Source organism: Streptomyces sp. NPDC012825, from assembly GCF_042900925.1.
Classification (GTDB): domain Bacteria; phylum Actinomycetota; class Actinomycetes; order Streptomycetales; family Streptomycetaceae; genus Streptomyces.
Genome location: NZ_JBIBBZ010000003.1, coordinates 285,336 through 398,146, shown reverse-complemented (window position 1 = coordinate 398,146; position 112,811 = coordinate 285,336). Strand labels below are relative to the sequence as shown.

The following is a 112,811-nucleotide window of genomic DNA, read 5'->3' as shown; positions in this document are numbered from 1 at the left end:
CGGCCGCCGTGCAGCATCCTGGAAGCCGCACCGCGATGCCGCCGGATCGGCATGCCGGCACCGGCCCCGGTCGTCGCCCCGCCGCCCTCCTGGAGGCCCCGGATGACCGTCGGACGGTACGAGCACGGGGATCCCGACCGCTCGGAGAGCTTCGGGGAGGAGCTGCTGGGCGGGCTCCTGGACCCCGCGCACGAGCTGCCGCCCGACCGGGTCGGGCCCGTCGTCGCCGACCTGCTGGTCCGGCTCGGATGCCGGGAGGTGCGGATCCTCCTCCAGGACTACGGGCAGCGGAAGCTGGTCCCCCTTCCCGGGGAAGGACTGGCGGGCGGCGAGCCGCTGCCGGTCGACCACTCGGAGGCCGGCCGGTGCTTCCTCACCTCACGCCCGGTCGAGACCGCGTCGGCCGAGGGGGTACGCGTCCACGTACCGCTGCTGGCCGGCGGTGACCAGGCCGGGGTCCTGGCCGTCACCCTGGACACGGTCGACGAGGACGACCGCCGCATCCTGCGCAGGATCGCGGGCCTGGTCGCCGACCTGCTGCAGACCAAGAACGGTTACACCGACCTCTTCTTCCGAACCCGCCGCGGCGAACCGATGAGCGTCGCCGCGGAGATCCAGTGGTCGCTCCTGCCGCCCCTGGCCATGTCGATGCCCCGTGTCGCGGTCGCCGGGGCCCTGGAACCCGCCTACGACGTGGCCGGCGACAGCTTCGACTACGCCCTGAACGGCGACGCCTTCCACCTCGCCATGATCGACGCGATGGGCCACGGCCTGGACGCGGCGACCATGGCGACCGTGGCCATCGGCGCGTACCGGCACGCCCGCCGGATCAGCGTCGAGCTGTCCGAGATCTACCTGTTCATGGACCGGGCCGTGGCCGAGCAGTTCGCCCCCGACCACTTCGTCACCGCGCAGATGATGCGGCTGGACACGGACACCGGCCGCCTCCGGTGGGTCAACGCCGGGCATCCCGCCCCCATGCTGATCCGCGAGCACCGCGTCGTACGCCGCCTGAACAGCCCCACGACCCTCCCCGTCGGCTTCGGAGGGGACCAGCCGCAGATCGGCGAAGTGACGCTCGAGCCCGGCGACCGCGTCCTCTGCTTCACCGACGGCCTGGTCGAGGAACACGAGAGCGGACGGGAACAGTTCGGCGAAGACCGGTTGATCGACTGCGTCCACCGGCTGGACCGGGCCGACCGGAGCGTCCGTGCCGTGGCACGCGACCTGTCCCACACGCTCGTACGTGCCCGTGACGGGGCCACCACCGACGACGCGACGCTCGTCCTCGTCGAATGGCGCGGATGACGGAAACCCCTCGCGTCCGGCGGTGCGGCCGCGAGGGGAGACCCGGTCGTACGCCCTCGCCGGGCCCCTGCGCGGAGTACGTCGGAGGTACCGGGAACACCTCGTACGTCCCCCTCACGCGGGCGTCGTTTCCGGCGATCGACACGCCGGGCCCCTCACGGAAGCCCGGGGCCAGGAGGACGCCCGGGAGACGGAGGGAGGGGCCGGCCCACGCCCACACCCCCGTCCCGTCCTGTCGCCGGAGCGCGCATGACCGCGCTCCCGCGCAAGAGGCGGAGGTGACGACCACGGCCCCGCGCCCGATCCGGTCCCCCGTCGGGAGGCTGTCCGGTCGCCGCGTCCCGTTCGCCTCCGGCACCGTGCCCCGGCCGCGCCCTTCAAGGCGGTGAACAGCGGTCGACAGGAGTGCTCGGGGAGTGTTCGAAAAGCCGTCTCGGAGCACGTCCTCGCGGCTCGGGCCAGGGTTGGCCGAGTCGAGTGACGGTGATTCCCAAGCTTGTGGCGCGGGTTCGATTCCCGTCATCCGCTCTTGCATGAAGCCACAGGTCAGGTACCTGGGGCTTCGTCGTTGCGCGGACTGGCTCAGATGCAGCGCACCACCTCCGCACCACCCGAGCCCAGCTCTTCACGGCCCCTGCCACACGGCATCCACAAGCCCTGGGGATCACGCGTTCGAATCGCGTGCGTCACTGTGCGGGTTCCGACCGGCCGCTCGGACCGACTGCGGAATAATCAAGGCATGGCAGCCACGTCCAGCGTCTCCGAGGTCCGCCGCGCCAGATTCGCCCAGCGGCTTCCCGCCGAGCTCTCGGAGCTCGACGGCCCCACGCACGGCATCGTCGACCTGCCGCTGCACCTCGTGTGGTCAGGCCTGTCCCGGTTCGATCTCGACCAGCCCCGATTGCGGATGAGCTGCTACCGAATCGTCCTGGCCGAGGGACAGCACGACGACCTGGTCCGCTACCTGAACAAGGAACTGCTCATCGGTATGTGGCCGATCCTGCGCACGCTGATCAGTCGGGACATCCGCGACGTCTGGGAGAGCGCCTTCAACGAGCTGGGTTCCAGCACCCAGGCGGCCGCGTGAACCTCACGGACCTGCACCGCCGTCTCCTCGCGGACGTCCTCGCGGTCGGCGACGTCTACCCTCTCGTACTCACCGGCGGCTACGCCGTCCAGGCACACGGACTGGTCAACCGGCTCAGCCAGGACCTCGACGTCGCCACCGAGAACCCGGAGCCGATGGAACGCATCGCCACCACCGTGCGCGCCGGACTCGAAGAACGCGGCTGGCACGTCCGGGCGTTGGAGACTGATCCACTGTGCGCACGGCTGATCGTCACCGATCCCACCACCGGCGAGGAGTGTGAGGTCGACGTCTTCAAGGAAGCGCTCTGGCGTCCGCCGGTCAAGACCGAGCACGGCCTCGTGCTCTCCCTGGAAGACGTGGTCGGCACCAAGGTTCGCGCACTGGCCGACCGTGGCCTGGCCCGTGATCTGATCGACGTCCGAGCCGCGACCAGCCGCTGGAGTCACACAGAGCTCGAGGAGCTCGGCCGCCGCCACGCCCGCAACACCTTCGACCTCACGGATCTCCAGTCCCGGCTCGCCGGAGCCGACTGGATCGACGACACCGAGTTCGCCGCGTACGGACTCGACGGCCAGGGCATCAGCGAACTCCGCCAGTGGGCACAGGCATGGGCTGACGACATCGCCGAGCGCCTCCATGAACGGGAAGCACTGGAAGAACCGCCCGAAGACTGACCCGCTTCGTTCCCGAACTCGCGCCCAGCGGTGCCTGGCAGAAGGATCCGGACGGCGGGCGCCCCCGTCGATGAGTCCAGGAGTGCGTGCCACAACGTGCCGGTAGGGGCGGTAAACAGCGGTCACCAGAGCTTCGCCGGGGGCAGTCGACGCGGAGCCGTCAGTAGACGTTCTCGCAGTTCAGAGGCTACGCACCTACTCGAGTGCCGGGTGATTCCCAAGCTTGTGGCGCGGGTTCGATTCCCGTCATCCGCTCTTCTGCGAAGCCCCGGGTCAGGGACCTGGGGCTGTTGCTTTTCGGCGAGGCCCTTCTCAGCCACCGCGCGCTGCGGACGTGAACGGCCGTAGCGGATACGCGTGGGCGCATACTGGGAGCAATGACAAAGCCAGGTGCACCGAAGCGCTTCTTGCCCACCAGCCCCTTCAAAGCCCCGGTCGCGCCGCCTCCCAAGCAGTTCGCCGTGGGCGACCAGGTCACACACGACGTGCACGGCCTTGGACGGGTCACCGGCATGGAGAACGGGATAGCGGTGGTCGTGGATTTCGGCTCGACGCGAGAGCGGGTCCTGAGTCCGTACGCCAAGATGAGCAAGCTGTAGGACCGCCGTGCCCGGTCACGGCACACCAGATCCGTTCATGGACCCGCAAGGAAGAGGACCCCTGTCATCGATCTGACGTCCCCGTTCTCCGCTCCGGTAGAGGCATCCCCCTACGCCGCTGCAGCATCACCGCATCCCACCACACATCCCTTCCAGGCGCCCGACTTCGGGGAGGTCGAAACCTTCCTGCTCGACGAGGACGCGCAAGCGTCCGCCTCCGGCACGAGTGCGGCTCGACGCGAGGCGGGCTAGCCCCCACTCGTGACGACGGCATCGGCATCGGCATCGGCATCGGCATCGGCATCGGCATCGGCATCGGCATCGGCATCGGCATCGGCATCGGCCACGAGGCGTATCCGTTTCCGTCGCCATCCACAACATGCGCCGACCAACTCCGTGCGGGTGTGACGGACTCAGATCCGTCACCGGACGAGGCGGCGGCGAGCGGGCGCAGGCGTATGGCGGCATGGATGAGGTCGGCCACGAACAGCGCGATGCGGATGAAGAACGGAAGAGGAGCCCGTCGACGACGGCGCCGATGACACCGAGCGCGATCGCGACGCTGATCAGGTCCAGGCAAAGGCGACGGAGGGGCGCCTCCCCGGTCGGACGGGAAGCTCGGCGGCGGGCCGACTGTCCCGGACCCACCGTCCCACCGCCGCACCGTCCAGGCGAACGAACACCAGACGGTGGCGCGTGGGCGGACCGACCCGGATCGCGGCCATGGCCGACCCGTCGATGCCGGTGCCGGTGCCGACGCAGATCGCTCCCAGGCTCTGACCGCGTGCCCCAGCCGTGCCCTTCAGGGCGGTGAACAGCGGTCAACACGGGCGTCTCGGGACAGGCGAGAAACACCTCATCAAGGAACGTTTCCGCAGGTCAGGATCCAGATGATCGAGCTGGGCGGCGGTGATTCCCAAGCTTATGGCGCGGGTTCGATTCCCGTCATCCGCTCTTGGAGACGAAGCCCCAGGTCAGTGGCCTGGGGCTTCGTCGTTGTCCGGACCTCTCGCTCCGAGGGGGCGGGACGCACCGCATTGCGCCACGGCGACTGGACCGTCGGAGTCATATTTCGACTCACGCTGGACCTGGGACGCATCAGCCACATCCACGCGTTGCCGGACTCACGCGACGCCGACTACGAGCACTTCGCGCCGCTCGGCATTCTTCGTGGCCGCTTCGGGCAACGCATGGCAGTGGATTCCGCCGGTGTCCGGGTCGACCTGGCCCACGGTCCGGCAGCCCGGCCAGTCGGATGCCGTCACTCGCACCGCCACTACGAGGGCAGGAGTCAGCGCCTCCTCGCCTCCGCCGGTACAGCCGCGGCCCACATCAACTGCTCTTGATCCGCTGAGTAGATGAAGATACGGTCCACGGCAACATCGCGTGTCGGTCACCGGCTGGGTGAGACATGGAGGTGTCGGGACATGCCTTCGGAGGCATTCCTTGTCAGTCGAGTTGAATCACACGATCGTTCACGCCCGGGACAACCGGGAGTCCGCCGAGTTCTTCGCGGACCTTCTCCAGCTTGAGATCACCGCCGAGTGGGGTCCTTTCATCGCGGTCGGTCTGGGTAACGGCGTCACGCTGGACTTCGCCACCGTCCCCGCGGACAGCATCACCCCCCAGCACTACGCCTTCCTGATCTCCGAGGAGGAGTTCGAAGCGGCGTACGCGCAGATAGGACAGCGCGGCATCGAGCACTACGCCGACCCCCAACGGAAGCAGCCCGGCACGGTCAATCACAACGACGGTGGCCGCGGCGTGTACTTCATGGACCCGGCGGGTCACGCCATGGAACTCATCACCGTGCCGTACGGCGGCTGGACCTCGTAACCGCGTCCCTCGAAGGACCGCACCCCCTCGGGGAGTGCGGTCCCCGGCCGCTGCCTGTGTCCCATGTGATCACCGCGGGCAACGTCGGCGCCGAAGGAATCAGCCTCCACGGCCTCGCGGTTCGGTGGGGTTCCGCGCCGCGGAGCGCACGGCCCGCGGAACACCCCGTGGCGCCGCAGTACTTCGCCGAACCCGATCTCGAGGCGTCCGCCGACAGCTCGGTCCGGACCGGAGCCGGTCCCCGGTCGCCTTCCGCCGCAGCCCCGTCACGCCCCTCCCGAGGAGCAGCACTTTGTCACCCGATCCGACCACCCTCCACCCCCTGCCCGCGCACGACCGGGTGGTGTTCCTCAAGCCCCTGATCACCTCGCCGAACATCACCGTGGGCGAGTACACGTACTACGACGATCCCGACGGCGCCACGGAGTTCGAGCGCCGCAACGTCCTGTACGCGTACGGACCCGAGCGCCTGGTCATCGGCAGGTACTGCGCGCTCGCCACGGGGACCCGTTTCCTGATGGCCGGCGCCGAGCATCCGACGACGGGAGTGTCCACCTACCCGTTCACGATGTTCGGCGGCCGGTGGGCCGAGGAGACCCTGGACATCGTCACCGCCATGCCCAGCCGCGGCGACACGGTCGTCGGCAACGACGTCTGGTTCGGCTACGGGGCGACCGTCATGCCCGGCGTACGGATCGGCGACGGCGCCATCGTCGCGGCCGGCGCCGTGGTCACCGCCGACGTCCCGCCGTACGCGATCGTCGGTGGCAACCCGGCCCGACCGATCCGGCAGCGCTTCGACGACGCCGGCATCGACCGGTTGCGACGCGCCGCCTGGTGGGACCGGCCCCCCGGCCTCGTCACCGAGCACGCCCGCACCATCATGGCCGGAACACCGGCCGACATCGCCCGCATCGCAGCCGACCACGCCCTGGAGAAGCCCCTGCGACCCGAGTGACCCCCGTGATCGTCGAAGAACATCCGGTGGCCGACAGTGCGGCGGGACCCTACGCCCTCACCACGGGACCGGACGGCGCCCTGTGGTTCACCCTCGTCCACAGCGGCCGGATCGGGCGCATCGTCCCCGGCCAGGAGCCGACGGCCCACCGCCTCGCCCCCGACAGCGGGTCGACCGTCATCGCCTTCGGCCCCGACGGCGCGCTGTGGACCGCGCTGGGGATCGGCGCACTCGCCCGCATCGCCCCGGCGGACAGCGCCACCTGAGCAGACTGCTCGCCCCTTCTCGCTTCGTCAGCGGTGGCCGCCCGCACGGCGGCCCGAGGGGAAACCCGTGACGTACGCACTCGTGATCCTCGAGACGGACGAGTCGCGCCACCGGGGCCGGAAGGCCGTGCCGCAGCGTGCCGGTGGGGGTGGTGTGTCAGCTCTGCGGGGTGTCGTCGTCCGTCCGGTCGGTGTCCTCGGTCGCGCGGGTCTTCTCGCGCATCTTGCGCACCAGTTCCGCCTTCTGTTCGGCGGCGCCCCGGCGGTCGAGGTTGCGGTGGGGGCCGTTGTTCTGCCGTTCGGCGCGGGACAGCTTCTTGCGCTGGCCGCCGCCCTGGCCCACGGGGTTGTTGATGTTCTTGCTGTCGGTCACGGGTTCTCCCGGTGGGGTGAGGGGGTCTGCGGGGTTCATCACGCTCTCACCCGTACGCCCCTCACGCCAAGCCCGGCAGTCCCGGTGCCGCTCGCCCGCCCCGGGGCAGCAGTGCCTCGGCGGCGACCGCCGCGACCGCCTCGGCGACCGAGGACAGGGCCGGTGAGTCCAGCTTCCACTGCTGCCAGTACAGCGGGACGTCCAGGGGCCGGCCGGGGGCGAGCTCCACCAGTCGGCCGGCCCGCAGGAGCGGCACGGCCTGCGGTTCGGGCACCAGGCCCCAGCCGAGGCCCGCGACCACCGCGTCCCGGAACCCGTCCGAGGCCGGCACCATGTGCCGGATCCGCCCGGCCCCCGACCGGCCCCGGGTCAGGGACCGTACGAAGGCGTCCTGGAGTTCGTCGCGCCGGTCGAACACCACCGTGGGGGCCTCCGCCAGGTCCTCGGCCAGGGAGCCGGTCAGGTGTCGGGTCGCGAACTCCGGGGTGGCCACCGCCAGGTAGCGGGCCAGCCCCAGCAGACGCACGGTGCAGCCGGCCACCGGGTGCGGCGACGAGGTGACGGCCGCCATCACCTGCCCCTCCCGCAGCAGGGCGGTGGTGTGGGCCTCGTCCTCCCGGTGGAGCTCGAAGCAGACCGGGGGCTCCCGCGGCACCCGGGTGAGCGCGGTCAGGAACCAGGTCGCGAGGGAGTCCGCGTTGACCGCCACCGGGACCCGCTCGGGGCCCTGTTCCGCCGCCAGTCCCAGTTCGACGCGGGCGTCCCGCTCCAGCCGGGCCAGCTGCCGGGCGAACCGGACCACCACCTCGCCCGACTCGGTGGCCCGTACCGGCTTGGTACGCATCAGCAGGACCCGGCCGGTGCGCTGCTCCAGGGCCTTGACGCGCTGGCTGACGGCGGAGGGGGTCACGTGCAGGACGGCCGCCGCGGCGTCGAAGGTGCCCTCGTCGACCACCGCCAGCAGGGTCCTGACCTGGTCCAGGGGAAGCTCTTCCATAAGCACGGCTAAGGGTACGTAAGAATCCTTAGCTTTACCCACCCCCGGGCGGTTCGTACGGTCGGAGGCATGACCAGCAGCATCGCCGCCGTACTCGCCGGATTCGGCACGGGCCTCTCCCTCATCGTGGCCATCGGGGCCCAGAACGCCTTCGTCCTGCGTCAGGGCGTCCGCCGCCACGCCGTCCTCGCCGTCGTCGCCATCTGCGCCGTCTCGGACGCGGTGCTGATCGCGCTCGGCGTCGCCGGGGTGGGCACGGTCGTCACGGCCTGGCCCGCGGCGCTGACCGTTGTCGGTCTCGCGGGCGGGGCGTTCCTGCTCTGCTACGGGCTCCTGGCCGCCCGGCGGGTGCTGCGGCCCGATCCCGCGGCCTCGCTCACGGCCGGCGGCGGTCCGGACGCGGGGTCCGCCCGCCGAGCGGTCCTGACCTGTCTGGCCATGACGTGGCTGAACCCGCACGTGTACCTGGACACCGTCCTCCTGGTGGGCTCGCTCGCCTCCGACCGCGGTGATCTGCGCTGGGCCTTCGGCGCGGGCGCGGCCCTGGCCAGCCTGGGCTGGTTCTTCGCCCTCGGCTTCGGCGCCCGCCTGCTGTCCGGCGTCCTGTCCCGCCCCAGGGCGTGGCGGGTCCTGGACGGCCTGGTCGCCACGACCATGCTGGCGATGGGCACGATGCTGGTCGCGGGGGCGTAGGCCGTCTCCGGACAAGGAAAGGGGAGGCCGCCGGGTGTCCCGGCGGCCTCCCCTCCTCACTCCGCGGGTCAGAACACGAAGTCCGACGTGTTCGCGGTGACCTGGTCCAGGTACATGTCCTCACCCGGCCGGAACGGGGCCTTCCAGTCGCCGGTGCCCTCGTACAGCTTCGGCATCCAGTAGGACGTGCCGAGGCCCATGAGGTCGGGGCGGCCGTCGCCGTTCGCGTCACCGGCGGCGATCAGCGGGCGGAACGCGTTCCAGCCGCCGCCGATCCTCGTGCGGGGTGCGAACGTGCCGTCGCCCTTGCCCAGGTAGAGCCAGAGGACGCCGTCCTTGTCGCGGGCGACGAGATCGCCGGCGGTGCCGCCCGCGATGTCGCCGACGGCCGTGATGTCGTTGTGGACCCCCCAGCCGGTGCCGATCCTCTTGCGGGGGAGGAACGGCTTCGTGGCGCTGCCGGTGCCGGGGTGGAGCCAGAGTCCGCCGGACGTGTCGGTGGCGAGCGCGTCCGCGCGGCCGTCGCCGGTCAGGTCGCTGCCGGCCGTGATCTCGTCGTAGGCCTGCCAGCCGCCGCCGACCTGGATCCGGGTGGCGAAGTTCCCGGCGCCCGTGCCCTGGTACAGCCAGAGCACGCCGGACTTGTCGCGGGCCAGGAGGTCGCCGACCGGCGTACCGCCGAGGTCTCCGGCGGCCTCCAGCCGGTCGTAGACGCCCCAGCCCGAACCGAGGTAGGTCTTGGCCCCGGCCTCGTTGATGCCGCGCCGCTCGTCGATCGGACGGTCGAAGAGGTCGGTGCGCCACAGGCGGCCGGCGGAGTCCCGGCCGAGCAGGTCGGGGCTGCCGTTGTCGTTGAAGTCGTGCGGCTGCGTCTTGCGGACGACCTCGAACGTGCCCTTGGCGGTGACGGCCGGGCCGATGCCGTTGTCCGGCTCGGCGGTCAGCTCCCAGGTGTATCCGCCGTTGGGGACGTGTTCGTCCCGGTTGCTGTCGACCCAGGCGAACGCCGGTGCGTCGGACGTCAGCGGCCAGGTCAGGGTGTGGGTCTTCCCGGTCCGCACGTGGCGGACGGTGAGCTCCGGGTTCCGCACCGCGCGGGACAGCGTCCACCTGAAGGTGAACCCGTCGGCCCGGTCGAGGTCGAGGACCTCCGGGGGCACGGTGGAGCCCGTGACGACGACCTCGGTGGGCTCGCCGGTCGCCGCGACCAGCTCGGCCTTCAGGGTGTCGCCGCCCGTGGCCGCGATCCGGTACATGCCCTCGCCCTGCCCGACGAGGCCGCCGCGCGCGTACAGGCTGCCGTCGGGGGCGGACGTGAACTCGTAGGCGTGGTCGAGCACCTTGACCGTCGCCCCGGTGGTGACGTTGTGGGCGGTGACGGCGTGGTGGACGCTCGGCTGGACGAAGCCCATGCCGCCCTTGTGCCCGTACAGCACCCAGTCGCCGACCAGGCCGACCTGGAGGCCGCCGAACGACGGCACCGGGGGCACCGGGGCCTCCCGCACGGCGCCGGTGGTCCGGTCCGCGACGAAGACCCGGGGGCCCTTGTCCGTCGCCGTGGCGGCGGACCAGGCGGTGTGGGTCGCGGAGACCGCCTGCGAGTGGATCCCGGGGGCGTCGAGGGTGAGGACGCCGCCGGCGAGGTCGAGGAGGCCCTGCCGGCCCGACCCGTTCTGCGTGAAGGTGACCGTGGCGTGGGCCGGGGTGGCGGGGGTGACCATGACGGAGGCCGCGTCGGCGGGCAGGCCGGTGACCTTCAGGGTGGGGGCCTCGTCGACGTGCTTGCGGAGCACCGTGCCCGCCTCGGTCGCGACGGTCGTGAAGACGGCGTCTCCCGCCGCGCCCGCCCACCTCGCGTCGGCGCCCGCCAGGGAGCCGATGGGGATCTCCAGGATGCCGTTCGTCGCCAGGTTCCGCTGGGTGATCTGGTACGCACCCCTGAAGACCAGGAAGTCGGTCGTCGGCGTCGACCGCAGGTACACGGCGCCGGTGTATCCCTGCCCGGTGCCGTCCGAGTAGCGCCGGAAGGTCGTGACGTTGGTGTTGGAGGTCGTCAGGAAGCCGGTCACGCCGGCCCCTACGAGTCTGCTGCCCTTGGGGTACGCGATCGGGTCCGCGGTCGTCGTCGCCGGCGCCGCGAGCACCCCGCCCGCGACCGGGGCTGCGTGCGCGGGAGCGGTCAGCACGGTCGCCCCGAGCGTGACGGCGAGGACGGTGGTGACGGCGCCGGCGAGCCGTCGGCGTGTCGGACGAGCCAGAAGCACGGGCATTCCTCCCGAGAACATCAGGCGCACCGTGCGCCTCACCGGCTGAGACCCCCGACCGGCCAGATGGTTGTACGGCTTCGGGACTTGCGCCCGAGCGCACCTGTGACCGGCCGACCGCTCGACCGGCGCCGCCGCCGTCACACGGCCCCGTGGCGCGCGGCGACGCGGCGGATCTCCAGCGCCGCGCCCGGCTGCTCCAGCAGCATCGTCCCGGCCTCGTTCCCCCCGCGGTGGACGCGCAGCCGCGGGCCCTCGGCGATCACGCGCACCTCCGGCCACGGGTACCGCCACAGGAGGGCGGAACGCTACCAGAGTTGCAGGCCGCGGGTCGTCGTCAGGAGTTGGTGCTGCGGACCCTCGTGCGCCGCGGGCGGGGTGTGCGCGGTGTACGGGGGCCGGACCGTGTAGGTGCCGATCACCGTCTCCCCGGGGTCCAGGGCCTCGTGGCGGATGCCGCGCCGACGACCCGCCGGCGCCCCGGCCCGGCCGGCGAACCCGGCCGTGATCAGGGCCCCCGCCGCGACCGCCCGCACCGGCAGACCGGTCACCGCCCCGAGGCCGGCGACCGCCGCCGCCGCGACGAGCGCCGTCCCGACCGCGCCCGACAGCTCCGCGCGCGGAACGCGCCGCTCCTGACCCTCGCCCATGCCCCGAGCCCTCCCCGCTCCCCGCCGGGTGGTCCCGGCGCGGTGTCACCTGCTCCGGGACCGGCCCCCGACTCCGGCCCCGCTCCAGACCGACCCTGCCATCCGGCGTCCGGCGGATCATCGCCGGAGCCCGGCAGTCCTGGAGGGGGAAGACCGACAGGGCGCCGCCCTCCGGACGGATCCGCCGCGCGGGCCGTACTCCCGCGGTCCGGGCCGGACGGACGGGCGGACGGGTGAATGGGTGAGTGGGTGAGTGGGTGGACAGGCGGGCGGGCGGTCAGCCCGCCGTCCGCGTGACGAGTGCGGGCATTCGCCCGGTGAGGGCCGGGTCCGCCTCCCCGGTCTTCCCGGTCTCTCCGGTCTCGGCAGCCCCGGCAGCCGTCGCGTCCCCTCCCCCCTCCCCGGTCAGGTCCTTCCGGCGGCGCTGCGCCTCGGTGCGGGCGCGGGCCCACGCGGGGTGGCACATGGCGGATCCCTCCTTCCGGCGCGGCGGGTCAGCGGAGTTCCTGGATGCGGATCAGGTTGCCCGCCGGGTCGCGGAAGGCGCAGTCGCGGATGCCGTACGGCTGTTCCGTCGGTTCCTGGACGACCTCGGCGCCGGCGGCCCGGACCTTCGCGAAGACGGTGTCGAGGTCGCGGGAGGCGAGGAGGATCCAGCCGTACGTGCCCTTGGCCATCATCTCGGTGACGACGCGCCGCTCGTCCTCGGTGACGCCGGGGTCGGTGGCGGGCGGTGCGAGCAGGATCGACGTGCCGGGCTGTCCGGCCGGGCCGACCGTGATCCAGCGCATCCTCCCCTGCCCGACGTCGCTGCGGATCTCGAAGCCGAGGGCGTCGCGGTAGAAGGCCACGGCGGCGTCCGGGTCGTCGTGCGGGAGGGCGGTGGTGTGGATGGTGAGGTCCATGTGCGTCACGCTAACTCCGCCCGCCCGGACGGCGCTTCTCCGGTCCTGACCGGTTCCGTGACCCGGGTCAGTGGTGGAAGCCCGCGCGCTCCGTGTCCGCCGGCTTGCCCCGCGTGAGGCGCTCCAGGGAGTGCCGCATGTCCCGGGCGAGGAGGTCGGCCTCGTCCCGGCCCACCCCGTGCCGGATCAGGACCCGCTGGATCACGGTCTCCTGCCGGTTCGCGGGCAGCGGGTACGAGGGGACCTGCCAGCCGCGCATCCGGAGCTGGTCGGAGAGGTCGTACAGGCTGAAGCCCGCGCCCGCCGGGTCGGTGAGGGTGTACGAGACGGCCGGCAGCGCCCCCTGCCCGTCGTAGAGCAGGGTGAAGGGGCCCATCTCCGCCACCTGCCCGGCCAGGTACCGGGCCGTCTCCGCGCACACCCCCTGGACCCGCCGGTAGCCGGCCCGCCCCAGGCGCAGGAAGTTGTAGTACTGGGCGACGATCTCGCCGCCGGGCCGGGAGAAGTTCAGGGCGAAGGTCGGCAGGTCGCCGCCGAGGTAGTTCACGTCGAACACCAGGTCCTTCGGCAGCAGGTCGGCGGTGCGCCAGACCGCCCAGCCCACGCCGAGGGGCGCGAGGCCGTACTTGTGCCCCGAGGCGTTGATGGACGAGACCCGTTCGAGGCGGAAGTCCCAGACGAGGTCCTGGTGGAGGAAGGGGGCGACGAAGCCGCCGCTGGCGGCGTCGACGTGGATCGGGACGTCGAGCCCCGTCTCCTCCTGGATCCGGTCCAGCTCGGCGGCGATCTCCGCGACCGGCTCGTAGTCGCAGGTGAAGGTGACGCCGAGGATCGCGACGACGCCGATCGTGTTCTCGTCGACGTACTCGCGCAGCTGGTGCGGCCGCAGGCCGGTCGCGCCGTCCTCCAGGGGGACCTGGCGCAGCTCGACGTCGAAGTAGCGGGCGAACTTGTCCCAGCAGATCTGTACGGGCCCGGCGACGATGTTGGGCCGGTCGACGGGCTTGTCCTCGGCCCTGCGCCGCTCCCGCCACCGCCACTTCAGGGCCAGTCCGCCCAGCATGGCGGCCTCGCTGGAGCCGGTGGTGGAGCAGCCCATGGCCCCGCGGCCCGGGACCTCCGGGGCGTTCCACAGATCGGCCAGGATGTTCACGCACCGCGCCTCGATCTCGGCGGTCTGCGGGTACTCGTCCTTGTCGATCATGTTCTTGTCGAGGCACTCGTCCATCAGCCGGCGGACCTCGTCGTCCGACCAGGTCGTGCAGAACGTCGCCAGGTTCTGCGCCGCGTTGCCGTCGAGCAGCAGCTCGTTGTGGAGCATCGCGTAGACGGCCTCGGGCAGGGAGGGCTCCTCGGGCATGCGGTACTTCGGCAGGACCCGCTCGCTGAGCGGCGAGGCGAACACGTCCGTCCTCGCGTCAGCCCTCGTCGGGGCCTTCATCTCGTGGAGCGCCACGGCTTCCCCTTCACTCGACAGGACGCCGGCCCGCCGGCGCGACGACTCATCGGCGCGGCGGCCCGACGGCGGCTCGGCGGTTCGGCGGCGCGCCCGCTGCGGGCGGCCCGGTGCCTCCCATCAACCCACGGCGCCGGGGGCGGCGCCCGGCGGCGGGGAGGCCGTTGGCCCGGGCGGGTGAGGGGAGCGTCCCCGGGGCCCCGCGCCGCGTCGCCTTGACGGCTCCACCCCCGCTGACCTGCGGTTCCGTACGGGAGGGGCGGACGGGGGTTCACCCGTTGGGTGGGTGACGGCATGGTCCCCGTGACCTCCCGTACCCCCCTGCGGCCTCGCCGTACCCGGTCCGACCTGCGGGAACGCCTCCTCCGGAGAAAGACGACACGACCGACCGGGCGGATACCGGCACCACGGGACAAGCAGTACGTTCCGGGAGAAGTGGATCACCGACGACGCTCCCCCTGTCAGCCGACGGCCGAAAGGCGACCCCGCATGAGCAGCAGCACCGCATGGAAGGAAGCCGACAGCGGCGACGACGCCGAGGGCTACGACTCCTACGACGACCTCCCCGAGCGCCTCATCGGCTACCCGGCCGTCTTCCACGCCCTCGGCATCGGCTCCTCCGCCGTCCGCACGGTCCTGGACCACGGCTGCGGGCCCGGCAGGGTCGCCGCCCGGGCCGCCGAGGCCTCCGGCGCGCGCGTCGTGGCCGCCGACGTCTCCCCGCGCATGCTGGCCGTCGCCCGCGAGCGGCACCCGCACCCGAGGGTCGACCACCGGCTGATCGAGGACGGCCGGCTCGCGTTCCTCGACGACGGCTCCGTGGACGCCGCCATGTCCTGCTTCGTCTACGTCGCCGTCGGGGAGGTCGAGGGCCTGCACGACATCGCCGCCGAGGTCCACCGCGTCCTGCGCCCCGGCGGCCGGTACGCCGTGCTCGACGCCAACCCGCGCAGCACCGGCATCCGCTTCTCCACGTTCCGCACCGGCGACCCGGGCCGCGTCTACACCAAGGGCGAGCGGCGGCGGACCCTCCTCGAACGGCCCGGCGGCGCCGCCCCGCTGGAGCTGACCGACCACCACTGGCCGTGCCGGACCTACCTCGACGTCCTGGGCAAGGCCGGCTTCACCGACCTGGACGTCCACGAGCCCGTACTCCCCCGGCACTCGGCCCTCCTGGGCAGCCGCCCGGCGGAGGCCGACCACCCGCCGTTCCTCGTGGTCTCCGGGGCGAAGGAGTGACGGGCCGGTGGAAAAAACCTGTGCCCGCGAAGTGAGAATTCAGCAGAACGCGCCGTGAGAATTCCTCACCGGACCACGCGGAAAGAATTACTCACACCGCGTTCAGGCAACCACCGTGCTACTGTCGAATCAGTTGCAGTTGTGGTTCCCGAGGCATGAGCATCAACGGTCATGAGAATTGCCGGTCTTTTCCGGCTGGGGCGATCATCGCGGCGACACGGAATCCGCACGGTGTGGGTTCCGGGCACTGCCCCGAAGGAGAAAAGACATGGCTTCCGGTACCGTCAAGTGGTTCAACGCGGAAAAGGGCTTCGGCTTCATCGAGCAGGACGGTGGCGGCCCCGACGTGTTCGCCCACTACTCGAACATCGCCTCGCAGGGCTTCCGTGAGCTCCAGGAAGGCCAGAAGGTGAACTTCGACATCGCGCAGGGCCAGAAGGGCCCGACCGCGGAGAACATCGTCTCCGCCTGACGCTGTCACTGACGCGCGGCGCTTCGCACGAAGCGCCGCGCGCGGCACGAGCTGGGGCCCGCACCTTGGGGTGCGGGCCCCAGCTCTTTGCACAGAAGGACCCCCCAATTTCGGTCCGGCTTGTCTCGCAATTGTCCGTGCTGCGTTTCCGCCGCGGAAATTCCTTGATACGCGCCGCATCGAGGAAGGTTCGCCATGAACCGCACACGTACGCACGCGCATTCCGCCCGTTCCGCCCGCTCGCAGCCCTCCGGCCGCACCCGTCCCCGGGGCGGGGGCCGGGCGCCCGCGGGCCCGCCGGCCGAGTTCACGCTCCCCCGGACGGTCACCCCCGCGCTGCCGGCCGTCGAGACGTTCGCCGCGCTCGACCTGCCCGCCCCGCTGCTCGCCGCCCTCACCGCCGAGGGCATGACCGTGCCGTTCCCCATCCAGGCCGCGACCCTGCCGAACACCCTCGCGGGCCGCGACGCCCTGGGCCGCGGCCGGACCGGCTCCGGCAAGACCCTGGCCTTCGGCCTGGCGCTGCTCGCCCGGACCGCCGGGAAGCGCGCCGAGTCCCGGCGGCCCCTCGCCCTGGTCCTCGTGCCCACCCGCGAGCTGGCCCAGCAGGTGGCCGACGCCCTCACCCCGTACGCCCGTTCGCTCCGGCTCCGGACGACCACCGTCGTCGGCGGGGTGTCGATCGGCCGCCAGACGCACGCCCTCCGCTCCGGCGCCGAGATCGTCGTCGCGACCCCCGGCCGGCTCAAGGACCTCATCGACCGCGGCGCCTGCCTGCTCGACCACGTGGGGACCACCGTCCTCGACGAGGCCGACCAGATGGCCGACATGGGCTTCATGCCGCAGGTCACCGCGCTCCTCGACCAGGTGCGGCCGGAGGGCCAGCGGATGCTGTTCTCCGCCACCCTGGACCGCAACGTCGACCTGCTCGTACGCCGCTACCTGACCGACCCCGTCGTCCACTCGGTCGACCCGTCCGCCGGCGCGGTCACGACGATGGAGCACCACGTGCTGCACGTCCACGGCTCCGACAAGCAGGCCACCACGACGGAGATCGCCGCCCGCGACGGGCGCGTGATCATGTTCCTCGACACCAAGCACGACGTCGACCGGCTGACCCGCGACCTGCTCCTCAGCGGCGTACGGGCCGCCGCGCTGCACGGCGGGAAGTCGCAGGCGCAGCGCACCCGCACCCTGGAGCGGTTCAAGACCGGGCACGTCTCCGTGCTCGTCGCCACGAACGTCGCCGCCCGCGGCATCCACGTCGACCGCCTCGACCTCGTCGTCAACGTCGATCCGCCCGCCGACCACAAGGACTACCTGCACCGCGGCGGCCGCACCGCCCGCGCGGGCGAGTCCGGCAGCGTCGTCACCCTGGTGACCCCGGGTCAGCGCCGGGGCATGGTCCGCCTCATGGCGGACGCGGGCATCCGGCCCCGTGTCACCGAGGTGCGCTCCGGCGGGGACGAGCTGCGCCGCATCACCGGCGCCCGGACCCCGTCCGGCGTCCCCGTCGTCATCACGGCCCCCGCGACCGAACGGCGCCGCGACGGCGCGCCCGCCCGCTCCCGCCGGGACCGCCGCCCCCGCCGGACCGACCGCGGTCCCGCCGTCCCCGCCTCCGCGTAGCGCTTCCGCGCGCGACCGCCGTGAAACGCCCTGGGTGCCCGGTGCGCCCGGACGCCCGGTGCGCCCGGACCGGTCGCGCTTCCCGTACGGCGGTCCCCGTACGGCGTCCCCCCGTCCCGTCCCCCGCAGGAGGCACCCCCTGGCACCGCTCCGCAGCACCTCTGCCGACGAGGCCGCGACGCAGGCCTCCGACCACATGACCGTCGAGGTGGCCCTGTCCGTCATGGCCGCCGACCGGACCGGGCGGCTGCTCGTCCACGACGGCGACGAACGGCCCACCGGCCTGGTCACCCGGGCCCAGCTCACCGCCGCCCGCGCAGCCTCCTCGTACACGGACCGGCTCCGGCTCCGGGACGTCGTCGGCGCCGTCGCGCTCTGAGCCGCCCTCCACCCCGTACTCCCCGTCACACCCCGAGAGGCATCATGCGCTGTGTCATCGCCCGTTTCCCCTTCGACCTGACGAAGAACGGCGTGCTGGACTCGATGAAGGGCGTCAAGCCCGAGCCGGGCACCGGCGAGTTCGTCACCATCGGCCGCCGCCAGTACCCCGCGAAGCAGGTCGGCGAGGTCATCACCCGCCAGGACCGGCGCGACTTCAGCGCCCACGAGGTCGTACGGGCCATGACCCGCCTCGGTTTCACCTGCGGCACGTTCCCCGCGGCGACGACCGCCGGAACCGTCTGATCCCTCCCGGGCGCCCCGGGAACGACGAGGGCCCTGCCGGCACGTGCCGGCAGGGCCCTCGTCGCGTCCGTCCGCCGACGGCTCAGTGGTCGGAGTACCTGAAGTCGCCCACCGTCCACGCGCTGACGTCGGCGATCGCGACGCGGTACATCCCGCCGGTCTCGGGGATGCCCACCGTGCCCTGGAGGATCCGGGCCAGGTGGAAGTGGAGGTGCGTCGGCGGGTCTTCCTTCCGTTCGGCGGGCGCGAAGACCCTGGAGAACTCGCCGAGCCGGGCGGAGTCCGTCAGGACCTCCGACACCCGCTCTCTCCAGAGGGCCTCGGGGGCCAGGCGCCCGGTGATGACCACGCCCCCCGCGACCACGGTCAGGGACATCTGATTGCTCTGCCCGGACTCCACCGTGGCGGCAATGTCAATCAGCAGTTCGTCAGGCTTCGACATGAGAGCCGATTCTAGGCGGCGCGCCCTCCGGTGGTTGAATTTCCTCCGGGGCCCGGGTGCCGTACGGCGCCCGGGCCCCGAAGCGTCCCCCAGAAGAGGTGCAGATGACAGCGGACAGTCCGCTCGGCGGCCGACTCGACGACGACGACTACCCGGCCTACACCATGGGGCGGGCCGCCGAGATGCTCGGCACGACCCCGGGCTTCCTCCGCGCCCTCGGCGAGGCCCGTCTGATCACCCCGCTCCGCTCCGAGGGCGGCCACCGCCGCTACTCCCGCTACCAGCTGCGGATCGCGGCCCGCGCCCGGGAACTGGTCGACCAGGGCACCCCGGTCGAGGCGGCCTGCCGCATCGTCATCCTGGAGGACCAGCTGGAGGAGGCGCAGCGCATCAACGCGGAGTACCGGCGGGCCGCGGAGGAGTCGGCCGGGCGGACGGAGCCCCCGCCGTCCGGGTCCTGATCCGGCGGGGACTCCCCGCTCGCCGTTCCTCCGGTTTCCGTTCCCCCCGGCCCGACGCGTACGCGATCATGCCCCCATGAAGCTGCGCTGTGCCGTGCTCGACGACTACCAGGGCGTCGCCCTCTCCTCCGCCGACTGGGGCCCGCTCGCCGACCGCGTGGAGGTGCGCGTGCTGCGCGAGCACCTCGGCGACCGGGACGCGCTCGTCGCCGCCGTCGGGGACTGCGAGATTCTCGTCGTCATGCGGGAGCGGACGCCGGTCGACGCGGCGCTCCTCGACCGGCTGCCCCGGCTGCGGCTCCTGATCACCTCCGGCATGCGCAACGCCTCGATCGACGTCGCCGCCGCCCGCGCCCGGGGCGTCACCGTCTGCGGCACGGAGAGCAGTTCCACGCCGCCGACCGAGCTGACCTGGGCGCTCCTGCTCGGACTCGCCCGGCACGTGCCGGCCGAGGCGCGGGCGGTGCGGGAGGGCGGGCCCTGGCAGTCCACCGTCGGCACCGACCTGGCCGGCCGGACCCTGGGGCTCGTCGGCCTCGGCAAGATCGGCGCCGGGGTGGCCCGGATCGGCCTCGCCTTCGGCATGGACGTCGTCGCCTGGAGCCCGCACCTGACGGAGGAGCGGGCGGCCGGGCACGGGGTGCGGTGCGCGAAGGACCTGCGGGGGCTGATGGCCGAGGGCGACTTCGTCTCCCTGCACCTGGTGCTCTCCGACCGCACCCGGGGCCTGGTCGGGGAGCCCGAACTGCGGGCGATGCGCCCGTCCGCGTACCTCGTGAACACCTCGCGGGCCGGTCTGGTCGACGGCGGGGCGCTGCTGCGGGCGCTGCGCGAGGGGTGGATCACGGGGGCGGGCCTCGACGTCTACGACACGGAGCCGCTGCCCGCCGGCGATCCGCTGCGGACCCTGCCCAACGTCCTGGCCCTCCCCCACCTCGGGTACGTGACGGAGGGGAACTACGGGCGGTATTTCGGGCAGGCGGTCGAGGACGTCGAGGCGTTCCTGGCGGGGGCGCCGGTGCGCGAACTCGCCTGACCTCCTACCCCAGGCTCGTCCGCGCCAGGTCCAGGAACTCCTCCTCCGAGAGGCCCAGTCCGCGGGCCTCCGCCGCCGCCTCGCGGAGCCGGGAGACCAGGCGGGCGCGGTCGGGGGCGGTGGCGCCGGGGACGACGACGGCGCCCCGGCCCCGGCGGAGTTCGATCAGGCCCTCCTCGCGGAGCCGCTGGTAGCCGCGGAGGACGGTGTGGACGTTGACGCCGAGGGAGTCGGCGAGTTCCCGGGCGGCCGGGAGGCGTTCGCCGGGGGCGGCCGAGCCGTCGGCCAGCGCCCCCCGGACGCAGGCGGCGATCTGGTCGCCGAGGGGGACGGCCGAGGCGGGGTCGACGCGGAAGAGCACGGTCAGAGCCTCCCACGCCGCTCGACGAGGGTGTTGAGGAGGGCGGCCGCGGTGTGCGCGTCGGACACGGTGACCGCGAACTCGCGCCCGCTGTCGCGGCGTACGACGAGGGCCTCGCCGGAGCGCAGGACGACGCCCGTGCGCCCCGGCCACACCCGGTAGCCCCAGCCGCCGAACTCCGCGACGGGGTCGACGTCGCGGACGGTGGCGGCCGTGACCTCGTCGAGCGGGACGTGGACGCGGGGCCGGGGGACGAGGGCGGGCCGGACGGTGAGGCCGCGCCGGTCGACGGTGACCCGGACGCGGGCGAGGGCGAGGCCCGGCACCCCGACGGCCAGGCCGAGGAGGGCGAGCCAGGCCTCGGGCCACGGGGCCAGGAGCAGGGTGACGGGGACGGCGGCGAGGGCGAGCACCGCGAGGACGGTGAAGGGCCGGGAGCCGGTGGCGCGGGACCAGCCGGCGACCTCGCCGGGGCCGAGCGGGAGCCGGGGGCCGTCCGGGGCGCCGGGGCCGGGGGGCGTCTCCGGCTCGGGGACGGTCCGGCTGAGGGCCAGGCCCGCGAGGGCGAGGACGGCGGCGCCGGCGGCCGCGACGGCGAGGTTGGCGAGGGGGGAGACGACCTCGGCCGCGTCGGCGGCGTCCAGGTTGTCCCGCGGGATCAGGACGAGCAGCGTCCCGGTGAAGCCGGCCGTGGCCCACGCGCCCCACAGGGCGGTGCGGCGGACGAAGAGGTTCCAGCCGACGGCGGCGGCGAGGAGCAGGGCCGTGCCGACGAACGCGTAGGCGGCGCGGCCGGTGAAGCCGTCGGCGCGGCCTCCGCCCTCGGGGCCGAAGTGGGTGGCGAGGGGGTCGGGGAGCCGGTCGTACCAGAGGGCGAGCACCAGCAGGTGCGCCCCGAGCGCGAGGACGAAGGGGAGCGCGGCGAGCACGCGGAGACGAGGTGTTGCACGGTTCATGAAAACCTCCCTTGTTCGCACTCTACTAGAACAATGAGCTTTGCGGAGGGTCTCGGACGGCCCCGGGCAGCCTCGGGCGACTCCGGGCGGCCCCGAAGGACACCTCGGGGTACGGGAAGCTCTCCGGCACCTCAATGGCCTCGCCGCGCGTCGCCGCGGTGGCGGCGGTGAGGGCGGCGGCCTCGCCCTCACCCGCGAAGGACCGGGACGGCCGCGTGCACGGGGGCTGACGGAAGGGCTCCGGGAACCGGCGGAAGAGGGATCCGGAGAGCTGCCGGAAAGGCTCCGGGAACCGGTGGAAGAAGTCCCTGAGGAGCTGACGGAAGGGCCCGGGAACCGGCGGAAGAGGCCCCCGGGGAGCTGCCGGAAGAGGCTCCCGGGTCTACTCGGCCCCGCAGCCGTGACCGGACGGATCGACCACGACGCGGTCCAGCAGGCTGCGCAGCAGGGCCTGTTCGGTGTCGGTCAGGTCCCCGAAGAGCTCCTGCTCCGCCACGCTCACCGCCGCGTCGACCCGCTCCAGGGCGGCCCCGCCCGCCTCCGTGATCTCCACGATGTGCCGGCGCCGGTCGGCCGGATCGCGGCGGCGCTCCGCGAGGCCGCCGTCCTCCAACTCGTTCAGGACGGCGACCAGTTGGCTGGGGTCGACCTCCATGGCGGCGGCCAGCTCCCGCTGGCTCATGGCCCCGGGGGCGAGCTGCATCAGCGCCATCACGCTCCTCGGGTGCAGCCCGGCGACGCCCAGGGCGGCGCGGATGCGCGCGCTGGTGAGCTCCCCGCGGAAGGAGAGGAGGAAGCCGAGACGGTCGTTCGGGGGGGCTGCTGCCATGTCGTCCACCGTAGCAGCGGCCCTATTGTGGAGCCGAATAAATCGTTGATACAGTTCAATGGTTCTGGAAAGCCGACCATTGGGGCAGCTCCATGTTCATCAGCTATGCCGTCGTCGCCGTTCTGCTCGCCCTCGGACTCCTCGCCTCCGCCTTCGCGACCCTCACGCGCAACCCGCGGGTGGCCGGCATCATGACCGGCCTCGGCGTCCCGGAGTCGTGGTTCCCCTGGCTCGCGGCCGCGAAGGCCGCGGGCGCGGTCGGTCTGCTCGCGGGCCTGGCCGTGCCCGCGCTCGGCGTGGCGGCGGCGGTCGGCGTGGTCCTCTACTTCATCGGCGCCCTCGTCACCCACCTGCGCGTGAAGGACTACGAGATAGGGGCGGTGGTGGTCCTCGCCCTGGTCGCGGCGGCCGCCCTGATCCTGCGCGTGACCTCCGCCTGACCGCGCCGGCGACTCGGCGAGACGGAACGTCTTGCGGGAAGCCCTCCCGTGCCGTACGGTCGAGGGAACGGAGCGAGACGAGACGTCTCGTTTAGCTTCGCTCGTGTCGTCCGCGTACAGGAGAACGCCCTTGTTCCGTGCCCAACTCGCCGACGTCACCAAGCGCTACGACGCGCCCGGCGCCCGGTTCCGCACCGTGCTCGACCGCGTCTCCCTCTCCGTCCGTGCCGGGGAGCGCCTCGGCGTCGTCGGGGACAACGGCTCCGGGAAGTCCACCCTCCTCCGGCTCCTCGCCGGTCTGGAGGCCCCCGACAACGGTGACGTCGCCGTCGACGCCCCCGGCGGCCTCGGGCACCTCGCCCAGACCCTGGACCTGCCCCCGGACGCCACCGTCGGGGACGCCGTCGACCACGCGCTCGCCGAGGTGCGGGAGCTGGAGCGGGCCGTCCGGGCCGCCGAGGCGGATCTCGCCGCGACCGGCGACCTCGACGGGTACGCCCGGCTGCTCGCCGCCCACGAGGCCCGGGGCGGCGCCGGGGCCGACCGGCGGGTGGAGACGACCCTGCGGAGGCTCGGGGAGCACCGGCCGCTCGACCGCGACCGGGCCCTCGGGACGCTCTCCGGCGGGCAGCGCTCCCGGCTCGCCCTCGCCGCCGTGCTCGCCGCCGACCCCGAACTGCTGCTGCTCGACGAGCCCACCAACGACCTGGACGACGAGGCCGTGGCCTGGCTGGAGGAGCGGCTGCGCGCCCACCGGGGCACGGTCGTCGCCGTCTCCCACGACCGCGTCTTCCTCGACCGGGTCGCCACCGCGGTCCTGGAGGTGGACGAGGACCGCCACACCCTGCGCCGCTACGGCAACGGCTACGGCGGCTACCTGGCCGGGCGGGCGGCCGAACGGGCGCGCAGAGCAAGGGAGTACGAGGAGTGGAGGAACGAACTCGCCCGGTACAAGGCCCTCGCGGACACCCACATCGACCGGTTCTCCGCGATCCCCCGCAAGGCCCCGGCCGCGTTCAGCGGGGCCGGCGCCTTCCGGGCCCGGTCTCGGGCGCACGGCGCCATGAGCCGCATCCGGGCCGCCCGCGAGCGGCTCGCCCGGCTCACCGCCCACCCCGTGCCCGCGCCCCCGGAACCCCTCCGGTTCCGCGCGGACCTCGCGGGCGAGGGCGCGCCCGTGGACCTCGTGGACGTGCGGGTGGAGGGGCGGCTCCGGCTGGACGCCCTCCACCTCGACGCGGGCGAACGGCTCCTGGTCACCGGCCCGAACGGCGCCGGGAAGTCCACCCTCCTGAAGGTCCTCGCGGGCGAACTCGCCCCGGACGGCGGCGTCGTGAGCGCACCCGCCCGGGTCGGGCTGCTCCGCCAGGAGACGGCCCCGCCCACCGACCCCCGTACGGTGGGCGAGGCCCTCGGGGCGGACCTCGATCCGGACCGTACGGACGAACTCCTCGCCCTCGGCCTCTTCTCCGCCCGCGACCTGGCGACCCCCGTCCGGCACCTGTCCGTCGGGCAGCGCCGCAAGCTGGAACTGGCCCGGCTGGTGACCTCGCCCGCCGACCTGCTCCTCCTCGACGAGCCCACCAACCACCTGGCCCCGGGCCTGGTGGAGGAGATCGAGGCCGCCCTCGCCGCGTACCGGGGCACGCTGGTCGTCGTCAGCCACGACCGGCGACTGCGGGAGGGCTTCCGGGGCCGCGTGCTCGCACTGGCCCCGGAGGCCGCCCTGACGGCCTAGTCGTCGGAGGAGTCCGCGGCGCTCTCCAGGTCCCCCTCCGTCTCCAGGAACACCTGCCGCAGCGCGGCCAGCGTCTCCGGGTCCGGCTTCTCCCACATGCCGCGGGACTCGGCCTCCAGGAGGCGCTCCGCGATGCCGTGCAGGGCCCAGGGGTTGGCCTCCTTCAGGAAGGCCTGGTTCTCCGGGTCGAGGACGTACTCCTGCGTCAGCTTGTCGTACATCCAGTCGGCGACCACGCCCGTCGTGGCGTCGTACCCGAAGAGGTAGTCGACGGTCGCCGCCAGCTCGAACGCGCCCTTGTAGCCGTGGCGGCGCATCGCCTCGATCCAGCGCGGGTTGACCACGCGGGCCCGGAAGACCCGGGAGGTCTCCTCGACGAGGGTGCGGGTGCGGACGGTCTCGGGGCGGGTCGAGTCGCCGATGTACGCCTCGGGGGCCGTGCCCCTGAGCGCGCGCACGGTCGCCACCATGCCGCCGTGGTACTGGAAGTAGTCGTCCGAGTCCGCGATGTCGTGCTCGCGCGTGTCCGTGTTCTTCGCGGCCACCGCGATCCGCTTGTACGCGGTCTCCATCTCGGCCCGCGCCGGGCGCCCTTCGAGCCCGCGCCCGTACGCGTAGCCGCCCCACACCGTGTACACCTCGGCGAGGTCGGCGTCCGTGCGCCAGTCGCGGGAGTCGATCAGCTGGAGGATGCCCGCGCCGTACGTCCCCGGCCGCGAGCCGAAGATGCGGGTGGTGGCGCGCCGCTCGTCGCCGTGCTCGGCAAGGTCGGCCTGCGCGTGCGCCCGTACGTAGTTGTCCGAGGCGGACTCGTCCTCCAGACCGGCCACGAGCCGTACGGCGTCGTCCAGCAGGCCGATGACGTGCGGGAACGCGTCGCGGAAGAAGCCCGAGATGCGCAGGGTGACGTCGACGCGCGGGCGGCCCAGCTCGGCGAGCGGGATCGGCTCCAGGCCGTTCACGCGGCGCGAGGCCTCGTCCCACAGCGGGCGGACGCCGAGCAGCGCGAGCGCCTCGGCGACGTCGTCGCCGGCGGTGCGCATCGCGCTCGTGCCCCACAGGGACAGGCCCACGGAGGTCGGCCAGTCGCCGTTGTCGGTGCGGTAGCGCTCCAGGAGCGAGTCCGCGAGGGCCTGGCCGGTCTCCCAGGCGAGGCGGGAGGGGACGGCCTTCGGGTCGACCGAGTAGAAGTTGCGGCCGGTCGGCAGGACGTTGACCAGGCCCCGGAGCGGGGAGCCGGACGGGCCCGCCGGGACGAAGCCGCCGTTCAGGGCGTGCACGGCGTGCGTCAGCTCGTCGGTGGTGGCGGCCAGGCGCGGCACGACCTGCTCGGCGGCGAAGCGCAGGACGGCCCGGACGTCGGGGCCGTGTTCGGCCGCGACCGACTCGACCGCCTCCACCGCCCAGTCGGCCGCCTCCATCGCCTCCACCAGCTCGCGCGCCTTCGCCTCCGCCTCGTCGGCGGTGGTGCGGGTCGCGGCCGACTCGTCCAGGCCGAGGGCCTCGCGCAGTCCGGGCAGCGCCTGGGTGCCGCCCCAGATCTGGCGGGCGCGCAGGATGGAGAGGACCAGGTTGACCCGGGCCTCGCCGGCCGGGGCGCCGCCGAGGACGTGCAGGCCGTCGCGGATCTGGGCGTCCTTGACCTCGCACAGCCAGCCGTCGACGTGCAGCAGGAAGTCGTCGAAGCCGTCGTCCTCCGGGCGCTCCTCCAGACCGAGGTCGTGGTCGAGCTTGGCCGCCTGGATCAGGGTCCAGATCTGCGCGCGGATCGCGGGCAGCTTCGCCGGGTCCATGGACGAGATCTGCGCGTACTCGTCGAGGAGCTGCTCCAGGCGCGCGATGTCGCCGTACGAGTCGGCGCGGGCCATCGGCGGCACCAGGTGGTCGACCAGGGTCGCGTGCACGCGCCGCTTGGCCTGGGTGCCCTCGCCCGGGTCGTTGACCAGGAACGGGTAGACCAGCGGAAGGTCGCCGAGGGCCGCGTCCGGGCCGCAGGCGGCGGACAGGCCGGCGTTCTTGCCGGGCAGCCACTCCAGGTTGCCGTGCTTGCCCAGGTGCACCATGGCGTCGGCGCCGAAGCCGCCGTCCTCGGCGCGGGCCGCGATCCAGCGGTAGGCGGCCAGGTAGTGGTGGGACGGCGGCAGGTCCGGGTCGTGGTAGATCGCGATCGGGTTCTCGCCGAAGCCGCGCGGCGGCTGGATGAGGACCAGGAGGTTCCCGCGCCGCAGGGCGGCGAGCACGATGTCGCCCTCCGGGTTGCGCGACCGGTCCAGGAACATCTCGCCGGGCGCCGGGCCCCAGTGCTCCTCGACCTCGGTGCGCAGCTCCTCGGGGAGGGTGGCGTACCAGCGCTTGTAGTCGGCGGCCGGGATGCGGACCGGATTCCTGGCCAACTGCTCCTCGGTCAGCCAGTCCTGGTCGTGGCCGCCGGCCTCGATGAGGGCGTAGATCAGCTCGTCGCCGTCGCCCGAGACCAGGCCGGGCAGTTCCTCGGCGGGCCCGAAGTCGTACCCCTCCTCGATCAGCCGGCGCAGCAGGGAGACGGCGGAGGCGGGGGTGTCGAGACCGACGGCGTTGCCGATGCGGGAGTGCTTGGTGGGGTACGCGGAGAGGACCAGCGCCAGCTTCTTCTCGGCGTTCGGGATGTGCCGGAGGCGGGCGTGGCGCACGGCGATCCCGGCGACGCGGGCCGCGCGCTCGGCGTCCGCCACGTACGCGGGCAGGCCGTCCTCGTCGATCTCCTTGAAGGAGAACGGGACGGTGATCAGGCGCCCGTCGAACTCGGGGACGGCGACCTGACCGGCGGCGTCCAGCGGGGAGAGGCCCTCGTCGTTCTCCTCCCAGGCCGCGCGGGAGCCGGTCAGGCACAGGGCCTGGAGGATCGGCACGTCGAGCGCGGCGAGCGCGCCCGCGTCCCAGGCCTCCTCGTCGCCGCCGGCCTGCGCCTCGGCCGGCTTGGTGCCGCCCGCCGCGAGGACGGTGGTGACGATGGCGTCGGCGGTGCGGAGGGTGTCGAGCAGCTCCGGCTCGGGAGCACGCAGGGAGGTCACGTACAGCGGGAGGGCCCGCGCGCCGGCGTCCTCGATCGCGTCGCACAGGACGCCGACGAAGGCGGTGTTGCCGCTCATGTGGTGGGCGCGGTAGTAGAGCACGGCGATCGTCGGGCCGTTCTCATTGCGCGCGGTCCGCTCCAGCGGGCCCCAGGTGGGGGCGGCGGCCGGGGCCTCGAAGCCGTGGCCGGTGAGCAGGACGGTGTCGGAGAGGAAGCGGGCGAGCTGTTCCAGGTTGGCGGGGCCGCCGTGCGCCAGGTAGGCGTGCGCCTCGGTGGCGACGCCGACGGGCACGGTGGACGCCTCCATCAGCTGCGCGTCGGGCGCCTGTTCGCCGCTGAGCACGACGACCGGCTTCCCGGCGGCGCGGATCGCGTCGATCCCGTCCTGCCAGGAGCGGAGGCCGCCGAGGAGCCGGACGACGACGAGGTCGGCGCCGTCGAGGAGGGCGGGGAGCCCCCCGGAGCCTTCGGCCCGGGAGGTGTCCCCGGCGAGCGGGAGCCGGGCGGGGTTGGCGAACCGGTACTCCACCGGGCCGCCGGCCGCGCGGGCGCTGAGCAGGTCGGTGTCGGAGTGCGACAGCAGCAGGAGCATGGCGAGGCAGGCCTTCCTCGGGGTTGTCCGCGCCCCGGGTGGTCGTGTGGACGGCGGGAGTTCCTGACTCACCGCCCCGAAAGCGCCGGGCCGGCTCACAGTGGCGGGACCGCGCCGGAATCTCACCGGGCTTCCTCCCCGGGGTCCTGGGACCCCATGCCGCTCTGCATCCTAGATCGTGCGCTCCGGGGGCTGGAGGGAGCGGGAGGGTCGGACGGGTCACACCGGCGCGGGAACGGGGCCGGGCTCTGGATTGAGGCGGAGGCCGGGGCGCGCAGGAACGCGGACCGAAGACTGCCGGAGCCCGGCAGTGCGCGGTGACCGGGCGTCACCGATGCTGGCGTCGTCCGGCACGGGCCGGTGGAGGGAAAGGGGGCGGACGGTGCTGTTCTCCGTGACGGTGGACACGTGGACGCTGATCGGGATCATGGCGACCCTGGTGTTCATGGCGACGATGGAGGCGCTGGGCGCCGCCATGATCGCCGAGGCGCCGGAGGAACTCCGGGACGCGGAGCGGGCACGGCAGAGGAAGGCCAGGTGGGGCACCCGCACGGGAGCTCCCGTCCTCCTGGCCGTGATCGCCCTGGCGGCTCGGCCGAACCCGGACAACGGGGCCCTTCGCCTCTTCCTGTACAGCGTCGCGATGCTGTCCATGCCGGTCGCCCTGCTCCCGTTCCGGCGCCGGATGTACCGGCACCACTTCGCCCGACTGCGGAACCCAGGCGAGAAGATGACCATGGACCGGCTCGCGTCCGTCTGGCTCTGCGCCGTCCTGTTCGTCGCCGTCGCGGGGTCGACCGCCCTGCTCGGGATCGTGGGCGGGACGTCTTAGCCACGGGGGCGGGGGGCGGGGGCCGGGGGACGGGCCTCGACCGGAGCGCGTCCGCCGGGGCACCGGAAACCGGATCGGCCGCGTCCGCCGGGGCGGTCGGAGTCGGGCCGGTCACACCCCGTCGACCGCCGGTTTCCCGTAGGTATGCTCGCCGCCATGCCGCCCACCCCGTCCCCGGCCCCGACGCCCGCCCCCGGCGCACCCCGTGTGCGGGAGCGCGGCGACGCCTGCCCGGGTGCGCTCCGGCTGCACTCCGCCGACGACGGGCACCTGGCCCGACTGCGGCTGCCCGCAGGAAGATTGACGGCCCGTCAGGTAGAAGTCCTGGCGCACGCGGCGGAGGCCCTGGGCGACGGGCGGATCAGCGTCACCTCGCGCGGGAACGCCGAGCTGCGCGGTCTGGCCGGCGGCTGCGGGGCGGAGCTCGCGGCGCTCCTGGCGGAGGCGGGCCTGCTGCCCTCCCCCACCCACGAGCGCGTCCGCAACATCGTGGCCTCCCCGGCCGCCGGACTCGACGGACTCGGCCACGCCGACGTGCAGTTGTGGGCCCGCGAGCTGGACGGACTGCTCTGCGCCGCCCCCTGGGCCGCCGCGCTCTCGGGCCGTTTCCTCTTCGTCCTGGACGACGGCCGCGGCGACGTCACCGGCCTCGGCGGGGATGTGACCTTGGTCGCAGTGGCCCCGGACACCGCGCTCCTGCGCCTCGGCGACCGGGCCGTGCGCGTGGCCGCCGCCGACGCCCCCCGCGCCGCCCTCGCCGCCGCCCGCGCCTTCCTGACCGCCGCCCGCGAGGCCGGTACGGGCGCCTGGCGCGTCCGGGAGCTGCCGGAGGGCCACGAGGCGGACGTACGGGGCGCGCTCACGACGGCCGGGATCGCGGCGGAGCCCGTACGGGGCCCGGCGCGAGAGCCCGTACGGGAGTCCGTACGAGAACCCGTACGGGACCCGGCACGAGAACCCGCACCGGAGGCTGTACCGCCCCACGCGGCTCCCCCCGCCCCCGGCCCCCTCGGTCCCCGCTCCCTCCACGTCCTCGCCCCCCTCGGCCGGCTCACCGCCGCCCAGCTGCGGGCCCTGCTCCCCGCCGACGAGGTGCGGCTCACGCCCTGGCGCGGGGCCGTCGCCGTCGGGGCGGACCCCGGCCGGCTGCCCGCCCTGGAGGCGTACGGCCTGATCACCCGGCCCGACTCCCCCTGGGCCGGCGTCAGCGCCTGCACCGGGCGGCCCGGCTGCGCCAAGTCCCTCGCGGACGTCCGGGCGGACGCGGTCCCCGGCCGCCCCGGCCTGCCCGTCCACTACTCCGGGTGCGAGCGCCGCTGCGGACACCCGCACGGCGACTGGGTCGACGTCCTCGCCGTCCCCGGCGGCGGCTACCTGGTCGACGGCGTCCCCTCCTCCCGCACCACCCTCACCGCGGCAGTCGCCACGGCCCGCACAACGAGATGAGCGAGAACAGGATGTTCGACTACGAGAAGGACGGCACGGAGATCTACCGCCGTTCCTTTGCCACGATCCGCGCCGAGGCGGATCTCACGGGCCTGCCCGCCGACGTCGCCCAGGTGGCGGTCCGGATGATCCACGCCTGCGGCATGACCGACCTCGTCCAGGACATCGCGTACTCGCCGGGCGTCGTCGCGAGCGCCCGCGCCGCGCTCCGGGCGGGCGCGCCGATCCTCTGCGACGCGCAGATGGTCGCCAGCGGCGTCACCCGCAAGCGGCTGCCCGCCGACAACGAGGTGGTCTGCACGCTCTCCGACCCGTCCGTGCCCTCCCTCGCCGCCGCGCTCGGCACCACCCGCTCCGCCGCCGCCATGGAGCTGTGGCGGGACCGCCTCGAAGGCTCCGTCGTGGCCGTCGGCAACGCGCCCACCGCCCTCTTCCACCTCCTGGAGATGGTCGCGAAGGGGGCGGGCAGGCCCGCCGCCGTCCTCGGCATACCCGTCGGCTTCATCGGCGCCGCCGAGTCCAAGGACGCCCTCGCCGCCAACACCCTCGGCCTCGAACACCTCGTCGTCCGGGGCCGGCGCGGCGGCAGCGCCATGACGGCCGCCGCGATCAACGCCCTCGCGCACGAAGCGGAGATCCAGCAGTGAGCGGAGTGACCGGAGTGACCGGGAACCCGGCCGGAGACACCGTCGGCAGGCTGTACGGCGTGGGGCTCGGGCCCGGCGACCCGGAGCTGCTGACCCTCGCCGCCGTGAAGGCCATCGCCGCCGCCGACGTGGTCGCGTACCACTCGGCCCGCCACGGGCGCTCCATCGCCCGCTCGATCGCGGCCCCGCACCTGCGCGAGGACCACGTCGAGGAGCGGCTGATGTACCCGCTCACGGTGGAGACCACGGACCACCCCGGCGGCTACCGGGGCGCCCTGAACGACTTCTACGAGGAGGCGGCGGCCCGGCTCGCCGCGCACCTGGACGCGGGCCGCACGGTCGCGGTCCTCGCCGAGGGCGACCCGCTCTTCTACGGCTCGTACCAGCACATGCACAAGCGGCTCGCGCACCGCTACGACACGACCGTCATCCCCGGCGTGACCTCGGTGAGCGCCGCCGCCGCCCGGCTCGGGGAGCCGCTGTGCGAGGCGGAGGAGGTCCTGACGATCGTCCCGGGCACCCTGCCGGAGGACGAGCTGACGGCCCGGCTCGCGGGCACGGACTCGGCGGTCGTGATGAAGCTCGGCCGCACCTTCCCCACCGTGCGGCGGGCCCTGGAGCGGGCGGGCCGCCTGGAGGACGCGCGGTACGTGGAGCGGGCGTTCATGGCGGGCGAGCGGACCGGACGCCTGGCGGACGTGGACCCGGAGACCGTCCCGTACTTCTCGGTCGCCGTCCTGCCCTCCCGCGTCGACGAGGAGCCCCCCGTACGGGAGCGCGGCGAGGTCGTCGTGGTCGGCACCGGCCCGGCGGGCGCGCCCTGGCTGACGCCGGAGTCGCGCGGGGCCCTGCTCAACGCGGACGACCTGGTCGGCTACACCACCTACCTGGACCGGGTGCCGGTCCTGCGCCCCGGCCAGCGCCGCCACGGCTCCGACAACAAGGTGGAGTCGGAGCGCGCCGAGTTCGCCCTCGACCTGGCCCGGCGCGGGCACCGGGTCGCGGTCGTCTCGGGCGGCGACCCGGGCGTCTTCGCCATGGCGACGGCGGTCCTGGAGGTGGCCTCGGAGCCGGCGTACGCGGACGTTCCCGTACGGGTCCTCCCGGGCGTGACCGCCGCCAACGCGGCGGCGGCGGCGGCCGGCGCCCCGCTCGGCCACGACTACGCGACGATCTCGCTCTCCGACCGGCTCAAGCCCTGGGACGTCATCGCGGACCGGCTGCGCGCGGCGGCCGGCGCGGACCTGGTCATCGCCCTGTACAACCCGGGCTCGAAGTCCCGCACCCACCAGGTGGCGGCCGCCCGCGACCTCCTCCTGGAGCTGCGCTCCCCCGACACCCCGGTGGTCGTCGCCCGCGACGTCGGCGGCCCCGGGCAGTCGGTCCGGGTCCTGACCCTGAAGACCCTGGACCCGTCCGAGGTCGACATGCGCACCCTCCTCCTGATCGGCTCCTCGCAGACCCGGGCGGTGGAGCGCGCGGACGGCCGCACGATCACGTGGACGCCGCGCCGGTACGGCTAGTACGCCAGGACCAGGGCGGCGGCCTCCTCGGGGGTCGTCGCCGTCCGTACGCCCTCCGGGACCGGGGGGCGGCGGACGACGACGACCGGGATGCCGGCCTCGCGGGCGGCGGTCAGTTTCGGGGCGGTGGCCGCGCCGCCGCTGTCCTTGGTGACCAGGACGTCGATCCGGTGGCGGCGCAGCAGGTCGCGCTCGCCGTCGAGGGTGAAGGGGCCCCGGTCGAGGAGGATCCCGGCGCGGGCCGGCACCGGCGCCTCGGGGGCGTCGACCGAGCGGACCAGGAACCACTCGGGGCGGTCGGCGAAGGCGGCGAGGCCCAGGCGGCCGGTGGTGAGGAAGACGCGGTCCCCGAGGCCGTCGAGGGCGGCGGCGGCCTCCGCCAGGGAGCCCGCCTCGCGCCAGTCGTCGCCCTCCTCCGGGACCCAGCCGGGACGGCGCAGCGCGAGCAGGGGAACATGGGCGGTGGCGGCCGCCCCGGCCGCGTTGAAGCTGATCCGCTCGGCGAAGGGATGGGTGGCGTCGATGACCGCGTCCACCGCGTGCTCCCCGAGCCACGCCGCGAGCCCGTCGGCGCCGCCGAAGCCGCCGATCCGGACCTCGCCCTCGGGCAGCCGGGGCCGGGCGACCCGGCCCGCGAGCGAGCTGGTGACCCGTACGCGGGGGTGGAGCAGTCCCGCGAGGGCGCGGGCCTCGGTGGTCCCGCCGAGAATGAGTACGTGCACAGGAGCCCCTTCGTGAGTTCAGGCGGCGGGCGCGAGGCCCAACTCAAGCACACCGGTCTGCGCCCGGGCTGGACGACCGGTGCCTGCGCGACGGCGGCGACGACGGCCGCGTACACGGCCCTCCTGACCGGGGACTTCCCGGACCCGGTGACGATCACGCTGCCGAAGGGGCAGACGCCGTCGTTCGCGCTCACGGCCGAGGAGCGCGCCGGGGACGCGGCGACGGCGGCGGTGGTGAAGGACGCGGGCGACGACCCGGACGTCACCCACGGGGCCGTGATCCGCTCGACGGTGCGGCTCCTGCCGCCGGGCTCCGGCGTGGTGTTCCGGGCGGGCGAGGGCGTCGGCACGGTCACCCTCCCCGGCCTTCCGCTCGACGTGGGCGAGCCCGCGATCAACCCCGTGCCCCGGCAGCTCATGCGGGAGCACGTGGCGCGGGTCGCCGCCGCGCACGGCGGCACGGGCGACGTCGAGATCACGATCTCCGTCGACGGCGGCGCCGAGATCGCCCGCTCCACCTGGAACCCCCGGATCGGCATCCTCGGCGGCCTGTCGATCCTGGGCACGACCGGCGTCGTCGTCCCGTACTCCTGCTCGGCCTGGATCGACTCGATCCGCCGGGGCGTGGACGTGGCCCGCGCGGGCGGCCTCACCCACGTCGCCGGCTGCACCGGCTCGACCTCGGAGCGGACGGTGACGGGCCTGTACGGCCTGCCGGAGATCGCCCTGCTCGACATGGGCGACTTCGCGGGCGCGGTCCTGAAGTACGTGCGCCGCCACCCGGTGGACCGGCTCACGGTCTGCGGCGGCTTCGCGAAGCTCTCCAAGCTGGCCGCCGGCCATCTGGACCTGCACTCGGCGCGCTCCCAGGTCGACAAGGCCTTCCTGGCGGACCTGGCCCGCACCGGCGGCGCGTCCGAGTCCCTGGCGGCGGAGATCGCCGCCGCGAACACGGGCCTGGCCGCCCTCCGTCTCTGCGAGGCCGCCGGCGTCCCCCTCGGCGACCTGGTCGCCACCCGCGCCCGCGACGAGTCCCTCGCGGTCCTGCGGGGCGCCCCGGTCGCGGTGGACGTGATCTGTATCGACCGGGCGGGGGTGGTGGTGGGACGGTCGTCGGTGCGGGGGGCGGGGGCGTGAACCCGACACGACGTGCGGACCGGGAGGCCCGCCCCTAGGCTTGCCGACGAACACCCGACCGAGCGACCGAGAGGGAGACTCATGTCGAAGCGTGGCAACAAGCGGCGGGCCCGGAAGAAGAAGGGCGCGAACCACGGCAAGCGGCCGAACACCTGAGCCGGACCGTGGTGACGGAGGGGCCCCGGGGAATCTCCCCGGGGCCCCTCCGCGTGCGCGCGGGTCTCAGCAGGCGTGCCGGTCGCGCGCCGGGTCGTACAGGTGGCTGTCGCGGAACTCGGAGGCCGCGAGGGTGCGGCCCACGATGATGACGGCGGTCTTGGTGATCCCGGCCGCCTTCGTCTGCTCCGCGATGTCGTCGAGGGTGCCGCGCAGGACGACCTCGTCGGGGCGGCTGGCCATCGCGACGACGGCGGCCGGGCAGTCCGCGCCGTAGTGGGGGACCAGCTCGGCGACGACCCGGTCGACGTACCGCGCGGCGAGGTGGAGGACGAGCAGGGCGCCGCTGCGGCCCAGGGTCGCCAGGTCCTCGCCCTCCGGCATCGGCGTGGCCTGCTGCGCGACGCGGGTGAGGATGACGGTCTGGCCGACCGTCGGGACGGTCAGCTCCCGCTTCAGCGCGGCGGCCGCCGCCGCGAAGGCCGGGACGCCGGGGACGACCTCGTACGGGATGCCGAGCGCGTCCAGGCGGCGCATCTGCTCCGCGACCGCGCTGAACACCGACGGGTCGCCGGAGTGCAGCCGGGCCACGTCCTGCCCGGCCTCGTGGGCGGCGGCGATCTCCGCCACGATCCGGTCCAGGTCGAGAAGGGCCGTGTCGACGAGCCGCGCGTCCGGCGGGCACTCGGCGAGCAGTTCGACGGGGACGAGGGAGCCGGCGTAGAGGCAGACCCCGCACTTCGCCAGGGTCCGCGCGCCGCGCACGGTGATCAGGTCGGCCGCGCCGGGGCCCGCGCCGATGAAGTAGACGGTCATCCCTCTTCAGAACCTTTCGTGACGGGCCGCCGCGTGACGGGCCGCTGGGTGTCGGACCGCTGTGTGCCGGGCCCCTCCGCGACGGGCCGCTTCGTGACGGCCCCCTCCGCGACGGGTCACCGCGTGACCGGCCGCTTCGTGACGGACCACTGCGTGACCGGCATCGCCTGCCGCCAGCCGGTGAAGCCGCCCACGGGGACGGCGGTGGCGACCGCGAGCCGGACGAGTTCGCCGCCGTGGCGGCGGTGGGCCTCGGCGAGCAGCGCCTCGGATTCGAGCGTGACGGTGTTGGCGACGAGCCGGCCGCCGTCGGGCAGCGCGTCCCAGCAGGCCGCGAGCAGGCCGGGGGCGGTCAGGCCGCCGCCGACGAAGATCGCGTCCGGGGTCGGGAGGCCGGCGAGGGCCCCGGGAGCGGGGCCGGTGACGACCCTCAGGGCCGGGACGCCCAGGGCGTCGGCGTTGCGGGCGATGCGGGCGGCCCGCTCGGGGCTCTTCTCGATCGCGACGGCGCGGCAGGCGCGGTGGGTCCGCATCCACTCGACGCCGATGGAGCCGGAGCCGCCGCCGACGTCCCAGAGGAGTTCGCCGGGGGCGGGGGCGAGCGCGGCGAGGGTGGCGGCGCGCACGTACCGCTTGGTGAGCTGCCCGTCGTGCTCGTACGCCTCGTCCGGCAGGCCCGGCGCCGCGCCGAGCCGCAGGGCGTCCGGGTCCCGTACGCAGTCGAGCGCGAGGACGTGGAGGGCGTCGGTCCGCTCGTAAGGCCAGGCCTCGGCGGTCGCGTCGAGGAGCCGTTCGCGGGGGCCGCCGAGCTGTTCGAGGACCCGGATCCGGGTGCCGCCCCAGCCGGTGTCGCGGAGGTGCGCGGCCACATCGGCGGGGGTGCCGGGGCCCTCGCCGAGGACGAGGATCCGGCGCCCGGGGTGCAGGACGGCGGTGAGGGCGGCGAGCGGCCGGGCCACCAGGGACACCGTCTCGGTCTCCTCCAGGGGCCAGCCGAGCCGGGCGCAGGCGTACGTGACGGAGGACGGGTGCGGGTGGATCCGGAGCCGGTCGGCGCCGACGGTCTCCGCGAGGGTGCGGCCGATGCCGTAGAAGGAGGGGTCCCCGCTGGCCAGGACGGCGATCGCACGCCCCTCGTGGGCGGCGAGCAGGCCGGGCACGGCCGGGCGGAGGGGGGAGGGCCAGGCGATCCGCTCGCCGGGGCAGTCGCCGGGCAGCAGGTCGAGCTGGCGGGGGGCGCCGATCAGGACCCCGGCGGCGCGCAGGACGCGGCGGGAGGCCTCGGGGAGCCCGTCCCAGCCGTCCGCGCCGATTCCGACGACCGATATCGCGCCGTTCACACCCGTCACACCCGCACCGTCCACGCCGCCGAACTCTACGGGAGCCCCGGGACCCCTTCCTCGTGGCCGTCCTCACTCCCGGCCCGCACGCTCCTCGCTCGCGCTCGCTCCCACCCCGCACGTACCCCGGCCGCCCCCACTCCCGGGCGCGTCCCGGCCCCCGGAATAGGGAGGGGGCTCGCACCGTTGGAACGGATGGTTTAAGATTCAACCACTATCCGGGAAAGGCACCCGGGAACGCGAGAGGTGAGCACGATGCAGTTCGGGATCTTCACCGTCGGCGACGTGACGACCGACCCCACCACCGGCCGCACCCCCAGCGAGCACGAGCGGATCAAGAACACCGTCGCCATCGCGCTCAAGGCGGAGGAGGTCGGCCTCGACGTCTTCGCGACCGGGGAGCACCACAACCCGCCGTTCGTCCCGTCGTCCCCCACCACCCTCCTCGGGCACATCGCCGCCCGCACGGAGAACCTGGTCCTGTCCACGTCCACGACCCTGATCACCACCAACGACCCGGTGAAGATCGCCGAGGACTACGCGACCCTCCAGCACCTCGCCGACGGCCGCGTGGACCTGATGATGGGCCGTGGCAACACCGGCCCGGTCTACCCGTGGTTCGGGCAGGACATCCGCCAGGGCATCCCGCTCGCCATCGAGAACTACGCGCTGCTCCACAAGCTGTGGAGGGAGGACGTGGTCGACTGGGAGGGGAAGTTCCGCACCGCCCTCCAGGGCTTCACCTCCACCCCGCGCCCGCTCGACGGCGTCCCGCCGTTCGTCTGGCACGGCTCCATCCGTTCCCCGGAGATCGCCGAGCAGGCCGCCTACTACGGCGACGGCTTCTTCGCGAACCACATCTTCTGGCCCAAGCAGCACACCGAGAAGATGGTCCGGCTCTACCGGCAGCGGTACGCGCACTACGGCCACGGCACCCCCGAGCAGGCGATCGTCGGCCTCGGCGGCCAGGTCTTCCTGCGCAAGAACTCGCAGGACGCGGTACGGGAGTTCCGCCCGTACTTCGACAACGCGCCGGTCTACGGCCACGGCCCCTCCCTGGAGGAGTTCAGCCGCGAGACCCCGCTGACCGTCGGCTCCCCGCAGGAGGTCATCGAGCGGACCCTGTCCTTCCGCGACTACGTGGGCGACTACCAGCGCCAGCTCTTCCTGGTCGACCACGCCGGACTGCCCCTGAAGACCGTCCTGGAGCAGCTCGACCTGCTCGGCGAGGAGGTCGTCCCGGTGCTGCGCAAGGAGTTCGCGAACCTGCGCCCCGCCGGCGTCCCGGACACCGCCCCGCTCCACCCCGCCGTCGCACGGACCAAGGAGGTCTGACGTCATGCGCACGCTCAAACTGGTCGCCGTCTCGGCCGGGCTCAGCAGCCCCTCCTCGACCCGGCTCCTCGCCGACCGGCTCCTCCAGGCGGCCCGCTACCGGCTGGCCGAGCAGGAGTACGCCGTCGACGTCGAGGTGGTCGAACTCCGCGACCTGGCCGTCGACATCGCCAACAACTTCGTCACCGGCTTCCCGTCCGGGAGGCTCCGGGAGGCGATCGACACGGTGACCGGCGCGGACGGCGTCATCGCGGTGACGCCGGTCTTCACGGCCTCGTACAGCGGTCTGTTCAAGTCGTTCTTCGACCTGGTGGACCCGACCGCGCTGACCGGCACCCCGGTCCTGATCGGGGCGACCGGCGGCACCGCCCGCCACTCGCTGGTCCTGGACCACGCCCTGCGACCGCTCTTCGCCTACCTGCGTGCCCTCACCGTCCCGACCGCCGTCTACGCGGCCTCGGAGGACTGGGGCTCGGGCGGCGACGAGTACACCGAAGGACTGCCCGCCCGGATCAACCGGGCCGGGTACGAGTTCGCGGACGCGGTCGCGGCCCGGCCCGTCCGGGAGGCGGACGAGGACGAGGTCGTGCCGTTCGAACGCCAACTCGCCGACCTGCGCCTCGACTGACCGCCCGGACCGACCGGTTTGTTACGTTGGAGACGATTCGCACAGACGGGTCGTACGACGAACGGAGGTCGGCGATGGCCGGCAGGATCGTGGTGGGCGTGGACGGGTCGGAGCCTTCCCTGAAGGCCCTGAGGTGGGCGGCCGGTCAGGCCGCCCTGACCGGGGACTCCGTGGAGGCGGTCATCGCCTGGGAGTACCCGGCCTCGTGGGCGACGCTGATGCCGGGCGTACCGGCCGAGTTCGACCCCGAGCGGCTCGCCGCGCAGATCCTCGACCAGGCCCTGTCCGACGCGCTCACCCCGGAGGAGGCCGCCGCCGCCACCCGCACGGTGGTCGGCGGCAACGCCGCGCAGGCCCTGGTCGACACGGCGAAGGGCGCGAGCCTCCTCGTCGTCGGCGACCGGGGCCACAGCGGCTTCCGGGCGGCCGTCCTCGGCTCGGTCTCCACCCAGGCCGCCCAGCACGCCCCCTGCCCGGTCGTGGTCGTCCGGGGCGAGGGCGTGCGGCCCGTCTAGGGCCCGTCCGGCGGATCGGGGTCGGACAGGCCCTGGTCCGTACGGGCGCCGTCCGCCGGCGGTACGTCCGCCATGACGCGGGACGCGTTGTCCGGGCCGCCCCTCGCGCGGGCCCGGGGCCGCCTTCCGCCCCGGCCCCCTCGCGCGCCCGCTACCTGCGGTTGTACAGCCGCATCGTGACCCATCCGAAGACCAGCACGAACACCGCCGACCAGCCCAGCGACCACGCGATCTCCGCGACCGGCCACCCGCCCGCCATCAACTCCCGCACCGCGCTCGCCACATGGGTCACCGGGTTGTTGTTCACGAAGGCCTGGAGCCAGCCCGGCATGGTCCTCGGGTCGACGAAGACGTTGGACAGGAAGGTCAGCGGGAAGATCACCATCATCGAGACGCCCATGACGGACTTCTCGCTGCGCAGCAGCAGGCCGAACATGGTCCAGATCCACGAGAAGGCGAACGAGAACACCAGGAGCAGCGCGACCCCGAGGAGCACGCCCGGGAGGCCGCCCTCCGGCCGGTAGCCGATGATCACGCCGACCGTCAGCATCACGGCCGAGGCGATCAGATAGCGCACGACGTCGCCGAGGAGGTAGCCGACCATCGGCGCCGGGCGCCAGATCGGGAGCGTGCGGAAGCGGTCGAAGACGCCCTTCTCGATGTCGGTGTTGACCGACACCCCCGTGTACATCGTGATCATCACGACGCTCATCACCAGGATGCCCGGCAGCAGGAACTGGACGTACGAGGAGACCGAACCGGCCAGCGCGCCCCCGAAGAGGTACGTGTACATCAGCACCATCATGATCGGGAACGCCGTCACGTCGAACAGCTGCTCCGGCACGTGCTTGATCTTCAGCATGGCCCGGTGACCGAACGTCAGCGAGGCGGAGAGCGCGCCGGGGCGGGGCGGACGGGCCCGTCCCACGAGCAGTTCCGCGAGCTCCTCCGCCCGGGGGGCCTCGAAGTCGGGGTCGGTCGTGCGCGTGTCCTTGCCGGTGGAGACCGTGGTCATGCCGCCGTTCCCTTCCTGTCCGTCAGCGCCAGGAACACCTCGTCGAGGCTGGGCTGTCCGAGCGCGAAGCTGTCGACCGTGATCCCGGCCCGCGCCAGCTCCGCGAGCGCCCGCGCCGCCTGCTCGGCGGCGCCCAGGTCCGTCCCGTGGCCGTCGACGGTGGCGGTGAGCGCGACCGGGTCCGGGTCGAGCTGCACGCCGGACCGCAGCGCGCCGCGCAGGACCGCCTCGGCCTCCCGCCGCCGCCCGGGGTCCCGGAGCCGTACGTGCACCGAGCCCGAACCGACCGAGGCCTTCAGCTCGCCCTTCGTGCCCTCCGCGATCACCCGGCCGTGGTCGATGACGGCGACGCGGGAGGCCAGCCGGTCCGCCTCGTCCAGGTACTGGGTGGTCAGCAGGACGGTGGTGCCCTGGGCGACCACCGCGCGGACGATGTCCCAGACCTGGTTGCGGCTGCGCGGGTCGAGGCCGGTCGTCGGTTCGTCGAGGAAGAGCAGGTCGGGGACGTTGAGGATGGACGCGGCGATGTCGATGCGGCGCCGCATGCCGCCCGAGTAGTTCTTGATCTGCTTCCCGGCGGCCTCCGCGAGCCCGAACGCGGCGAGCAGCTCCTCCGCGCGCTCGCGGGCGGCGGCCCGGGTGTGGCCGAGCAGCCGGGCGAGGAGGACCAGGTTCTCCGCGCCGGTCAGGTCCTCGTCGACGGAGGCGTACTGGCCGGTGAGGCTCACGCGCCCGCGTACCGCGTCGGCGTCCGCGACGACGTCCCTGCCGAAGACGCCGGCCCGGCCGCCGTCGGGGCGGAGCAGGGTGGCGAGCACCTTGACGACGGTCGTCTTGCCGGCGCCGTTGGGCCCGAGGACCCCGTAGACGGTTCCGGCGGGGACGCGCAGGTCGACGCCGTCCACGGCGCGGTTGGTGCCGAAGACCTTGACCAGGCCCTCGGTCTCGACGGCGAGGTCGGTCATGCGGTTCCTCCGTCGTCCCGGGCGGCGGGCTCCGGTCAGCCGGTCCGGTGGGACACGGTCCGGTGGGGTGCGGTCCGGCGGGGCGCGGTCCGGCTCGTCGCGTCCTCGTGGGTGTAGAAGAAGTAGTGCGCGCAGACCGCGGTGACCAGGGCGGACACCAGGCCGAGTCCGCTGGACGAGAGCACGCTGGCGTCGGTGAGGCTGTAGGCGTAGCCGAGCGAGACGCCCACCAGGGCCCCCCACGCGGCGGCGCGCGGCACGCGGGGCAGGGCCTGGCCGTGGCGGCGGAGGACGTGGATCGCCACGGCGAGCACGACGGCGGAGACGAGGCCGATCCAGAGCTGGCTCAGGGCGAGGGGGCCGCCGTCGCGGGCGTTCGTCTCGGCGTAGAGGCCGTAGAGGACGCCGATCACGGTCGGGCCGGCCCAGCCGTGCGTGCCGGCGTGGCGCCGCCGGGCGGGCACCGCTGCGTGTGCGGCCATGGCAGGAGCTCCTTCGTCTCGGGCGCCTCCGGCGCCTCCGGTCCCCCTGGTTCCCGCACCCTCCAGGGCACACCCGCGCCCGGCACGCCGCAAGTGGATCAGCGGGGCCCGGCCGCCGCGAGGGCCGCGAGACGGACCAGGGCGTCGTCGAGCACGGCGCGGGGCGGCGAGGCCAGGCCCACGCGGACCGCGCAGGGCGTCGCCCCCGGGCCCGTCGCGAAGGCGCTCCCGGGGGTGACCGCCACGCCCGCGCGTGCGGCGGCCGCCGCCGTGAAGGTCTCGGCCCGCCAGGGCGCGGGCAGCTCCCACCAGCAGAAGTAGGCGTGCGGGGAGGTCCGGAAGGTCTGCCCGGCGAGCCGCCGCACGACCAGGGCGTGCCGGGCGGCCGCGTCCGCCCGCTTGGCGGCGACGGCCTCCGCGACCGTCCCGTCCCCGGCCCAGCGGGTGGCGGCGGCGAGGGCGAAGCCGTCCGCCGTCCAGGCGCCGGAGCGCAGCGCCTCCGCGACCGCCGCGCGCAGCCGGCCGGGGACGACGAGGTAGCCGACGGTCGGGGCGGGCGCGAGCCGCTTGGAGAGGCCGTCCACCAGGACGACGTGTTCGGGCGCGTGCGCGGCGAGCGGGGCGGGAGCGGCGGGGTCGAGGAAGGCCCAGGTGGCGTCCTCGACGGCGGTCAGGCCGAGCCGGCTCAGGAGCGCGGCGAGTTCGGCCCGCCGCTCCTCCCCGGCGGTCGCCGCGAGCGGGTTGTGCAGGGTCGGCTGGAGGTAGACGGCGGCGAGCGGCGACGTGCGGTGGGCCGCCGCGAGCGCCCCGGGCCGCACCCCCTCCGCGTCGAGGGCGAGGGGCACGAGCCGGATGCCGAGCCGTTCGGCGAGGGCCTTGAGCGGGGGGTACGTCAGCTCCTCGACGCCCAGGCGTCCGCCGGGCGGCACGAGCGCGGAGAGGGCGGCGGCGACGGCCCGGCGGCCGCTCCCGGCGAAGAGGACGCTTCCGGGGGCCGGGGCCCAGCCGGGCCCGGCGAGCACGGTCGCGGCAGCGTCGCGGGCCTCGGGGGTGCCGTCGGCGGCGGCCGGGCGTGCCAGGACCCCGGCGAGGACGCCGGGCCGGGCGAGGGCCGCGAGCGCACGGGCCATCAGCTCCGGCTGGCCCTCCGCGACCGGGTAGTTGAGCTGGAGGTCGACGGGCGCGGTCCCGGTCGCCTCGACCAGCGCGGGCCCCGACGGCGGAGGGGCCGCCCGGACGAAGGTGCCGCGCCCGACCTCCCCGACGACCAGGCCCCGGCGCGCCAGCTCCCCGTACACCCGGATCGCCGTCGAGTTCGCGATCCCGTGCCGCCGGGCGAAGACGCGCTGCGGCGGCAGCCGGTCGCCGGGCCGCAGCCGGCCGTCCCGCACGGCCGCCTCGACGCGGTCCGCGATCCTCCGGTACTCCTCCACGGGCACCTCTCCTCCGCCGCGCCCCCATTGCACCGAGGGCAAAGTTTTCATTGCACCGAGCAGTCGGCGCTGCCTAGCCTGCCGCCATGCCCGTCTCCCGAACAGCCACCGCCGAGACGCACTACGAGGACCGCGGCTCCGGCCCCGTCGTCCTCCTCGTCCACGGCCACCCCTTCGACCGCACCATGTGGCGGCCCCAGCTCGACCGCTTCTCCCGCACGCACCGGGTGATCGCCCCCGACCTGCGCGGTTACGGATCCACCCCGCTCGCGACGGACGCGAAGGCCGTCGGCCTCGACGTCTTCGCCGAGGACCTGGCCGCCCTCCTCGACCACCTCGGCGTCGAGGACTGCGTCCTCGCGGGCCTCTCCATGGGCGGCCAGATCGCCATGGAGTTCCACCGGCGCCACCCCGGCCGCGTCCGGGGCCTGGTCCTCGCGGACACCTTCCCCGCCGCCGAGACCGAGGAGGGGAAGGAGGCCCGGAACGCCATGGCCGACCGGCTCCTCGCCGAGGGCATGCGGGGGTACGCCGACGAGGTACTGGACCGGATGGTCGACCCGTACAACACGCACGCCGCGCCCCACGTGCACCGCATGATGTGCGCCACCGACCCCGTCGCGGCCGCCGCCGCCCTGCGCGGGCGGGCCGAGCGCCCCGACTACCGGGAGTCGCTCGCCGCCGCCACCGTGCCCGCGCTCGTCGTGGTCGGCCGGGACGACACGTACACCCCGGTCTCCGGCGCGGAGGAGACGCACGCCCTGATCCCCGGCTCCGCGCTCGTGGTGGTCGAGCGGGCCGCGCACCTGCCCAATCTGGAGCGGCCCGAGGAGTTCGACGCGGCCCTGGACGCGTTCCTGCGTTCACTCGAACGGACCTCTTGAAGGTTCGCCGGCGTGCGAACGCTCGCACGATGGGTCCATGAGCCAGAACGACGACGGGACCGCGCGCCCCGGCCAGAGTCAGGGCCAGCACGCCGCGCCGCCCCGCAACCCGAACGCCGCCCCGCCCCGCAAGCAGAGCACCGCCGGTGCCTGGGCCTCCGGCGGCACCCTCTTCGCCGGTGTCCTCATGCTGGTCATCGGCTTCATGGACGTCTTCCAGGGCATCGCCGGCATCGCCGAGGACGACGTCTACACCCGTGTCGGCGACTACGTCTTCAAGTTCAACCTGACCGCGTGGGGCTGGATCCACCTGATCCTGGGCGTGATCCTCGTCATCGTCGGTTACGGCGTCCTCAAGGGCGCCGAGTGGGGACGGGTCGCCGGCATCACGCTCGCCTCCCTCAACATCCTCTTCCACTTCCTCTTCCTGCCCTACCAGCCCTGGTGGTCGCTCTTCTCCATGGCCGTCTCGATCTTCGTGATCTGGGCGCTGGCCACGGACGAGGCGTACGGCCGGGACGAGAGGTACTGACCGCATGGGACGCACCGCCGGAGCCGCCCTGGCCCTCGCCGCGGCCCTCGCCCTCACCACCGGCTGCGACACCGCCGGGGACGCGGTCGGCGGTGCCGTCTCCTCCGCGACGGCCGCCGTCGCCTCGGCCGCCGAGCGGAAGATGGACGAGGTCAAGGACGGCGTGGACGCGAAGGGGGACGTGAAGGCCGGGGAACCCCGCGCCGACGGGGACCGGACGGTCGCGGAGATCACCGCGGCCAACCCGAAGGACAAGGACGCCGACTACACGGTCATGGTCGACTTCCGCGACGGCGACGGAAAACTGCTCGACTCCGTCGTCCTGAACATCGACGCCGTGGCACCGGGAAAGTCCAAGTCCGCCACGGCACGCAGCAACCGACAGCTCTCGGACGTGACGAAGGCGGAGATCGGCCGGGCCCTGCGGCACTGAGACGGCCCGCGCGACCCACGGCGGTCCGGCGGTGGCCCTGCGACACTGAGCGGCGTGGACTCCGACCCCGTCCTTGCCGCCGTTCCCGGACGGGCGCCCGTGCCCGGTCCCGCCGGGACGGGCGCCGCCCCGCCGCCCCTCCGCCCCCGGCACCGGCCGGCCGCGTGGCTCGCCGGGCTGCTGCTCCTCGTGCCCGCCACGGTCACCGTCTGCCGCATGCTGGACACCGACGGGGTCACGCCCGTCCCGCAGTTGCTCTCCTTCCTCCCCTGGCTGGCCCTCCCCGCCGGGCTCGGGCTGCTCCTGGCCGCCGTCGCCCGTCGCCGGGGTCTCGCCCTCACCGCCGTCGTCGTCCTCGCCGCCACCGCCTGGAGCTCCCTGCCGTACACGACGTGGACCGTCGTGAGCCACGGCCTGCCCCTCGCCCGGGTCCGCGTCCTCGCCGCCAACGTCGAGTTCGGCCAGGCCACGGACGCGCTGATCGCCACCGTCCGGCGCGAGCGCCCCGGGCTCGTGTACGTCTCCGAGTGCGACCGCGCCTGCCGGCGCGCCCTCACCACGGCCTTCGCCGACGAACTCCCCCACTACGCCTCCGTCGAGGCCGAAGGGTCGGCGGGCTCCGTGCTGCTCAGCGCCCATCCGCTGCGCGACTGGCGGATGATCCCGGCGACCATGGGGATGCCGGGTGCCACGGCCGAGATCGCCGGGCGTTCCGTGCGCGTCCAGCTCGCCCACCCGATGCCGCCGCTCCCGGGCCAGGTGGACGTGTGGAGGCGGGAGCTGGGCCGCATCGAGGACTTCGCCGCCCCGCGCACGGGCCCGACGCTGATCGCCGGGGACTTCAACGCCTCCCAGGACCACGCGGCCTTCCGCGCGATCCTGAGGGAGGGGCGCCTGCGGGACGCGGCGTGGGCGGCGGGGAAGAGCCGCGCCGCCACCTGGCCCGTGGAGGGCCCGCTCCCGCCGTACGTGCAGATCGACCACGTCCTGGTCAGCGACGAGTTCAGCGTGGAGGACGTCCGCTTCCTCGACCTCGCCGGCAGCGACCACCGGGCCGTCCTCGCCGATCTCGACCTGCGGGGAGAGCGCTGATCGGCCACGCTGGAAGGCATGGACAACGAGGAGATCCTGGACGACATCGGCGCCCTGGTCGAGGAGGAGCGCGCCCTGCGGCAGCGCACCGGCGGCCTCCTGCCCGAGGAGCGCGCCCGCCTGGCCGAACTGGAGGTCCGCCTCGACCAGTGCTGGGACCTGCTGCGCCAGCGCCGCGCCAAGGAGGAGTTCGGCGAGGACCCGGACACGGCGACCCTCCGCCCGGCGGGCGAGGTGGAGTCGTACCGCAGCTGAGCGGCGGCTCCCGGGCAGGGCGGACGTGCCGCCAGTACGTTGGGGGCATGGCGCGATCCCGAGGAGCCGGACGGCTCGCCCCGCCCGCCTGGCTGACCGCCGGGATGCGGCCCGCCCCCGCGCCGGTCCCGTGGGCCGCCGTCCTGCGCGCCTCCGTCGCCCTGTCCGCGCCGCTCGCCGTCAGCCTCGCCGCCGACCGGCCCGCGTACGGGGCGCTCGTGTCGATGGGAGCCCTGTCCGGGGTCATCGGGGACACCGCCGACGCCTACCGGATGCGGGTCTTCAACATCGCCGTGCCGCAGCTCTTCGGGGCCGTCGGCGTCACCCTCGGCACCCTCGTCCTCGGGCACGGCTGGGTCGCCGTCGCCGTCCTCACCTGCGTCGCGCTCGTCTCCGGGATGATCTCCTCGATCGGCGCGGTCGCCTCCGTCTCCGGACTGCTCCTGCTGCTCAACGCCGTCGCCGGCGCGGGCCTGCCCATGCCCGACCCCTGGTGGACGGCGCCGCTCCTGCTCGGCCTGGGCGGGCTCGTCGTCCTCGCCCTCACCCTCCTCGGCTGGCCGCTGCGCCGCGCCGCCCCCGAGCGGGCCGCCGTCGCCGCCACCTACCGGGCGGTCGCCGACCTCTACGAGGCCGCCGGGACCTCCGCGTACGACGAGCGGCGGCAGGCCGTGACCGCCGCCCTGAACCACGCCTACGACCTGGTCCTGGCCCGCCGCGCCCGCGAGCACGGCCGCGCCGCCGCCCCGGTCCGGCTGCTCGCGCGGCTCAACGTCGTCGTCCCGCTCGTCGAGGCCGCGCCCGCCGCCCACCTGCGGTCCCGGATCGCCGGCCCGCAGCCCGCCGCGATCCCGGCGGCCGTGCGGGACCTCGCGGACGCCGTCGCCGAGGGCCGCGCCGGCACCCCCGCCCTCGACCTGCCCGCCCCGGAGCGGCCCTCCGAGAAGGCCGTCGACCACGCGCTGCGGCACGCGGCCTCCGTCGTCCACGAGACGGAGCCCGCCGGGTACGACGCCGACGACCGGCTCGGGCGGCCCGCCGCGCTGCGCGTCCGGGTCCGCCGCACCACCCGCGCCGTCCTGGTCTCCGGGGCGTCCTGGCGCTACGGCCTGCGGCTCGCGCTCTGCATCGGCCTCGCCCAGGCCCTGGTGTCGCTGATCGCCGTGCCCCGCTCGTACTGGGTCGCCCTCACCGTCACCTTCGTCATGAAGCCCGACTTCGGCTCGGTCTTCTCCCGGGCCGTGCTGCGCGCCTTCGGCACCGCCCTCGGCCTCCTGCTCGCCGCCCTCGTCCTCGCCGAGGTGCCCCGGGGCTGGTGGGACGTGCCCGTGATGATGCTGCTCGCGGCCCTGATCCCGGCGTTCTCCGCGAAGGGGTACGCCTTCCAGACGGCGGCCATCACCCCGGTGATCCTGCTGCTCTCCGACACCCTCAACCACCAGGGCTTCGGGCTCGTCCTGCCCCGCCTCTACGACTCGCTCATCGGCTGCGGGATCGCCCTCGTCGCCGGGTACCTGCTCTGGCCGGAGTCCTGGCACGCCCGGATCGGGGACCGGCTCGCGGACGCCGTCTCCGACACCGCCGACTACGTGGCCCGCGCGTTCTCCCCGGCGGAGGGCCAGGATCCGCACGCCCGGCTGCGGGCCCGCCGGGCGCTCTACCGGGACCTGTCGGCCGTCCGCTCCGAGTTCCAGCGGGCCCTGACCGAACCCCCGCCGACCGGCACCCGCGCCGCCGCCTGGTGGCCGCTGGTCGTCGCCGTCGAGCGGATCGTGGACGCCACCACCGCCGCCCGCATCCGGGTCGACCACGGCGCCCCCGCCCCGGACCCCGCCGAGGCCGCCGAGGTGGAGCGGGAACTGCGCGAACTCGCCGACGGACTGCGGGCGGACGAGACCCTCGTGGAGGTCCGCACCGAGCTGCCCGGGGACGAGAACGGAGTCCTCGAACCGCTCCGCCAGGAGGTCCGCGCGGCCCGCGCCGTCGCCGGTCCCGACCTGCGGTAAACCTCCCCCGGGGGGCGCACGGGAGAACTTACCGGCGGTCACGGAACGGAACCCTCCCCACCGCCGTTACCGGAAGCCGCCCCGGCGACTACGATGCGCCCATTCACGGTGATCCGCGCCCACCGCCGTCGGCAACCGGCCCGGTGAACGCGCCACTTCGCCCCGCCTCACCCCCCGCGCCCCGAGGATCCGCCATGCGCACCACCACCAGCAGAGGGCTCCAGCCCAATGTCCTCGGCACCTTCGACACGATCGTGATGGCCGTCGCCGGCAGCGCCCCCGCCTACTCGCTCGCCGCGACCACCGCCGTCCTCTTCGGCGCGGTCGGCGTCGGCGGACCCGCCGCCCTGCTGTACTGCGCGATACCCATGCTCGGCATCGTCCTCGCGTACGCCCGGCTCGGCCGGATCGACGTCAACGCCGGTGCCGCGTACTCCTGGGTGGGCCGCACCCTCCACCCCTTCCTCGGCTTCCTCTCCGGCTGGGCGCTCGTCCTCTCCACCACGGTCTTCATGGTGGCCGGTTCGCTGCCCGCCGGGACCCTCACGCTCGCCCTGGTCGCCCCGGGCCTCGCCGGGCACACCGCGCTCGCGGCGGCCGTCGGCGCCTGCTGGTTCCTGGTGATGCTGCTCGTCGTCCTGGGCGGCGCCCGCCTCACCGTACGGGCGCAGCTGATCATGTCCGGGACCGAGATGCTGATCCTGGTCGGCTTCGTCCTCGCCGCCGTGGCCCACCGGGGCTACGCCACCGCCTTCGACTGGTCCTGGTTCGGCCTCGCGCAGTTCGACGGTCCGGAGGGGTTCGCCGCCGGGGCCCTGATCGCCGCGTTCTACTACTGGGGCTGGGACGTCACCAGCAACCTCAGCGAGGAGACCCGCGACAGCCGCAGGACCGCCGGGGTCGCCGCGCTCGTCGGCGTCGGCTTCGTCTTCGTCCTCTTCGAGGCCCTCACCGTCGCCGTCAACATGCTGCTGAGCTCCGAGGAGATCCGCCGCGCCGGGCCCAACGTCCTCGCCGTCGTCGGCCAGGAGGTCTGGCCCGGCGTCGGCGGCAAGCTCCTCGTCGTCGCCGTCCTCCTGTCGACCGTCGCCACCCTGGAGACCACCCTCATCCAGGTCACCCGCTCGCTCTTCGCGATGGGCCGCGACCGGACCCTGCCGGCCGCGCTCGGCACCGTGCACCCCCGCTGGAACACCCCTTGGGTCGCGGTCGCGACGGTCGGCGGGGCGGCGCTGCTGCTGTTCGCCGCCGCCGCGGCGGCCGGATCCGTGCAGCAGATCCTCAGGGACGCCGTCTCCGCGATCGGCCTCCAGATCGCCTTCTACTACGGCCTGGCGGGCATCGCCGCCGTCGTCGCCTACAAGGGCCTGCTCCTGCGCTCCGTGAAGAACCTGGTCGTGGGCGGCCTGTGGCCGCTGCTCGGCTCGGCGTTCATGCTGTGGGCCTTCGTCGAGTCGCTCGGCGAGCTCTCCACGACCGCCCTCGCCATCGGCCTCGGCGGCCTGCTCCTCGGCGTGGTCCCGCTGGCCGTGTACGGCGGGAGGGGCGGCGACTACTACCGCCGCCCGGCCCGTCTCGACGCCGCCCGCGCCCTCGCCGCCTCGGCCGCCGCCGGCGCGTCCACCCCGGGCGCCCGCACGGGCGACCGGGACAAGAGCTACGCGACGGACTTCTGACGGCAGCCGAACCAGAAGGAGGCCCCGATGGCCGTACGCCGCCGCTCCCCGCGCCCGGAACGCCCCGAGCGCTTCGTGCCCGACTTCGACCCGGACTTCGGGGACCGGGCGCTGACCGAGGCGCGCCATGACATCGTCATCGGCCGCTGGCAGGGCGTGCGGGACCTGCTCGCCGCCACCGGCGACGACTGGGCGCGCCGCACCCACCGCGTCCGGCTCCTCTCGCACGCCGCCGCCGGCAGCTCCACCGTCGAGACCTGGCGGGCCGCCGAGCCGGGCAACCCGGACGCGGCCGTGCTGCGGGCCGCGACCGAGGTGGTGCGGGTCTTCGACGCGGCCATCGCGGCCGGCCGGGGCGCGGCCGTCGACCGGGGCCGGATCGACGCGGCCGTGGACGCCTGCCGGTGCGCGGCCGGGGCGGCGCCCGCCGACCCGATGCCGTGGGTGTCGCTCCTGTCGGTGGCCAGGCTGTACGAGGGCGGGGTGCCGCGCCGCGAACTGCGCCACTGGTTCGACGAGTTGCGGCGTCGCGACCCGTACAACACCGAGGGGCACATCCAGGTGCTGCGGTACTGGTCGGCGCGGTGGCACGGCACGCACGGCAGCATGTACGACTTCGCCCGCGACGCGGCGGGCGTGGCGCCGCCCGGCTCCCCGCTGCCGGTCCTGGTGCAGGTGGCCCGGGTCGAGGAGTACCGCTACATCGCGGACGGGGCCCTGGGCCGGGGGCCGGTGCGCGGCTTCGACCAGCACTGGAAGCACGAGCTGGCGGTGACCGAGCTGCGCCGCACGCACGCCCGCTGGATCGGCGGCCGGAACCCGGGGCGTCCGGTGGCGCCCGAGGAGGTCGGGGACCTCAACTTCCTCGCCCACGCGGCCTGTTACGCGGGCCAGGTGGACATCGCCAGGGAGCTGCTCGGGATGCTGGGGCGGCGGGCGGCGTGGGTGCCGTGGGCGTACACGGGGGACCCGGAGGAGCAGTTCGTCCGGTTCCGGGAGGGCCTGGGGGTGGAGTGACCCCCAGGCCCGCGACCGGACGGGACCGGTCAGACGCCGATGTCGCCCCCGTCCGTGCGCCAGACGGCGACGACCGAGGGGCGGACGATCTTCCCGGGCCCGTCGGGCCAGGTCGACGCGGGCTTCTCGACGGACGCGCCGTCGATCTCGCCCGGGTGCTGCACGGCGACGAGCACGCGCCGGTCCTGGACGATCGGACCGCAGGTCTCGGCGCCCTTCGGCACGGTCAGGAACTGCTTCAGCTCACCGCGCCGCCCGCCCTGCACGGCGACGCCGAACAGGCCGTCGTGCGAGCCGAGCTGGTTGCCGTCGGTGGAGATCCACAGGTTGCCGTGCGGGTCGAAGGCGACGTTGTCCGGGCAGGAGATCGGGGAGACCTTCTCCTTCGGGAAGCCGGCGAAGTAGGTCGCCGGGTCGTTCGGGTCGCCCGCGACGAGGAACAGGCGCCAGGCGAAGCCGTCCGAGGACGGGTCGTCCCAGTGCTCGGCGAGCTCCAGGATCTGCCCGTGCTTGTTGAGGTTGCGCGGGTTGGCCTCGTCCGCGCCCGCCTTGCCGGCCTTGCCGCGGTCGGTGTTGTTGGTGAGCGCGACGTACACGCGGCCGGTGCGCGGGGACGGCTCGACGTCCTCGGGGCGGTCCATCTTCGTCGCCCCGACCTTGTCGCCGGCCAGGCGGGTGAAGACGTACACCTCCTCGGCGGTCATGCCGGGGACGTGCGAGACGTTCCCGGTGGCGAGCGGGATCCACGTGCCGGAGCCGTCGAACTCGCCGTCGTTCGGGAGCCTTCCGGTGCCGTCGACCTCGCCCGGGGAGTCGCCGGTCAGCTTGGCGACGTACAGCGTGCCCTCGTCGAGGAGGGTGAGGTTGTGCTCGCGGGCGGCCCGCGAACTCCCCTTCTTCATCCGCTTCGAGGAGACGAACTTGTAGAAGTAGTCGAAGCGCTCGTCGTCGCCCATGTAGACGACCGGGCGCCCGTCGGCGGTGAGGCGGGGCTGCGCGGCCTCGTGCTTGAAGCGGCCGAGGGCGGTGCGCTTGCGGGGCGTGGAGTCGGGCTCGTACGGGTCGAGTTCGACGACCCAGCCGAAGCGGTGGACCTCGTTGGGCTCCTGCGCGAGGTCGAAGCGCTTGTCGAACCGCTCCCACTTGCGCTCGGTGGCGCCGGTGCCGACGCCGTAGCGCTTGTCGGTGGCGCTGGAGCCGTTGGCGAAGTACTGGTTGAAGTTCTCCTCGCCGTGGAGGGTGGTGCCCCACGGGGTGGTGCCGCCGGCGCAGTTGTTGAGCGTGCCGAGGACCCTGCGGCCGGTCGGGTCGGCGGAGGTCTTCAGCAGGTCGCCGCCCGCGGCGGGGCCGGTGACCCGGAACTCGCTGGTGGTGTGCAGCCGCCGGTTGAGGTGGTGGCGGGAGACCGGCGTCAGCCTGCCCGTGCGGCGCTCCTCCTCGACCACGACGACGGACAGGCCGTGCGCGGCCCAGGCGGTCTCGACCTGCTCGCGGGTCGGGTTCGCGGGGTCGTACCCGCGGAACATCAGGACCTCGTCGGTGTACTCGTGGTTGGCGACGAGGACCTGGCGGTCGCGCTCCCCGGGGAGCGGCAGCAGGGAGAGGAAGTCGTTGTTGTAGCCGAACTGGCCGGCCTGGGCCTTCGCGGTCTGCTTCTCGGCGTCGAAGGCGGGGGCGCCGCGGAGGATGGGCTCGCCCCAGCGGATGACCACGTTCTGGGAGTAGCCGGAGGGGACGGTCACCCTGTCGGCGGTGTTGGGCGCGACGGGGGTGAAGCGGAGGCCGCGGGCGCCGTCGGCCCCGGCCGGCCGGTGGCCGTGGCCGGCGTGGGCCTCGGCGGCCGGGGCCTCGCCGAGGACGGCGGCGCCGCCGACGGCGGAGGCGACGGTGACGACGGCGGCGGCGCGGAGGGCCGAACGGCGGGAGAGGACACCGGCTATGAGGTCGCCGGCGTACTCGTTGTCGCTGGTGTTGGGCACCTCGTGGAAACAGGCGTCACCGCAGCGGTAGCGGCAGGTGAGAGCGGAACGGCCGCCTCCGTGCGGGTTCGTGCTCAGGAGCGGCAGCAGTTTGCGCACTTCGTCCTCCTCCGGCGCAGCACTGCGCCGACATGGTGTCGGGATGTCTTCGGCGGTGACGCTAGGTGCGCGTCGCTGCACGGGGACGGCGGGGGAGTGAACGCCCGATGAATGCGGGACGTCCGGGGGCGACCGGGGCACGGGAGTGGCGGGAAGCGGCCGCTAACCTTACGTATCCGCCCTGGCCAGGGATGAAAGTCCTGAAACGCCCAGTACGGACATTCACACTGCACCCCACTCATGCGAAAGGGTTCGCCCATGGGTATTCGGAGCATGCTGCGCAAGGTGTTCGGCCGGGACCGCGAGGACGCCTCGGCAACCTCCGTCCCGCCCCAGTCGCGTGAGGAGACGGTGGAGCCGGCGGAGCCGGTGGAGGCTCCGGAGACGGTCGCGCCTCAGGAGGAGGAGGCCCGCCGGGCGGCGGACGACCTGGTGGCGGCGTCCTTCGACAACCCGCGGGTCCCCGGGGCCCGGTCGGCGGAACCGGAACCGGAACCGGCCGTCGCCGAGGAGCCCGAGCCGGAGCCGGCCGTCGCCGACGTGGCGGAAGAGACCCCCGTCCTCTCGTCCGCGGCCGAGGAGGCGGCGCGGGACACGGCGGCCGCTTCCGTCGCGGAGCCCGTGGAGGTCTCCTTCCCGGAGGAGCGGAACGACGGGCCCGGGGTGGACCCGGAGGTGGCCGCCGTCGAGATCTCGTACCCCGACACCACGGACGAGCCGAAGACCTGCGAGGTGCCCGCCGCGCCGGAGCCGGGTACGGACGAGGCGTCCGAGGCTCCTGTGGAGGCGACCGTCGCGGATGGGGCGGCGGAGCCGCGGGCCGAGGGCGAGACGCCCCTGGCCGAGCCGGAGGCGCCTAACGCCGCCGGGGACGCTCCGGAGGCCGGGGCCACGGAGGAGCCCGCCGCCCAGGACACACCGCAGGCCGAAGCCACGGACGAGCCCGCCGCCGCTCCCGCTCCGGAGGAGTCGGCCGCGGACGGTGCCGACGAGCCGCAGGCGGAGGCGGAGACCCCCGCGACCGCCCCGGCCGAGGAAGCCCCCTCGGAGCCGGAGGCCGAAGTCGCCCCGGGGCCCGAGCCCGTCGTGGCGGCCACCCCGGCCCCGGAGGGCCCGGCCGAGCCGGAGGCCGAACCCGCGACCGCCCCCGAGCCCCAGGCCGCCGAGGCCACCGCCCCCGAGCCGGAACCCGAAGCCGCCCCGGAGCCGGAGACCAGGCCCGAGCCCGCCGAGGCCACCGCTCCCGTGCCGACGCCGGAAGCCCCCGTGATCACCGCACTGGAGCCCGAGGCACCGCCCGTCGCCGCGCCCGCCCCGGCGGCCGCCGGTCCCGCGCTCTCCCTCGCCGGGGTCAAGGCCGCCGCCCCGCACCTGGCCGACGCCTACAAGGCCGCCGGGACCGTGCTGAAGAAGCAGGGGCTCGCCGGAGCGCGGGCCGCCGTGTACCTCGTCGTCGACCGGTCCGGTTCGATGCGCGGGTACTTCAAGGACGGCTCCGTGCAGCGGCTCGCCGAGCAGACGGTGGCGCTCGCGGCGCACCTCGACCCGGACGCCGCCGTCACGGCGGTGTTCTTCTCCACGGACGTCGACGGCACCGCCGAACTGACCCCCGCCACGCTCTCCCCCACCGGCATCGAGGAGATCAACGCCGGCCTCGGCCGCCTGGGCCGCACCCACTACCACCGCGCCGTGGAGGAGGTCCTCGCCCACCACGAGAAGACCGACCCCGCCCGCCCGGCCCTGGTCGTCTTCCAGACGGACGGCGCGCCGGACGCGAGGACGGCCGCCACGCAGGCGCTGGCCGGAGCGGCGGACCGGCCGCTGCACTGGCGGTTCGTGGCCTGGGGCGAACCGGACAACAAGGCCTTCGACTACCTCAGGAAGCTCGGCGGCACGCCCCGCACCGCCGCGTACTTCCCGGGCGCGACCCCGGCCGGGACGGCGCACGCCGCGTTCTACCGGGGCCTGCTCGAAGGACTGGAGCTGTAGGCGTTAGGAGCGGGTGACGGTGACCGGCAGGGTCACCGTCACCGCGAGCCCGCCGCCCTCCCCGGCGCCCCGGGCCACCGCCGTCACGCTCCCGCCGTGGGCGGCGGCGATCGACCGGACGATGGAGAGCCCGAGCCCGGCGCCGGGCCCCGTCCGGTCGCGCCCCTCACCGCGCCGGAAGGGCTCGAAGAGGATCTCGACGCCGTCCGGCGGGACGACGGGACCGGTGTTGACGACGGTCAGGACGCCGCCCTCCACCCGCACGTCCACGAAGCCCCCCGGCACGTTGTGGACGACCGCGTTCGCGACGAGGTTCCGTACGAGCTGCCGGAGCAGCACCCGGCTCCCCCGTACGACACCGCCCCCCGCGTCTCCGACGGCCACGTCCTCGTACTCCTCCGCGACGACCTCGCCGAGGGGCACGTCCTCGCGTTCCGCGAGTCCCCGTTCGCCGCGGGCGAGGAGGAGCAGGCCGTCGAGGAGGCGTTCGCTGTGCCGGTTGGTGTCGAGGAGGACCTGCCGGACGCCGCAGTCGTCGTCCAGCCCGACCTGGATGGCCGCGCGCTGGGTGGCGAGCGGGGTGCGCAGCTCGTGCGAGGCGTTGGCGATGAACCGCCGCCGGCTGTCGAAGGCGGTCTCCAGGCGCCCGAGCAGCGCGTCGATCGTGTCGCCCAGCTCCTTCAGCTCGTCGTCGGGCCCGCGCACCGCGAGCCGCTCGTCCAGGTTCCGCTCGGAGAGGCGCCGGGCGCGGGCGGTCATCTCGTGGACGGGCCGCAGGACGCGCCCCGCCGTCCACCAGCCCACCACCACGGCGCCGCAGGCGATCACGAGCAGGGCCATGCAGGACCACATGAGCATCTGCTCGTTCGCGGCCCGGCCGACGTCGTCGCCGATGCGGTACGCCTCGACCGCGGCGACCTCGCCGGCCCGCGCCACGATCGCCTCCGTCTCCCCGTTCGTACCGGCTCTGACCAGCAGGTTCACCACGAGCAGCAGCAGCGCGCCGAGGACCAGGAAGACCCCTCCGTACACGAGGGCGATCCGGGTCCGGATGGTCGACCCGGCCCCCAGGTGGCCGCCGCTCACAGCACGTACCCCACGCCCTGCACGGTCCGGATCAGCCCCGGCTCCCCCAGCTTGGCCCGCAGCTTGCTCATGCAGACGCGTACGGCTCCGGTGAACGGGTCGGCGTGGGCGTCCCAGGCCCGTTCGAGGAGCTCCTCGGCGGAGACGGCGGCCCCGTCGGCCTCCAGGAGGATCTGGAGGACGGAGAACTCCTTCGGGGAGAGGTCGAGGTCGCGCCCGTCGCGGTCGGCGGTCCGCCGGACGGTGTCCATCCGCAGCCCGTCCCGCGCGAGGAGCGGCGGCAGGGGCCGGGCGGAGCGGCGGCGCAGGGCGCGGACGCGGGAGACCAGCTCGGGGAACTCGAAGGGCTTGCCGAGGTAGTCGTCGGCGCCGAGGTCGAGCCCCGCCACCCGGTCCTCGACGGCCGTGGCGGCGGTCAGCATCAGGATGCGGGTGCGGGAGCCGCCGGCGACGAGCCGCCGGGCCACCTCGTCGCCGTGGAGGCGGGGCAGGTCGCGGTCGAGGACGAGCACGTCGTACGCGTACAGGCCGAGCCGCTCCAGGGCGTCCTCGCCGTCGTGGACGGTGTCGACGGCGAACCCGGCCCGCCGCAGGCCGGTGGCGACGAGCCCGGCGAGAACCCGCTCGTCCTCGGCCACGAGTACACGCATGCCCCCATCCTCTCCACCCGGCGCCCGCCCCCGTCCCCCGGGGTTCAAGGATGTGAGTGGATCTTCACGGGGCCGTTAGGATTTCGACCATGGCGGCCACTGGATCCGAGAAGCAGGGGGCGAAGGCGTTCTACGTCACGACCCCCATTTACTACGTCAACGACGCTCCTCACCTGGGCCACGCCTACACGACCGTAGCGGGCGACGTGCTCACGCGCTGGCACCGTCAGCGCGGCGAGAAGGTGTGGTACCTCACCGGCACGGACGAGCACGGTCAGAAGATCATGCGCACGGCCGAGGCGAACGACGTCACGCCCCAGGCCTGGTGCGACAAGCTCGTGGAAGAGGCGTGGAAGCCCCTCTGGGAGCACCTGAACATCGCGAACGACGACTTCATCCGCACCACCCAGAAGCGTCACACCGACCGCGTCCAGGAGTTCGTGCAGGACCTGTACGACAAGGACGAGATCTACAAGGGCGGCTACGAGGGCCCGTACTGCGTGGGCTGCGAGGAGTTCAAGCTCCCCGGCGACCTCGTCGAGGCGGAGGACGGCACCAAGCTGTGCCCCGTCCACAAGAGGCCGGTGGAGATCCTCAAGGAGGAGAACTACTTCTTCAAGCTGAGCGCGTACGGCCCGAAGCTCCTGGAGTTCTACGAGGCGAACCCGGGCTTCATCCAGCCGGAGTCGGCCCGCAACGAGGTCGTGAACTTCGTCAGGCAGGGCCTGGACGACCTCTCCATCTCGCGCTCGACGTTCGACTGGGGCATCCCGGTGCCGTGGGACGAGAAGCACGTCATCTACGTGTGGATCGACGCGCTCCTGAACTACGCGACGGCCGTCGGCTACAACGAGAACCCGGCGAAGTTCGAGGAGACGTTCCCGGCGGACGTGCACCTGATCGGCAAGGACATCCTGCGGTTCCACGCGGTGATCTGGCCGGCGATGCTGATGGCGCAGGGCCTGCCGGTCCCGGGCCGGGTGGCGGCCAACGGCTGGCTGATGGTCGGCGGCGAGAAGATGTCGAAGTCGAACCTGACCGGCATCAAGCCGCAGGACCTGACCTCGCACTTCGGCGTGGACGCGTACCGCTGGTACTTCCTGCGGGCGATCGTCTTCGGCCAGGACGGCTCGTTCTCGTGGGAGGACTTCACCGCCCGCTACACGAGCGAGCTGGCCAACGACTACGGCAACCTCGCCTCGCGCGTGGCGGCGATGGTCGGCAAGTACTTCGGCGGCGAGCTGCCGGCGTCGGCGGCGGACGGCGACGCGGAGAAGGCGGTCCACGACGGTCTGGCGAAGGCGGTCGCGGTCGCCGACGCGAAGATCGGCGAGGAGCTGGACTTCCAGGCCGGCATCCTGGCGATCTTCGACTTCGTGAAGCGGGTCAACGGCTACATCACGGAGCAGGAGCCGTGGAAGGTCGCCAAGGACGAGTCCGAGGAGGGCCGCGCCCGCCTGGCGACGATCCTCTACACGGCCGCCGAGTCGCTCCGCGCCGTCGCCGTCCTGCTGAACCCGATCATGCCGGAGACCTCGCAGGCCCTGTGGGACTCCCTGGGCGCCGAGGCGTCCCTGGGCGCCCTGGCCGACCAGCCGGTCCAGCACGCGGGCGAGTGGGGGAGGCTCCCGGCCGGCGTGACGGTGACGAAGGGCGCGGTGCTGTTCCCGCGCCTGGAGGAGCCGAAGAAGGACTGACGGTCGCGTCTTCGTGCCGGAGGCCGCCGCACCCGTACGGACGGGGCGGCGGCCTTCGCCGTACCGGAGGGACGGGCCCGCTACCGGCCGAGGGCCGGGTAGTCGGTGTAGCCGCGGTGGTCGCCGCCGTAGTACGTCGCCTCGTCGGGCGCGGTGAAGGGGCCGCCGGCCCGGACGCGGTCGGGCAGGTCGGGATTGGCCAGGAACAGGGCGCCGAGCGAGACGGCGTCGGCGAGGCCCTCGTCCAGGACGTTCCGGGCCGTCTCGGCCGTGGCGGGGAAGGCGTCCGGCGCGGCGTGCGGGTTCACCACCAGGTTGCCCCGCCACAGGTCGCGGACGGCCCGGGTGACCGGGCGCGTGACGATCTCGCAGACCTCCAGGAAGGCCAGCTCGGGCAGGGCCGGCACCAGCGCCGCGTACAGGGCGTCGGTGTCGCCCTCGGCGATGTCGTTGTACGGGTTGCCGGGCGAGAGGCGCACGCTGGTGCGCTCGTTGCCGATGGCCGTGGCGACCGCTTCGGTGACCTCGACGGCGAACCGGATGCGGTTGCCGAGCGAGCCGCCGTAGGCGTCGGTGCGGTGGTTGGTGTTCTCGGCGAGGAACTGGTGCAGCAGGAAGCCGTTGCCGGCGTGGACCTGGACGCCGTCGAACCCGGCCTCCACCGCGTTGCGGGCGGCGTCGGCGAAGTCCCGTACGGTGGCGGCGATCTCGTCGGCCGTGAGCTCGTGCGGGACCGGGTGGTCCTGCGGCCCGGACGGGGTGAAGCACACCCCGGCGGCGGCGAGGGCCGAGGGGGCGACGGACCGGTGGGCGCTGTCGTAGAGCGACGGGTGGCCGATGCGGCCCGCGTGCATCAGCTGGACGACGATCCGGCCGCCCCGCTCGTGCACGGCGTCGGTGACCGTGCGCCAGGCGCGGACCTGCTCCGGGTGGTGCAGGCCGGGCGTGTTCAGGAAGCCCTGTCCGACCGGGGAGGGCTGGGTGCCCTCGGTGATGATGAGCCCGGCGGAGGCCCGCTGGGCGTAGTACTCGGCCATCAGCTCGGTGGCGCCGCCGCCCGCCCCGGCCCGGTTCCGGGTCATGGGGGCCATCACGAGCCGGTTGGCGAGCGGGATCTTGCCGAAGGTGACGGGGTCGAACAGCGAGGTCATGGTGTTCCCTTGGTCGTGGTGCGGGTGGTCAGGACTGTCCGGCCCGGTGGCGGGCGTGGGCCGCGGCGAGCCGGCCGCCGACCTCGGCGGTGGAGATCAGGACGGCCATGTTGGCCTGCGCGGTACGGCCGCCGGTGGCGCGGTCGACCGCGTGCATCAGGTACTTGGTCAGGCCCTGGCCCGAGACGCCGTCCCGTTCGGCCAGGGCGAGCGCGTCGCGGATGGCGGCCTCCGCCTCGGCGGCGTCGACGGCGTCCTCGTCCCGGGGCGGGGTGGTGACGACCACGCCGCCGGGGTGGCCGGTGGCCCAGTGGAGGTCGACGATCCGGGCGAGCAGGTCCTCGTCGTCCACGCGGTGCGGGGCGCGGACGCCGCTGGAGGCGCAGTAGAACGCGGGGAAGTCGTCGGAGCCGTGCGCGATCACCGGGACGCACTGCGTCTCCAGGAACTCCATGGTGAGCTTCAGGTCGAGGATCATCTTGGCGCCCGCGCAGACGACGGCGACCTTGGAGCGGGTGAGCTGGATCAGGTCGGAGGAGACGTCCATCGTGGTCTCGGCGCCCCGGTGGACCCCGCCGAGGCCGGCGGAGGAGAAGAACGGGATGCCGGCCAGTTCGGCGGCGACCAGGGAGGAGGCGACGGTGGTCGCGCCGCGTCCGCCCCGGGCCAGCACCACGGGCAGGTCGCGGCTGGAGACCTTGGGGATGCCGGACTCCGAGGCGAACCGCTCGATGTCCCGCTCGGTCATGCCGACCCGGACGGCGCCGTCCTCGACGCAGATGGTCGCGGGCACGGAGCCGCCCTTGCGGACGGCGGCCTCGACCCGGTGGGCCGTCTCGGCGTTGTGCGGGTACTTCAGGCCGTGCGTGATGACGTTGGACTCCAGGGCGACGACCGGCCGGCCCTCGTCCAGGGCCTGTCGGACTTCTTCGGAGTAGACGATCGGAATGCGGCTGCTCATCGGTTTCCTTCCGCGGGACGGGGCCCGGCCCGGGGCGGGGGCGCCCCGGGCCGGAGGGGCTGCTAGCCGAGGGTCGTGCGCCGGATCCCGGCGACGAGTTCGCCCACTCCGTGCTCCTTGAGCACGTCGTAGTGGTCGCCGTCGAGGTCGACGACGACCGGCGGCTCGGCCGAGTAGCCGGAGCTGGACTCCAGGAAGGAGTAGTCGTCGCCGCGCGCCTTGAAGACGGTGACCGGCGCCTCGATCCGGCGCTCCCTGAGTTCGCCGAAGCTGTACTCGAACTCGTAGGTCTCGGCGACGATCCGGGTGATGCGGCGGATCGTCTCCGCGTCGACGGCGGGCAGCCGGTCGTGGACGAACGCCACGAAGGAGTCCTCGTCGGTCACCTGCCGCAGGCAGTCCTCGACGACGGGTCCGTGGGCGGTGCCCACGAACACCGAGCACAGGATGGTGGTGTACGCCGGGTTGGCGAAGGACGCCTCCCGGCCCCACCGCCGGCCCTCCCCCTCGCGCACCCTGGGGTTGCCGGGGCAGATGAGGAGCAGGCGCTCGACCTTCTCGCCGGCCCGCTCCAGCTGCCAGGCCGCCTCGAAGGCCACCCGCGCGCCGAAGGAGTAGCCCCACAGGGTGTACGGCCCGGAGGGCTGGACACGGCGGATCTCCGCCACGTCGGCCGTGGCCGTCTCCCGGATGGAGCCGTACGGCGTCTCTCCGGGGTTGATGCCGTACGCCTGGACGCCGGTGACGGGCCGGTCCAGGGCCACGTCCCGCGCGAGCAGCCGCAGGTTCATCGGGTAGCCGCCCAGGCCGGGCCAGCAGAAGACGGGGCTGCCGCCGCCACCGGTGTGCAGCGGCACCAGGCGCGAGGCGCCCCCGGCCGAGCCGGCGTCGACGCGCGCGGCCAGGTCCGCCAGCTTCGGCGACTCGAAGAGCACCTGGAGCGGCAGGTCGGCGCCGAACTCCCGCCTGATCCTGTTGACCAGGGCGACGGCGTGCAGGGAGTTGCCGCCGGAGGAGAAGAACTCGTCCTGTGTGGACACGTCCTCGTACTTCAGCATCCGGCCCCACTCGGCGGCCAGCCACCGTTCGGTCGCCGTGGCCGGGGCGACGTACTCGGCCGCGGTCCGGCTGGCGGACATCTCCGGGAGGGCCGCGGTGGCCTTGGCGTCGATCTTCCCGTTGGCGGTCAGCGGCAGTTCGTTCACCACCACGACCCGGGCGGGGATCATGTAGTCCGGCAGGAACCGCGCCAGGTCGTCGCGGATCATCTCCGCCGGGCCCCGGGTGTGCACGGCGTCCTCGTTCATGCCCCGGTGCGCGGTCTGCTCGTCGCTGACCCGCCCGCCGACGAAGAAGTACGAGGCGGGCGCGTCCGGCAGTCCGGCGGCGGCCAGCAGGTCGTCGAGGCGCCGGGCGGCGGGCAGCGGGTTGCCGCTCTTCGACGAGTAGCCGGAGGACATGAAGCCCAGGCCGGGGGTGCGCTGGAGGCGGTGCAGCAGCGTGCCGAGCACGATGTAGTGCCGCCAGGCGTCGGTGCTGCGGGAGACCGCGCTGATGCCGAAGGAGGCCCGGTCGTACACCTCCTGGTTGATGGCGATGACGTGGCGGCGGTCCACGACGTCCGCGCCGAGCCGCCGGAGCGCGCCGTCCCGGTGGAGGTAGAGCCCCTCGGCCAGTCCCGCCACCCGGTCGCCGTGCACCTGGACGAGGACGTCCGCCTCGTCCGGGCGTGCGCGGCCGTGGTCCTCGGTGATCGCGAAGGCGCCCAGGTAGACGTCGTCCCCGGCCCCGTCGAGCCGGGACCGGAACTCGGGGTCGAGCCCGGCCGGTTCGATGGTCAGGCCGTGCCGGGGCAGCACCTCCTCGAACACGCCGACCATGTGGCCGGCCTCGAACTCCAGCACCTCGTCGATGTTGTTCTTGTACACGGGCTCGATGGCCTGCCGGCGGCCCAGGAAGTGCGCCCGCAGGGTCGGCCCGGTCAGGTCCCCGGACGCGTCGCCGACCCGGACGAGGGTGTGGTCGACGGGGTGGTGGTAGTAGACGCCGGACAGCCCGCACAGGTCGTGCGCCTCCAGGTACAGCTGGGTCGCGTAGAGGGCGCCGGGCGAGGCGTACGCGTACTTCGGCAGCAGCCGTTCCTCGCTGTGGAACGGGCCGAACCAGCGCAGGATCCGGCCGAGTCCTGCCAGGGACAGCTCGGTGAGCGGCCGCGGCGCGACGGCGGGGCGGGGGCGCGGGGCGAGGAGGCCGAGGAGGTCGGCGGCGGTGACCGGCCCGCCCTCGTAGAACCGGTAGGACTTGCGGGCGAACGCCTCCCGGTGCTGCTCGTCGGTGGCGTCGCGGCCGGGCAGCGGGACGGTCGGGCGTCCCGCCAGCTCGGCGGGGACGCGCAGTCCCGGATTGGCGAGCTGGGCCTTCACCTGGAGCTTGGACGCCTTGGACCGGTGGTGGCCGGCGTCGTCCCGGCCCTGGTCCATCACCGCGGCGGTGCGCTCGTTCAGCTCGACGGCCGCCAGGAGGACCTTGGCACCGGTGCGCGGGTTGTCGGTGACCACCGCGGCCGCGCGGCGCACCCAGGTGTGCTCCTCGACGCGGGACGCGACCTCCTCCAGCTCGACGCGGTAGCCGCGCAGCTTGACCTGGTTGTCGGTGCGTCCGGTGAACTGGATCGAGCCGTCCGGGTTCCACTGGCACAGGTCGCCGGTGCGGTAGAGCCGTTCCGTCGGGTTGAACGGGGAGAGCAGGAAGCGCTGGGCGGTCGCCTCGGGCAGGCCGATGTAGCCGCGGGCGACCTGGACCCCGCCGAGGAACAGCTCGCCGCTCTCGCCGATGTCGACCGGCTGCATGTCGTCGTCGAGGATGTAGCAGGTCACGTTGTCGGCCGGCACGCCGACGGGCAGGATCCCGGCCGGGGCGGCGTCGAGCGTCTCGGGGTCGACCCAGTGCGAGGTGGCGTTGATGGTCGTCTCGGTCGGCCCGTACAGGTTGACCAGGGAGACGTCCGGCAGGGCCGCGCACAGGTCGACGGCGAGCTTGCGGGTGAGGGCCTCGCCGCCGGAGAAGAGCCGCAGCAGCGAGGTGCACGTCTCGAACTCCTGCGTGTCCAGGAGGGCCTGGAACAGGGTGGGCACGGCCTGGAGCGCGGTCACCCCGTACTCGCGGACCATGGTGATGATCGCCTGCGGGTCCCGGAAGATGCCCGGGGTGCCCATCACGACGCGGGCGCCGACGGCCGGGGCGAGGATCTCCCACTGGGCGGCGTCGAAGCTCATCGGCGTCTTCTGCAGGATCGACACCCCCGGTCCGAGGTGTCCGCAGTTGGCCAGCCAGCGCAACTGGGAGACGACGCTGCGCTGTTCGATCATCACGCCCTTGGGGTTGCCGGTGCTGCCCGAGGTGTAGATGACGTACGCGAGGTGGTCGGCGCGCGGTTCGGGCGACGGGGCCGCCGCGAGGGACGTGCCGTCGGCGGCCTCGGCGTCCTGCCGGGTGACGACGGTGGTGCCGGCCGGGACCAGGCGCCGTACGCGCTCGCGCAGGTGCGGCTGGGTGACGACCACGCGGACGCCCGCGTTCTCGACCATGTACCGCAGCCGGGCCTCCGGGTAGTCCGGGGAGAGGGGGAGGTAGGCGGCGCCCGCGCCGAGGATGCCCCACGCGCCCGTCATCAGGTCCGCGGAGGGCTCGGCGTAGAGGCCGACGCACGTGTCGGGGGCGACCCCCAGGGCGGCCAGGTGGGCGCCGAGCCGGTCGGCCTCGGCCTTCAGCTCCCGGAAGGTGAGATGGCCGTCCGTGGTGGTGACGGCGACGTCGTCCGGGCACAGCCGGACCTGATGGGTGAGCAGGCTGTGCAGCGAGGCGTGCGTGCGGTGCACGCCGGATATCGGCGCACGGGTGTTCATGCGGTGATCCCCCTGATGACGTGAATGGTGCTCAGTTCCGGGATGACGTGAGTGGTGCTCGGATCCGGGATGACGTGAGTGGTGCTCAGGTCCGGCTGGTCGCGCGCACGGGCGGTGCGGACTCGGGTGCCGCGCTCCGGTCACGCGGCTGGGCGAGGACGACGGCCGCGACGACGGCCGCGGCGCCGAGGAGCTGGAGCGGGCGCAGGCTCTGGTCGAGGAAGAGGTGGCCGAGGACGGTGGCGCACAGCGGCGAGGCGAACGACAGGAACGAGGCCGCGAGCGCCGGGAGCCTGGACAGCCCGCGGAACCACAGGACGTAGGCGAGGAGCGCGCCGACGACGCCGAGGTAGAGGAACCCGCCGATGTTGGCCCGGGTGAGGTGGTCCGGCAGGTCCTCGCCGAGCAGGGTGACCGGCAGCAGGACCAGGCCGCCGACGGTGAGCTGCCAGCCGGTGAAGGTCAGCAGGCCGACGCCGTCGGGGCGTCCCCACTTCTTGGTGAGCACGATGCCGGCGGCCATGGACAGGGCGCCGAGGAGCCCGGCGACGACGCCGACGGCGTCCAGGCCGGCGTGCGGTCGCAGCACCAGCAGGGCCACGCCCGCGGCGGCGAGGAGACAGGAGCCGAGGTGCACCGGCCGGATCCGGTCCCGCAGGAGCGGGGCGCCGAGCAGCAGCACGATCATCGGCTGGACGGACATGACCAGGGCGGCCACCCCGCCCGGCAGGTGGTACGCGGCGAGGAACAGGAAGTAGAAGAACGCGCCGATGTTCAGCACGCCGAGGACCACGGCCCGCCACCACCAGACGCCCCGGGGCAGCGTCCGCGTGATCAGCAGCAGCACGAGCCCGGCGGGCAGGGCGCGCATCGTGGAGGCCAGCAGCGGGCGGTCGGGCGGCAGGAACTCGGTGGTGACCAGATAGGTGGATCCCCAGACGGCGGGGGCTAGCGCGGTGAGCGCGGAGGTCCGGGCGATCCGCCCGCCGCTCATGGGGTGGCTCCGGAGTCGGCGGTGCCGAAGAAGCGGTCGCCGAAGTCGCCGATGCCCGGGATCATGAACGCGTGCTCGTTGAGCCGGTCCTCGACGGCACTGGTGACGACCTTCACGCGCGGCCGCTCGGAGGCGACGCGGTCCAGCCCCTCGGGCGAGGAGATGAAGGTGGTCAGCACGATGTTCTCCTCGCGCACGCCGGCGTCCAGGAGGACGTCGATCGCGGCGAGCGCCGATCCGGCGGTGGCCAGCATGGGTTCGAGGAGCAGGACGTGCCGCTGGGCGATGTCGGCGGGCAGGTGCTTGTAGTACAGGTGCGGGAGCTTGGTCTCCTTGTCCCGCTGGATGAGGATCTTGCCGATGCGGATGCCGGGGTGGATGTCCCGCAGCTCGCTCTCCATCGCCTCGCCGGCCCGGATGACGGGCACCGCGCAGATCTTGGAGGCGAAGGCGAGCCCCTGGTAGGTGGCGCCGACGGGGGTGGTGACGTCCTTCTTGGTGAACGGCAGCAGGTCGAGGCCGGCTTCGAGCAGCAGGCGCATGACGCGCCGCGAGTAGAGGACGAAGTCCTCCCGGCTGCAGTTCCGGTCCCGGATGACCGTGTGGATGGCGCGGAGCTGGTCGGTCTGCGGCAGCAGGTGCACAGGGTGGCCCGTGGTCACGGCTGGTTTCCTTCGAGGTCGACGAGAACGCGGTGCGGGACGGTGCGGTCGTTCGGTCGGGCGTCGGGCGGTCGGGCGGCCTTCCGGCCGGAGCGGCCCTCCGGTACCTGCCGCGGCCGGGTGTGGCGGGACCGGCCGCGGCAGGCGGGACCGGGCCGCCGCACCCTGCCCGGGATCACCCGGCCGGCCCCGGGCAGGGTGCGGCGGGGCCGGTGCCGGGGCACCCGGCGGGCGGGGAGGAGCGCGGCGACGCGCCGGGACGCCCCCGCGCGGATGCGGGTGCGGACGCGGGCAGATGTGAGGAGGGGCCGGTGGCGCGCGGCGGGCGCGCGGGCGGGACCGGCCCGGGAGGCGGTTCCGGTGGGCCGCCGGTCAGCCGACGCGTGGAACCGCCGGTCAGCCGGTGGCGTGGAACCGCCGGTCAGCCGATGGCGTCGAAGGCGCGGCGCGCCTCGGCGACGAAGGTGGCGACCTTGGTGCGGTCCTTGCGCCCGTCGGCGCCTTCCAGACCGGTGTGCGCGTCCACGGCGGCCGGCTTCACGGCGACGATCGCGTCGTACACGTTGTCCGGGTTCAGCCCGCCCGCCATCATCAGGGGCTTGGGCGAGCGGCGGACGAGCTCGGCGGAGACGTTCCAGTCGTGGGTGAGCCCGGTGGCGCCCTTGGCGCCGGTCTTCGGGTCGAACGTGTCGGTGATGTACATGTCGACGAAGGGGTGCGTCTCGTCGACGAGGCGGAGCAGCTCCTCGGCGTTGTCCTCCTTGACGACCAGCGACTTGAGGACGAACAGGTCGGGCCGCAGCTCCTTGAGGAGACGGAGCTGCCCGGTCTCCACGTCACCGTGCAACTGCACCGCGACGACCCCGAGTTCGGTGCAGAAGTCGCTGATCTCGGCCGCGTCGGTGAGGTAGCTGATGAGGACGCCCGCGTGCGGGGCCCGGAGCCCCTTGATGATGTTGGCGGCGTCCTGCTCGGGTATGTCGTCCTTGCCGGACGGCAGCCGCAGGGCGAATCCGAGCCAGTCGGCGCCCTCGCCGATGATCATGTCGGCTTCGGCGGCGTCGATGACGCCGGCGACCTGGACGAGCTTGTTGACAGTGGTCACGTGGACAGTCCCCCTGATTGTCACGGTGATTCCGCCCGTCCTCCACGGACGCGGACGGTGTGGGTACGACGCGGCCTCAGCGGCCGTACGTCTCCCCGAACCGGGTCAGCGACGGATCGCGGCGCCCGGGATGACGTCGGGTCTCGGCCGGGAGGCCGAGCGGTACGAGAAGGGCGATGTGCAGGTCGTCGCGGCCCTCGATCCCGATGGCCTTCTTGACCAGGTCCTCGTCCCAGCCGTTCATCGGGCTGGTGGCGAGACCGGCGGCCTCGGCGGCGATCATCAGGAAGGAGGCGGCGATCATGGCGTCCTTGACCGCGTACTCCCGCTCCAGACCGCGGTCGTGCAGGTCCTCGTGGAACTGGCGCACCGCCTCGGGCAGGCCGGTGGCGAACTCCTCGGACCAGGCGCCGAGTCGCGACGCCGTCTCCAGGACGTCCTCGCGGCCCTCGCGCCAGGCCCGGGACTCGGCGACGAACACCAGCGTCACGGGCGCCTCCTGCGGGTGCGGCTGTCCGCCGGTGGCCTCGGTCAGCGCCCTGCGCCCCTCCTCGCCGGAGACGATCACGACGGAGCGGGCCTGCAGGTTGTAGCTGGACGGCGCCTCGAGGGCGAGGTCGACCAGTTCGTGGACCAACGACAGGGGTACCGGATCGGGCCGGTAGTGGCGGATACTGCGGCGCGCACGGATGATCCGGGCCACCGCGGCACGGTCGGTCTCCGTCGACTGCACGAGCACCACCCCTTCCACGTTTACTTCGACGTCAAACTGTATGACACCGAGAAACTATGGCGGGAACTACACTCATGTCAAACAATTCGTCCTCGAATTAATGTCGTCGAATCAATGACGAGGAGGTGGACAGATGCGTGACGCCGTCGACGACTTCCTCGACCAGTGGGCCGCCCGACGCACCGACCTGGACCTCGACGCGATGGGCGCCGTCGGCCGTGTCCTACGGCTGTCGCGTCTGGTCAACGCACACCTGAAGGACTACTTCGCGCTGCACGGCCTGGAGACGTGGGAGTTCGACGTGCTCGCCACCCTGCGGCGCAGCGGCGGGCCCCTGACGGCCAAGTCGCTGGCCGACAGCGTCATGATCAGCTCGGCCGCGCTCACCAACCGCATCGACCGGCTGGCCGCCCGCGGCCTCGTCGCCCGCGAGTCCGTGCCCGGCGACCGCCGCAGCCTCCACGTCACACTCACCGAAGCGGGCCGGAACGTCGTCGACTGCACGGTGGAGGGACACGTCGAGAACCAGCGGAAGCTCCTCTCGGCCCTGGACGAGACGGACCGCGAGGACTTCTCCCGCATGCTGCGCACCCTGCTGATCTCCCTGGGGGACACGCACTGACCGCCCCCGCCACCCCGGCCCCGGTGAACACGCCCCCCACCCCCTCGCCCCACCACACCCGCCGTCGTCCGAACGTCCGATGGTCCGCCGACAGACAGCCGACGCGTCCGGGTGACGCGGTCGGGACGGACAGCTGTCTGCCGTCGGTGAACACCGCCCCGAGCGGACGCGACGGCCACTACCGTCCCGTCGCATGACGACGGTCACCACCCGTACGGTCGCCTACCCGGCCGACGACCTGACGATGATCGGACACCTCGCGCTCCCGGCCGGTGCCGGGCGCCGGCCCGCGGTCCTGATCGGGCCCGAGGGGATGGGGCTCGGCGACGTCGAGCGCCGGCGGGCCGATGCCCTGGCCGAACTGGGTTACGTGGCGCTGGCCTTCGACCTCCACGGCGGACGCTACCTGGCGGACCCGGAGGAGATGCTGGCCCGTTGCATGCCGCTGCTCGCCGATCCCGACCGCATGCGAGGAATCGGCCACGCCGCGCTCGACGTGCTGCGCACCGAACCACGGACCGACCCCGACCGGATCGCCGCCGTCGGCTACGGCACCGGGGGCGCGGTCGCACTGGAACTCGGCCGCGACGGCGCCGACCTGCGCGCGATCGGAACGGTCAACGCGCTGACCACGGGCCGGCCGGGCGAAGCGGCCCGCATCCGCTGCCCGGTGTGGGCCGGGGTCGGATCGGAGGACCCGATCATGCCGCCCGCGCAACGGGAGGCGTTCATCGCGGAGATGCGGGCCGCGGACGTCGACTGGCGCCTCACGGTCTACGGCGGCGCCCTGCACGCCTTCCACCACCCACCGGTCACCCACCCCACCGTTCCCGGCGTCGGCCACCACCCACGACACGCACAACGAGCCTGGAACGACGTCGTCGCCCTGCTCACCGAATGCCTGCCCGTCACGGATTGATCCGGCCGGCTCCCGACGCCCGCTCGGGAACCCCCGCCGGGCACCTGCGAGAACCGCAAGCCGTCGGGTCAGGGACAGAACAAGCAGCCGTCGGGAGGGGGCCCGTGGACACACCGGAGCCGGAAGCCGGTCAGCTCCAGCTCCACGACGTGGTCACGCACGGTTCCGACGGCGGTGTCTGCGTCGTCCGCTGCGTCGGAGGCACCCCCCGGCCCGGACAGGTCTTCGCCACGAAGGGCCTGACGGGAACGCCGAGACTGGAGTGGATCGAGAGGTACGGCCGCTTCCTGGAGTTCCTCGACCCGCCCCACAGCGTCCTCGTCCACCTCTCCGACGCCCCCCTCGTCCAACTCCGTCACGGAGACGTCCTCACCTCCGTGACGGAACCGGACACCACCGCCCTCCCCGGACGGCTGGCTCCCGACTGGCGCGGGAGGCTCGCGAACTGCGGGCTGCGATTGATCGGCCTCGCCACACCCGACGGCCTTCCCGAGGTGCTGCGAGCCCATGACGCCGCCCGCGGGCACCGGGCCCGGCCGGAGATCCTGGTCCAGGACACGCACCCCGACGCCGGAGCGGAACTGGACCTTCTGTGGAACACGATGACGACTGCCACTCGACTCGCCTCCCCGGAAGGCGAGTTCTACGTCGTGCCGCCGGACCCCCGCGGACACGAGATCGGCTGGGCCCGCGTCCGGGACCGCGTCGGAACCGGCCTGCCGTCCCGTGTCCTGGCCGCCACCGGCCGTGCCGCGTTCCTCGCGGTCTCGCCGGACGGGCGGGTCCTGGCCGCGGTGACGGACGAGGAGACGGGGCGGCGGATCGTCGTACGCGACGACGACTGGAGGACCCGCCCGGCACGGCCGGACGACTGACGGCGGACGAGAGGAAGGCCGAACGACCCGCCGTACACGACGACAAAGCCCACCGGGCATGGGCGGCCGGCCGACGGGCCGGCTCAGCAACCGGGTTTGCCGCCCGCCGCGACGGGCCGGCTCCGGTCGACCCGGATCTTGGCCACGTGCTGCACGTTCTCGGTGCTACCTCCGTACCTGGCTGGAGCTCGCTCCGAGGCTGCCCTGAAGGGCGCGCGCCCATCGGCCCGGTGACCTGACAAAGACCGTTCCGGGCCGCGTGCGGAATCCGGCACGCGCCGGGCCGTTCGTTCGGGCGTTCCTGGTGCGGAAACGCCGGAGCGGGTCGGAGGCCGGGGCGGTACCGGCCGATCGGCGTGGCCCGATCGGCTCTTTGTTCGTTGCTCGCGCGAAGGAGCCCGTGGCAGCATGCGGACGTGAAGGACAACGGGGGCGAGAACGAGCACGGCATACCGGAACCTCAGCCGGTTTCCAGGTTGTCGGAATTGGTGGACGTACCGGATCCGGCCGTACCGCCGGCGCCGGTGGAGAGCGGTCCGGAGGAACGGGCCGCGGCGGCCCGGCGCGGGTTTGCGCGTTTGCTGGGGGAGTTCCGGCGTACCGCCGTCCTGGTGCCGTTCGACGGGCGCGAGAGTCTGTGGACCGCGGACTTCAACGGGGTGCGGTGGATCTGCGCCTTCTCGGACGAGGAGGCGCTGGCGCGGTTCGCGGTCGCGCGCGGGGAGGCCGGGCGCGCGTGGCCGTACCGGACGATCCTCGGCGCGCGGCTCCTCGACGTGATGGCGCCGATGCTGCCCGGCCCGGGCGGGGTCGCGCTGGACGCGGGCAGTGCGGACGGGACGCTGTTCCCGCCGGTGGCGGGGATCGTCCCGGACGAGGTCGCGGTGGACCTCCTGGACAAGGGAGCGGAGACGGGGGCGGGGATGGACATGGGGACGGAAACGGGGACGGGGGCGGGGGCGGGGGCCTGATGGGCGGGAACGAACCCGAGCTCGCGGCGTCGGCGGAGGCGCTCGCGGCGATCGCGAAGGGCATCGACCTGGCGCATGCGGAGCTGAAGGACCTCGGCATGGCCGGACAGGCCGCGATGGGCCGGGGCTTCTCCGGACTCGCCCTGTCAGGAATCGAGTTGGGGTACGGGGGCCTGACGTCGGAGTTCGAGACCTTCTGCGACCGGTGGGAGTGGGGCGTACGCGCCCTGACCCTGCGGGGGAACGGCTTCGCCCAGGGGGTCGGTCTGTCGGCCGGTTCGTTCGCCGAGCAGGAGCAGTACGTCAAGGACTCGATCAAGATCGGGGTGAACTCGCTCAACGGCAACCCCCACCTCTCCGAGGACGACGTCAAGAAGATGAGCTGGGAGACCGTCCGCGACCAGCAGGCCTGGGACGGGGCCGACTGGAGCGAGAAGTCGTTCACCGACACCTACCAGGAGGTGAAGCAGACCTGGCAGAACACCGCGTACGACGTCGAGGACTCGCTGCTCGACTCGATGGAGCGCTCGGGCGCCCTCGACCCGGGGCTGCGGGACGCGATGGACGAGAAGCTCGAGGACACGCTCGATCCCGACGAGGCGACGGTCGAGCAGGCCGAGCAGCCGCGCTGGGGGGAGAACCGCTGATGGCGGACTGGGGCGAACTGTTCGACAAGGGCGTCGACAAGTTCAACGACGGCGTCGACAAGGGCAAGGAACTCGTCGGCGAGGGCGTCGACTACGTGACCGACAAGACCGGCCAGGCCCTGGACAAGGCGGGGGCGCACGACTGGGCGGACTCGGTCGAGGACTGGGGCGACGAGACCGCCTCCTCCCTCGGCGCGCAGGTCGGGGAGCAGCAGCTCGGGCAGAGCGAGGAGGCGGACGAGCTCGTCCACGGCAAGCCGGAGAAGATCGCGGAGGCGGTGAAGGACCTCCGGGACTTCCAGAAGGCGTTCGACCTGGTCGGCGGCGGGATGCGGAAGCTGGACGCCGGTCACTGGAAGGGCGAGGCGGCCGACGCGTTCCGGAAGAAGTTCCAGACCCTGCCGACCGACTGGCTGCGCGCGGCGGACGCGATGGGGGACGCGGCCAAGGCGTTGGAGACGTACTCCAGGGCGGTCGTGAGCGCGCAGGGCAAGGCCCGCGAGGCGATCGCGCTGTACAGGGAGGGCGAGAAGGACTCGAAGGAGTCCGAGGAGAGCTACAAGAAGAAGGTCGCCGCCTACGACGCGGCCCGCGACGGGGACAGTCCGCTGCCGCACCCCGGGACGTACTCCGACCCGGGCGAGGCCAAGCGGCGGCGGGCCCGGGAGGTCCTGGACGACGCGCGCAGGGCGCGCAACGAGGCCGGGGAGACGGCGGGGGCGGCGGTCCGCGCCGCGCTCGCCCACGCGCCCCGGGAGCCGACGGGCCGCGAGCGGGCCGAGCTGGAGCTGCTCGACCACGGCGTGGGCCAGGGCGTCGAGCTGGCCCACTTCGGCGGCGGCATCGTCAAGGGCACGGCCGGGCTGCTCAACTTCGTCCGCTCGGTGAACCCGATGGACCCGTACAACCTGACCCACCCGGCGGAGTACTACAAGGGCGTCAACATGACGCTCGCCGGTCTGGTGTCCTCGGCGGCGAACCCCGACCGGACCCTGAAGAACGCCTGGGACGCGGCGAAGGGCGACCCGTCGGAGTTCCTCGGCCGGCTCGTACCGGAAGTGATCGGCACGAAGGGCGCGGGGCTCGCGCGCAGCGGCGTACGGCTCGGGCTGAACGGCGCGAAGCACCTGCCCGAGCCGAGGAAGCCGGGCGGTGCCGTCGAGCCGGAGAAGCCGGGGAGCAGCCGCGGGGACCACGAGAAGGATCCGGACAGCAACGGCAAACGGGGTTGCGAGACGGCGTGCAAGAAGGACCCGATCGACATCGCGACGGGCCGCATGCTGCTGCCCCAGACCGACGTCGTCCTGCCCGGTTCGCTGCCTCTCGTCTTCCGGCGCACCTTCGACTCCACGCGCCGCTCCGGTCGCTGGTTCGGCCCGGCGTGGTCGTCGACCGTGGACCAGCGCCTGGAGATCGACGCGGAGGGCGTCGTCTTCAGCTGCGACGAGGGCAGCCTCCTCGCCTACCCGCACCCGGCCCCCGGCGTGCCGGTCGTGCCCACGCACGGCCGGCGGTGGCCGCTGGACCGGGTCGAGGACGGCTACACGATCACCGACCCCGACACCCGCACGGTCCGGCACTTCGCCGACCACGGCGACGGACTCGCGCTCCTGGTCCAGATCGACGACCGCAACGGCAACCGGATCGCCTTCGAGTACGACGAGGCCGGCGCCCCGACGGCGGTCGTCCACCACGGCGGCTACCACCTGAAGCTGACCACGGACGCGGGCCGGGTGACCGCCCTCCACCTCGCGGGCGCGGCGCCGGACGGCTCCGACCAGGAGATCCTGCGCTACGGCTACACCGAAGGCCACCTGACCGAGGTCGTCAACTCCTCCGGGCGGCCTCTGCTCTTCGGCTGCGACGAGCACGGCCGCATCACGTCGTGGACCGACACCAACGGCAGCCGCTTCGGCTACGTCTACGACGACCGGGACCGCTGCACCTACCAGTCGGGGACCAACGGACACCTGGAAACGACCTTCACCTGGGACGACGTCGACCCCGAGACCGGGTTCCGCGTCACCACCCTCACCGACGGCCTGGGGCACACCGAACGCCACCTGATCGATGAGCGCGCCCAGGTCGTCGCCGAGATCGACCCCCTGGGCGCGGCCACCCGCTTCACCTACGACCGCCGGGGCCGCCTGCTGTCCCGGACGGACCCGCTGGGGCACGTCAGCCGCACCGCCTACGACGAGCGGGGCCGCCCGACGTCCGTGGAGCGCCCGGACGGGCGGCGGGCGCGGGCCGAGTACGACGAGGACGGCTTACCGGTACGGATCGTCGGCGCCGACGGCAACGCCGTGCGCCAGACCTTCGACGAGCGCGGCAACCGCACGTCGGTGACGGCTCCCTCGGGTGCCCGGACGGAGTTCGCGTACGACGGGTCGGGACGGCTCGCCTCGGTGACGGATCCGTTCGGCGCCACCACCCGGCTCGTCCTGGACGCCCGGGGCCTGCCCGTCGAGGTCACCGACCCGCTGGGGGCCACGACCTGGTACGAGCGCGACACCTTCGGCCGTACGGTCCGGATCACCGACCCCCTCGGCGCGGTCACGTGCCTGGAGTGGACGGTGGAGGGCCTGCCGTCCCGGCGCGTCGCGCCCGACGGGACGGTGGAGTCCTGGACGTACGACGGCGAGGGCAACTGCCTGAGCCACACGGACGCGAGGGGCGGCACGACCCGCTTCACGTACACCGACTTCGACCTGCTGACCTCCCGCACGGACCCGGACGGGGTGCGGTACGCGTTCACGCACGACACGGACCTGCGGCTGACGCGGGTGACGAACCCGCAGGGCCTGACCTGGGACTACGCCTACGACCCGGCGGGCCGGACCCTGTCCGAGACGGACTTCGACGGCCGGTCGCTGAGGTACGCGTACGACGCGGCGGGCCGGCTGGTGGCGCGGACGAACGGACTCGGCCAGACGGTCCGGTTCGAGCGCGACGCGCTCGGCCGGATCGTCCGGAAGGACGCCGAGGGCGCGGTCAGTACGTACGAGTACGACGTCTTCGACGAGCTGGCGGTGGCGACGAACCCGGACGCGCGGCTGGAACGGCTCCGGGACCGCCACGGCCGATTGCTGTCGGAGACGGTCAACGGGCGGACGCTGTCGTACGCGTACGACGAGGCGGGCCGGCGGGTGGGGAGGACGACGCCGGGCGGCTCGGTCAGCACGTGGACGTACGACGCGGCGGGCCGCAGGACGAGCCTCACCGCCTCGGGGCGCGAACTGACCTTCTCCTTCGACGCGTCGGGCCGGGAGGTGGAGCGCTCGGTCGCGGACTTCGTGTCGCTGACGTCGTCGTACGACGTGATGAGCCGGCTGACGGCGCAGGAGGTCACGTCGGCCCGGGACGGCGGCCGTCTCCAGCACCGCGCGTACGCCTACCGCCCGGACGGCAACCTGACCGCCGTCACCGACGGCTTCTCGGGGACGCGCCGCTTCGACCTCGACGGGGCGGGGCGGGTCACGGCGGTGCGGGCGGACCGGTGGACGGAGCGGTACGCGTACGACGAGGCCGGCAACCAGACGGAGGCGGAGTGGCCGTCCGCGCACCCGTCGCACGCGGCGACGGGGCCGCGCGCGTACGAGGGGACGCGGATCACCCGCGCGGGGGCGGTCCGCTACGAGCACGACGACCAGGGCCGGATCGTCCTGCGCCGGAAGACCCGCCTGTCCCGGAAGCCGGACACCTGGCGCTACACCTGGGACGCGGAGGACCGGCTGAGGTCGGTGACGACGCCGGACGGCACGGTCTGGAGCTACGCGTACGACCCCCTGGGCCGCCGCGTCTCCAAGCACTCGGCTCTCGAAACGGTCCACTTCACCTGGGACGACACGACCCTCTGCGAGCAGACGACCGAGAACGTCGTCCTGACCTGGGACCACGCGGGCCTGCGCCCCCTCTCCCAGACCGAACGCCGCACGGACACGAACGACGAACGCTTCTTCGCCATTGTCACCGACCTGATCGGCACCCCGACGGAACTCGTCGACGAGTCGGGAGAGTTGGCCTGGCGCACCCGATCCACCCTCTGGGGCACGACAACCTGGACCCGCGACGCCACGACGTACACCCCCCTCCGCTTCCCGGGCCAGTACTTCGACCCGGAGTCGGGGCTCCACTACAACTACTTCCGGTATTACGACCCGGAGTCGGCGCGGTACCTGAGCCAGGATCCGCTGGGATTGGCCCCGGCTCCGAATCCGGCGACGTATGTTCACAACCCGCATACGTGGAGCGACCCATTGGGGCTCGCTCCGTGCCCGAAGGCTGGCTGGGAGAGGAAGGCCGACTTCTCGAGCCAGAAGGTGATGAGCAAGAAGTTCCACGCTCATGCCGACACCTTCCTGGACAACCCGGGAAACCTGAACAAGGCCAACCTGCAGCGATTCGAAGAAAGCATGCGGGAGCACATGACCGCCGAAGAGACGAAGATCTATCGATTCAACTACAGAAATCAGGGGCAGGCCGTCGGGTTCATCGATCCTTCGACACAGAAAATGGTTATGCTTCGTTCTGATGGAAAATTCTGGTCGGCCTGGCGCCTTGCCGACAAACAGTTCGAAGGAATCATCGACGAGGGGTTCTTGTGGTAAATCTGCCACACGACAACGACCGATCCGCGCAAGAAAACCTGTTGATTGGGACGGATGGAGGCTTCGCGCCTGCATGGCTGCATGGCAAGGGCGTGACTCCCGTGCCCTCGGGATTCCATTTGGATGCCCATGTGATCCGCCGCATCAAGGCAGGATGCCGCAGTGTGGGGGCAGATCACGTACTTATCTCTCAAATTACCACCGCCTTGCAGCATCCATCAATCGGAGGGGCACCGCATCAGCCCACTGAGACCGACCTCTCGGATATCGCGCCTCCTGCACTCCTTCATACTCCGGATCTACAAGGAGCCGTACTATTTTCCGAGCCGGGATGGGCACTTGTCGCAGGAACCGTGACGTTCCTGAGTGCCGCGGTGAACGAAGGAGTCGACGCGGCAAGGGCTCAATTCGGCCGCTACGCCAGAGCCGCGAAGGGTAGGTGGCCAAATCTTCCGAAGATCGCTTCCTCTTATCCTCCTACACATAGGGCGTGGTCGAATCCTGCCGATGTCACGCCGGGAACAGCCACTTCTCGACTTGTGGCGCTTTTTGACGCATTCGTCCGGGGGACGTGCACTGCAGCCGAATTCGCGGATGGCTGGTGGGAGACTCAAAGGAACGCGCAGTCACAAGGGGAAAGAGCGACCGGAGGCTTGGCCGACCTACTCGGTGAAGTGTTCATGCTGCTCGAGGACTACACTCCTGATCCCGAACTCAGGGAAACCGGCGACCTCACGGACAGCGAACTACGAGAAAGAGTGCTGAACCTCGCCAAAAATTCAGGGTGGCAACCCAAGAGGAAGTGACTCCCGGATTTCCGTGGACCAGCAACAATGTAAGGGGCCCGGAACCGTACCCACGGTTCCGGGTCCCTCTCGTCAGTACGGCGTACTACCGCTTACCGCGCCGCGTCCGGATGCACCGCCTCCGTCACCGGACGCCCCTCCGTCGCCTTCGAATCGACCGGCTTCCGCAGCTGGATGTTCAGCTCGCGCAGGCGGGTCTCCTCCAGTTCCGTAGGGGCGCCCATTATGAGGTCCCGGCCGTTGCCGTTTTTTTTGGGGGGGGGAAGGCGATGGTCTCGCGGATCTTGGGCTCGCCAGAAAGATCGACAAGCCAGAAGGAGATCACCATCTTTTCCACAAGGAAGGAGGTCGGACCGAATTACTGATTCAGAAAAGGGAAAATGGCTGAACCGCATCACAATCACCGGCCTTACCATATCCAGCAATCCGGCACCTAGTGACGTGCCCCCCGTTCACGAAGCAATGCAGAGCGTTTCGAACTGGGAGGTTGAGCCTACCTCTACAGTGCCCCTAGATCACTCGAACGCCCTTCAAGAGGTGGACCAGAATTGGTACGCGCACGCCGTGCGGAACGGGCTTTTCGGCAATGACGGCACCTTTCTCCTGAGCATCTCTGGGGCGGGCTCACGGAAATTCGGTTGGGCCATGGTGAAGTGGTCTCCCGGAACGGAGCTGGCACCACGGCTCGCGAGGGCCGAGGAAGGGCTGGACTTTGTCGCGATGTCAATGGACGGGCGAGTGGTGTGTGCCGTGACAGAAGAGGAGTACGAGTACTGGATCGTCGTCCAGCACCTTCGGTAGAAAGGACCGGGCGGTGACGACCGGAACGCGCGAGGGGCCCGGAACCGTTCATACGGTTCCGGGCCCCTCGCGTCAGTACGGCGTATTACCGCTTACCGCGCCGCGTCCGGATGCACCGCCTCCGTCACCGGGCGGCCCTCCGTCGCCTTCGACTCCACCGGCTTCCGCAGCTGGATGTTCAGCTCGCGCAGGCGGGTCTCCTCCAGTTCCGTGGGGGCGCCCATCATGAGGTCCTGGGCGTTGCCGTTGAGGGGGAAGGCGATGGTCTCGCGGATGTTGGGCTCGTCCGCGAGGAGCATGACGATGCGGTCCACGCCCGGGGCGATGCCGCCGTGCGGCGGGGCGCCGAACTGGAAGGCGCGGAGCATGCCCGCGAACTCGGTCTCGACGGTCTCGCGGGAGTAGCCCGCGATCTCGAAGGCCTTGAACATGATGTCGGGCTCGTGGTTCCGGATCGCGCCGGAGGAGAGCTCGATGCCGTTGCAGACGATGTCGTACTGCCAGCCGAGGACGTCCAGCGGGTCCTGGGTCTCCAGGGCCTCGAGACCGCCCTGCGGCATCGAGAACGGGTTGTGCGAGAAGTCGATCTTGCCGGTCTCCTCGTCCTTCTCGTACATCGGGAAGTCCACGATCCACGCGAAGCGGAAGACGTTCTCCTCGAACTGCCCGGCGCGCTTGGCGGCCTCGACCCGGACCGGGCCCATGATCTTGGAGACCTCGTCGAACTGGCCGGCGCCGAAGAAGACGGCGTGGCCGGGCTCCAGGCCCAGGCGCTCGGTGAGGACCTTGACGTTCTCCTCGGTGAGGAACTTGGCGATCGGACCGGTCAGGGCGTTGCCCTCGCCGACGCGGATCCAGGCCAGGCCCTTCGCGCCGAGCGAGATCGCGTAGTCGCCGAGGCCGTCGAAGAACTTGCGCGGCTGGTCGCCCGTGTCCGGGACGGCGAGCGCGCGGACGTGCTTGCCGGCGAACGCCTTGAACTCGGAGTGCGCGAACACGTCGGTGAGGTCGACCAGTTCGAGCGAGGTGCGCAGGTCCGGCTTGTCGTTGCCGTACTTCAGCATCGACTCGCGGAACGGGATGCGCGGGAACGGCGAGGTGACGTGGCGGCCGCCGCCGAACTCCTCGAAGAGCTCCGTCATGAGCTTCTCGATCGGCTGGAAGACGTCCTCCTGCTCGACGAAGCTCATCTCGACGTCGAGCTGGTAGAACTCGCCCGGCGAGCGGTCGGCGCGGGCGTCCTCGTCGCGGAAGCAGGGCGCGATCTGGAAGTAGCGGTCGAAGCCCGAGATCATGAGCAGCTGCTTGAACTGCTGCGGGGCCTGCGGCAGCGCGTAGAACTTGCCCGGGTTGAGGCGGGACGGGACGACGAAGTCACGGGCGCCCTCGGGGGAGGTCGCGGTGAGGATCGGGGTCGCCATCTCGTTGAAGCCGAGGGCCACCATCTTGGAGCGGATGGCGGCGATGACGGCCGAGCGCAGCATGATGTTGCGGTGCATGCGCTCGCGGCGCAGGTCGAGGAAGCGGTACTCCAGGCGCCGCTCCTCGTTGACGCCGTCGTCGGCGTTGATGGTGAAGGGGATCTGCTGGGCGGCGCCCAGGATCTCGACCTCCGCGACCTCGACCTCGACCTCGCCGGTGGGCAGCTCGGCGTTGACGTTCTCCGCGCCGCGCGAGACGACCTTGCCGTCGACGCGGACGACGGACTCCTTGGTCAGCTTGTCGAGCGCCTCGTACGCGGCGGTGCCGGGGCGGGCGACGAGCTGCGTGATGCCGTAGTGGTCGCGCAGATCGATGAAGAGGATGCCGCCCAGGTCGCGCCGATTGTGCAGCCAGCCGCTCAGCCGGACGTCGGTGCCGACGTCAGAGGCGCGGAGCTCGCCGCAGGTGTGGGACCTGTACCGATGCATCGTCGTTCATCCAGTCTTCGGGATTCGGTGGAGGGACCTTGACGGGGTCCTTGACGGCGTCAAGGCCTCCCAGCGTACCGGGCGGGCCACGGTCGGTTTTCGAATACCGCCGGTGGCGTCCCGCGGTCCGATATTCATAAAGTGGGGCAATGCGCACCGAGGACGTCCTGGCCGCGATCGCGACCGGCCTGTGGCGCTGGGACAACGCGTCCGGGACCGTCTCGCTCGACGCCGAGGCGGCCCGGCTGCTCGGGCTGCCCGCCGAGCCCGTACGGCTCGGCGAGGCGGCCGTGCGCTCCCGTTTCCATCCGGTCGACTGGAACGAGATCGACGGGGTGGTGAACCTCGCCGTCGCCGAGGGCACCCTCGCCGAGGCCCGGCTGCGGATCATGGACGAGCAGGGGCGGGTGATCCGTACCGTACGGAGCCGGTCCAAGCCGCTGGTCGAGGCAGACGACTACCAGCTGGTCGGCACCCTCCAGGAGGTCGCCGAGCCGGCGCCGGGCACCGCCGTCCGCACCCCGGTCACCGGCGACTGGCGCCGCTCCCGGGAGGCCTTCCTGCTCGACGCGGGCCGGGCGCTCGCCGAGGCGCGGTCGACGGCCGAGGTGCTGCGGGTGGCCGCCTCCCTGTCCATGCCGGGCTTCTCGCCGGACGGGCTCGCCGTCTTCGGGGTCTCGGGCGACCGGCTGACGATCATCGGGCACCACGGGCAGAGCCAGGACGACGAGGGCCCCTTCGCGACGATGTCGCTCGACACCGACTACCCGGCGGCCGAGGTGGTCCGCACGGGCCGGGCGATCTACCTGCCGTCGCCCGAGGAGTACCTGAGCCGCTTCCCGGTGACCTGGCCGCTCGCCCGGCGCTTCGGGCGCCGCTCCTGGGCCTTCGTGCCGCTGGTGGTCGCCGGGCGCACGATGGGGGCCTGGATGGCGGCCTTCAAGCACCCGGTGGCCTTCACGCCCGACGAGCGCGCGGTGCTGACCACGGTGGCGCGGATGCTGGCGCAGGCCCTCGCACGCGCGGGCGTGGCCGAGTCGGAGCGCGAGCTGTCGCTCGGCCTCCAGCGGGCGATGCTGCCGGTCCTGGGGCCGGGGATCCCCGGCCTCCGGGTGGCCGCGCGGTACGTGCCGACCGGCGGCGGGCTCCAGGTCGGCGGCGACTGGTACGACGTGATCCGGCTGCCCGGCGGTGCCTCGCGCCCGGACGGGGGCGGCGCGGGCCGGATCGCCCTGGTCATCGGGGACGTGCAGGGGCACGACGTGCGGGCGGCGGGCCTGATGGGGCAGCTGCGGATCGCCCTGCGCGCGTACGCCTCCGAGGGGCACCGGCCGGACGCGGTCCTCTCCCGGGCCTCGCGCTTCCTCCACGGGATCACGGACGGCGACGACGGGGAGAGCGAGAACGGGCCCCGGTTCGCGACCTGTCTCTACCTGGAGGTCGACCTGGAGACGGGGACGGTGGACATCGCGCGGGCGGGGCACCCGGACCCCGCGGTGCGGATGAACGACGGAACGGTTCTGCTGAGGCCCACGGCCGGTGGTCTGCCCCTCGGCGTCGAACCCGACACCGACTACCCCACGACCCGGCTGACGCTGGACCCCGGCGAGACCCTGATGATCTGCACCGACGGGCTCCTGGAGACCGGCGGGCACGACCTGGACACCGGCTGGGAGCGGGTCAGGAAGATCCTGGAGTCCCATGACGGGGAGGATCTGGAGGATCTCGCCGACACCCTCGTGGAGGCCGTCCACGGCCCCGGCTCGCACCACACCACGGGCCCGCTCGCGGACCGGCGCGAGGACGACATCGCCGTCCTGCTGCTCTCCCGCCGCCCCGCCGGGACCGCGCGGCAGGCACCGCGCCGCACCCTGATGACGATCGCCCAGGCGGAGCCGGAGCGGATCGCGGAGGCCCGGGAGCAGGTGCGGCAGCTGCTGCACGACTGGGCGGACGGGGACCAGCTCGACTCGGCGGTCCTGATGGTCTCCGAGATGGTCACCAACGTCCTCGTCCACACGGACGGCGACGCCCTCCTGGTCGCGGAGGTCGCCTGCGCCGGGACGTCCCGGCGGCTGCGCGTGGAGGTCTCCGACACCAGCGACGAGCTGCCGCACCGGCGCCGGCCGGGCGAGATGGCGTCGAGCGGGCGCGGCCTGCTCCTGATGGAGATGCTGGCGCACGCGTGGGGGGTCGATCCGCGCGGCGAGGGCAAGTCGATCTGGTTCGAGCTGAACGAGCCGGAGACGGCGGGGGGCTGCTGCGGCCGGATCCCGCCGCCCGGCGGGCCGGGGGCGGACGCCCCCTAGGCCCCGCCCGGCGTATGGGGAACCGCCGCCCCGTACCGGCTCCGCAGCTCCCCCAGCACCCCCGTGGCCGCGGCCGTCAGGGGGACGGCGAGGAGCATGCCGAGGATGCCCGCGACGGAGGCGCCGGCCGTGATCGCGAGCATGACGGCGGCCGGGTGCATGTGGACGGTCCTGCTCTGCACCATGGGCTGGAGCAGGTGCCCCTCGATGACCTGGACGGCGAGGACGACCCCGAGCGCCCACAGGGCGATGGCGAAGCCCCGGTCCGCGAGGGCGACGAGGACCGCGACCGCGCCGGAGAGGAAGGCGCCGAGGTAGGGGATGTACGCGGTGACGAAGACGAGCGCCGCGAGTCCGACCGCTCCGGGCACGCGCAGGACCAACAGCCCGACGCCGATGAGGGTCGCGTCGACGAGGGCGATGAAGGTCGTGCCGCGCATGAAGCCCTCGACGGCCTCGAAGGCGCGGCGCGCCATGGCCTCGGCGGTGTCGCCGGTCGCGCGGGGGACGAGGGAGCGCAGCGCCCCGGCGGCCCGGTCGGAGTCGCGCAGGAAGAAGAAGATCAGGAGCAGCGCGAGGACGGCGGTGGCGAGCAGGTGGCCGACGACGCTGATCCCGGAGATCACTCCGGAGGCGGCGGTCCCGCCGAACCGTTTGAGGAGGTTCTCGGCGTTCCCGCCGAGGTCCTCCAGGGAGGTGCCGACCGGGCCGAAGTGCTCGGCGATGTCCTGGGCGGCCCGCCGGACCGAGGCGACGATCTGGTCGCCGGTGTCGACGAGGGCGGCGACGACGATGTACGCGGCGCCGCCGACGACCACGAGCACCGCGAGGACGGTGAGCCCGGCGGCGAGGGACTTCCGGACCTTCATCCGCAGCAGGCGCCGGTAGAGGGGGCCGAGGAGGGCGGTGCCGAGCACCGCGAGCAGGGCGGGCGTGACGGCCGCCTTGAGGACGACGCAGAGCCAGACGGCGACGGCGGCGACCCCGGCGACGAGCAGCAGGACGGCGCACCAGGCGGCGACCCGGCGGGCGGGTTCGGGAAGGAGCGGTCGGACGGTGGGCGTCTGCACCCGACCACCGGACCACGCCACCGGGCACGCCGTCGCGCGCTGACGGTCCGTACGGGTGACGGGGCGTCAGAACGGGGGTGCGGGATACGGAGCTGGAGCGCCGGCACCCGGTACGGAACCGAGTCGCCGGCACGGTTCACGGAGCCGGAGCGCCGGCACACCGCACGGAACCGGGGCGCGCGCCCCGGCCCCGTACCTCCGTACCCCCTACCCGCCCATCCCGTGGACCGCCGGGATCGTGCCGAGGCGGCCCGCCTGGAAGTCCTCGAAGGCCTGGCGCAGTTCGGCCTGGGTGTTCATGACGAACGGGCCGTAGTGGGCCATCGGCTCGCGGATCGGGCGCCCGCCGAGGAGGACGACCTCCAGGTCCGGGGTGTTGCCGTCCTGCTTCTCGTCGGCGCGGACGGTCAGGGCGCCTCCCTTGCCGAAGACGGCGGTCTGGCCGGTGTGGACCGGCCGCCGCTCGGCGCCGACGGTGCCGCGGCCCGCGAGCACGTACGCGAGGCCGTTGAAGTCCTCCCGCCAGGGGAGGCTGATCTCGGCGCCGGGGCGCAGGGTGGCGTGGATCATCGTGATCGGGGTGTGGGTGATGCCGGGGCCCTCGTGGCCGTCCAGCTCGCCCGCGATGACGCGGAGCAGCGCGCCGCCGTCGGGGGAGGTGAGCAGCTGGACCTGGCCGCCGCGGATGTCCTGGTAGCGGGGGGCCATCATCTTGTCGGCGGCCGGCAGGTTCACCCACAGCTGGAGGCCGTGGAAGAGGCCGCCGCTGACGACGAGGGACTCCGGCGGGGCCTCGATGTGCAGGAGGCCGGCGCCGGCGGTCATCCACTGGGTGTCGCCGTTGGTGATGGTGCCGCCACCGCCCTGGGAGTCCTGGTGGTCGAAGGTGCCGTCGATGATGTAGGTGACGGTCTCGAAGCCGCGGTGGGGGTGCCAGGGCGTGCCCTTGGGCTCTCCGGGCGCGTACTCCACCTCACCCATCTGGTCCATCATGATGAACGGGTCGAGGTACTGGTGGTTGATCCCCGCGAACGCCCGGCGGACCGGGAAGCCCTCTCCCTCGAAGCCGGAGGGGGCCGTGGTCACGGCGAGCACGGGGCGGGCCGGGGCGTCGGCGGGGGCGGCGACGCGCGGCAGGGTGAGCGGGTTCTCGACAGTCACGGCGGGCATGGTGGGACCTCCTTGGGCGACCTTGCACGTCCACTTTAGTTGAACGCTGAACTTTCTGCCACCCGGAACGCGGAACGCCCGGGAGGAATTCCCCCCGGGCGCCCGGTCGCGGGGCCTGTCCCGCGCGCCGGTCCGTACGCCGGCCGCGCGTCAGCCGTACATCCGCCGCATCGCGAAGTCGACCATCTGCTCCACGGCCTTCGCGTCGAAGACCATGCGGTGGTCTCCCTCCATGTCGAGGACGAAGCCGTAGCCGGTCGGCAGCAGGTCGATCACCTCGGCGCCGGTGATCACGAAGTACTTCGACTCCTTGCCCGCGTACCGCCGCAGCTCCTTGAGCGAGGTGAACATGGGGATGACCGGCTGCTGGGTGTTGTGCAGGGCCAGGAAGCCGGGGTTGTCGCCGCGCGGACAGTAGACCTTGGAGGTCGAGAAGATCTGCTGGAAGTCCTCGGCGGCCAGCGTGCCGGTGGTGAAGGCGCGCACGGCGTCCGCGAGGGAGGGCGGCGAGGGCTCCGGGTAGAGCGGGGCCTGCTGTCCGTAACCGCCCTGCACGCCCCCCGGCATGCCGGCCTGCATCCCGCCCTGCTGGGGCGGGATGTACTGCTGCTGGGCGGCACTGCCGTCCGTGTGCTGGCCGTATCCGTACATGGGCCCAGCCTATCGAGCGGCGGGGGGCCGCCGGGGGCCCGCGCCCCTTACCCGCCGGTACGTCCGGGGACGTGCGGCACCCGGGGTGCGCGGGGCGCACGGGGCTCGGGAGGAAGGCGAGTCTCGTCACAGATGCCCGCCAGGGGTTGCCCTTATTACCCACGGGTAGCATCATCGTGGAGAGCGTTTTGCTACTCACTGGTACGTGTACGAGGAACCTCCCTCCCCGAGCCTTACGGAGCCGTCGCCATGGGGCACTACAAGTCGAATCTCCGCGACATCGAGTTCAACCTCTTCGAGGTCCTCGGCCGCGACAAGGTGTACGGCACCGGTCCGTTCGAGGAGATGGACGTCGAGACCGCCAAGAGCATCCTCGACGAGATCCGCCGCCTCGCCGAGAACGAGCTCGCGGAGTCCTTCGCCGACGCCGACCGCAACCCGCCGGTCTTCGACCCGGAGACCAACACCGCGCCGGTCCCCGCCTCCTTCAAGAAGTCGTACGACGCCTTCATGGAGTCCGAGTACTGGCGCCTGGGCATCCCGGAGGAGATCGGCGGCACCGTCTCCCCGCGCTCCCTGATCTGGGCCTACGCGGAGCTGCTGCTCGGCTCGAACCCGGCCGTCTGGATGTACTCCTCCGGCCCGGCCTTCGCCGGCATCCTCCACAACGAGGGCAACGAGGCGCAGAAGAAGGTCGCGCGGATCGCCGTCGAGAAGCGCTGGGGCTCCACCATGGTCCTCACCGAGCCCGACGCGGGCTCGGACGTCGGCGCCGGCCGCACCAAGGCCGTCCAGCAGGAGGACGGCTCCTGGCACATCGAGGGCGTCAAGCGCTTCATCACCTCCGGCGAGCACGACATGGAGGAGAACATCCTCCACTACGTCCTCGCCCGCCCCGAGGGCGCCGGCCCCGGCACCAAGGGCCTGAGCCTCTTCCTCGTCCCCAAGTACGAGTTCGACTGGGAGACCGGCGAGCTGGGCGCCCGCAACGGCGTGTACGCCACCAACGTCGAGCACAAGATGGGCCTCAAGGCCTCCAACACGTGCGAGATGACCTTCGGCGACAAGCACCCCGCCAAGGGCTGGCTGATCGGCGACAAGCACGACGGCATCCGCCAGATGTTCCTCATCATCGAGTTCGCCCGCATGATGGTCGGCACGAAGGCGATCTCCACCCTCTCCACGGGCTACCTCAACGCCCTGGAGTACGCCAAGGAGCGCGTCCAGGGCACCGACCTGGCCAACTTCATGGACAAGGCCGCCCCCAAGGTCACCATCACGCACCACCCCGACGTCCGCCGCTCGCTGATGACGCAGAAGGCGTACGCCGAGGGCATGCGCTCCCTCGTCCTCTACACGGCCTCCGTGCAGGACGAGATCGCGGTCAAGGAGGCGGCCGGCGAGGACGCCAAGGCGCTGCACGGCCTCAACGACCTGCTGCTCCCGATCGTGAAGGGCTACGGCTCCGAGAAGGGCTACGAGCAGCTCGCGCAGTCGCTCCAGACCTTCGGCGGCTCCGGCTTCCTCCAGGAGTACCCGATCGAGCAGTACATCCGGGACGCCAAGATCGACACCCTCTACGAGGGCACCACGGCCATCCAGGGCCAGGACTTCTTCTTCCGGAAGATCGTGCGCGACCAGGGCGCGGCCCTGAACACGCTCTCCGAGGAGATCAAGAAGTTCCTCGCGGTCGGCACCGGCGGTGAGGAGCTGGCCGGCGCCCGCGACGCGCTCGCCAAGGCGGCCGTCGACCTGGAAGCCATCGTCGGCACGATGATCACCGACCTCACCGCCACCGGCGAGGACGTGAAGAACATCTACAAGGTCGGCCTGAACACCACCCGCCTGCTGCTCGCCTCCGGCGACGTCGTCGTCGGCTACCTGCTCCTGAAGGGCGCGACCGTCGCCGCCGAGAAGCTGGCCGCCGGCGCCTCCGGCAAGGACGTCGCCTTCTACCAAGGCAAGATCGCGGCCGCGAAGTTCTTCGCCGCCAACGTCCTGCCGGGCGTCTCCACCGAGCGCGCGCTCGCCGAGTCCGTCGAGGGCTCGCTGATGGACCTGGACGAGGCCGCGTTCTAGGACCGCTGTCCGCAGCGGCCGGGAACACCTCTCGTCCATACCAGGAACGGCTCGTCCCCGGGGAGGGGGGCGGGCCGTTCCGCCTTCCCGGGCACCCCGGCCTCCCCACCGGCCCCTCTGCGTAAGGTGAACCCCATGAGCAGCGCAGCCTCCCGTACCGCCGCGGGCCCCTTCGACCGCGGGCACACCGACGACCTGATGTCCTTCCTCTCGGCCTCCCCCTCGCCGTACCACGCGGTCGCGAACGCGGCCGGGCGACTGGAGAAGGCCGGCTTCCGGCGGGTCGAGGAGACCGCGGCCTGGGACGCGGCCAGTGGCGGGAAGTACGTGGTCCGCGGCGGCGCGATCATCGCCTGGTACGTGCCGGAGGGCGCCGCCGCCCACACCCCGTACCGGATCGTCGGCGCCCACACCGACTCCCCCAACCTGCGCGTGAAGCCGCGCCCCGACATGGGCTCCCAGGGCTGGCGGCAGGTCGCCGTCGAGATCTACGGCGGCACCCTCCTCAACACCTGGCTCGACCGCGACCTCGGCCTCGCGGGCCGCCTCACCCTCCGCGACGGCGGCCACCGCCTGGTGAACGTGGACCGGCCGCTGCTGCGCGTCCCGCAGCTCGCCATCCACCTCGACCGGCAGGCCAACGACGGCCTCAAGCTCGACCGCCAGCGCCACATGCAGCCCGTCTGGGGCATCGGCGACGTCCACGAGGGCGACCTGATCTCCTTCGTCGCCGCCGAGGCCGGGATCGACGCCGAGGACGTGTCCGGCTGGGACCTCATGGTCCACGCCGTCGAGGCCCCCGCCTACCTGGGCCGCGACCGCGAACTGCTCGCCGGGCCGCGCATGGACAACCTGCTCTCCGTGCACGCCGCCACCGCCGCGCTCGCCTCCCTCGCCGGCCGCGACGACCTGCCGTACATCCCGGTCCTCGCCGCCTTCGACCACGAGGAGAACGGCTCCGAGGCCGACACCGGCGCCCAGGGCCCCCTGCTCGGCAACGTCCTGGAGCGCTCGGTCTACGCCCGGGGCGGCTCCTACGAGGACCGGGCGCGCGCCTTCGCCGGCACCGTCTGCCTCTCCTCCGACACCGGTCACGCGGTCCACCCCAACTACGCGGAGCGGCACGACCCGACGCACCACCCGCGCGTCAACGGCGGCCCGATCCTCAAGGTGAACGTCAACCAGCGCTACGCCACCGACGGCAGCGGCCGGGCCGTCTTCGCCGCCGCCTGCGAGAAGGCGGGCGTGCCCTGGCAGTCCTTCGTCTCCAACAACGACATGCCCTGCGGCACCACGATCGGCCCGATCACGGCCGCCCGTCACGGCATCACCACCGTGGACATCGGCGTCGCGATCCTCTCCATGCACAGCGCCCGCGAACTGTGCGGCGCGGAGGACCCGTTCCTCCTCGCGAACGCGCTGGTGGCGTTCCTGGAGGGCTGAGCCCCCGGGTACGGGCGGGGCCGGACGGGGCGGCTCGCGAAACATCCGCGAAAGGTCCCGCCCGGCAGGCTCGTCCCCATGCACCGTCATGAGGGTCCGCCGCCGCGGAAGTTCGTCCCGTCCGTCGCCGTCGCCGTGCTCCTCGTCCTGACCGGGACGGGGCTGCTCATCGGCTCATACAACGACCGGCCGCCGTGGGGCACCGACATCGCGTACGAGGGCGGTTTCGTCCTGGCCTCCCGGATCCGCGGGTACGACGTGGACGGATCGCGGACGAAGGCGCTGCTCGCCGGGGAGTGCGCGCGGATGGAGCGGGACGGCATGGGCGGCGGCCGGGCCGTCCACGACCCGGCCGCCTGGGTGGCGGGCTGCCTGGACGGGGCCGCGGGGCGCCCGTCCAGGAACCAGGGGCTCCTTCGCTGATCAGGCGTGCTCGTCCATGCCCGCGAGGATCAGCGGCAGCCGGGAGACGCCCGCGTCCGCGACCTTCACCGGGACGCCCCAGTCCTGCTGGTGGACGTGGCAGGCCGGGTACTCGTTGGCCGGGTCGTCGTCGCAGGAGGCCGCCATCGCGGACACGTGCAGCACGCCTTCCGTGATCTCCGGGTTCAGGTCCAGCTCGCGGAAGAGGTCCGTGCCCGTGCCCCCGCCGCCGAGCAGCAGCTCCGGCGGGGTCGAGGAGACCAGGAGCCGGGTCGAGGGGCCGTAGCGCTCGTCCAGCTTCTGCCCGGTCGGGGCCCGGAAGACGACGTCGAGGCGGAGGCGGCCGGGGGCGACCTCGGTGGCCTCGCGCCGGGTGCGGTGGGCGACCGCCTCGACCCGGACGGCCTCCTCGGGCAGCCGCAGCCGGGTCAGCCGGTGCCGGGCGGACTCGACGACCACGATGTCCCCGTCCACCAGGACCGCGTCGCTCGGCTCGCGCAGGTCGGTGGCGAGGGTGGTGACCTCGCCGGTGGCGGGGTCGTAGCGGCGCAGGGCGTGGTTGTACGTGTCGCTGACGGCGACCGAGCCGTCGGGCAGGGCGGTCACGCCCAGCGGGTGCTGGAACAGCGCCTGGCCGGCGTCGCCGTCGCGGTGCCCGAAGTCGAAGAGCCCGGTGCCGACGGCGGTGCGCACGATCCCGTCCGCGTCGATCCAGCGCAGGGCGCTGGTCTCGGAGTCCGCGATCCACAGCCGGTCGCCGACCGCCGCGAGCCCGGAGGGCTGCGCGAACCAGGCCTCGGCGGCGGGCCCGTCGACGAGCCCCTCGTTGGTGGTCCCGGCCGCGACCTCCACGGTCTTCGTCTCCGGGTCGTACGTCCACAGCTGGTGGACGCCGGCCATGGCGATCCACACCTTCCCCCGCCACCAGGCCACGTCCCACGGCGAGGAGAGGTCGACCTCCAGGGCGGGGCCGGAGGTCGGGGACCCCTGCCACCACTGCTTCCCGGTGCCCGCGAGCAGCTCGATCGCGCCGCTCTCCGGGTCGTACGCGCGCAGGGCGTGGTGCACGGTGTCGGCGACGACGACCCTGCCGTCGGGGAGCCGCACGAGGCCCTGCGGCTCGCGGAAGACGCCCTCGCCGACGCGGCGCACGACGGTCTCGCCGTCCGCCGCCAGCTCGACCAGCTGGTGCCGGGTGGTGTCGGAGACCAGGAAGTTCCCGGACGGGAGCGTGATCGCCTTGCCGGGGAAGCGCAGGTCGGTGGCGACGGGCTCGGGCGCCACGTACGGCCCGTCGCCGCGCCGCAGCGTCCCCTTGGCCCCGTGCTCGGCCTCCAGCTCCTCCACGAGGGTGCGGATCGCGTTGGCGTGGCCCTCACCGGCGTGCTGGGCGACGACGTACCCCTCGGGGTCGATCACGACGAGCGTCGGCCAGGCCCGCACGGCGTACTGCTTCCAGGTCGCGAGCTCCGGGTCGTCCAGTACGGGGTGGTGCACCTCGTACCGCTCGACGGCGTCCACCACGGCTTGGTGCTCGGCCTCGTGCACGAACTTCGGCGAGTGCACCCCGACGATCACCAGGGTGTCGCGGTGCTTCTCCTCCAGGTCGCGCAGCTCGTCGAGGACGTGCAGGCAGTTCACGCAGCAGAAGGTCCAGAAATCGAGAAGGACGATCTTTCCCCGCAGGTCGGCGAGGGTCAGTTCTTCTCCGCCGGTGTTCAGCCAGCCGCCCTTGCCGATCAGCTCGGGGGCGCGGACACGGGCACGTCGGGGCGCGGGGGTGGGCGCGGCAGCGTTCATGGGTCCAAGGGTGCCGTACGGGTGGAAAGTGGGGGTCGGGCGGGGGCGGAGGGCGTGTCCGGGGGCGGGTTCCGGGGTGGGGGCCGGTCAGCATGACGGGCATGGAGCACGTGGTCAGATCATCGGACTATTCCTGCCGTCGGGTGATCGGCGGGTTGCTCGTGGTGGTCCTGCTCGCCCTGCCCGGGGCGCTCCTCGCCGAGGGCGCGGGGTGGGCCGGCGGGGTCGGGGACGGGAACCTGCGGCTGACCGTGACCGTGAACGGCCGGGCCGACAACCACCTCCGGCCGCCGGAGGTACGGGTCGGAGGGTGGGTCGTGAAGCGGTACCGGCTCCTCAACCTGAGCGAGGCGGACCTGCACCGGGTCCGGGTCCTCGACCCCGGCGCCCCCGCCGGGTCCGTGCGGTGCCCGGGGTCGCCGCTCCCCGCGGCCGAGGAGGTGGAGTGCGTGGCCCGGTTCCGGGCGGTGGCGGGCAGGCACGTGCATCCCGTACGGGCCGAGGGCGACGTCCCCTCCCTGCACACACGGCTCACCGCGACCGCCCGCTCCGGGTACGCAGGGGTCGCCGGGGCCCTCCAGCTCACGGAGGAGGTGGTGGTCGCCATGCCGGGATCGGGTGCGGGTGCGGGTGCGGGTGTGGGTGTGGGTGTGGGTGTGGGTACGGGCTCGGGCTCGGGTGCGGGTGCGGGTGCGGGTACGGGCTCGGGCTCGGATGCGGGCGGGGCGTCCGTCACCGTGACCTACACCGTCACCAACCGGGGGAACCTCCCCCTCCAGGCCGTGCGGGTCGAGGACCCCGGCCTCGCGCTCGCGCCCGGCGCTCCCGACTGCGGGGGGCAGGGCGGGACCGTGCCCGTCCTCGCCGTGGGCACCTCCGCCCTCTGCACGGCCACGGTACGGCTCGCCCCGGGGACCTACCGGAGCACCGGCCGCGCCTCCGGGAGCGACCGGGCGACCACGCTCGGAGCGGGGGGCGAACGGGTCTCGGCACCGGTGATCACGGCGGGGGCCTCGGCCGCCTTCGTGGTGGGGGGAGGGGCGGGGGCCGGAGCGGGCGCCGGGGCCGGGGCGGGAAGCGGGAGCGGGAGCGGGGGTGCCGCGGGGAGTACGGGGAGTTCTTCGGGTTCCCGCGGGGTGGGAGCCGGGGCCGGGGCGAGTGGGACTTCGGGGGCGGGTGGAGTGCCGGGGGCAGCTGGGGTGAGTGGTGCGTCTGGGGCGGGCGGGTCCTCCAGGGCGTCTGGGGCGGGCGGGTCCTCCAGGGCCTCTGGGGCGGGCGGGTCCTCCGGGGCGTCTGGGGCAGGCGGGTCCTCCGGGGCGTCTGGGGCAGCCGGAGCCTTGCAGGCGGCCGGGGCGGGGAGCGGTGCGGTACCCGGAGCGCTTGGGGCTCCAGGAGCGCTTGGGGCTCCCGGGGCCCCCGGCGCCCTCGCCGGTGCGGGGACGACCGGGCTCCCCGCGCCCCCCGCCGTTCCCGGTGCCGGCGTCGCCCCCGGAGCCGTACCCCCCGGAGTCGTACCGCCGCCCCCCGGAGCCGTACCGCCGGTTCCGACCCCCGTCTCCCCTCCCGATCTCCGGCGTGCCGTCGGGCTCGACGGTGAGGGGTTCCTCGGGCGGGTGCGGCGGCGGGCCCGGGAGGCGCGGGAGTTCGGGGTGGCGACGATGTTGCTGATGCTCCTGATCCCGGCGGCCGTCGCCGCCGCGCTCCTCGGCAGCCGGAGGTCGTGACCGTGGCCCTGCTCGAAACCCTCGTCGTCGTCCTCGGGGTCGCGCTCGTCGCCGCCCTCTCCGTCTTCGCCAAGACCAGGCTCTTCCCGGTCGGGGAGGACGAGGAGCCGCGCGAGGACGTGGCCGAGTACATCGCCATGATGGTGTCGGTCCTCTACGCCGTCGTCCTCGGCCTCTGCCTGGTCTCCGTCTGGGAGACGCGCGCGGCCGCCTCCGACCACGTCCAGGCCGAGGCGAGCGCCCTGCACCAGACGTACCTCCTCGCGGACGCGCTCCCCCTCGCACAGCGGCAGCCGGTGCGGAACGCGGCCCGCACGTACGCGAGCCACGTCGTGGACGTCGAGTGGCCCGCGATGGCCGGCCGCGAGCCGCTCGACCCCTCGGGCTGGACGCTGCTCGACCAGTTGCGGCGGGCGGGCGAGGTGACCCGGTCCGACCGGGTGTCCGAGCAGATCGCGGCCCAGGAGGTGCTGGCCCAGCTCGGTTACGTCGACGACGCGCGGCGCGGCCGGGAGGCGGCGGCGCAGGAGCGGCTCTCGCCCGTGCTGTGGACGGGGCTGCTGATCGGCGGCATGCTGACGCTCGCGTTCATGTTCCTCTTCGGGATCAAGCGGAGCACCACCCACGTGGTGATGGTGATGGGCCTGTCCGGGTTCATCGCCTTCACGGTGCTGCTGATCCATCAGCTCGACTCGCCGTTCGGGGAGATGCTCGGCGCGACCCCGGACCCGTTCACCCGCTACTTCGGGTGAGAACCGCTTCCGGAAGGGCAGGATCGACAGGGTGAAATATCTCGTACGGGACAAGATCTTCGCGATCGGCGACGACTACTGGATCGAGGACGAGTACGGGCGCCACGCCTTCCTCGTCGACGGCAAGGCCATGCGGCTGCGCGACACCCTGGAGCTGAAGGACCCCGAGGGACGGGTCCTGATCACCCTGCGGCAGAAGATGCTCAGCCTGCGGGACGCGATGACGATCGAGCGGGACGGGGAACCGCTGGCGACCGTCCGCCGCAAACGGCTCTCGCTGCTGCGCAACCACTACCGGGTGACCCTGGTCGAGGGCACGGAGCTGGACGTCAGCGGCCGCGTCCTGGACCGGGAGTTCACCGTCGAGTACGAGGGCGAGCTCCTGGTCCACGTCTCCCGGCAGTGGTTCCACGTCCGCGACACGTACGCGGTGAACGTGGTCCGCGAGGACGCCGACGCCTCCCTCATGGTGGCGGTGGCGGTGTGCGTGATCCGGATGGCGGAGCGGGAGAGCTGAGACCCTACCGCCGCTTCGGTGTCGCCACGCCCAGGACCCGGTCCTTCAGGGCCGGGAACTCCTCGCGGGTCGTGGCGACCCGGCCGGGGTCGAGCGCGACGCGCAGGACCTCCTCGCCGGGGCCCGCCTCCGCGAGGACCTCGCCCCAGGGGTCGACGACGATGGAGTGGCCGGCCTGCTCGACGCCCGCGTGGGTGCCGGCGGTGCCGCAGGCGAGCACGTACGCCTGGTTCTCGACCGCGCGGGCCCGTGCCAGGAGGGTCCAGTGGGCGCGGCGGCGGGCGGGCCAGCCGGCCGGGACGACGAAGGCCTGGGCGCCCGCGTCGACCAGGCCGCGGAAGAGTTCGGGGAAGCGCAGGTCGTAGCAGGTGCCGACGCCGACGGTGAGGTGCGGCAGGTCGACGGTGACCAGGTCCTCCCCGGCGGCCATGAGCACCGCCTCGCCCTCGTCGAAGCCGAAGCGGTGGATCTTGCGGTAGGAGGCGGCGAGTTCGCCGTCGGGGGAGAGGACGAGCGAGGTGTTGTAGAGGGCGCCGGCCTCCGCCTCGACGAACGAGCCGGCGTGCAGCCAGACCCCGGCGTCCCGGGCGGCCTCGGCCATCGCCCGGTGCGTGGGTCCGTTCAGCGGCTCGGACCCGGCCGCGAAGAGGTCGGACGCGAAGGCGCCGACGGTCCACAGTTCGGGGAGGACGACGAGGTCGGCGTGGCCGGATTCCGCCCTTACGAGGCGGGCCGCGCGGGCGCGACGGGCGTCGACCGGTTCGTCCGGGTCTACCGCGATCTGGATCAGCGAGGCGCGCACACTACCACCGTCCTGGCATTCGAGCCGTCAACACCGGCCTACGATCGTCACACGAAAGCACTGCCGGGGTGCCTTCGGGCAGCGTAACTTAGCGTCCGAGCCTCCCACCCAGTCGTGTTTTCAGCCCGCGCACCGAAGAACCGCCGAGGGGTCCCGTGACCGTCCATCCCAGCCTCCAGAACCACGCCGACGCCTGGACGCACTCCGTCGAGGCGATAGCCGAGCTGGTGCAGCCGCTCGTGGAGGGCGAGTGGAACCGGCGGACCCCGTGCCCCGGCTGGTCGGTGCGGGACGTCGTGTCCCACGTCATCGGCATGGAGACGGAGATGCTGGGCGACCCCCGGCCGATCCACTCGCTGCCGCGCGATCTGTACCACGTGCGCAGTGACTTCGCGCGCTACATGGAGGTCCAGGTCGATGTGCGGCGCCACCACACGGCGCCGGAGATGACGTCGGAGCTGGAGTACGTCCTGATCCGCCGGGCCCGTCAGCTGCGCAACGAGAACCGCTCCCCCGACCGTCTGATCCGCGCCCCGCTGGGCGCCGAGCAGACCCTGGAAGCGGCCTACCGGGAGCGGGCCTTCGACGTGTGGGTGCACGAGCAGGACCTGCGGACGGCGCTCGGGGTGCCGGGGAACCTGGATTCGCCCGGGGCGCTCGTGGCCCGGGACGTGCTCCTGGAGGCGCTGCCGAAGGTGGTGGCCAAGGACGCGGGCGCGCCGGCCTCCTCGGCGGTGGTGCTGGACGTGACCGGTCCGGTGGAGTTCCTGCGGACGGTGCGGGTGGACGCGGAGGGGCGCGGTTCGATCGACGGCGCGCCCTCGCTCGGCCCGGCGGTGACGCTCGCGACGGACTGGGAGACGTACGTGCGCCTCGCCTGCGGCCGGGTCCGGGCGGCCGACGCGGCCGACCGGATCAAGGTGGAGGGCGACGAGCGGCTGGCACGGGCGATCCTCGACAACTTCGCGGTGACGCCCCGCTAGCCACCCGCCGTACGGGGGAAACGCGCTGTACGCGTGGGCCATCCGCTACACCGGTACGTGCACGGCCTCCACGCGGCTGGCGACGAGCCGTTCCCGTTCCCTGCGGTGGGTGCGGGCCTTGAGGCGCAGGATCTGCGCGAGGCCCAGGGCTTCGAGCACGAAGACCGAGGAGAACGCGATCCGGTAGTCGTCGCCGGTCGCGTCGAGCAGCACGCCGACGGCGAGCAGCGTCGTCATCGAGGCGACGAAACCACCCATGTTGACGATGCCCGAGGCGGTGCCCTGACGCTCCGGCGGGTTCGCCGGACGGGCGAAGTCGAAACCGATCATCGAGGCCGGCCCGCAGGCACCGAGGACCAGGCAGAGCGTGACGAGCAGCCACATCGGGGCGTGGTCGCCGGGGTACGCGAGGGTGGCGCCCCACAGCAGGGCGGTGGCCGCGACCGTGCCGAGGGCGAGCGGGGCCCGGGCCGCGTGGTGGCGGGCGATGATCTGCCCGTACGCGAGGCCGACGCCCATGTTCGAGAGCACGACCAGGGTGAGCAGCGTCCCGGCGGTGGACCGCGACAGGCCCTGTGCCTCGACGAGGAACGGCAGTCCCCACAGGAGCAGGAAGACCATGGCCGGGAACTGGGTGGTGAAGTGCACCCACATGCCGAGCCGGGTGCCGGGCTCGCGCCAGGACTCGGCGATCTGGCGGCGGACGTAGGCGGCGCCGGCGTGCGGGGAGGGCCGGGGTTCGTACCCCTCGGGGTGGTCCTTGAGGAAGAGCAGCAGCAGGACGAGGACGAGGACGCCGGCGAAGGAGCTGCCGACGAAGGTGGCCGTCCAGCCGAGGCCGTGCAGGGCGCGGGCGATGACGACGGTGGAGACCAGGTTCCCGGCCATGCCGAAGAGGGCGGCGACCTGACCGATGAGGGGGCCGCGCCGGGCGGGGAACCAGCGGCTGCCGAGGCGCAGGACGCTGATGAAGGTCATGGCGTCGCCGCAGCCGAGGAGCGCGCGGGAGGCGAGCGCCGTGCCGTACGACGGGGAGAGCGCGAAGCCGAGCTGGCCGGCGGTGAAGAGGACGACGCCGAGGACCAGGACCTTCTTGGTGCCGAGCCGGTCGACCATGAGGCCGACGGGTATCTGCATGCCGGCGTAGACGAGCAGCTGGAGGATGGAGAAGGTGGAGAGCGCGGAGGCGTTGACGTCGAAGCGGTCGGCGGCGTCGAGGCCGGCGACGCCGAGCGAGGTGCGGAAGATGACGGCGACGAAGTAGACGGCGACGCCGACGCCCCAGACGAGGGCGGCGCGGCGGCCGCCGGGCGGGTCTCCGGGGAGGGTGACGGCGGAGCCGTATCCGTTGCGGTCGCTCACCGGTCCTCACCCCGGACCAGGACCTTGACCCAGCTGAGGTGCTGGCGGACGCAGTGCGCGGCACCCTCGGCGTCGCCGGCCTTGATGCGGTCGAGGATCTCGGCGTGCTCGGTGATGTTCTTGGCGACGCGGTCGGGCTGGGACTGCATCACGGCGACGCCCATGCGCAGTTGGCGGTCGCGGAGCTGGTCGTAGAGCCGGGCGAGGATCTGGTTGCCGGCGTGCTGGACGATCTCGGCGTGGAAGCAGCGGTCGGTGACGGCGACCTCCGCGAGGTCCCCGGCCCCGGCCCGCCGCTTCTGCTCCTCCAGGAGCTCTTCGAGGCGGGCGATCAGGGCGGCGGGAGCGGGCACGGCCCGGCGGACGGCGAACTCCTCGACGAGGAGCCGGGTCTCGACGACGTCGGCGATCTCCTGGGCGGAGACGGCGAGGACGAGGGCGCCCTTCTTCGGGTAGAGCTTGAGGAGCCCTTCCATCTCCAGCTTGAGCAGCGCCTCGCGGACGGGGGTCCGCGACACCCCCACGGCCGTGGCGAGTTCACCCTCGGTCAGGAGGGTGCCCCCTTCGTAGCGCCGGTCGAGTACGGCCTGCTTGACGTGCATGTAGACGCGGTCGGCTGCTGGGGGTGCTGAAGGCATGCGTACAGCATAGATACAACATGGATGCCGCGCAGGGCCCCGTCCATGATGCGGACGGGGCCCTGTCGGCTACTTTTTCGCCGGTTTCACGTGAAACCACGCATGCCGGGCACGACGCTCAGCCGATCGCGTCGGGCATCACGCCCAGGTGATCAACCGCTTCGGCTGCTCCAGGATCGCGGCGACGTCCGCCAGGAACCTGGAGCCCAGCTCGCCGTCGACCAGGCGGTGGTCGAAGGAGAGGGCCAGCGTGGTGACCTGACGCGGCTTCACCTTGCCCTTGTGGACCCACGGCTGGAGCTTGATCGCGCCGACCGCGAGGATCGCGGACTCGCCGGGGTTGAGGATGGGCGTACCGGTGTCGACGCCGAAGACGCCGACGTTGGTGATGGTGAAGGTGCCGCCCTGCATCGCCGCCGGGGTGGTCTTGCCCTCGCGGGCCGTGGCGACCAGCTCGCTCAGCGACTTCGAGAGCTCGGGCAGGGTCTGGGCGTGCGCGTCCTTGACGTTCGGCACGATCAGACCGCGCGGGGTGGCCGCGGCGATGCCCAGGTTCACGTAGTGCTTGAGGACGATCTCCTGTGCCGCCTCGTCCCAGGACGCGTTGATCTCCGGGTTGCGCCGGACCGCGACCAGGACCGCCTTGGCGATGAGGAGCAGCGGGTTGACCCGCAGGCCCGCCATGTCCTTGTCGGTCTTGAGTTCCTCGACCAGCTTCATCGTGCGCGTGATGTCGAAGGTCACGAACTCGGTGACGTGCGGGGCGGTGAAGGCCGAACCGACCATCGCCGCCGCCGTGGCCTTCCGTACGCCCTTGATGGGGATACGGGTCTCCCGGGCGCCGGACGACGCCACGGAGGTCTCCGCGGCGGGCGCGGCGGGCGCCGGGGACTGGACCGGGGCCGGAACCGGGGCCTCGACGGCCGGTGCGGGCGCCGGAGCGGCGGCCGCGTGGACGTCCTCACGGGTGATGACGCCGTCCGGGCCGGTCGGGACGACCGTCGCCAGGTCGACGCCGAGGTCCTTGGCGAGCTTGCGGACCGGCGGCTTGGCCAGCGGCCGGCCGGCCCCCGCCGCGTGCCCGTTGAGCTGTCCGGGTACGGAGACGGCGACGGACGCCTGCTGTGCGGGGGCGGCCGGGGCCGCGTCGCCCGACGCCTTGCGGGCGCGGCGCTTGGTGGAGCCGGCGGCCACGCCGTAGCCGACGAGGACCGGCTGGCGGCCCTGCGGCTCGTCCTCCTCGGCCTCCGTCTCCGCCGGGGCGGTCGCCGGTACGGCCTGGGCCGCCACGGACTCGGTCACCGGGGCGGCCGGGGCGGGGGGCGCGCCGCCGCCGACGTCCACCGAGATGATGACCTGGCCGACGTCGACCGTCGTCCCCTCGGGGAAGCACAGCTCGTGGACCGTGCCGTCGAACGGGATCGGCAGCTCGACGGCCGCCTTGGCCGTCTCGACCTCGCACACGACCTGCCCGTCGGTGACGGTGTCACCCGGCTGGACGTACCACTTGAGGATCTCGGCCTCGGTGAGGCCCTCGCCCACGTCGGGCATCTTGAATTCGCGGATCGTCACGGTGCTCTCCTCAGTACGCCAGCGAGCGGTCGACGGCGTCGAGCACGCGGTCGAGACCCGGCAGGTACTCCTCCTCCAGGCGCGCCGGCGGGTACGGCGCGTGGTAGCCGCCGACCCGCAGGACGGGGGCCTCCAGGTGGTAGAAGCAGCGCTCGGTGATCCGGGCGGCGATCTCCGCGCCGGAGCCGAAGAAGACCGGGGCCTCGTGGACGACGACCAGGCGGCGGGTCTTCTCGACCGAGGCCTGGAGGGTGTCGAAGTCGATCGGGGAGATCGAGCGCAGGTCCACGACCTCGACCGACTTCCCCTCCTCGGCGGCGGCCGCGGCCGCCTCCAGACAGGTCTTCACCATCGGGCCGTAGGCCACCAGGGTGAGGTCCGTGCCCTCGCGGGCGACCTGGGCCCTGTGCAGCTCGCCGGGGATGGCCTCGGTGTCGACCTCGCCCTTGTCCCAGTAGCGGCGCTTGGGCTCGAAGAAGATGACCGGGTCGTCGCTCTGGATCGCCTGCTGGAGCATCCAGTAGGCGTCGGAGGGGGTGGCGGGGGTGACGACCTTGAGGCCCGCGACGTGCGCGAAGAGCGACTCGGGGGACTCGGAGTGGTGCTCGACGGCGCCGATGCCGCCGCCGTACGGGATGCGGATGACGACCGGCACCTTCACCGCGCCGAGCGAGCGGGCCCGCATCTTCGCGAGCTGCGTGACGATCTGGTCGTACGCCGGGAAGACGAAGCCGTCGAACTGGATCTCCACGACCGGCCGGTAGCCGCGCAGGGCGAGGCCGATGGCGGTGCCGACGATGCCGGACTCGGCGAGCGGGGTGTCGACGACCCGGTCCTCGCCGAAGTCCTTCTGGAGGCCGTCGGTGATCCGGAAGACGCCGCCGAGCTTGCCGACGTCCAGGCCCATGACGATGACCTTGGGGTCGGTCTCCAGGGCCGTGCGGAGCGACTCGTTGAGCGCCTTCGCGAGGGGAAGCTTCTGAACAGCCATGATTACTCGGCCTCTCCGTCCGCGAAGGACGCCTGGTAGGCGGCGAACTGCGCGCGCTCCTCGTCGACGAGCGCGTGCCCGTCCGCGTACACGTTGTCGAACATCGCCGTGTGCTCCGGTACGGGCATGGCGCGGACGACCTCGCGGACGTGCTTGCCGAGGGTCTCGCTCTCCGCCTCCAGCTCCTCGAAGAAGGCCGCGTCGGCGTGGCCCTCGTTCTCCAGGTACGCCCGGAGGCGCAGGATCGGGTCCTTGGCCTCCCACTCCTCGCGCTCCGCGTCGCGGCGGTAGCGGGTCGGGTCGTCGGAGGTGGTGTGGGCGGCCATCCGGTAGGTGAACGCCTCGATGAGCGTCGGGCCCTCGCCGCGGCGGGCGCGCTCCAGGGCGGAGCGGGTGACCGCGAGACAGGCCAGGACGTCGTTGCCGTCGACGCGGACGCCGGGGAAGCCGAAGCCGCGGGCGCGCTGGTAGAGCGGGACGCGGGTCTGCTTCTCGATGGGCTCGGAGATGGCCCACTGGTTGTTCTGGCAGAAGAACACGACCGGGGCGTTGTAGACCGCGGAGAAGACGAACGCCTCGTTGACGTCGCCCTGGCTGGAGGCGCCGTCGCCGAAGTACGCGAGGACGGCGGAGTCCGCGCCGTCCTTGGCGACGCCCATGGCGTAGCCGGTGGCGTGCAGGGTCTGCGAGCCGAGGACGATCGTGTACAGGTGGAAGTTGTTGGTGTTGGGGTCCCAGCCGCCGTTGTTCACGCCGCGGAACATGCCCAGGAGGTTCGTCGGGTCGACGCCCCGGCACCAGGCGACGCCGTGCTCGCGGTAGGTCGGGAAGACGTAGTCGTCGTCCCGCAGCGCACGGCCCGAGCCGATCTGGGCGGCCTCCTGCCCGAGGAGCGAGGCCCACAGGCCCAGCTCGCCCTGGCGCTGCAGGGAGGTGGCCTCGGAGTCGAAGCGACGGGTGAGGACCATGTCGCGGTAGAGGCCGCGCAGCTCCTCGGCGCTCAGGTCGATGTCGTAGTCGGGGTGCTGGACGCGCTCCCCTTCGGGCGTCAGGAGTTGGACGAGCTCGGGCTCCGTCGCTCCCGCCGCGGCGCGCGTGCTCGTCTTCTTGGTGGTGCTCGGGCTCGCGCTTGCGGTGCGCTTGGTGCCGCTGCTGCGTCGCGTCGTCTTGCGCGCGGCAGTGCTCTCCACGGTCACGTGCGTGCTCCTCCGTCGGTCCGGCCCCCGGGTTCGCCGGTGAGGCCAGTGCGGCTCTCCGCCTTATCCGTACCCTTCGCACGGGGTGGGTGCGACGCGGCCGGGGTCGGGCGTGACAAGTGCCCCGGCGAGCGCCCTGTCATAGGCACGTTACCCACAGCGCGGCATTACCGCGAAACCCCTCTTGACCTGCGATTTTGCTTGGATTTCCAAGTAAATCGAGAAAAGCGGGAACAGCGGCTGGTCAGCGCGTCGGCAACGGCTTGGAGGGCCGCCGGAACAAGGCGCACGTTATCCCGCGCACCCCGGGCGCGGGAAGAGCCAATATGTGAGACTGACGGCGTGCGCGAAGAAGGAAAAATCCGGGTATTTCTGCTGGACGACCACGAAGTGGTCCGGCGCGGCGTCCACGAGCTGCTCTCCGTGGAGGGCGACATCGAGGTCGTCGGCGAGGCCGGTACGGCGGCGGACGCGCTGGTCAGGATCCCCGCGACCCGCCCGGACGTCGCGGTGCTCGACGTCCGGCTCCCGGACGGCAGCGGGGTGGAGGTGTGCCGGGAGGTCCGCTCCCGGGACGAGGACGTCAAGTGCCTGATGCTGACCTCGTACGCGGACGACGAGGCCCTCTTCGACGCGATCATGGCCGGGGCGTCGGGATACGTCCTCAAGGCCATCCGGGGGAACGAACTCCTGAACGCGGTGCGGGACGTGGCGGCCGGCAAGTCGCTGCTCGACCCGGTGGCGACCGCCCGGGTCCTGGAGCGGCTGCGCGACGGAAACGCTCCCAGGGGTGACGACCGGCTCGCCCATCTGACGGAGCAGGAGCGCAGGATCCTGGACCTGATCGGCGAGGGTCTGACCAACCGGGCCATCGGCGAGCGGCTCCACCTCGCGGAGAAGACCATCAAGAACTACGTCTCCAGCCTGCTGTCGAAGCTGGGCATGGAGCGGCGCTCGCAGGCCGCGGCGTACGTGGCGCGGATGCAGGCCGAGCGGCGCTGACCGGCCCGGCCGGGTCCGCTTCGGGACCTACGTCCCCCCGCGAGGGGGCCGGGGGCCCTTTCCGGGCCCGCGGCGGTGACGGAGGGTGGACGTCATGTCCCCCGACGAGATCCGCGCCATCGAGCTGCTCCGCCGTGTGTCGTACGGCCGGCTGGCGACGAGCGTGCGGGCGATGCCCTTGGTCGCCCCGGCCCGCCACGTCGTGGCCGGCGGCCGGGTGCTGCTCCGGATGCACGAGGGCCTCGCCCACCACGAGGCCTGTGACGGCAGCGTCGTCGCGTACGGGGCGGACAACTTCGGCTCGGGGTCCGAGCGCGTCTGGTCCGTGCAGTTCAGCGGCACCGCGCGGGTCGTGGAGCCGACCGTAGAGGAACTCGCGGCCTTCGGCACCGGGCCGGAGCTGGTGGACGGCGAGCCCTTCGCCCCGGTCCACCTGCGGATCGCACCGCGGTTCGTGACGGTCCACGCGCTCGACTACGCGGGCGGGGCCACCGGAACCCGGCCCGCGGCCCGTCCCGCAGGGCGACACCTCCACCACGCAGCGTGATCTAACATCTGGCGGGTGCCGCGCTCATCTGAAACCCTCTCCCCGCCGACCGGCGCACCGCCACCACCGCCCACCCGACCGACCGGCCCACCGCCCCGGCCGGGCGGAGCACGGTCCGGCGCCCTGCCCGCGCGATCCGGTGGGGGCCTGCCCGCCCGCGTCGGTGGGGCCCCGTTCGCCCGCGTCGGTGGGGGCTCGTCCGCCCATGTCGGTGATGGCCCGCCCACCCGCAGCGGCGGTGGCCCAACCGCCCGTGCCGGCGGTGGCCCGTCCGTCCGCACCCTCGGCGCCCCGCCCGTCGACGTGCTGCTGCGCCGGCACCGTCACGCCGGGGAGCCGTTGTCCTGCGTGCCGGTCACCGAGGGGCTGCTCAACCGCGGTTTCCGCCTCACGACCACCCGTGGCACCTACTTCCTCAAGCAGCACCTGGACGCCGCCACCGCCGACCGGGCCACCGTCGCCCGCCAGCACCGCGCCACCCAGCGCCTGCACGCCCTCGGACTGCCCGTCGCCCCGCCGCTCGCCGACGCCCGGGGCCGCACGGTCGCCGTCGTCGGCGGCCACTGCTACGCCCTGCACCCCTGGGTCGAGGGCCGGCACCGGGACGGCGGCCAGCTCTCCACCGGCGGCTGCCGCCGTCTCGGCACCCTCCTCGGACAGGTCCACACGGCGCTCGACCGGGTCATGGGCGCCCCCGGGGCCGCCGGGCCCGGCGGGGTGCCCGGCGGGACGGACGCGGACGCGTGCGCGAGCGCGGACCCCCAGGACACCTTCCGGGCCATCGACGAGCTGATCCGCCTCGTCCGCGCGCACCGCCCCCGCGACAGCTTCGACGCGCTCGCCGAGCACCGGCTCAGGGAGCGCCGGACGCTGCTCGCCCGGCACGCCCACCACCGACCGCCCGCCGCCTCGGCCGCCGGCTGGGTGCACGGCGACTTCCACCCGCTGAACCTGCTCTACCGGGGCGCGGAGCCCGCCGCGATCGTCGACTGGGACCGGCTCGGGTTCCGCCCGAGGGCCGAGGAGGCGGTCAGGGCGGCCGCGATCTTCTTCGTACGGCCGGAGGGCGAGCTGCCCCTGGGGAAGGTGCGGGCCTACGCGCGCGCGTACCGGCGGGCGGCGGGCGCCGACGGCGCCGAGCTGGCGGCGGCGGCGCACCGGGTGTGGTGGGAGCGGCTCAACGACTTCTGGACCCTGCGCTGGCGCTACCAGCTGCACGACCGGAGGGCCGACGCGCAGTTCCCCGCGGTGTCGGCCCTGGCGGTCTGGTGGACCCGCGAGTACGAGGCGGTGCGGGAGGCCTTCGCGGGGTGAGCGCCCGGCCGGCGGCCGGGGCGACCGGCCCGCGGCCGACGCGATCGGGCCTCGCCCGCCGGGACCGGCCCTGGCGGGACCGGCCCCGATGGAGCCGGCCCCGGTCGGGCCGGGACCGTCAGCCCGCCTCGCCGGTGGCCGTCGGATCGGTGCCCGGTTCGCCGGTGCTGCCGCCGCCGGCGTCGCCGCCCCCGGTGGGTTCGCCGGTCGGCTCGGTGGCCGGCGGGGTCGTGGGACCGGTCGTCGGGTCGGTGGGCTCCGTGGGCGGGTCCGTGGGCTCGACCGGCGGCGTGGTGGTCGGCTCGACCGGCGTCTCGGTGGTCGGCGTGCCCCCCGTGGGCCACTGCGGCTGCCGCGTCGGCTGCCGGGTCCACGACGGGTCCTGCGTCGAGCCGCCGGTGGACGTGCCCGGGTCCTCCGTCTGCTCCTGGGTGGGCTCCGGCGAGGGCGTGGGCTTCTCCGAGGGCGTCACCGACGGTGAGGTGGTGATGGTCGGCGTCTTGTTGTTGTCCGTGCCGCCGCCGCCGTTCCCGCCCGCCTTGCTGAGGGCGAACGCGACCCCGGCGACCACCGCGACCACGGCGAGCGCGGCGAACAGCCACATCCTGCCCCGACCGCCGCCGGCACCCTGCGACCCGTACGCGCCGCCCCGGCCGTAGCCCCCGCTGCCGCCCGTACCGCCGTCGTAACCGCCGTCGTCGGGGTTCATCGGCGGGATGATCGGGCCCTGCGCGGTCTCCCCGTGCGTCGGGTGACCCATCGCGGCCGTCGCGGCGACGCCGCCGGCCGGGGTCCGCCCGCCCTCGTGCGCCTCGATCGGGCCGGTGTTCCACGTGCCGGTGTAGCCGCCCTGCTGCTGGAGCATCTGGAGGGCGTACTGGATGAGCCCGCGCATCTCCTCGGCGCTCTGGAACCGGTCGTCCGGCTCCTTCGCGAGCGAGCGCATCACCAGGCCGTCCAGCTCCGGCGGCACGGACCCCGTCACGTCGGACGGCGGGACCGGCGCGTCCTGGACGTGCTGGTACACGACGGACAGCGGGGTCTCGCCGGTGAAGGGGGGCCGCAGCGCGAGGAGTTCGTAGAGGAGGCAGCCCGTCGCGTACAGGTCGGAGCGGTGGTCGACGGCCTTGCCGAGCGCCTGCTCGGGGGAGAGGTACTGCGGCGTGCCCATGACCATGCCGGTCTGGGTCATCGTCGACTGCGCGCCGTGCAGGGCGCGGGCGATGCCGAAGTCCATGACCTTCACCGCGCCGGCGTGGGTGATGATCACGTTGGCCGGCTTGATGTCGCGGTGCACGATGCCGTGCTGGTGCGAATAGGCCAGCGCCTCCAGGACCCCGGAGACGATGACGAGGGCCTGCTCGGGACCGGGCGCCTCGGCGCTCAGCAGCAGGTCACGGATGGTGCGGCCCTCGACGATCTCCATCACGATGTACGGCACGGGCCGGCCGCCCACCAGGTCCTCGCCGGAGTCGTACACGGCGACGATCGCGTGGTGGTTGAGGCCGGCGACGGACTGCGCCTCGCGCGTGAAGCGGGCCTTGGAGACCGGGTCCTCGGCGAGGTCGGCGCGCAGCAGCTTGACGGCCACGGTGCGGCCGAGCCGTACGTCCTCCGCCGCGAACACCTCGGCCATGCCGCCGCGTCCCAGACGGTGCGTCAGGCGGTAGCGTCCGTCGCCGACGACTCCGCCGACGCCCCAGGATTCGGCGGACGCGTCCGGCACACCGCCACCTGCTCCGGATTCGGGTGCCATCAGTCCTCGCCGTCGTCTGTCGTACCGTGTCCAGTCGTCACGCTACAGGCTCCGTGCGACATCACGGTCCGAGATGGACCGGCCATCCAATCCCGTTCACGTACACCTGTGCAAATTCGACGCATTCCCGCACCGGTTCGGAAACGCTTCCTGTGCGGAGGGTCACGTAACGGGCGCCCGGCTTGACGTGTCACCGCCCTGGGGCAGACTTGGCCGGGAAAATCGGAACGACGCCGCCACGCGCGCGTAGGGGGAAGCACGGATGAGCCAGGACGGCGCACAGGGCCGCTATGCGGGCGGTTCGGTCGCGGGCGGCCGGTACCAGCTGCGCGACCTTCTCGGCGAGGGCGGCATGGCGTCGGTGTACCTGGCGTACGACACCGCCCTCGACCGGCAGGTCGCCATCAAGACCCTCCACACGGAGCTCGGCCGGGAGCAGTCCTTCCGCGAGCGGTTCCGGCGCGAGGCGCAGGCCGTCGCGAAGCTGTCCCACACCAACATCGTCTCGGTCTTCGACACCGGCGAGGACACCCTCGACGGCGCCGTCATGCCGTACATCGTCATGGAGTACGTGGAGGGGGAGCCGCTCGGCTCGGTCCTCGCGGCGGACGTGCGGCAGTACGGCGCGATGCCGGCCGACAAGGCGCTGAAGGTCACGGCCGACGTGCTCGCCGCGCTCGAGGTCAGCCACGAGATGGGCCTGGTCCACCGCGACATCAAGCCGGGCAACGTGATGACGACCCGGCGCGGCGTGGTCAAGGTCATGGACTTCGGCATCGCGCGGGCCATGCAGTCGGGGGTCACCTCGATGACGCAGACCGGCATGGTCGTCGGCACCCCGCAGTACCTCTCCCCCGAGCAGGCCCTCGGCCGCGCGGTGGACGCCCGCTCCGACCTCTACTCGGTCGGCATCATGCTCTTCCAGCTCCTGACGGGCCGGCTCCCCTTCGACGCCGACTCCCCGCTCGCCATCGCGTACGCGCACGTGCAGGAGGAGCCGGTCGCCCCGTCCTCCGTCAACCGCTCGGTGACGCCCGCGATGGACGCGCTCGTCGCCCGCGCGCTGCGGAAGAACCCGAACGAGCGGTTCCCGAGCGCGGCGGCCATGCGCGACGAGTGCCTGCGGGTCCTGGCGGCCGGGCGGACCGGCGCCCCCGTGATCGTCGCGGGCGGCCCGGTCAGCAGCGGCGCGGGCGTCGGCTCGGCGGTCTTCCCGCCGGTCGGCCAGACCCCGCCGCCCGGTCCGCACTCCGGCCCGCACTCCGGTCCGCACGGCGTGCAGCAGCCGTACGTGGCGCCGCAGCCGGGACCCTACGGCCCCGCGACCCCCGCGCCCGCCCCGTCGTACGGCTACCCGCAGCAGGCCCCGACGCCCGCGCCGTACGCCCACCAGACCGCCGCGCCCGCCCCGTACGCCCAGGTGCACGCGCCCGCCGCGGCGGGCGGCGGCTCCCGGCGGAACACCCCGGTGCTCGTGGGCGCGATCGCGGTCGCCGTGCTCGCGATCGGCGGCCTGATCGTGGGGCTCGCGCTCGACAAGGGCGACGACAAGGACCCGCAGGCGGGGGCCACCGGCGGCACGGACACCCGGCAGAGCCAGTCGGCGGTGCCGGGCCACAAGGGCCCCGACCTGAGCAAGACCATCGACGTGGAGAAGTGCACCCAGCCGAGGGAGTCGGGGGACGACCCCGACAAGTTCGAGGTGCCCAACTTCAAGTACCGGAACATCCAGTCGGTGAAGGACTGCGTCCAGGCCGCCGGGTGGAAGATCAAGGTCCAGACCCCGGTGGACGAGGTGACGTACGGCGAGGGCACGGTCCTGGAGCAGTACCCGCCGGTCGGCACGGACATCACCGCCCAGGACGCGGAGTTCACGCTCCAGGTCTCGACGGGCAACCCGGCGCAGTAGTCCCTGCGGCCCCTCTCCCGGAAGCACGCGGGTGCACGCGGGATGCGCCTTGGGTGCACGCCGGATGCGTGTCGGGTGCGCCTTGGGTACACGCCGGATGCGTGTCGGGTGCGCGTCGGATGCCTGTCGGATGCACACCGGGTGCCGGAATCACCCCGGTATGTGACGCTGAGTCGAACACCTCGGCGGCTCGGTACGGGAGGGGGTCACCCGGTGACTCCAGCACTCGACGGGGCGCGGGCGAGAGCCCTGCGCCCCGCGCTCACCTGCACGTTCGTCTGCGCCTGCGCCCTGTACGCCGCGCCCCTCGCGCATCCGGCGGAACCTCCGGGCGTCGTGGCGGGCGCCACGGCCCCGGCGCCCCCCGCCGGGAGCGGTCCGGCGGCGTCCCCGGCGCCCTCCGCGACCCCTTCGGGGGTGCCTTCCGTGACCGTCCCGCCGTCCGTCCCCGCCGTCCCCGTCCCCGCCGCCACTCCTGGCCCCGGGTCCGGGAGTGGAACCGGGTCCGGTTCCGGTCCGGTTTCCGTCTCCGCTCCACCGGGGCGCGCCGGAAGCGCCGTTTCGTCGGCCCCCGCGCCCGCCGGGGCCCCCGTGCCCGCCGGGGCCCCCGTGCCCGCCGGGCCCTCCGACGTCCCCGCTCCGGCGGCCTCCGCCTCCCTCGCGGGCCGGCCCGCCGCCGAGGGCAGGCTCCGGCCCGGCCGCACCGAGACCGCCGCGTCCCCGTCCTCGCCTCCCGCGAGCCCCCTCCGTACCGAAACCGCTACGGAATCGGAGCCGTGGGGGGACGGGGAGGAGGGGGACGGAACGGTACGCGAGGAGGAACCCGCGCCGCCCGAGGCCGCGCCCGCCAGCCTGCCCGCCGTCGCGCCCCGGGCGGGCACCGAGACCGCCTCGGACCTCGTCGACCAGCGGGTTCCCGTGCTCACCCTGGGGCTGGGACTGGCCCTGATGGGTCTCGGCATCGGCTTCCTGGGACTCCGGATGCGCCGCCGCTGAGCCGGCGCGGAGGGCCGGGGTCCCCCTTGAGTGGGACCTCGCGCTTCCGTCTCAGGTCGGTTGTCCCCCACGGCATACCCGGTATACATACTGAGTATGTCGATCCGCCACGGGCTTCTCGCCCTCCTCGAACGCGGTCCGCGTTACGGCTCTCAGCTCCGTACGGAGTTCGAGTCCCGCACCGGTTCCACCTGGCCGCTCAACGTCGGCCAGGTCTACACGACCCTCAACCGTCTGGAGCGCGACGGGATGGTCGCGCAGAGCGGCGAGGACGAGGCCGGGCACACGCTCTACGCGATCACCGACAGCGGTCGGGTGGAGCTGAGGACCTGGTTCGAGAAGCCGGTGGACCGCACCAGCCCCGCCCGTGACGAGCTGGCCATCAAGCTCGCCATGGCGGTGGGCGCGCCGAGCGTCGACATCCGCGACGTCATCCAGTCCCAGCGCCGGCACACCGTGCGGGCGATGCAGGACTACACCCGGCTCAAGGCCCAGGCGCTCCTGGCCGTCGAGAGCGGCGGGGCGCGGGAGCGGGACGACGTGGCCTGGCTGCTCGTCCTGGAGCAGCTGATCTTCCAGACGGAGGCCGAGGCGCGCTGGCTGGACCACTGCGAGTCCCGACTGATCCGCCTCTCGGCGACGGCGCGATCGGCACCGGCCGTGCCGGACGCGCCGGACGCCGGGACCTCGGGTCCCGTCTCCACGCCCGTCGCGCAGTCGGGCGCGGAAGGCGCCCGTTCCTGACCCCGGAACACGGAGGCGGAGGCCGCCCGCTCACGACTCCCTCCGCCCTTCCGTAGCTCCGTACCTCCGCCCTTCCGTAGCTCCGCACCTCCGTACCTCCGACCTTCCGTACCTCCGACCGCACCGCCTTCCACCGCACGTTCCGTGCCCGGCCGACCGCCCGGCGCGCCCAAGGGGGGAACCCTTCCATGTCCGCACAGCAGCCCGTGCTGCAACTGAAGAACCTGACCCGGGTCCACGGCTCGGGCGCCACCGAGGTGCACGCCCTGCGCGGCATCGACCTCGCCGTGTACCCCGGCGAACTCGTCGCCGTCATGGGCCCGTCCGGCTCCGGCAAGTCCACCCTGCTCACCATCGCGGGCGGTCTGGACTCCCCCACCTCGGGCGAGGTGATCGTCGAGGACACCGACATCACCAAGATCGGCATCAAGCAGCTCGCGGCCCTGCGCCGCCGCAGCATCGGCTACGTCTTCCAGGACTACAACCTCATCCCGGCCCTCACCGCCGCCGAGAACGTCGCCCTGCCCCGTGAACTGGACGGCACCTCCGCCCGCAAGGCGCGCGTCGAGGCCCTCGCCGCCCTGGAGGAGATGGCGCTCGGCCACCTCGCCGACCGCTTCCCCGACGAGATGTCCGGCGGCCAGCAGCAGCGCGTGGCCATCGCCCGTGCCCTGGTCGGCGACCGCCGTCTGGTCCTCGCCGACGAGCCGACCGGCGCCCTCGACTCCGAGACCGGCGAATCCGTGCTCGCCCTGCTCCGCTCCCGCTGCGACGCGGGCGCCGCCGGCGTCCTCGTCACCCACGAGCCCCGGTTCGCCGCCTGGGCCGACCGCGTCGTGTTCCTGCGGGACGGCGCGATCGTCGACCAGACCGTGCGCAGCGAGGCCGACTCCCTCCTCTCGGGCCGGGTGGCGGAGGCGTGAAGACCTGGTTCCACTCCTGGCGGGCCGCGATCCGCATCGCCCGCCGCGACGCCTGGCGCGCCAAGGGCCGCAGCGCACTCGTCCTCGCGATGATCGCCCTGCCCATCCTGGGCGTCAGCGCCTTCGACCTGACCTTCCGCAGCGCGGAGCTGTCCCCCGCCGAGAAGGTGGACCGGACCATCGGCACGGCCGACGCCCGCTTCAGGGACCCGCAGACGGGCGGCGTGCCGATCCTCCAGGACCCGGCGGGCGAGACGGGCGTCCCGGCCACACTGCGGGACGACGAGCCGTGGCCGTCGGGCGCCACCGACGTCACCAAGTCCATCCCCGCGGGCTCCACCGTCCTCACGGACCGCGTCGGGTCGGCCAAGCTGACCACGGCCCACGGTCTGCTCATGACCGAGGTGCGCGAGCTGAAGGCGTCCGACCCGGTCGCCCGGGGCATCATGCCGCTCCTGGAGGGGCGTTACCCGGAGAAGGACGACGAGGTCATGGCGACCTCGCAGTTCCTGGAGACCAGCGGTCTGTCGGTCGGCTCGACCCTTTCCGCTCGCAATTTCGAACGTCCGTATCGCATCGTCGGCTCGTACGAACTTCCCGACACGCTCAAGACGGATCAGGTCAACGCGCTCCCCGGCGCCTTCCTCGCCCCGTACGCGAAGGCCGTCGAGAAGGCCGGTCTGCCGGACCCGGGCTCCTCCGTCTCGTACCTGGTGCGGACACCCGGTGGTTTCACGTGGAACAAGGTCCAGGAGATCAACGCCAAGGGCGTCCTCGTCGCCTCGCGCGCCGTGCTGCTCGCCCCGCCCGCCGCCGCCGACGTGCCGCTCTACCAGAAGGGGAACTGGGGCGACTACGGGGCCGGCCCCACGGACCGCGCCGCCGAGGTCGCCGCGGTCGTGACCGTGGTGGGCCTGGCGATGCTGGAGATCTGCCTCCTCGCCGGACCCGCCTTCGCGGTCGGCGCCCGCCGCTCGCGTCGCCAGCTCGGTCTGGTCGGTGCCAACGGCGGCGCCCGCAGCCACATCCGGGCGATCGTGCTGAGCGGCGGCCTGGTCATCGGCGTCGCGGCCGCCGTCGTCGGCACCGTGCTCGCCGTGGCCCTGACCCTGGCGCTCCAGCCGCTCCTCGAACAGGCGATGGGCCAGCGGTTCGGCGCCTTCGACGTCCGGCCGCTCGAAATCCTCGCCATCGCGCTCCTCGCGGTCCTGACCGGTCTGCTCGCCGCGATCGTTCCGGCCGTCACCGCCTCCCGGCAGAGCGTCCTCTCCTCGCTCACCGGCCGGCGCGGTGTCCGCCGCAGCAGCCGCGTGCTGCCCGTCATCGGTCTCGTGGCCGTTCTCCTCGGCGGGTCCGTCGCCCTCTTCGGGTCCCTGGTCACCGAGCAGGTCGCCCTGGTGGCGGCCGGTTCCGCCCTCGCCGAGCTGGGCGTCGTCGCGATGACCCCGGCCCTGGTGGGTCTGTTCGGGCGCAGCGGGCGCTGGCTGCCGCTCTCCCCTCGCCTCGCGCTGCGGGACGCCGTCCGCAACCGGGGCCGTACGGCTCCGGCCGTCGCCGCCGTGCTCGCCGCCGTCGCGGGAACGGTCGCCGTCTCCACGTACACGGCCAGCCAGGAGGCCGAGGACCGGGCCTCGTACCAGCCCACGCTGCCGTACGGCGTCGCCGCCGCCTTCGTCCGCGAGGAGGGCGGCCGGGACGTCCCGGCGGTCCGCGAGGCCGTCCAGCGGTACCTGCCCGTCGACCTCCGCGCCGACGTCGACCGCGTCTCGGTCGGTAAACCCGGCTGCTCCCCGTGGGGCGAAGGCGCCGGCTGCGGCCGCTTCGAGGTCGTCATGCCTCCGGCGAACGAGTGCCCGCTGTACACGGCGGCCCCGGACGGCAGCGACCCCGCGCAGCGGTTCACCCCCGACCAGCGGCGGAAGATGATCACCGAGGACTGGCGCTGCGAGGACGGCAACGGCGGCGGGGGGATCTACATCGACGGCGGCCTGCTCATCGGCGACGCCAAGCTCCTCCAGGTCCTCGGCGTCGACGACCCGGGTGCCGTGAAGGCCCTCGCCGACGGCAAGGTCGTCACCT

Annotated in this window: 100 protein-coding genes, 2 pseudogenes and 1 riboswitch (1 of these 103 only partly in view); of the genes and pseudogenes, 59 read left to right on the top strand and 43 right to left on the bottom strand. The window is 73.2% G+C overall.

Annotated features, from left to right (window positions below):
- The first annotated feature begins 102 nt into the window (after positions 1-102).
- The 7 genes from ACFY7E_RS10400 to ACFY7E_RS10370 all read left to right on the top strand — a co-directional run bounded on the left by ACFY7E_RS10400 (position 103) and on the right by ACFY7E_RS10370 (position 6,731).
- A complete protein-coding gene (locus ACFY7E_RS10400) occupies positions 103-1,308 on the top strand; it encodes a PP2C family protein-serine/threonine phosphatase (RefSeq protein WP_389482895.1) in 1,206 nt (401 codons plus the stop codon).
- A 739-nt stretch (positions 1,309-2,047) separates the two neighbouring features.
- Positions 2,048-2,395 carry a transcriptional regulator gene (locus ACFY7E_RS10395; RefSeq protein WP_389482892.1) on the top strand — a complete coding sequence of 116 codons (348 nt, stop codon included), beginning with the start codon at positions 2,048-2,050 and terminating at the stop codon, positions 2,393-2,395.
- Complete coding sequence (locus tag ACFY7E_RS10390) at positions 2,392-3,072, top strand: nucleotidyl transferase AbiEii/AbiGii toxin family protein (RefSeq protein WP_389482890.1); 681 nt, start codon at positions 2,392-2,394, stop codon at positions 3,070-3,072. The genes ACFY7E_RS10395 and ACFY7E_RS10390 overlap by 4 nt, the downstream gene beginning before the upstream one ends.
- 377 nt (positions 3,073-3,449) lie before the next feature.
- Complete coding sequence (locus tag ACFY7E_RS10385) at positions 3,450-3,671, top strand: hypothetical protein (RefSeq protein WP_389482888.1); 222 nt, start codon at positions 3,450-3,452, stop codon at positions 3,669-3,671.
- A 1,446-nt stretch (positions 3,672-5,117) separates the two neighbouring features.
- Positions 5,118-5,507 carry a VOC family protein gene (locus ACFY7E_RS10380; RefSeq protein ID WP_389482884.1) on the top strand — a complete coding sequence of 130 codons (390 nt, stop codon included), beginning with the start codon at positions 5,118-5,120 and terminating at the stop codon, positions 5,505-5,507.
- Positions 5,508-5,799: 292 nt separating this feature from the next.
- Positions 5,800-6,465 carry a CatB-related O-acetyltransferase gene (locus ACFY7E_RS10375; RefSeq protein WP_389482882.1) on the top strand — a complete coding sequence of 222 codons (666 nt, stop codon included), beginning with the start codon at positions 5,800-5,802 and terminating at the stop codon, positions 6,463-6,465.
- Positions 6,466-6,491: 26 nt separating this feature from the next.
- Complete coding sequence (locus ACFY7E_RS10370) at positions 6,492-6,731, top strand: hypothetical protein (protein WP_389482880.1); 240 nt, start codon at positions 6,492-6,494, stop codon at positions 6,729-6,731.
- Between the two features lie 157 nt (positions 6,732-6,888).
- Here ACFY7E_RS10370 and ACFY7E_RS10365 read toward each other — a convergent pair whose 3' ends face one another.
- On the bottom strand, positions 6,889-7,104 hold the full coding sequence (locus tag ACFY7E_RS10365) for a DUF6243 family protein (protein WP_383438581.1): 216 nt from the start codon (positions 7,102-7,104) through the stop codon (positions 6,889-6,891).
- A gap of 61 nt (positions 7,105-7,165) precedes the next feature.
- Positions 7,166-8,101, bottom strand: coding sequence for a LysR family transcriptional regulator ArgP (locus tag ACFY7E_RS10360; RefSeq protein WP_389482877.1), 936 nt, complete (start codon positions 8,099-8,101; stop codon positions 7,166-7,168).
- 69 nt (positions 8,102-8,170) lie between these two features.
- On the opposite strand from ACFY7E_RS10360, the gene ACFY7E_RS10355 reads away from it, so the two are divergent.
- Complete coding sequence (locus ACFY7E_RS10355; RefSeq protein ID WP_389482874.1) at positions 8,171-8,794, top strand: LysE/ArgO family amino acid transporter; 624 nt, start codon at positions 8,171-8,173, stop codon at positions 8,792-8,794.
- 68 nt (positions 8,795-8,862) lie between these two features.
- Here the strand turns inward: ACFY7E_RS10355 and ACFY7E_RS10350 are convergent, their stop codons facing one another.
- From ACFY7E_RS10350 to ACFY7E_RS10325, 6 genes are all read right to left on the bottom strand, one after another.
- Positions 8,863-11,064, bottom strand: coding sequence for an FG-GAP repeat domain-containing protein (locus ACFY7E_RS10350; protein ID WP_389482872.1), 2,202 nt, complete (start codon positions 11,062-11,064; stop codon positions 8,863-8,865).
- 134 nt (positions 11,065-11,198) lie between these two features.
- Positions 11,199-11,324: a hypothetical protein gene (locus ACFY7E_RS10345; protein WP_389482870.1), complete on the bottom strand. Its 126-nt coding sequence runs from the start codon at positions 11,322-11,324 to the stop codon at positions 11,199-11,201.
- Between the two features lie 42 nt (positions 11,325-11,366).
- Entirely contained in the window at positions 11,367-11,708 is a 342-nt protein-coding gene (locus ACFY7E_RS10340; RefSeq protein ID WP_389482868.1) for a hypothetical protein, read from the bottom strand.
- Positions 11,709-11,985: 277 nt separating this feature from the next.
- Entirely contained in the window at positions 11,986-12,174 is a 189-nt protein-coding gene (locus ACFY7E_RS10335; protein WP_389482866.1) for a hypothetical protein, read from the bottom strand.
- A 28-nt stretch (positions 12,175-12,202) separates the two neighbouring features.
- On the bottom strand, positions 12,203-12,613 hold the full coding sequence (locus ACFY7E_RS10330; RefSeq protein ID WP_389482864.1) for a VOC family protein: 411 nt from the start codon (positions 12,611-12,613) through the stop codon (positions 12,203-12,205).
- A gap of 67 nt (positions 12,614-12,680) precedes the next feature.
- On the bottom strand, positions 12,681-14,069 hold the full coding sequence (locus ACFY7E_RS10325) for a glutamate decarboxylase (protein ID WP_389482862.1): 1,389 nt from the start codon (positions 14,067-14,069) through the stop codon (positions 12,681-12,683).
- Positions 14,070-14,558: 489 nt separating this feature from the next.
- On the opposite strand from ACFY7E_RS10325, the gene ACFY7E_RS10320 reads away from it, so the two are divergent.
- The 5 genes from ACFY7E_RS10320 to ACFY7E_RS10300 all read left to right on the top strand — a co-directional run bounded on the left by ACFY7E_RS10320 (position 14,559) and on the right by ACFY7E_RS10300 (position 18,093).
- Complete coding sequence (locus tag ACFY7E_RS10320) at positions 14,559-15,308, top strand: class I SAM-dependent methyltransferase (RefSeq protein ID WP_389482860.1); 750 nt, start codon at positions 14,559-14,561, stop codon at positions 15,306-15,308.
- Positions 15,309-15,576: 268 nt separating this feature from the next.
- The gene (locus tag ACFY7E_RS10315) at positions 15,577-15,780 is read left to right on the top strand and encodes a cold-shock protein (protein WP_030206327.1); all 204 of its coding nucleotides are present in this window, start codon (positions 15,577-15,579) and stop codon (positions 15,778-15,780) included.
- 195 nt (positions 15,781-15,975) lie between these two features.
- Complete coding sequence (locus ACFY7E_RS10310) at positions 15,976-17,409, top strand: DEAD/DEAH box helicase (RefSeq protein ID WP_389482858.1); 1,434 nt, start codon at positions 15,976-15,978, stop codon at positions 17,407-17,409.
- A 196-nt stretch (positions 17,410-17,605) separates the two neighbouring features.
- Positions 17,606-17,788 carry a hypothetical protein gene (locus tag ACFY7E_RS10305; protein WP_389482856.1) on the top strand — a complete coding sequence of 61 codons (183 nt, stop codon included), beginning with the start codon at positions 17,606-17,608 and terminating at the stop codon, positions 17,786-17,788.
- Between the two features lie 44 nt (positions 17,789-17,832).
- A complete protein-coding gene (locus tag ACFY7E_RS10300) occupies positions 17,833-18,093 on the top strand; it encodes an SCO5918 family protein (protein ID WP_389482854.1) in 261 nt (86 codons plus the stop codon).
- Positions 18,094-18,175: 82 nt separating this feature from the next.
- Here ACFY7E_RS10300 and ACFY7E_RS10295 read toward each other — a convergent pair whose 3' ends face one another.
- Positions 18,176-18,535: a hypothetical protein gene (locus ACFY7E_RS10295; RefSeq protein WP_383443433.1), complete on the bottom strand. Its 360-nt coding sequence runs from the start codon at positions 18,533-18,535 to the stop codon at positions 18,176-18,178.
- Positions 18,536-18,639: 104 nt separating this feature from the next.
- Here ACFY7E_RS10295 and ACFY7E_RS10290 point away from each other — a divergent pair, with 104 nt between their 5' ends.
- Both ACFY7E_RS10290 and ACFY7E_RS10285 read left to right on the top strand, forming a co-directional pair.
- A complete protein-coding gene (locus ACFY7E_RS10290; RefSeq protein ID WP_383443436.1) occupies positions 18,640-18,996 on the top strand; it encodes a MerR family transcriptional regulator in 357 nt (118 codons plus the stop codon).
- A 76-nt stretch (positions 18,997-19,072) separates the two neighbouring features.
- Positions 19,073-20,032, top strand: a complete 960-nt coding sequence (locus ACFY7E_RS10285; RefSeq protein WP_389482852.1) for a D-2-hydroxyacid dehydrogenase family protein — start codon at positions 19,073-19,075, stop codon at positions 20,030-20,032.
- Positions 20,033-20,036: 4 nt separating this feature from the next.
- Here the strand turns inward: ACFY7E_RS10285 and ACFY7E_RS10280 are convergent, their stop codons facing one another.
- Both ACFY7E_RS10280 and ACFY7E_RS10275 read right to left on the bottom strand, forming a co-directional pair.
- On the bottom strand, positions 20,037-20,393 hold the full coding sequence (locus ACFY7E_RS10280; RefSeq protein ID WP_383443439.1) for a GntR family transcriptional regulator: 357 nt from the start codon (positions 20,391-20,393) through the stop codon (positions 20,037-20,039).
- Positions 20,394-20,395: 2 nt separating this feature from the next.
- Positions 20,396-21,349 carry a hypothetical protein gene (locus ACFY7E_RS10275; RefSeq protein WP_389482849.1) on the bottom strand — a complete coding sequence of 318 codons (954 nt, stop codon included), beginning with the start codon at positions 21,347-21,349 and terminating at the stop codon, positions 20,396-20,398.
- A gap of 110 nt (positions 21,350-21,459) precedes the next feature.
- On the opposite strand from ACFY7E_RS10275, the pseudogene ACFY7E_RS10270 reads away from it, so the two are divergent.
- Positions 21,460-21,579 (top strand): annotated as a pseudogene (locus ACFY7E_RS10270) (S8 family serine peptidase); the annotation flags it as partial.
- A gap of 152 nt (positions 21,580-21,731) precedes the next feature.
- Here the strand turns inward: ACFY7E_RS10270 and ACFY7E_RS10265 are convergent.
- Positions 21,732-22,178 carry a MarR family winged helix-turn-helix transcriptional regulator gene (locus ACFY7E_RS10265; protein ID WP_389482847.1) on the bottom strand — a complete coding sequence of 149 codons (447 nt, stop codon included), beginning with the start codon at positions 22,176-22,178 and terminating at the stop codon, positions 21,732-21,734.
- Positions 22,179-22,270: 92 nt separating this feature from the next.
- Between ACFY7E_RS10265 and ACFY7E_RS10260 the strand changes: the two genes are divergently transcribed.
- Together ACFY7E_RS10260 and abc-f are read left to right on the top strand one after the other, a co-directional pair.
- The gene (locus tag ACFY7E_RS10260; RefSeq protein WP_389482845.1) at positions 22,271-22,618 is read left to right on the top strand and encodes a DoxX family protein; all 348 of its coding nucleotides are present in this window, start codon (positions 22,271-22,273) and stop codon (positions 22,616-22,618) included.
- Between the two features lie 130 nt (positions 22,619-22,748).
- Positions 22,749-24,356, top strand: a complete 1,608-nt coding sequence (gene abc-f, locus ACFY7E_RS10255) for a ribosomal protection-like ABC-F family protein (RefSeq protein WP_389482843.1) — start codon at positions 22,749-22,751, stop codon at positions 24,354-24,356.
- Here the strand turns inward: abc-f and cobN are convergent.
- Complete coding sequence (gene cobN / locus ACFY7E_RS10250) at positions 24,353-28,000, bottom strand: cobaltochelatase subunit CobN (protein ID WP_389482840.1); 3,648 nt, start codon at positions 27,998-28,000, stop codon at positions 24,353-24,355. The two genes, abc-f and cobN, sit on opposite strands and share 4 nt — an antisense overlap.
- A 57-nt stretch (positions 28,001-28,057) precedes the next feature.
- Positions 28,058-28,137: riboswitch (cobalamin riboswitch) on the bottom strand.
- Between the two features lie 245 nt (positions 28,138-28,382).
- Here cobN and ACFY7E_RS10245 point away from each other — a divergent pair.
- From ACFY7E_RS10245 to ACFY7E_RS10230, 4 genes are all read left to right on the top strand, one after another.
- On the top strand, positions 28,383-28,832 hold the full coding sequence (locus ACFY7E_RS10245; protein ID WP_389482838.1) for a hypothetical protein: 450 nt from the start codon (positions 28,383-28,385) through the stop codon (positions 28,830-28,832).
- 144 nt (positions 28,833-28,976) lie between these two features.
- Positions 28,977-30,278, top strand: a complete 1,302-nt coding sequence (locus ACFY7E_RS10240; protein ID WP_389482837.1) for a cobalamin biosynthesis protein CobG — start codon at positions 28,977-28,979, stop codon at positions 30,276-30,278.
- Positions 30,275-30,925: a precorrin-8X methylmutase gene (locus tag ACFY7E_RS10235; RefSeq protein ID WP_383443457.1), complete on the top strand. Its 651-nt coding sequence runs from the start codon at positions 30,275-30,277 to the stop codon at positions 30,923-30,925. Before ACFY7E_RS10240 ends, ACFY7E_RS10235 begins: the two co-directional genes overlap by 4 nt.
- The gene (locus ACFY7E_RS10230) at positions 30,922-32,448 is read left to right on the top strand and encodes a precorrin-2 C(20)-methyltransferase (RefSeq protein ID WP_389482834.1); all 1,527 of its coding nucleotides are present in this window, start codon (positions 30,922-30,924) and stop codon (positions 32,446-32,448) included. The genes ACFY7E_RS10235 and ACFY7E_RS10230 overlap by 4 nt, the downstream gene beginning before the upstream one ends.
- Here the strand turns inward: ACFY7E_RS10230 and ACFY7E_RS10225 are convergent.
- A complete protein-coding gene (locus tag ACFY7E_RS10225) occupies positions 32,445-33,170 on the bottom strand; it encodes a cobalt-precorrin-6A reductase (protein WP_389482832.1) in 726 nt (241 codons plus the stop codon). The two genes, ACFY7E_RS10230 and ACFY7E_RS10225, sit on opposite strands and share 4 nt — an antisense overlap.
- A gap of 12 nt (positions 33,171-33,182) precedes the next feature.
- Between ACFY7E_RS10225 and ACFY7E_RS10220 the strand changes: the two genes are divergently transcribed.
- Both ACFY7E_RS10220 and ACFY7E_RS10215 read left to right on the top strand, forming a co-directional pair.
- Positions 33,183-34,307 carry a cobalt-precorrin-5B (C(1))-methyltransferase gene (locus ACFY7E_RS10220; protein WP_389482829.1) on the top strand — a complete coding sequence of 375 codons (1,125 nt, stop codon included), beginning with the start codon at positions 33,183-33,185 and terminating at the stop codon, positions 34,305-34,307.
- An 81-nt stretch (positions 34,308-34,388) separates the two neighbouring features.
- Entirely contained in the window at positions 34,389-34,463 is a 75-nt protein-coding gene (locus ACFY7E_RS10215) for a 50S ribosomal protein bL37 (RefSeq protein WP_372460710.1), read from the top strand.
- A 66-nt stretch (positions 34,464-34,529) separates the two neighbouring features.
- Here ACFY7E_RS10215 and cobM read toward each other — a convergent pair whose 3' ends face one another.
- A complete protein-coding gene (cobM, locus tag ACFY7E_RS10210) occupies positions 34,530-35,279 on the bottom strand; it encodes a precorrin-4 C(11)-methyltransferase (protein WP_389482826.1) in 750 nt (249 codons plus the stop codon).
- A gap of 116 nt (positions 35,280-35,395) precedes the next feature.
- Positions 35,396-36,619 carry a precorrin-6y C5,15-methyltransferase (decarboxylating) subunit CbiE gene (gene cbiE / locus ACFY7E_RS10205; protein ID WP_389483361.1) on the bottom strand — a complete coding sequence of 408 codons (1,224 nt, stop codon included), beginning with the start codon at positions 36,617-36,619 and terminating at the stop codon, positions 35,396-35,398.
- A gap of 255 nt (positions 36,620-36,874) precedes the next feature.
- On the opposite strand from cbiE, the gene ACFY7E_RS10200 reads away from it, so the two are divergent.
- The 3 genes from ACFY7E_RS10200 to ACFY7E_RS10190 all read left to right on the top strand — a co-directional run bounded on the left by ACFY7E_RS10200 (position 36,875) and on the right by ACFY7E_RS10190 (position 39,097).
- The gene (locus ACFY7E_RS10200) at positions 36,875-37,954 is read left to right on the top strand and encodes an LLM class flavin-dependent oxidoreductase (RefSeq protein ID WP_383447902.1); all 1,080 of its coding nucleotides are present in this window, start codon (positions 36,875-36,877) and stop codon (positions 37,952-37,954) included.
- 4 nt (positions 37,955-37,958) lie between these two features.
- Positions 37,959-38,582, top strand: coding sequence for an FMN reductase (locus ACFY7E_RS10195; RefSeq protein WP_389482823.1), 624 nt, complete (start codon positions 37,959-37,961; stop codon positions 38,580-38,582).
- Between the two features lie 74 nt (positions 38,583-38,656).
- The gene (locus ACFY7E_RS10190) at positions 38,657-39,097 is read left to right on the top strand and encodes a universal stress protein (protein ID WP_389482821.1); all 441 of its coding nucleotides are present in this window, start codon (positions 38,657-38,659) and stop codon (positions 39,095-39,097) included.
- 151 nt (positions 39,098-39,248) lie between these two features.
- Here the strand turns inward: ACFY7E_RS10190 and ACFY7E_RS10185 are convergent, their stop codons facing one another.
- The 4 genes from ACFY7E_RS10185 to ACFY7E_RS10170 form a co-directional block, all read right to left on the bottom strand.
- Positions 39,249-40,112: an ABC transporter permease gene (locus tag ACFY7E_RS10185; protein ID WP_389482819.1), complete on the bottom strand. Its 864-nt coding sequence runs from the start codon at positions 40,110-40,112 to the stop codon at positions 39,249-39,251.
- Positions 40,109-41,077: an ATP-binding cassette domain-containing protein gene (locus ACFY7E_RS10180; protein ID WP_389482817.1), complete on the bottom strand. Its 969-nt coding sequence runs from the start codon at positions 41,075-41,077 to the stop codon at positions 40,109-40,111. The genes ACFY7E_RS10185 and ACFY7E_RS10180 overlap by 4 nt, the downstream gene beginning before the upstream one ends.
- 35 nt (positions 41,078-41,112) lie before the next feature.
- On the bottom strand, positions 41,113-41,559 hold the full coding sequence (locus tag ACFY7E_RS10175) for a hypothetical protein (RefSeq protein WP_389482814.1): 447 nt from the start codon (positions 41,557-41,559) through the stop codon (positions 41,113-41,115).
- Between the two features lie 98 nt (positions 41,560-41,657).
- Positions 41,658-42,992 (bottom strand): PLP-dependent aminotransferase family protein, encoded by a 1,335-nt coding sequence (locus ACFY7E_RS10170; RefSeq protein WP_389482811.1) that lies wholly within the window; start codon positions 42,990-42,992, stop codon positions 41,658-41,660.
- Positions 42,993-43,078: 86 nt separating this feature from the next.
- Here ACFY7E_RS10170 and ACFY7E_RS10165 point away from each other — a divergent pair, with 86 nt between their 5' ends.
- The 8 genes from ACFY7E_RS10165 to ACFY7E_RS10130 all read left to right on the top strand — a co-directional run bounded on the left by ACFY7E_RS10165 (position 43,079) and on the right by ACFY7E_RS10130 (position 50,887).
- Positions 43,079-43,876, top strand: a complete 798-nt coding sequence (locus ACFY7E_RS10165) for an alpha/beta fold hydrolase (RefSeq protein WP_389482808.1) — start codon at positions 43,079-43,081, stop codon at positions 43,874-43,876.
- 37 nt (positions 43,877-43,913) lie between these two features.
- Positions 43,914-44,408 carry a hypothetical protein gene (locus ACFY7E_RS10160; RefSeq protein WP_389482805.1) on the top strand — a complete coding sequence of 165 codons (495 nt, stop codon included), beginning with the start codon at positions 43,914-43,916 and terminating at the stop codon, positions 44,406-44,408.
- 4 nt (positions 44,409-44,412) lie between these two features.
- The gene (locus ACFY7E_RS10155; RefSeq protein WP_389482803.1) at positions 44,413-44,841 is read left to right on the top strand and encodes a hypothetical protein; all 429 of its coding nucleotides are present in this window, start codon (positions 44,413-44,415) and stop codon (positions 44,839-44,841) included.
- 99 nt (positions 44,842-44,940) lie between these two features.
- Positions 44,941-45,933 carry an endonuclease/exonuclease/phosphatase family protein gene (locus ACFY7E_RS10150; protein ID WP_389483356.1) on the top strand — a complete coding sequence of 331 codons (993 nt, stop codon included), beginning with the start codon at positions 44,941-44,943 and terminating at the stop codon, positions 45,931-45,933.
- Between the two features lie 18 nt (positions 45,934-45,951).
- Complete coding sequence (locus tag ACFY7E_RS10145; RefSeq protein WP_383443169.1) at positions 45,952-46,188, top strand: DUF2630 family protein; 237 nt, start codon at positions 45,952-45,954, stop codon at positions 46,186-46,188.
- A 47-nt stretch (positions 46,189-46,235) separates the two neighbouring features.
- The gene (locus tag ACFY7E_RS10140) at positions 46,236-48,194 is read left to right on the top strand and encodes an FUSC family protein (protein ID WP_389482800.1); all 1,959 of its coding nucleotides are present in this window, start codon (positions 46,236-46,238) and stop codon (positions 48,192-48,194) included.
- A gap of 194 nt (positions 48,195-48,388) precedes the next feature.
- Positions 48,389-49,870 carry an APC family permease gene (locus tag ACFY7E_RS10135; protein WP_389482797.1) on the top strand — a complete coding sequence of 494 codons (1,482 nt, stop codon included), beginning with the start codon at positions 48,389-48,391 and terminating at the stop codon, positions 49,868-49,870.
- Between the two features lie 27 nt (positions 49,871-49,897).
- Positions 49,898-50,887, top strand: coding sequence for a hypothetical protein (locus ACFY7E_RS10130; RefSeq protein WP_389482794.1), 990 nt, complete (start codon positions 49,898-49,900; stop codon positions 50,885-50,887).
- Positions 50,888-50,916: 29 nt separating this feature from the next.
- On the opposite strand, the gene ACFY7E_RS10125 is transcribed toward ACFY7E_RS10130, so the two are convergent.
- Entirely contained in the window at positions 50,917-52,965 is a 2,049-nt protein-coding gene (locus ACFY7E_RS10125) for a PhoX family protein (RefSeq protein WP_389482791.1), read from the bottom strand.
- Positions 52,966-53,223: 258 nt separating this feature from the next.
- On the opposite strand from ACFY7E_RS10125, the gene ACFY7E_RS10120 reads away from it, so the two are divergent.
- A complete protein-coding gene (locus ACFY7E_RS10120) occupies positions 53,224-54,954 on the top strand; it encodes a VWA domain-containing protein (RefSeq protein ID WP_389482788.1) in 1,731 nt (576 codons plus the stop codon).
- A 3-nt stretch (positions 54,955-54,957) separates the two neighbouring features.
- Here the strand turns inward: ACFY7E_RS10120 and ACFY7E_RS10115 are convergent, their stop codons facing one another.
- Both ACFY7E_RS10115 and ACFY7E_RS10110 read right to left on the bottom strand, forming a co-directional pair.
- Positions 54,958-56,040, bottom strand: coding sequence for an ATP-binding protein (locus ACFY7E_RS10115; protein ID WP_389482786.1), 1,083 nt, complete (start codon positions 56,038-56,040; stop codon positions 54,958-54,960).
- The gene (locus ACFY7E_RS10110) at positions 56,037-56,690 is read right to left on the bottom strand and encodes a response regulator transcription factor (RefSeq protein ID WP_389482784.1); all 654 of its coding nucleotides are present in this window, start codon (positions 56,688-56,690) and stop codon (positions 56,037-56,039) included. Before ACFY7E_RS10110 ends, ACFY7E_RS10115 begins: the two co-directional genes overlap by 4 nt.
- Before the next feature lie 89 nt (positions 56,691-56,779).
- Between ACFY7E_RS10110 and metG the strand changes: the two genes are divergently transcribed.
- Positions 56,780-58,387 carry a methionine--tRNA ligase gene (gene metG / locus ACFY7E_RS10105; protein ID WP_389482782.1) on the top strand — a complete coding sequence of 536 codons (1,608 nt, stop codon included), beginning with the start codon at positions 56,780-56,782 and terminating at the stop codon, positions 58,385-58,387.
- Between the two features lie 80 nt (positions 58,388-58,467).
- Here the strand turns inward: metG and ACFY7E_RS10100 are convergent, their stop codons facing one another.
- From ACFY7E_RS10100 to ACFY7E_RS10070, 7 genes are all read right to left on the bottom strand, one after another.
- Positions 58,468-59,538: an alkene reductase gene (locus ACFY7E_RS10100; RefSeq protein ID WP_389482779.1), complete on the bottom strand. Its 1,071-nt coding sequence runs from the start codon at positions 59,536-59,538 to the stop codon at positions 58,468-58,470.
- Between the two features lie 28 nt (positions 59,539-59,566).
- Positions 59,567-60,499 (bottom strand): pseudouridine-5'-phosphate glycosidase, encoded by a 933-nt coding sequence (locus ACFY7E_RS10095; RefSeq protein WP_389482776.1) that lies wholly within the window; start codon positions 60,497-60,499, stop codon positions 59,567-59,569.
- A 62-nt stretch (positions 60,500-60,561) separates the two neighbouring features.
- Positions 60,562-64,404 carry an amino acid adenylation domain-containing protein gene (locus tag ACFY7E_RS10090; protein ID WP_389482774.1) on the bottom strand — a complete coding sequence of 1,281 codons (3,843 nt, stop codon included), beginning with the start codon at positions 64,402-64,404 and terminating at the stop codon, positions 60,562-60,564.
- Between the two features lie 85 nt (positions 64,405-64,489).
- A complete protein-coding gene (locus ACFY7E_RS10085) occupies positions 64,490-65,398 on the bottom strand; it encodes an EamA family transporter (RefSeq protein WP_389482771.1) in 909 nt (302 codons plus the stop codon).
- Positions 65,395-66,042, bottom strand: a complete 648-nt coding sequence (upp, locus tag ACFY7E_RS10080; RefSeq protein WP_389483354.1) for a uracil phosphoribosyltransferase — start codon at positions 66,040-66,042, stop codon at positions 65,395-65,397. Before upp ends, ACFY7E_RS10085 begins: the two co-directional genes overlap by 4 nt.
- Before the next feature lie 439 nt (positions 66,043-66,481).
- Positions 66,482-67,165, bottom strand: a complete 684-nt coding sequence (locus tag ACFY7E_RS10075; RefSeq protein ID WP_389482768.1) for a phosphoribosylanthranilate isomerase — start codon at positions 67,163-67,165, stop codon at positions 66,482-66,484.
- Between the two features lie 76 nt (positions 67,166-67,241).
- The gene (locus ACFY7E_RS10070) at positions 67,242-67,898 is read right to left on the bottom strand and encodes a nitroreductase family protein (protein WP_389482766.1); all 657 of its coding nucleotides are present in this window, start codon (positions 67,896-67,898) and stop codon (positions 67,242-67,244) included.
- Positions 67,899-68,031: 133 nt separating this feature from the next.
- Between ACFY7E_RS10070 and ACFY7E_RS10065 the strand changes: the two genes are divergently transcribed.
- The 7 genes from ACFY7E_RS10065 (at position 68,032) to ACFY7E_RS10035 (ending at position 77,348) form a co-directional block, all read left to right on the top strand.
- Positions 68,032-68,520 (top strand): MarR family winged helix-turn-helix transcriptional regulator, encoded by a 489-nt coding sequence (locus tag ACFY7E_RS10065; protein ID WP_389482764.1) that lies wholly within the window; start codon positions 68,032-68,034, stop codon positions 68,518-68,520.
- 193 nt (positions 68,521-68,713) lie between these two features.
- Positions 68,714-69,439, top strand: coding sequence for a dienelactone hydrolase family protein (locus ACFY7E_RS10060; protein ID WP_389482762.1), 726 nt, complete (start codon positions 68,714-68,716; stop codon positions 69,437-69,439).
- A gap of 104 nt (positions 69,440-69,543) precedes the next feature.
- On the top strand, positions 69,544-70,314 hold the full coding sequence (locus ACFY7E_RS10055; protein ID WP_389482759.1) for a hypothetical protein: 771 nt from the start codon (positions 69,544-69,546) through the stop codon (positions 70,312-70,314).
- 416 nt (positions 70,315-70,730) lie between these two features.
- The gene (locus tag ACFY7E_RS10050; RefSeq protein WP_389482757.1) at positions 70,731-71,285 is read left to right on the top strand and encodes an SseB family protein; all 555 of its coding nucleotides are present in this window, start codon (positions 70,731-70,733) and stop codon (positions 71,283-71,285) included.
- The gene (locus ACFY7E_RS10045) at positions 71,285-71,932 is read left to right on the top strand and encodes a hypothetical protein (protein ID WP_389482755.1); all 648 of its coding nucleotides are present in this window, start codon (positions 71,285-71,287) and stop codon (positions 71,930-71,932) included. Before ACFY7E_RS10050 ends, ACFY7E_RS10045 begins: the two co-directional genes overlap by 1 nt.
- Positions 71,932-76,542, top strand: a complete 4,611-nt coding sequence (locus tag ACFY7E_RS10040; RefSeq protein WP_389482752.1) for a putative T7SS-secreted protein — start codon at positions 71,932-71,934, stop codon at positions 76,540-76,542. The genes ACFY7E_RS10045 and ACFY7E_RS10040 overlap by 1 nt, the downstream gene beginning before the upstream one ends.
- Before the next feature lie 353 nt (positions 76,543-76,895).
- Positions 76,896-77,348, top strand: coding sequence for a colicin immunity domain-containing protein (locus tag ACFY7E_RS10035; protein ID WP_389482750.1), 453 nt, complete (start codon positions 76,896-76,898; stop codon positions 77,346-77,348).
- A gap of 92 nt (positions 77,349-77,440) precedes the next feature.
- Here ACFY7E_RS10035 and ACFY7E_RS10030 read toward each other — a convergent pair.
- Positions 77,441-77,649: pseudogene (locus ACFY7E_RS10030) on the bottom strand (aspartate--tRNA ligase); the annotation flags it as partial.
- A 592-nt stretch (positions 77,650-78,241) separates the two neighbouring features.
- The gene (gene aspS / locus ACFY7E_RS10025) at positions 78,242-80,059 is read right to left on the bottom strand and encodes an aspartate--tRNA ligase (RefSeq protein WP_389482747.1); all 1,818 of its coding nucleotides are present in this window, start codon (positions 80,057-80,059) and stop codon (positions 78,242-78,244) included.
- A 149-nt stretch (positions 80,060-80,208) separates the two neighbouring features.
- Here aspS and ACFY7E_RS10020 point away from each other — a divergent pair, with 149 nt between their 5' ends.
- Positions 80,209-82,368 (top strand): SpoIIE family protein phosphatase, encoded by a 2,160-nt coding sequence (locus ACFY7E_RS10020; RefSeq protein WP_389482745.1) that lies wholly within the window; start codon positions 80,209-80,211, stop codon positions 82,366-82,368.
- On the opposite strand, the gene ACFY7E_RS10015 is transcribed toward ACFY7E_RS10020, so the two are convergent.
- The 3 genes from ACFY7E_RS10015 to ACFY7E_RS10005 all read right to left on the bottom strand — a co-directional run bounded on the left by ACFY7E_RS10015 (position 82,365) and on the right by ACFY7E_RS10005 (position 85,259).
- The gene (locus ACFY7E_RS10015; RefSeq protein WP_389482742.1) at positions 82,365-83,438 is read right to left on the bottom strand and encodes an AI-2E family transporter; all 1,074 of its coding nucleotides are present in this window, start codon (positions 83,436-83,438) and stop codon (positions 82,365-82,367) included. The genes ACFY7E_RS10020 and ACFY7E_RS10015 overlap by 4 nt on opposite strands.
- Positions 83,439-83,645: 207 nt before the next feature.
- Positions 83,646-84,608: a pirin family protein gene (locus tag ACFY7E_RS10010; RefSeq protein ID WP_389482739.1), complete on the bottom strand. Its 963-nt coding sequence runs from the start codon at positions 84,606-84,608 to the stop codon at positions 83,646-83,648.
- Positions 84,609-84,758: 150 nt separating this feature from the next.
- Complete coding sequence (locus ACFY7E_RS10005) at positions 84,759-85,259, bottom strand: SseB family protein (RefSeq protein ID WP_383439528.1); 501 nt, start codon at positions 85,257-85,259, stop codon at positions 84,759-84,761.
- 249 nt (positions 85,260-85,508) lie between these two features.
- Here ACFY7E_RS10005 and ACFY7E_RS10000 point away from each other — a divergent pair, with 249 nt between their 5' ends.
- The 3 genes from ACFY7E_RS10000 to ACFY7E_RS09990 all read left to right on the top strand — a co-directional run bounded on the left by ACFY7E_RS10000 (position 85,509) and on the right by ACFY7E_RS09990 (position 89,204).
- A complete protein-coding gene (locus ACFY7E_RS10000) occupies positions 85,509-87,338 on the top strand; it encodes an acyl-CoA dehydrogenase (protein ID WP_389482736.1) in 1,830 nt (609 codons plus the stop codon).
- Between the two features lie 135 nt (positions 87,339-87,473).
- On the top strand, positions 87,474-88,781 hold the full coding sequence (locus ACFY7E_RS09995; RefSeq protein ID WP_389482733.1) for a M18 family aminopeptidase: 1,308 nt from the start codon (positions 87,474-87,476) through the stop codon (positions 88,779-88,781).
- Positions 88,782-88,859: 78 nt separating this feature from the next.
- A complete protein-coding gene (locus tag ACFY7E_RS09990) occupies positions 88,860-89,204 on the top strand; it encodes a hypothetical protein (RefSeq protein WP_389482730.1) in 345 nt (114 codons plus the stop codon).
- Here ACFY7E_RS09990 and ACFY7E_RS09985 read toward each other — a convergent pair whose 3' ends face one another.
- A complete protein-coding gene (locus ACFY7E_RS09985; RefSeq protein WP_389482727.1) occupies positions 89,205-91,004 on the bottom strand; it encodes an NHL domain-containing thioredoxin family protein in 1,800 nt (599 codons plus the stop codon).
- Between the two features lie 1,726 nt (positions 91,005-92,730).
- Between ACFY7E_RS09985 and ACFY7E_RS09980 the strand changes: the two genes are divergently transcribed.
- Together ACFY7E_RS09980 and ACFY7E_RS09975 are read left to right on the top strand one after the other, a co-directional pair.
- Positions 92,731-93,480: a hypothetical protein gene (locus ACFY7E_RS09980; RefSeq protein ID WP_389482725.1), complete on the top strand. Its 750-nt coding sequence runs from the start codon at positions 92,731-92,733 to the stop codon at positions 93,478-93,480.
- Between the two features lie 31 nt (positions 93,481-93,511).
- Entirely contained in the window at positions 93,512-93,997 is a 486-nt protein-coding gene (locus tag ACFY7E_RS09975) for an LURP-one-related/scramblase family protein (RefSeq protein ID WP_383442865.1), read from the top strand.
- A gap of 4 nt (positions 93,998-94,001) precedes the next feature.
- Here ACFY7E_RS09975 and ACFY7E_RS09970 read toward each other — a convergent pair whose 3' ends face one another.
- A complete protein-coding gene (locus ACFY7E_RS09970; RefSeq protein ID WP_389482722.1) occupies positions 94,002-94,799 on the bottom strand; it encodes a carbon-nitrogen family hydrolase in 798 nt (265 codons plus the stop codon).
- A gap of 155 nt (positions 94,800-94,954) precedes the next feature.
- On the opposite strand from ACFY7E_RS09970, the gene ACFY7E_RS09965 reads away from it, so the two are divergent.
- Entirely contained in the window at positions 94,955-95,782 is an 828-nt protein-coding gene (locus tag ACFY7E_RS09965; protein WP_389482719.1) for a maleylpyruvate isomerase family mycothiol-dependent enzyme, read from the top strand.
- Between the two features lie 45 nt (positions 95,783-95,827).
- Here the strand turns inward: ACFY7E_RS09965 and ACFY7E_RS09960 are convergent, their stop codons facing one another.
- The 5 genes from ACFY7E_RS09960 to pdhA form a co-directional block, all read right to left on the bottom strand.
- Positions 95,828-97,144 (bottom strand): nitrate/nitrite transporter, encoded by a 1,317-nt coding sequence (locus tag ACFY7E_RS09960; RefSeq protein WP_389482716.1) that lies wholly within the window; start codon positions 97,142-97,144, stop codon positions 95,828-95,830.
- Positions 97,141-97,782, bottom strand: a complete 642-nt coding sequence (locus tag ACFY7E_RS09955) for a GntR family transcriptional regulator (protein ID WP_383442877.1) — start codon at positions 97,780-97,782, stop codon at positions 97,141-97,143. The genes ACFY7E_RS09960 and ACFY7E_RS09955 overlap by 4 nt, the downstream gene beginning before the upstream one ends.
- Positions 97,783-97,920: 138 nt before the next feature.
- Positions 97,921-99,333, bottom strand: coding sequence for a dihydrolipoamide acetyltransferase family protein (locus tag ACFY7E_RS09950; RefSeq protein ID WP_389483352.1), 1,413 nt, complete (start codon positions 99,331-99,333; stop codon positions 97,921-97,923).
- A 31-nt stretch (positions 99,334-99,364) separates the two neighbouring features.
- Positions 99,365-100,345, bottom strand: coding sequence for an alpha-ketoacid dehydrogenase subunit beta (locus ACFY7E_RS09945; protein WP_389482713.1), 981 nt, complete (start codon positions 100,343-100,345; stop codon positions 99,365-99,367).
- Positions 100,346-100,347: 2 nt separating this feature from the next.
- Positions 100,348-101,541, bottom strand: a complete 1,194-nt coding sequence (gene pdhA / locus ACFY7E_RS09940; RefSeq protein ID WP_389482711.1) for a pyruvate dehydrogenase (acetyl-transferring) E1 component subunit alpha — start codon at positions 101,539-101,541, stop codon at positions 100,348-100,350.
- Between the two features lie 342 nt (positions 101,542-101,883).
- On the opposite strand from pdhA, the gene ACFY7E_RS09935 reads away from it, so the two are divergent.
- The 3 genes from ACFY7E_RS09935 (at position 101,884) to ACFY7E_RS09925 (ending at position 104,404) form a co-directional block, all read left to right on the top strand.
- Positions 101,884-102,543, top strand: a complete 660-nt coding sequence (locus ACFY7E_RS09935; protein WP_383442886.1) for a response regulator — start codon at positions 101,884-101,886, stop codon at positions 102,541-102,543.
- 94 nt (positions 102,544-102,637) lie between these two features.
- Positions 102,638-103,090 carry a pyridoxamine 5'-phosphate oxidase family protein gene (locus tag ACFY7E_RS09930; RefSeq protein WP_389482709.1) on the top strand — a complete coding sequence of 151 codons (453 nt, stop codon included), beginning with the start codon at positions 102,638-102,640 and terminating at the stop codon, positions 103,088-103,090.
- A 306-nt stretch (positions 103,091-103,396) separates the two neighbouring features.
- The gene (locus ACFY7E_RS09925) at positions 103,397-104,404 is read left to right on the top strand and encodes a phosphotransferase (RefSeq protein ID WP_389483350.1); all 1,008 of its coding nucleotides are present in this window, start codon (positions 103,397-103,399) and stop codon (positions 104,402-104,404) included.
- 118 nt (positions 104,405-104,522) lie between these two features.
- Here ACFY7E_RS09925 and ACFY7E_RS09920 read toward each other — a convergent pair whose 3' ends face one another.
- On the bottom strand, positions 104,523-106,160 hold the full coding sequence (locus ACFY7E_RS09920) for a protein kinase (protein ID WP_389482707.1): 1,638 nt from the start codon (positions 106,158-106,160) through the stop codon (positions 104,523-104,525).
- Positions 106,161-106,422: 262 nt separating this feature from the next.
- Here ACFY7E_RS09920 and ACFY7E_RS09915 point away from each other — a divergent pair, with 262 nt between their 5' ends.
- The 5 genes from ACFY7E_RS09915 to ACFY7E_RS09895 form a co-directional block, all read left to right on the top strand.
- Positions 106,423-108,069 (top strand): protein kinase, encoded by a 1,647-nt coding sequence (locus ACFY7E_RS09915; RefSeq protein WP_389482705.1) that lies wholly within the window; start codon positions 106,423-106,425, stop codon positions 108,067-108,069.
- Between the two features lie 591 nt (positions 108,070-108,660).
- Positions 108,661-109,065 (top strand): hypothetical protein, encoded by a 405-nt coding sequence (locus ACFY7E_RS09910; protein WP_389482702.1) that lies wholly within the window; start codon positions 108,661-108,663, stop codon positions 109,063-109,065.
- 96 nt (positions 109,066-109,161) lie between these two features.
- Positions 109,162-109,809, top strand: coding sequence for a PadR family transcriptional regulator (locus tag ACFY7E_RS09905; protein ID WP_389482699.1), 648 nt, complete (start codon positions 109,162-109,164; stop codon positions 109,807-109,809).
- Between the two features lie 188 nt (positions 109,810-109,997).
- Positions 109,998-110,732 (top strand): ABC transporter ATP-binding protein, encoded by a 735-nt coding sequence (locus tag ACFY7E_RS09900; RefSeq protein WP_383435329.1) that lies wholly within the window; start codon positions 109,998-110,000, stop codon positions 110,730-110,732.
- Positions 110,729-112,811: the 5' portion of an FtsX-like permease family protein gene (locus ACFY7E_RS09895; protein ID WP_389482695.1), read on the top strand. 782 nt of this gene lie beyond the right edge of the window; the window shows 2,083 of its 2,865 coding nt (coding positions 1-2,083); the start codon lies at positions 110,729-110,731; its stop codon lies off the right edge, out of view. The genes ACFY7E_RS09900 and ACFY7E_RS09895 overlap by 4 nt, the downstream gene beginning before the upstream one ends.

What these genes read in the sequence shown, in the direction of transcription:
- ACFY7E_RS10400 (WP_389482895.1), top strand. Translation starts at nt 103, where the DNA reads ATGACCGTCGGACGGTACGAGCACGGGGATCCCGACCGCTCGGAGAGC.
- ACFY7E_RS10395 (WP_389482892.1), top strand. Translation starts at nt 2,048, where the DNA reads ATGGCAGCCACGTCCAGCGTCTCCGAGGTCCGCCGCGCCAGATTCGCC.
- ACFY7E_RS10385 (WP_389482888.1), top strand. Translation starts at nt 3,450, where the DNA reads ATGACAAAGCCAGGTGCACCGAAGCGCTTCTTGCCCACCAGCCCCTTC.
- ACFY7E_RS10360 (WP_389482877.1), bottom strand. Translation starts at nt 8,101, where the DNA reads ATGGAAGAGCTTCCCCTGGACCAGGTCAGGACCCTGCTGGCGGTGGTC.
- ACFY7E_RS10355 (WP_389482874.1), top strand. Translation starts at nt 8,171, where the DNA reads ATGACCAGCAGCATCGCCGCCGTACTCGCCGGATTCGGCACGGGCCTC.
- ACFY7E_RS10350 (WP_389482872.1), bottom strand. Translation starts at nt 11,064, where the DNA reads ATGCCCGTGCTTCTGGCTCGTCCGACACGCCGACGGCTCGCCGGCGCC.
- ACFY7E_RS10340 (WP_389482868.1), bottom strand. Translation starts at nt 11,708, where the DNA reads ATGGGCGAGGGTCAGGAGCGGCGCGTTCCGCGCGCGGAGCTGTCGGGC.
- ACFY7E_RS10335 (WP_389482866.1), bottom strand. Translation starts at nt 12,174, where the DNA reads ATGTGCCACCCCGCGTGGGCCCGCGCCCGCACCGAGGCGCAGCGCCGC.
- ACFY7E_RS10330 (WP_389482864.1), bottom strand. Translation starts at nt 12,613, where the DNA reads ATGGACCTCACCATCCACACCACCGCCCTCCCGCACGACGACCCGGAC.
- ACFY7E_RS10320 (WP_389482860.1), top strand. Translation starts at nt 14,559, where the DNA reads ATGAGCAGCAGCACCGCATGGAAGGAAGCCGACAGCGGCGACGACGCC.
- ACFY7E_RS10315 (WP_030206327.1), top strand. Translation starts at nt 15,577, where the DNA reads ATGGCTTCCGGTACCGTCAAGTGGTTCAACGCGGAAAAGGGCTTCGGC.
- ACFY7E_RS10310 (WP_389482858.1), top strand. Translation starts at nt 15,976, where the DNA reads ATGAACCGCACACGTACGCACGCGCATTCCGCCCGTTCCGCCCGCTCG.
- ACFY7E_RS10305 (WP_389482856.1), top strand. Translation starts at nt 17,606, where the DNA reads ATGACCGTCGAGGTGGCCCTGTCCGTCATGGCCGCCGACCGGACCGGG.
- ACFY7E_RS10300 (WP_389482854.1), top strand. Translation starts at nt 17,833, where the DNA reads ATGCGCTGTGTCATCGCCCGTTTCCCCTTCGACCTGACGAAGAACGGC.
- ACFY7E_RS10295 (WP_383443433.1), bottom strand. Translation starts at nt 18,535, where the DNA reads ATGTCGAAGCCTGACGAACTGCTGATTGACATTGCCGCCACGGTGGAG.
- ACFY7E_RS10290 (WP_383443436.1), top strand. Translation starts at nt 18,640, where the DNA reads ATGACAGCGGACAGTCCGCTCGGCGGCCGACTCGACGACGACGACTAC.
- ACFY7E_RS10285 (WP_389482852.1), top strand. Translation starts at nt 19,073, where the DNA reads ATGAAGCTGCGCTGTGCCGTGCTCGACGACTACCAGGGCGTCGCCCTC.
- ACFY7E_RS10275 (WP_389482849.1), bottom strand. Translation starts at nt 21,349, where the DNA reads ATGAACCGTGCAACACCTCGTCTCCGCGTGCTCGCCGCGCTCCCCTTC.
- ACFY7E_RS10265 (WP_389482847.1), bottom strand. Translation starts at nt 22,178, where the DNA reads ATGGCAGCAGCCCCCCCGAACGACCGTCTCGGCTTCCTCCTCTCCTTC.
- ACFY7E_RS10260 (WP_389482845.1), top strand. Translation starts at nt 22,271, where the DNA reads ATGTTCATCAGCTATGCCGTCGTCGCCGTTCTGCTCGCCCTCGGACTC.
- cobN (WP_389482840.1), bottom strand. Translation starts at nt 28,000, where the DNA reads ATGCTCCTGCTGCTGTCGCACTCCGACACCGACCTGCTCAGCGCCCGC.
- ACFY7E_RS10240 (WP_389482837.1), top strand. Translation starts at nt 28,977, where the DNA reads ATGCTCGCCGCCATGCCGCCCACCCCGTCCCCGGCCCCGACGCCCGCC.
- ACFY7E_RS10235 (WP_383443457.1), top strand. Translation starts at nt 30,275, where the DNA reads ATGAGCGAGAACAGGATGTTCGACTACGAGAAGGACGGCACGGAGATC.
- cobM (WP_389482826.1), bottom strand. Translation starts at nt 35,279, where the DNA reads ATGACCGTCTACTTCATCGGCGCGGGCCCCGGCGCGGCCGACCTGATC.
- ACFY7E_RS10200 (WP_383447902.1), top strand. Translation starts at nt 36,875, where the DNA reads ATGCAGTTCGGGATCTTCACCGTCGGCGACGTGACGACCGACCCCACC.
- ACFY7E_RS10195 (WP_389482823.1), top strand. Translation starts at nt 37,959, where the DNA reads ATGCGCACGCTCAAACTGGTCGCCGTCTCGGCCGGGCTCAGCAGCCCC.
- ACFY7E_RS10190 (WP_389482821.1), top strand. Translation starts at nt 38,657, where the DNA reads ATGGCCGGCAGGATCGTGGTGGGCGTGGACGGGTCGGAGCCTTCCCTG.
- ACFY7E_RS10185 (WP_389482819.1), bottom strand. Translation starts at nt 40,112, where the DNA reads ATGACCACGGTCTCCACCGGCAAGGACACGCGCACGACCGACCCCGAC.
- ACFY7E_RS10180 (WP_389482817.1), bottom strand. Translation starts at nt 41,077, where the DNA reads ATGACCGACCTCGCCGTCGAGACCGAGGGCCTGGTCAAGGTCTTCGGC.
- ACFY7E_RS10175 (WP_389482814.1), bottom strand. Translation starts at nt 41,559, where the DNA reads ATGGCCGCACACGCAGCGGTGCCCGCCCGGCGGCGCCACGCCGGCACG.
- ACFY7E_RS10165 (WP_389482808.1), top strand. Translation starts at nt 43,079, where the DNA reads ATGCCCGTCTCCCGAACAGCCACCGCCGAGACGCACTACGAGGACCGC.
- ACFY7E_RS10160 (WP_389482805.1), top strand. Translation starts at nt 43,914, where the DNA reads ATGAGCCAGAACGACGACGGGACCGCGCGCCCCGGCCAGAGTCAGGGC.
- ACFY7E_RS10155 (WP_389482803.1), top strand. Translation starts at nt 44,413, where the DNA reads ATGGGACGCACCGCCGGAGCCGCCCTGGCCCTCGCCGCGGCCCTCGCC.
- ACFY7E_RS10145 (WP_383443169.1), top strand. Translation starts at nt 45,952, where the DNA reads ATGGACAACGAGGAGATCCTGGACGACATCGGCGCCCTGGTCGAGGAG.
- ACFY7E_RS10140 (WP_389482800.1), top strand. Translation starts at nt 46,236, where the DNA reads ATGGCGCGATCCCGAGGAGCCGGACGGCTCGCCCCGCCCGCCTGGCTG.
- ACFY7E_RS10135 (WP_389482797.1), top strand. Translation starts at nt 48,389, where the DNA reads ATGCGCACCACCACCAGCAGAGGGCTCCAGCCCAATGTCCTCGGCACC.
- ACFY7E_RS10130 (WP_389482794.1), top strand. Translation starts at nt 49,898, where the DNA reads ATGGCCGTACGCCGCCGCTCCCCGCGCCCGGAACGCCCCGAGCGCTTC.
- ACFY7E_RS10120 (WP_389482788.1), top strand. Translation starts at nt 53,224, where the DNA reads ATGGGTATTCGGAGCATGCTGCGCAAGGTGTTCGGCCGGGACCGCGAG.
- ACFY7E_RS10110 (WP_389482784.1), bottom strand. Translation starts at nt 56,690, where the DNA reads ATGCGTGTACTCGTGGCCGAGGACGAGCGGGTTCTCGCCGGGCTCGTC.
- metG (WP_389482782.1), top strand. Translation starts at nt 56,780, where the DNA reads ATGGCGGCCACTGGATCCGAGAAGCAGGGGGCGAAGGCGTTCTACGTC.
- ACFY7E_RS10100 (WP_389482779.1), bottom strand. Translation starts at nt 59,538, where the DNA reads ATGACCTCGCTGTTCGACCCCGTCACCTTCGGCAAGATCCCGCTCGCC.
- ACFY7E_RS10095 (WP_389482776.1), bottom strand. Translation starts at nt 60,499, where the DNA reads ATGAGCAGCCGCATTCCGATCGTCTACTCCGAAGAAGTCCGACAGGCC.
- ACFY7E_RS10090 (WP_389482774.1), bottom strand. Translation starts at nt 64,404, where the DNA reads ATGAACACCCGTGCGCCGATATCCGGCGTGCACCGCACGCACGCCTCG.
- ACFY7E_RS10085 (WP_389482771.1), bottom strand. Translation starts at nt 65,398, where the DNA reads ATGAGCGGCGGGCGGATCGCCCGGACCTCCGCGCTCACCGCGCTAGCC.
- ACFY7E_RS10065 (WP_389482764.1), top strand. Translation starts at nt 68,032, where the DNA reads ATGCGTGACGCCGTCGACGACTTCCTCGACCAGTGGGCCGCCCGACGC.
- ACFY7E_RS10060 (WP_389482762.1), top strand. Translation starts at nt 68,714, where the DNA reads ATGACGACGGTCACCACCCGTACGGTCGCCTACCCGGCCGACGACCTG.
- ACFY7E_RS10045 (WP_389482755.1), top strand. Translation starts at nt 71,285, where the DNA reads ATGGGCGGGAACGAACCCGAGCTCGCGGCGTCGGCGGAGGCGCTCGCG.
- ACFY7E_RS10040 (WP_389482752.1), top strand. Translation starts at nt 71,932, where the DNA reads ATGGCGGACTGGGGCGAACTGTTCGACAAGGGCGTCGACAAGTTCAAC.
- aspS (WP_389482747.1), bottom strand. Translation starts at nt 80,059, where the DNA reads ATGCATCGGTACAGGTCCCACACCTGCGGCGAGCTCCGCGCCTCTGAC.
- ACFY7E_RS10020 (WP_389482745.1), top strand. Translation starts at nt 80,209, where the DNA reads ATGCGCACCGAGGACGTCCTGGCCGCGATCGCGACCGGCCTGTGGCGC.
- ACFY7E_RS10010 (WP_389482739.1), bottom strand. Translation starts at nt 84,608, where the DNA reads ATGCCCGCCGTGACTGTCGAGAACCCGCTCACCCTGCCGCGCGTCGCC.
- ACFY7E_RS10005 (WP_383439528.1), bottom strand. Translation starts at nt 85,259, where the DNA reads ATGTACGGATACGGCCAGCACACGGACGGCAGTGCCGCCCAGCAGCAG.
- ACFY7E_RS10000 (WP_389482736.1), top strand. Translation starts at nt 85,509, where the DNA reads ATGGGGCACTACAAGTCGAATCTCCGCGACATCGAGTTCAACCTCTTC.
- ACFY7E_RS09995 (WP_389482733.1), top strand. Translation starts at nt 87,474, where the DNA reads ATGAGCAGCGCAGCCTCCCGTACCGCCGCGGGCCCCTTCGACCGCGGG.
- ACFY7E_RS09990 (WP_389482730.1), top strand. Translation starts at nt 88,860, where the DNA reads ATGCACCGTCATGAGGGTCCGCCGCCGCGGAAGTTCGTCCCGTCCGTC.
- ACFY7E_RS09985 (WP_389482727.1), bottom strand. Translation starts at nt 91,004, where the DNA reads ATGAACGCTGCCGCGCCCACCCCCGCGCCCCGACGTGCCCGTGTCCGC.
- ACFY7E_RS09955 (WP_383442877.1), bottom strand. Translation starts at nt 97,782, where the DNA reads ATGCCTTCAGCACCCCCAGCAGCCGACCGCGTCTACATGCACGTCAAG.
- ACFY7E_RS09950 (WP_389483352.1), bottom strand. Translation starts at nt 99,333, where the DNA reads ATGCCCGACGTGGGCGAGGGCCTCACCGAGGCCGAGATCCTCAAGTGG.
- ACFY7E_RS09945 (WP_389482713.1), bottom strand. Translation starts at nt 100,345, where the DNA reads ATGGCTGTTCAGAAGCTTCCCCTCGCGAAGGCGCTCAACGAGTCGCTC.
- ACFY7E_RS09930 (WP_389482709.1), top strand. Translation starts at nt 102,638, where the DNA reads ATGTCCCCCGACGAGATCCGCGCCATCGAGCTGCTCCGCCGTGTGTCG.
- ACFY7E_RS09920 (WP_389482707.1), bottom strand. Translation starts at nt 106,160, where the DNA reads ATGGCACCCGAATCCGGAGCAGGTGGCGGTGTGCCGGACGCGTCCGCC.
- ACFY7E_RS09915 (WP_389482705.1), top strand. Translation starts at nt 106,423, where the DNA reads ATGAGCCAGGACGGCGCACAGGGCCGCTATGCGGGCGGTTCGGTCGCG.
- ACFY7E_RS09905 (WP_389482699.1), top strand. Translation starts at nt 109,162, where the DNA reads ATGTCGATCCGCCACGGGCTTCTCGCCCTCCTCGAACGCGGTCCGCGT.
- ACFY7E_RS09900 (WP_383435329.1), top strand. Translation starts at nt 109,998, where the DNA reads ATGTCCGCACAGCAGCCCGTGCTGCAACTGAAGAACCTGACCCGGGTC.